At 46.0% G+C, this 115,343-nt stretch carries 95 protein-coding genes and 1 pseudogene (1 of these 96 running past the window's edge); 68 read left to right on the top strand and 28 right to left on the bottom strand.

Features of this window, described 5'->3' with window-relative positions; all coding sequences use genetic code 11:
* On the top strand, positions 1-1,452 hold the 3' portion of the coding sequence (locus tag L5L91_RS16855) for a PhnD/SsuA/transferrin family substrate-binding protein (RefSeq protein ID WP_198573041.1). Its footprint begins 360 nt before the window's first position; 1,452 of the gene's 1,812 nt are visible here — the last part of the coding sequence; the start codon falls outside the window, past its left edge; it ends in the stop codon at positions 1,450-1,452.
* A gap of 66 nt (positions 1,453-1,518) precedes the next feature.
* Here the strand turns inward: L5L91_RS16855 and L5L91_RS16850 are convergent, their stop codons facing one another.
* From L5L91_RS16850 to L5L91_RS16840, 3 genes are all read right to left on the bottom strand, one after another.
* A complete protein-coding gene (locus L5L91_RS16850; protein ID WP_263164299.1) occupies positions 1,519-1,845 on the bottom strand; it encodes a hypothetical protein in 327 nt (108 codons plus the stop codon).
* Positions 1,846-1,941: 96 nt separating this feature from the next.
* Positions 1,942-2,769, bottom strand: a complete 828-nt coding sequence (locus L5L91_RS16845) for a hypothetical protein (RefSeq protein ID WP_263164300.1) — start codon at positions 2,767-2,769, stop codon at positions 1,942-1,944.
* A gap of 408 nt (positions 2,770-3,177) precedes the next feature.
* Positions 3,178-4,089 (bottom strand): LysR family transcriptional regulator, encoded by a 912-nt coding sequence (locus L5L91_RS16840; RefSeq protein ID WP_263237216.1) that lies wholly within the window; start codon positions 4,087-4,089, stop codon positions 3,178-3,180.
* Between the two features lie 111 nt (positions 4,090-4,200).
* Between L5L91_RS16840 and L5L91_RS16835 the strand changes: the two genes are divergently transcribed.
* Genes L5L91_RS16835 through L5L91_RS16825 form a run of 3 tightly spaced genes read left to right on the top strand, consistent with a single transcriptional unit; the run spans position 4,201 to position 6,964 of the window.
* Positions 4,201-5,337 (top strand): alkene reductase, encoded by a 1,137-nt coding sequence (locus tag L5L91_RS16835; RefSeq protein WP_263237214.1) that lies wholly within the window; start codon positions 4,201-4,203, stop codon positions 5,335-5,337.
* On the top strand, positions 5,337-5,975 hold the full coding sequence (locus L5L91_RS16830) for an ester cyclase (RefSeq protein WP_113940104.1): 639 nt from the start codon (positions 5,337-5,339) through the stop codon (positions 5,973-5,975). The genes L5L91_RS16835 and L5L91_RS16830 overlap by 1 nt, the downstream gene beginning before the upstream one ends.
* The gene (locus L5L91_RS16825) at positions 5,972-6,964 is read left to right on the top strand and encodes a polysaccharide deacetylase family protein (RefSeq protein WP_263172950.1); all 993 of its coding nucleotides are present in this window, start codon (positions 5,972-5,974) and stop codon (positions 6,962-6,964) included. Before L5L91_RS16830 ends, L5L91_RS16825 begins: the two co-directional genes overlap by 4 nt.
* Before the next feature lie 104 nt (positions 6,965-7,068).
* On the opposite strand, the gene L5L91_RS16820 is transcribed toward L5L91_RS16825, so the two are convergent.
* From L5L91_RS16820 to L5L91_RS16800, 5 genes and pseudogenes are all read right to left on the bottom strand, one after another.
* Positions 7,069-8,229: a putative sulfate/molybdate transporter gene (locus tag L5L91_RS16820; protein WP_106649267.1), complete on the bottom strand. Its 1,161-nt coding sequence runs from the start codon at positions 8,227-8,229 to the stop codon at positions 7,069-7,071.
* Positions 8,230-8,543: 314 nt separating this feature from the next.
* Positions 8,544-9,932 carry a tetrathionate reductase family octaheme c-type cytochrome gene (locus tag L5L91_RS16815; protein ID WP_263142575.1) on the bottom strand — a complete coding sequence of 463 codons (1,389 nt, stop codon included), beginning with the start codon at positions 9,930-9,932 and terminating at the stop codon, positions 8,544-8,546.
* 55 nt (positions 9,933-9,987) lie between these two features.
* Entirely contained in the window at positions 9,988-11,712 is a 1,725-nt protein-coding gene (locus L5L91_RS16810) for a DUF3373 domain-containing protein (protein ID WP_263237192.1), read from the bottom strand.
* 191 nt (positions 11,713-11,903) lie between these two features.
* The gene (locus L5L91_RS16805) at positions 11,904-12,233 is read right to left on the bottom strand and encodes a c-type cytochrome (protein ID WP_105251249.1); all 330 of its coding nucleotides are present in this window, start codon (positions 12,231-12,233) and stop codon (positions 11,904-11,906) included.
* Positions 12,234-12,715: 482 nt separating this feature from the next.
* Positions 12,716-13,431, bottom strand: a pseudogene (locus tag L5L91_RS16800) (SDR family oxidoreductase).
* A gap of 191 nt (positions 13,432-13,622) precedes the next feature.
* On the opposite strand from L5L91_RS16800, the gene L5L91_RS16795 reads away from it, so the two are divergent.
* Positions 13,623-14,462: a LysR family transcriptional regulator gene (locus L5L91_RS16795; RefSeq protein WP_263164310.1), complete on the top strand. Its 840-nt coding sequence runs from the start codon at positions 13,623-13,625 to the stop codon at positions 14,460-14,462.
* Between the two features lie 33 nt (positions 14,463-14,495).
* Here the strand turns inward: L5L91_RS16795 and L5L91_RS16790 are convergent, their stop codons facing one another.
* From L5L91_RS16790 to L5L91_RS16780, 3 genes are all read right to left on the bottom strand, one after another.
* Entirely contained in the window at positions 14,496-15,272 is a 777-nt protein-coding gene (locus L5L91_RS16790) for a substrate-binding periplasmic protein (RefSeq protein WP_263164311.1), read from the bottom strand.
* Between the two features lie 231 nt (positions 15,273-15,503).
* On the bottom strand, positions 15,504-17,042 hold the full coding sequence (locus L5L91_RS16785) for a tetratricopeptide repeat protein (protein ID WP_263164313.1): 1,539 nt from the start codon (positions 17,040-17,042) through the stop codon (positions 15,504-15,506).
* Positions 17,043-17,151: 109 nt separating this feature from the next.
* Positions 17,152-17,988, bottom strand: coding sequence for a mechanosensitive ion channel family protein (locus L5L91_RS16780; RefSeq protein ID WP_263237190.1), 837 nt, complete (start codon positions 17,986-17,988; stop codon positions 17,152-17,154).
* Positions 17,989-18,157: 169 nt separating this feature from the next.
* On the opposite strand from L5L91_RS16780, the gene L5L91_RS16775 reads away from it, so the two are divergent.
* On the top strand, positions 18,158-18,637 hold the full coding sequence (locus tag L5L91_RS16775; protein WP_105251255.1) for a hypothetical protein: 480 nt from the start codon (positions 18,158-18,160) through the stop codon (positions 18,635-18,637).
* 377 nt (positions 18,638-19,014) lie between these two features.
* Positions 19,015-20,190 (top strand): type III PLP-dependent enzyme, encoded by a 1,176-nt coding sequence (locus tag L5L91_RS16770; protein WP_105251256.1) that lies wholly within the window; start codon positions 19,015-19,017, stop codon positions 20,188-20,190.
* A 65-nt stretch (positions 20,191-20,255) separates the two neighbouring features.
* Here the strand turns inward: L5L91_RS16770 and L5L91_RS16765 are convergent, their stop codons facing one another.
* On the bottom strand, positions 20,256-20,468 hold the full coding sequence (locus tag L5L91_RS16765; RefSeq protein ID WP_006083288.1) for a YdcH family protein: 213 nt from the start codon (positions 20,466-20,468) through the stop codon (positions 20,256-20,258).
* Positions 20,469-20,881: 413 nt separating this feature from the next.
* Between L5L91_RS16765 and udp the strand changes: the two genes are divergently transcribed.
* The gene (gene udp, locus L5L91_RS16760; protein WP_105251257.1) at positions 20,882-21,640 is read left to right on the top strand and encodes a uridine phosphorylase; all 759 of its coding nucleotides are present in this window, start codon (positions 20,882-20,884) and stop codon (positions 21,638-21,640) included.
* A gap of 102 nt (positions 21,641-21,742) precedes the next feature.
* Here the strand turns inward: udp and L5L91_RS16755 are convergent, their stop codons facing one another.
* Complete coding sequence (locus tag L5L91_RS16755) at positions 21,743-22,495, bottom strand: outer membrane protein OmpK (RefSeq protein WP_263237188.1); 753 nt, start codon at positions 22,493-22,495, stop codon at positions 21,743-21,745.
* Between the two features lie 475 nt (positions 22,496-22,970).
* Between L5L91_RS16755 and L5L91_RS16750 the strand changes: the two genes are divergently transcribed.
* The 3 genes from L5L91_RS16750 to L5L91_RS16740 are packed head-to-tail and all read left to right on the top strand — an operon-like array spanning position 22,971 to position 25,327.
* Positions 22,971-23,441, top strand: a complete 471-nt coding sequence (locus L5L91_RS16750) for an NfeD family protein (protein WP_263237186.1) — start codon at positions 22,971-22,973, stop codon at positions 23,439-23,441.
* 12 nt (positions 23,442-23,453) lie between these two features.
* Positions 23,454-24,389 carry an SPFH domain-containing protein gene (locus L5L91_RS16745; RefSeq protein WP_263237184.1) on the top strand — a complete coding sequence of 312 codons (936 nt, stop codon included), beginning with the start codon at positions 23,454-23,456 and terminating at the stop codon, positions 24,387-24,389.
* The gene (locus L5L91_RS16740; protein ID WP_168825701.1) at positions 24,389-25,327 is read left to right on the top strand and encodes an SPFH domain-containing protein; all 939 of its coding nucleotides are present in this window, start codon (positions 24,389-24,391) and stop codon (positions 25,325-25,327) included. The genes L5L91_RS16745 and L5L91_RS16740 overlap by 1 nt, the downstream gene beginning before the upstream one ends.
* A gap of 181 nt (positions 25,328-25,508) precedes the next feature.
* On the opposite strand, the gene L5L91_RS16735 is transcribed toward L5L91_RS16740, so the two are convergent.
* From L5L91_RS16735 to priA, 4 genes are all read right to left on the bottom strand, one after another.
* The gene (locus L5L91_RS16735) at positions 25,509-25,733 is read right to left on the bottom strand and encodes a hypothetical protein (RefSeq protein WP_006083282.1); all 225 of its coding nucleotides are present in this window, start codon (positions 25,731-25,733) and stop codon (positions 25,509-25,511) included.
* A 315-nt stretch (positions 25,734-26,048) separates the two neighbouring features.
* Positions 26,049-26,765 carry an SPOR domain-containing protein gene (locus L5L91_RS16730; RefSeq protein ID WP_168825699.1) on the bottom strand — a complete coding sequence of 239 codons (717 nt, stop codon included), beginning with the start codon at positions 26,763-26,765 and terminating at the stop codon, positions 26,049-26,051.
* Positions 26,766-26,768: 3 nt separating this feature from the next.
* On the bottom strand, positions 26,769-28,514 hold the full coding sequence (argS, locus tag L5L91_RS16725) for an arginine--tRNA ligase (RefSeq protein WP_263237182.1): 1,746 nt from the start codon (positions 28,512-28,514) through the stop codon (positions 26,769-26,771).
* Positions 28,515-28,648: 134 nt separating this feature from the next.
* Positions 28,649-30,844: a primosomal protein N' gene (gene priA / locus L5L91_RS16720; RefSeq protein WP_263237180.1), complete on the bottom strand. Its 2,196-nt coding sequence runs from the start codon at positions 30,842-30,844 to the stop codon at positions 28,649-28,651.
* A gap of 102 nt (positions 30,845-30,946) precedes the next feature.
* Between priA and L5L91_RS16715 the strand changes: the two genes are divergently transcribed.
* From L5L91_RS16715 to L5L91_RS16555, 33 genes are all read left to right on the top strand, one after another.
* Positions 30,947-31,960: a FimV/HubP family polar landmark protein gene (locus tag L5L91_RS16715; protein ID WP_263237178.1), complete on the top strand. Its 1,014-nt coding sequence runs from the start codon at positions 30,947-30,949 to the stop codon at positions 31,958-31,960.
* Positions 31,961-32,141: 181 nt separating this feature from the next.
* Positions 32,142-32,354 carry a 50S ribosomal protein L31 gene (gene rpmE / locus L5L91_RS16710; RefSeq protein ID WP_063883331.1) on the top strand — a complete coding sequence of 71 codons (213 nt, stop codon included), beginning with the start codon at positions 32,142-32,144 and terminating at the stop codon, positions 32,352-32,354.
* 522 nt (positions 32,355-32,876) lie between these two features.
* The gene (locus L5L91_RS16705) at positions 32,877-34,121 is read left to right on the top strand and encodes a malic enzyme-like NAD(P)-binding protein (protein WP_219250680.1); all 1,245 of its coding nucleotides are present in this window, start codon (positions 32,877-32,879) and stop codon (positions 34,119-34,121) included.
* Between the two features lie 185 nt (positions 34,122-34,306).
* Positions 34,307-36,250, top strand: coding sequence for an RNase E specificity factor CsrD (csrD, locus tag L5L91_RS16700; protein ID WP_263237176.1), 1,944 nt, complete (start codon positions 34,307-34,309; stop codon positions 36,248-36,250).
* A 245-nt stretch (positions 36,251-36,495) separates the two neighbouring features.
* A complete protein-coding gene (locus L5L91_RS16695) occupies positions 36,496-37,374 on the top strand; it encodes an MSHA biogenesis protein MshI (RefSeq protein ID WP_263237174.1) in 879 nt (292 codons plus the stop codon).
* Positions 37,371-37,973, top strand: a complete 603-nt coding sequence (locus L5L91_RS16690; protein ID WP_263186525.1) for a fimbrial assembly protein — start codon at positions 37,371-37,373, stop codon at positions 37,971-37,973. The genes L5L91_RS16695 and L5L91_RS16690 overlap by 4 nt, the downstream gene beginning before the upstream one ends.
* Positions 37,970-38,620 carry an MSHA biogenesis protein MshJ gene (locus L5L91_RS16685; protein WP_263186524.1) on the top strand — a complete coding sequence of 217 codons (651 nt, stop codon included), beginning with the start codon at positions 37,970-37,972 and terminating at the stop codon, positions 38,618-38,620. Before L5L91_RS16690 ends, L5L91_RS16685 begins: the two co-directional genes overlap by 4 nt.
* Positions 38,607-38,927, top strand: a complete 321-nt coding sequence (locus L5L91_RS16680; RefSeq protein WP_263237172.1) for an MSHA biogenesis protein MshK — start codon at positions 38,607-38,609, stop codon at positions 38,925-38,927. Before L5L91_RS16685 ends, L5L91_RS16680 begins: the two co-directional genes overlap by 14 nt.
* A 14-nt stretch (positions 38,928-38,941) precedes the next feature.
* Positions 38,942-40,624: a pilus (MSHA type) biogenesis protein MshL gene (mshL, locus tag L5L91_RS16675; protein ID WP_263167673.1), complete on the top strand. Its 1,683-nt coding sequence runs from the start codon at positions 38,942-38,944 to the stop codon at positions 40,622-40,624.
* Positions 40,625-40,630: 6 nt separating this feature from the next.
* Complete coding sequence (locus L5L91_RS16670) at positions 40,631-41,539, top strand: ExeA family protein (protein ID WP_263186522.1); 909 nt, start codon at positions 40,631-40,633, stop codon at positions 41,537-41,539.
* A complete protein-coding gene (locus L5L91_RS16665) occupies positions 41,536-42,849 on the top strand; it encodes a tetratricopeptide repeat protein (protein ID WP_263237170.1) in 1,314 nt (437 codons plus the stop codon). The genes L5L91_RS16670 and L5L91_RS16665 overlap by 4 nt, the downstream gene beginning before the upstream one ends.
* Positions 42,846-44,606 (top strand): GspE/PulE family protein, encoded by a 1,761-nt coding sequence (locus L5L91_RS16660; protein WP_113940085.1) that lies wholly within the window; start codon positions 42,846-42,848, stop codon positions 44,604-44,606. The genes L5L91_RS16665 and L5L91_RS16660 overlap by 4 nt, the downstream gene beginning before the upstream one ends.
* Positions 44,607-44,608: 2 nt before the next feature.
* The gene (locus L5L91_RS16655; RefSeq protein WP_126491075.1) at positions 44,609-45,829 is read left to right on the top strand and encodes a type II secretion system F family protein; all 1,221 of its coding nucleotides are present in this window, start codon (positions 44,609-44,611) and stop codon (positions 45,827-45,829) included.
* A 50-nt stretch (positions 45,830-45,879) separates the two neighbouring features.
* On the top strand, positions 45,880-46,374 hold the full coding sequence (locus tag L5L91_RS16650) for an MSHA biogenesis protein MshF (protein WP_263178676.1): 495 nt from the start codon (positions 45,880-45,882) through the stop codon (positions 46,372-46,374).
* 76 nt (positions 46,375-46,450) lie between these two features.
* On the top strand, positions 46,451-47,068 hold the full coding sequence (locus L5L91_RS16645) for a prepilin-type N-terminal cleavage/methylation domain-containing protein (protein ID WP_105251278.1): 618 nt from the start codon (positions 46,451-46,453) through the stop codon (positions 47,066-47,068).
* Between the two features lie 127 nt (positions 47,069-47,195).
* On the top strand, positions 47,196-47,714 hold the full coding sequence (locus L5L91_RS16640; protein WP_107881443.1) for a prepilin-type N-terminal cleavage/methylation domain-containing protein: 519 nt from the start codon (positions 47,196-47,198) through the stop codon (positions 47,712-47,714).
* Positions 47,715-47,885: 171 nt separating this feature from the next.
* A complete protein-coding gene (locus L5L91_RS16635; protein ID WP_219250723.1) occupies positions 47,886-48,374 on the top strand; it encodes a type II secretion system protein in 489 nt (162 codons plus the stop codon).
* On the top strand, positions 48,364-48,894 hold the full coding sequence (locus L5L91_RS16630) for a type II secretion system protein (protein WP_263164333.1): 531 nt from the start codon (positions 48,364-48,366) through the stop codon (positions 48,892-48,894). The genes L5L91_RS16635 and L5L91_RS16630 overlap by 11 nt, the downstream gene beginning before the upstream one ends.
* The gene (locus L5L91_RS16625) at positions 48,894-49,766 is read left to right on the top strand and encodes a PilW family protein (protein WP_173247169.1); all 873 of its coding nucleotides are present in this window, start codon (positions 48,894-48,896) and stop codon (positions 49,764-49,766) included. Before L5L91_RS16630 ends, L5L91_RS16625 begins: the two co-directional genes overlap by 1 nt.
* Complete coding sequence (locus L5L91_RS16620) at positions 49,756-50,235, top strand: MSHA biogenesis protein MshP (protein WP_173247166.1); 480 nt, start codon at positions 49,756-49,758, stop codon at positions 50,233-50,235. Before L5L91_RS16625 ends, L5L91_RS16620 begins: the two co-directional genes overlap by 11 nt.
* A 28-nt stretch (positions 50,236-50,263) precedes the next feature.
* A complete protein-coding gene (locus L5L91_RS16615) occupies positions 50,264-54,004 on the top strand; it encodes a DUF6701 domain-containing protein (RefSeq protein WP_263164347.1) in 3,741 nt (1,246 codons plus the stop codon).
* 340 nt (positions 54,005-54,344) lie between these two features.
* Positions 54,345-55,394 carry a rod shape-determining protein gene (locus tag L5L91_RS16610; protein ID WP_105251284.1) on the top strand — a complete coding sequence of 350 codons (1,050 nt, stop codon included), beginning with the start codon at positions 54,345-54,347 and terminating at the stop codon, positions 55,392-55,394.
* Positions 55,395-55,438: 44 nt separating this feature from the next.
* A complete protein-coding gene (gene mreC, locus L5L91_RS16605; protein ID WP_263237169.1) occupies positions 55,439-56,443 on the top strand; it encodes a rod shape-determining protein MreC in 1,005 nt (334 codons plus the stop codon).
* Positions 56,443-56,931, top strand: a complete 489-nt coding sequence (gene mreD, locus L5L91_RS16600; RefSeq protein ID WP_105251286.1) for a rod shape-determining protein MreD — start codon at positions 56,443-56,445, stop codon at positions 56,929-56,931. The genes mreC and mreD overlap by 1 nt, the downstream gene beginning before the upstream one ends.
* Before the next feature lie 2 nt (positions 56,932-56,933).
* Positions 56,934-57,539 (top strand): Maf family protein, encoded by a 606-nt coding sequence (locus L5L91_RS16595; RefSeq protein ID WP_263237167.1) that lies wholly within the window; start codon positions 56,934-56,936, stop codon positions 57,537-57,539.
* 218 nt (positions 57,540-57,757) lie between these two features.
* Positions 57,758-59,224, top strand: a complete 1,467-nt coding sequence (rng, locus tag L5L91_RS16590) for a ribonuclease G (protein ID WP_263178720.1) — start codon at positions 57,758-57,760, stop codon at positions 59,222-59,224.
* Positions 59,224-63,504 carry a YhdP family protein gene (locus L5L91_RS16585; protein ID WP_263237165.1) on the top strand — a complete coding sequence of 1,427 codons (4,281 nt, stop codon included), beginning with the start codon at positions 59,224-59,226 and terminating at the stop codon, positions 63,502-63,504. The genes rng and L5L91_RS16585 overlap by 1 nt, the downstream gene beginning before the upstream one ends.
* Complete coding sequence (locus tag L5L91_RS16580; RefSeq protein WP_263148064.1) at positions 63,428-64,258, top strand: carbon-nitrogen hydrolase family protein; 831 nt, start codon at positions 63,428-63,430, stop codon at positions 64,256-64,258. The genes L5L91_RS16585 and L5L91_RS16580 overlap by 77 nt, the downstream gene beginning before the upstream one ends.
* A 133-nt stretch (positions 64,259-64,391) precedes the next feature.
* A complete protein-coding gene (tldD, locus tag L5L91_RS16575; protein ID WP_113940074.1) occupies positions 64,392-65,840 on the top strand; it encodes a metalloprotease TldD in 1,449 nt (482 codons plus the stop codon).
* A 94-nt stretch (positions 65,841-65,934) separates the two neighbouring features.
* Entirely contained in the window at positions 65,935-67,317 is a 1,383-nt protein-coding gene (locus tag L5L91_RS16570; protein ID WP_263237163.1) for a TolC family protein, read from the top strand.
* Positions 67,307-68,281, top strand: a complete 975-nt coding sequence (locus L5L91_RS16565) for an HlyD family secretion protein (protein ID WP_168825663.1) — start codon at positions 67,307-67,309, stop codon at positions 68,279-68,281. Before L5L91_RS16570 ends, L5L91_RS16565 begins: the two co-directional genes overlap by 11 nt.
* An 80-nt stretch (positions 68,282-68,361) precedes the next feature.
* A complete protein-coding gene (locus L5L91_RS16560; protein ID WP_263186532.1) occupies positions 68,362-69,579 on the top strand; it encodes an ABC transporter permease in 1,218 nt (405 codons plus the stop codon).
* Between the two features lies 1 nt (position 69,580).
* A complete protein-coding gene (locus L5L91_RS16555; protein WP_263237161.1) occupies positions 69,581-70,774 on the top strand; it encodes an ABC transporter permease in 1,194 nt (397 codons plus the stop codon).
* Between the two features lie 85 nt (positions 70,775-70,859).
* Here the strand turns inward: L5L91_RS16555 and L5L91_RS16550 are convergent, their stop codons facing one another.
* On the bottom strand, positions 70,860-71,261 hold the full coding sequence (locus L5L91_RS16550) for a hypothetical protein (RefSeq protein WP_107402714.1): 402 nt from the start codon (positions 71,259-71,261) through the stop codon (positions 70,860-70,862).
* A gap of 624 nt (positions 71,262-71,885) precedes the next feature.
* Here L5L91_RS16550 and L5L91_RS16545 point away from each other — a divergent pair.
* The gene (locus tag L5L91_RS16545) at positions 71,886-73,211 is read left to right on the top strand and encodes an APC family permease (protein ID WP_263237160.1); all 1,326 of its coding nucleotides are present in this window, start codon (positions 71,886-71,888) and stop codon (positions 73,209-73,211) included.
* A gap of 146 nt (positions 73,212-73,357) precedes the next feature.
* Here the strand turns inward: L5L91_RS16545 and L5L91_RS16540 are convergent, their stop codons facing one another.
* A complete protein-coding gene (locus tag L5L91_RS16540) occupies positions 73,358-75,868 on the bottom strand; it encodes an Ig-like domain-containing protein (protein ID WP_263237158.1) in 2,511 nt (836 codons plus the stop codon).
* A gap of 29 nt (positions 75,869-75,897) precedes the next feature.
* A complete protein-coding gene (gene yjgA / locus L5L91_RS16535; protein ID WP_263237156.1) occupies positions 75,898-76,434 on the bottom strand; it encodes a ribosome biogenesis factor YjgA in 537 nt (178 codons plus the stop codon).
* A gap of 437 nt (positions 76,435-76,871) precedes the next feature.
* Here yjgA and pmbA point away from each other — a divergent pair, with 437 nt between their 5' ends.
* Positions 76,872-78,215, top strand: coding sequence for a metalloprotease PmbA (pmbA, locus tag L5L91_RS16530; RefSeq protein ID WP_263237154.1), 1,344 nt, complete (start codon positions 76,872-76,874; stop codon positions 78,213-78,215).
* A 236-nt stretch (positions 78,216-78,451) separates the two neighbouring features.
* Here the strand turns inward: pmbA and L5L91_RS16525 are convergent, their stop codons facing one another.
* Together L5L91_RS16525 and L5L91_RS16520 are read right to left on the bottom strand one after the other, a co-directional pair.
* The gene (locus tag L5L91_RS16525) at positions 78,452-80,578 is read right to left on the bottom strand and encodes a TonB-dependent receptor (protein WP_263142141.1); all 2,127 of its coding nucleotides are present in this window, start codon (positions 80,576-80,578) and stop codon (positions 78,452-78,454) included.
* A gap of 282 nt (positions 80,579-80,860) precedes the next feature.
* Positions 80,861-81,709: a substrate-binding periplasmic protein gene (locus L5L91_RS16520; RefSeq protein WP_317630180.1), complete on the bottom strand. Its 849-nt coding sequence runs from the start codon at positions 81,707-81,709 to the stop codon at positions 80,861-80,863.
* A 266-nt stretch (positions 81,710-81,975) separates the two neighbouring features.
* Here L5L91_RS16520 and L5L91_RS16515 point away from each other — a divergent pair, with 266 nt between their 5' ends.
* Entirely contained in the window at positions 81,976-82,200 is a 225-nt protein-coding gene (locus L5L91_RS16515) for a ribosome alternative rescue factor ArfA (protein ID WP_263237153.1), read from the top strand.
* A gap of 208 nt (positions 82,201-82,408) precedes the next feature.
* Positions 82,409-83,812 carry a class II fumarate hydratase gene (fumC, locus tag L5L91_RS16510; RefSeq protein WP_263237152.1) on the top strand — a complete coding sequence of 468 codons (1,404 nt, stop codon included), beginning with the start codon at positions 82,409-82,411 and terminating at the stop codon, positions 83,810-83,812.
* A gap of 212 nt (positions 83,813-84,024) precedes the next feature.
* Here fumC and rimO read toward each other — a convergent pair whose 3' ends face one another.
* Complete coding sequence (gene rimO / locus L5L91_RS16505) at positions 84,025-85,443, bottom strand: 30S ribosomal protein S12 methylthiotransferase RimO (RefSeq protein ID WP_263142136.1); 1,419 nt, start codon at positions 85,441-85,443, stop codon at positions 84,025-84,027.
* Positions 85,444-85,861: 418 nt separating this feature from the next.
* Between rimO and L5L91_RS16500 the strand changes: the two genes are divergently transcribed.
* The 5 genes from L5L91_RS16500 (at position 85,862) to L5L91_RS16480 (ending at position 91,717) form a co-directional block, all read left to right on the top strand.
* The gene (locus L5L91_RS16500) at positions 85,862-86,575 is read left to right on the top strand and encodes an oxidative stress defense protein (RefSeq protein ID WP_006083233.1); all 714 of its coding nucleotides are present in this window, start codon (positions 85,862-85,864) and stop codon (positions 86,573-86,575) included.
* Positions 86,576-86,782: 207 nt separating this feature from the next.
* Entirely contained in the window at positions 86,783-87,559 is a 777-nt protein-coding gene (locus tag L5L91_RS16495; RefSeq protein WP_263186505.1) for an EAL domain-containing protein, read from the top strand.
* A gap of 140 nt (positions 87,560-87,699) precedes the next feature.
* On the top strand, positions 87,700-88,551 hold the full coding sequence (locus L5L91_RS16490) for a class I SAM-dependent DNA methyltransferase (protein WP_105251307.1): 852 nt from the start codon (positions 87,700-87,702) through the stop codon (positions 88,549-88,551).
* Between the two features lie 616 nt (positions 88,552-89,167).
* Positions 89,168-89,746 carry a porin family protein gene (locus tag L5L91_RS16485; RefSeq protein WP_105251308.1) on the top strand — a complete coding sequence of 193 codons (579 nt, stop codon included), beginning with the start codon at positions 89,168-89,170 and terminating at the stop codon, positions 89,744-89,746.
* 654 nt (positions 89,747-90,400) lie between these two features.
* Positions 90,401-91,717 (top strand): hypothetical protein, encoded by a 1,317-nt coding sequence (locus L5L91_RS16480; RefSeq protein ID WP_263237150.1) that lies wholly within the window; start codon positions 90,401-90,403, stop codon positions 91,715-91,717.
* 467 nt (positions 91,718-92,184) lie between these two features.
* Here L5L91_RS16480 and L5L91_RS16475 read toward each other — a convergent pair whose 3' ends face one another.
* The gene (locus L5L91_RS16475; protein WP_198573393.1) at positions 92,185-93,288 is read right to left on the bottom strand and encodes a phosphoribosylaminoimidazolesuccinocarboxamide synthase; all 1,104 of its coding nucleotides are present in this window, start codon (positions 93,286-93,288) and stop codon (positions 92,185-92,187) included.
* Positions 93,275-93,703: a hypothetical protein gene (locus L5L91_RS16470; protein WP_317629816.1), complete on the bottom strand. Its 429-nt coding sequence runs from the start codon at positions 93,701-93,703 to the stop codon at positions 93,275-93,277. The genes L5L91_RS16475 and L5L91_RS16470 overlap by 14 nt, the downstream gene beginning before the upstream one ends.
* Positions 93,704-93,938: 235 nt before the next feature.
* On the opposite strand from L5L91_RS16470, the gene L5L91_RS16465 reads away from it, so the two are divergent.
* From L5L91_RS16465 to nrfD, 5 genes are all read left to right on the top strand, one after another.
* Positions 93,939-94,421, top strand: coding sequence for an SRPBCC family protein (locus L5L91_RS16465; RefSeq protein ID WP_263142125.1), 483 nt, complete (start codon positions 93,939-93,941; stop codon positions 94,419-94,421).
* A gap of 104 nt (positions 94,422-94,525) precedes the next feature.
* Positions 94,526-95,173 carry a pentapeptide repeat-containing protein gene (locus L5L91_RS16460; RefSeq protein ID WP_263186143.1) on the top strand — a complete coding sequence of 216 codons (648 nt, stop codon included), beginning with the start codon at positions 94,526-94,528 and terminating at the stop codon, positions 95,171-95,173.
* A 430-nt stretch (positions 95,174-95,603) separates the two neighbouring features.
* The gene (gene phsA / locus L5L91_RS16455; protein WP_263186142.1) at positions 95,604-97,886 is read left to right on the top strand and encodes a thiosulfate reductase PhsA; all 2,283 of its coding nucleotides are present in this window, start codon (positions 95,604-95,606) and stop codon (positions 97,884-97,886) included.
* 12 nt (positions 97,887-97,898) lie between these two features.
* Positions 97,899-98,465, top strand: a complete 567-nt coding sequence (locus L5L91_RS16450) for a 4Fe-4S dicluster domain-containing protein (protein ID WP_263183959.1) — start codon at positions 97,899-97,901, stop codon at positions 98,463-98,465.
* A 2-nt stretch (positions 98,466-98,467) separates the two neighbouring features.
* Complete coding sequence (nrfD, locus tag L5L91_RS16445; RefSeq protein WP_105251317.1) at positions 98,468-99,415, top strand: NrfD/PsrC family molybdoenzyme membrane anchor subunit; 948 nt, start codon at positions 98,468-98,470, stop codon at positions 99,413-99,415.
* Between the two features lie 106 nt (positions 99,416-99,521).
* Here the strand turns inward: nrfD and L5L91_RS16440 are convergent, their stop codons facing one another.
* Positions 99,522-100,265, bottom strand: a complete 744-nt coding sequence (locus L5L91_RS16440; RefSeq protein WP_113940051.1) for a sulfite exporter TauE/SafE family protein — start codon at positions 100,263-100,265, stop codon at positions 99,522-99,524.
* Positions 100,266-100,399: 134 nt separating this feature from the next.
* Complete coding sequence (gene metJ, locus L5L91_RS16435; protein ID WP_105251319.1) at positions 100,400-100,714, bottom strand: met regulon transcriptional regulator MetJ; 315 nt, start codon at positions 100,712-100,714, stop codon at positions 100,400-100,402.
* Between the two features lie 212 nt (positions 100,715-100,926).
* On the opposite strand from metJ, the gene metB reads away from it, so the two are divergent.
* The 3 genes from metB to metF all read left to right on the top strand — a co-directional run bounded on the left by metB (position 100,927) and on the right by metF (position 105,600).
* Positions 100,927-102,090, top strand: a complete 1,164-nt coding sequence (gene metB, locus L5L91_RS16430; RefSeq protein WP_263237147.1) for a cystathionine gamma-synthase — start codon at positions 100,927-100,929, stop codon at positions 102,088-102,090.
* Between the two features lie 11 nt (positions 102,091-102,101).
* A complete protein-coding gene (locus tag L5L91_RS16425; RefSeq protein ID WP_105251321.1) occupies positions 102,102-104,495 on the top strand; it encodes a bifunctional aspartate kinase/homoserine dehydrogenase II in 2,394 nt (797 codons plus the stop codon).
* Between the two features lie 217 nt (positions 104,496-104,712).
* A complete protein-coding gene (gene metF / locus L5L91_RS16420; protein ID WP_263237145.1) occupies positions 104,713-105,600 on the top strand; it encodes a methylenetetrahydrofolate reductase in 888 nt (295 codons plus the stop codon).
* 56 nt (positions 105,601-105,656) lie between these two features.
* Here the strand turns inward: metF and L5L91_RS16415 are convergent, their stop codons facing one another.
* Positions 105,657-107,558 (bottom strand): methyl-accepting chemotaxis protein, encoded by a 1,902-nt coding sequence (locus L5L91_RS16415; protein ID WP_263237237.1) that lies wholly within the window; start codon positions 107,556-107,558, stop codon positions 105,657-105,659.
* 223 nt (positions 107,559-107,781) lie between these two features.
* Between L5L91_RS16415 and slyA the strand changes: the two genes are divergently transcribed.
* The 7 genes from slyA (at position 107,782) to L5L91_RS16380 (ending at position 115,071) form a co-directional block, all read left to right on the top strand.
* The gene (gene slyA, locus L5L91_RS16410; protein WP_105251323.1) at positions 107,782-108,255 is read left to right on the top strand and encodes a transcriptional regulator SlyA; all 474 of its coding nucleotides are present in this window, start codon (positions 107,782-107,784) and stop codon (positions 108,253-108,255) included.
* An 8-nt stretch (positions 108,256-108,263) separates the two neighbouring features.
* Positions 108,264-109,322 carry an HlyD family secretion protein gene (locus L5L91_RS16405; RefSeq protein WP_263177523.1) on the top strand — a complete coding sequence of 353 codons (1,059 nt, stop codon included), beginning with the start codon at positions 108,264-108,266 and terminating at the stop codon, positions 109,320-109,322.
* 213 nt (positions 109,323-109,535) lie between these two features.
* Complete coding sequence (locus L5L91_RS16400) at positions 109,536-110,564, top strand: DUF2955 domain-containing protein (RefSeq protein WP_113940046.1); 1,029 nt, start codon at positions 109,536-109,538, stop codon at positions 110,562-110,564.
* Between the two features lie 225 nt (positions 110,565-110,789).
* Positions 110,790-111,413 carry a c-type cytochrome gene (locus tag L5L91_RS16395; RefSeq protein WP_105251326.1) on the top strand — a complete coding sequence of 208 codons (624 nt, stop codon included), beginning with the start codon at positions 110,790-110,792 and terminating at the stop codon, positions 111,411-111,413.
* A 10-nt stretch (positions 111,414-111,423) separates the two neighbouring features.
* Positions 111,424-112,491, top strand: coding sequence for a c-type cytochrome (locus tag L5L91_RS16390; protein ID WP_263142115.1), 1,068 nt, complete (start codon positions 111,424-111,426; stop codon positions 112,489-112,491).
* 847 nt (positions 112,492-113,338) lie between these two features.
* Positions 113,339-114,025, top strand: coding sequence for a hypothetical protein (locus L5L91_RS16385; RefSeq protein WP_263237143.1), 687 nt, complete (start codon positions 113,339-113,341; stop codon positions 114,023-114,025).
* Between the two features lie 29 nt (positions 114,026-114,054).
* A complete protein-coding gene (locus L5L91_RS16380; protein WP_263237142.1) occupies positions 114,055-115,071 on the top strand; it encodes an IS110-like element ISSba19 family transposase in 1,017 nt (338 codons plus the stop codon).
* Positions 115,072-115,343: the final 272 nt, after the last annotated feature.

Below are 115,343 nucleotides of genomic sequence, written 5' to 3'. Positions count from 1 at the left end.
ACTTTTACCATAGGCGCGACCATTATTGTCCGCGCCGACAGCCCTATCCGTACCTTGCAGGATTTGCGCGGGCGCAATGTGGTCGCCAGTGATCCGCAGGCTTTGGGCGGGTATCAAGCGGCCATGGGGTTACTGCATAAAATGGGTTTTTTACCCGAACAGTTTTTTGGGCAAGTGCGCTTCCTCGGGTTCCCGTTAGAACCGCTTATCTATCAAGTCAGAGACGGCAGTGCCGACGCCGCAATAGCGCCTTTTTGTACCTTAGAGGAAATGATCGCAACGGGTCTTGTTAATCAGGGCGATTATCGGGTTATCCATCCTGCAACGCCTGCAGGATATGATTGTGAGGTGAGCACTCAGTTATACCCAAACTGGTCATTCGCTGCGGCGGATACGGTTTCTCCTAAGCTGACGATGGCGATTACCCGCGCCTTATTCGATTTACCCGCCGATCATATTGCAGCAATTACCGCCGATACTTTGGGCTGGACTGCGCCCGTAAGCCAGTTAAAAGTGATTGAGTTATTTAAAGAATTACAACTACAGGGAGCATCACCACCACTTTATCAAACCGTATACAAATGGATGGCAAAAAATAAAGAATGGGGTGGCGCACTGTTGTTAATTTTCATTATTTCCACCATTTATCACCTGTGGCTTGAATATAAGTTTCGCCAGAAAAGTGAGTTTTTAGTTAGCACTGAGCGTCAATTAAAGGACAAGGCACTGCAGCTTGAGCGACTGCAAAGTGCGGCGATTCTTGGGGAAATAGGTGCAGGACTTGCCCATGAACTCAATCAACCCATAGCCGCCATTACCCAATACAGCGAAGGTGCCATGCTACAACTGGAAAGGCTTGGGCAAGATAATCCGGAACTCTATGATGTACTCGGTAAAATTAATGCGCAGTCGATTCGCGCTGGAGCGGTTGTGCATCGTATTCGCGGTTTACTCAAGCGGCGTCAGGCCAAGACCGAACCTTTAGATATAGTGCCAGTGGTGAAAGAAGCTTTAGCTCTGTTGCGGCGCGAGCTAGACCGCGCCAATGTGCAAGTGAATGTGCGAGTGCAGGGTGAGCCCTTTGAACTGATGGGCGATAGCGTTGGTTTAAGCCAAATGTGGGTCAATTTAGTAAAAAATAGCTTAGATGCGTTAGAAACCTGCGGCGATAATCGTGTGCGTCAATTATGGATCGATATCTATTATCATCCAAATGAAATCAAAGTGTTAGTTATTGATAATGGCGAAGGGCTACAGGGGCAGGCGAGTGAGTTGATGGCATCTTTTGCCTCAACCAAAGATGCGGGATTAGGGCTTGGCTTAGCCATCTGTAAGGATGTGGTCACCCGCCATCACGGCAGCATTCAAATCGAAAACTGTCAGCAATCCACGCAAGCGTTACTCCCTTGGCAACAGGGCTGTGTGGTGACAGTCGTTCTTCCCAAGGAATAGGGTTATACACTTATGAGTAACCCTTAATGTGCGCATTAGCCCGGAGCATCCGACAGCTTTTATTGGTTAGCGGTTAATATTAATAAAAGCATCATTTTCATAATAATATTTTGCTGCACTAATTAATTCATTTAACCCAGCTTCAGAATTTTGTTGCAGCAAATTACTCTTAATACTTTGCAAATCTGACACACTTAAGAAGCTTTTATAACCAATAGATGTTGGGTAAATTGGTTCATCATCAATACCACGATCTTCTTCTGTGTCATCGTCAAGTACAAGACATAATATCGAGTCATTAATTTCTTTATTAGAAGGTATATATACATCCCACTTCCAATCTAAAGATTCAATTTTATCCAACATGTTCTTGAGAGTTAATTCTAAACGCATTACGCACCTTTTGTGATACAGCGAGTCATTCCCGCGCCTTATTTGCGGTTAGTTTTGGGATGGAAAAGCCTTCGCTTGATCTCTGATCCACTTCATTCATAACTGTAGATATTTACCAAAATATTCATCGACAGTTTTATGGCAGTATTTATCTTCACCTCGCCAATACTCAGCGAACACCCAGTCATTTTTGCCTTTAGAAGGGCGATTGTAGCTCCTTGGTCGTAACACTCCAATACTGGCTAAAATCTCTATTAATACCTGCCTTTCTGCTTTACTGGACTTTACGACCTTAGCCAATCTTTTTTCAAGGGCACTGGGATAATCAGTAGGTTCCGAACTTTCGATAGTGTTTAATATTTCTTTGAAACAATTTAAGTCTTCATCAGTTGGGTCAGGGATATCCGTATTTATAAATTGGTTTAAGTCAAAATATGTATATAAAATATCGCCATGACGGACACCACCCCATTTGATACGCTCGAAATTCAATACGTTTATATCTGTGTTGTTATAGTTGTGACTACCCCTTATCCCGTATTTGCAGTCTCGGCATACACCGCAGGTGTAGGAGTGTGAAGTTGGTTTTCCGTCGGAATATGAAGTGCCGGATATAACGGGTGTATATTTATGCTCTGGGATATTTTTGGCAATTGAATAGGATGATAAAGAAGATCTTAAGTCTAAGCGGCGAGTTGTCAGGCTACTTAAAAAACCTTTAGCAATTTGTGCTCTGGATATTATTTTTACTACTTTTGCAATGGTATCTATGCAGTCATCGTGAGAAATCGAAATCGGATCAAACATCAATCCTTGTGACTTTGCGTACTCAAAATCTCCATCAGATAAGAGTCTATCTTTTGAGTCTATCCATCCATTCTTCCAGTAGGTGGAGAATAATATTTTCTTCGCTTTCTTATCCATATTTGAATTTATGCTTTCACTTAACGTTTGAGTATTAATGTGTAGCGTTGTTTGCGAGACATAAATCACTTGTTCGACTTGGCTACTACGACGATGTTAATTGGTGTGAATGATGCTATAGGAATTTGTTTTGACAGGGTAGTGGTTTTTATACAACTTTGGTGGTAATTGCTTGATATCGTTTTAGCTTTATCATTACGTTTGCATTATTAGTGACGTTGATTTCGAGTATTCTGGCCTTACATTTTGGTTGACACAGGTACTACATCATCTCAACGACATTAAACCTATAAGGCATATTTACTTTTAGTTTTCTATCATCTAGCAACGACTTGATGGTGGTTATTTTCTTCACATGACCACTTGTTTATCGTGGTTTTCTATTAGGATACTTTGGACGTTTGTAATTTAGGGCAGTGGATAGTTTTGGGAGAACTGGCTGAGCTTTTCTACTAAAAACTCTATGGTGCGACGGATCTTATGGCTGGGATAATCGGTTTGTAGGTATACCAATTGCAGTGGGATCGGCGGGGCTATTTTATCGGCTAGCACTAAGTGGAGTCTGCCTTCGGTCACATCTTGCGCCACATCGAGCCAACTCTTATAGGCAATTCCACGACCTGAGAGTGCCCAGTCGCGGATCACTGCGCCATCGTTACAGAAACGTTGGCCTCTGACTTCGATTTCAACGGGCGCGCCGTTATGACTTAACTTCCATTTCTGCCACGGCTCACCGCCGCGATTTAAGATCAGTACTGCGTGTTGGCTCAGTTCATTTAGCGTGCTTGGTGTGCCGTGTTGTGCCAGATAAGCGGGTGAGGCGACCAGTACCCTTGGGGTCATGGCGAGCTGACGCCTTTTAAGGTTTGAGTCGTCAAGTTGGCCATAGCGCAAAGCCAAATGGATATTTTGGTCGATTAAGTCTGTCATATGATCGCCAAAATACAGCTGCACTGTCAGTTCTGGGGCGCAGTCCATTAATTCATCGAGCCAAGCACGGATCTGGCTGCGACCAATATCCGAAGGTAAGGCGAGGCGTACTTCGCCCTTAAGCTCACCCCTGTGTTCGGCTAAATTGGCGCTGGCGGTTTCGAGAATCGCCAGTGCGGGTTTCGCAGAATCGAGAAAAATCCGCCCTTCTTCTGTGAGCTGTAAGCGCCGCGTCGAGCGAGCAAATAGCTGACATCCTAGCTTTTTCTCTAATCTTTGCAGCGCGGCACTTGCCGCTGCCGGCGTCATGCCTATTTCTTTACTGGCTGCCGAGAGACTTTCTAAGGCTGCGATACGCAGCGCTAATTGCAGATCGTTTAAATGATACATATCAAATTATTTTTGAAAATGATTTTAATAATAGCCTGATTATCAATATAGATTAACTAATGCACAATTGCACCACTGATGTTTCATCTTAATTTCTGGTTCGGAGTGTGTATGAGTCTATTCATGTCTTACAAATTAGCGTCACTGGCATTAAACAATCGCATTGTGATGGCCCCTATGACTCGGGCGCGTACTACGCAGCCAGGCAATATTCCTAATGATCTGATGGCGCAATATTATGCCCAGCGCGCCTCGGCGGGGTTAATCATCACAGAAGCGACACAAATATCCGATGACAGTCAAGGCTATTCATTTACGCCGGGCGTGTATACCGCGGAGCAAATTGAGGGCTGGAAAAAAGTCACCGCGGCAGTGCATCAGGCTGGTGGTAAAATCTTCAATCAAATTTGGCATGTTGGCCGTGTATCGCACCCGATTTTTCAGCAGGGTAATGCCCCGATTGCGCCATCAGCTATTGCGCCCGTTGGCACTAAAGTATGGATTGTGGATGAAGCGCATCCTGAAGGGCAAATGGTGGATTGCCCAGAACCTAAGGCTATGGTGCAAGCGGATATCGACCGCGTTGTGGCCGATTTTGCACAGGCGGGAGTGAATGCGGTTGCGGCGGGTTTTGATGGCATCGAAATTCACGGTGGCAATGGTTATCTAATTGACCAGTTTTTACGCACCAATTCAAACCACAGAACTGATGCCTACGGCGGTACTCAGGAAAATCGCATTCGTTTTTTACTCGAAATTGTCCAAGCCGTGAGTGCGAAAATTGGTGCCGATAAAGTCGGGGTTCGCCTCGCCCCTTACGTGACGTTTAAAGATATGGCGTGTCCTGAAATTGTAGACACTATTCTGTTAGCGGCTAAGCATTTATCGGCATTGGGCGTGGCATATGTACACCTTTCAGAGGCGGATTGGGATGATGCGCCGCAGGTGCCAGAATCCTTTAGAGTCGAGCTGCGCAAAGTCTTTAAGGGCAGCATTATTGTTGCGGGTCGCTATGATGTGGCGCGTGCCAATGAAGTGATTGATAACGGTTATGCGGACTTAGTTGCCTTCGGTCGACCTTTTATTGCGAATCCTGATTTGCCTTACCGTTTAATGCATCAATTGCCTTTATCAGCATTCGACAAAGGGCCCTTGTTTGGCGGTAGTGCAGCGGGTTATACCGATTATCCTACACACAACGAAGCATTGAGAGCCGTCATCCGATCCGCTGACGATGAGGTGGCATAATGGATCGGGTTAACACTTTGTATGTTCAACGCTTACCCGCTTGGCTCAGCTTAAGTCTATGGTTTTCAGGCTTTATAGGTATCGCTATTGTGGGTTTTAGCTTAGCAAGTCTGAGCATGGATGCGTTAGCCGCTCAAGGGGCAACAACACAGGATAGTGCTAAAGTGCGAGCGGCGTTAGTGCCAAAAGTAGCGGCAATGGAAACGATTTCTGATCAATCACCGCAGGCACAAGCTATCGCCCGCGCCGCTTTGTTATATGCCAGTTTTTGGCACACGGGCGATGCAAGTTTTGCCCACGGCGCATTGGCGACTGGTTTTATCGACCGTACTCTGCCCGCTGGCCGCGCACAGGGAATCACGGGGCCACTCGAAGCCTCAAAGGCATTTAGGGCAGCGGTCCCCGATCTCTCTGTTTCAGTTGAGCATTTGCTAATAGTTGGCGATCGTGCAGTGGTACGTCTGCGTTTTAATGGCCGCTTTACTGGTGTCTTTGGTGAGCAAAAAGGCCAAGGGCAGAAAATCGATTTTCGTGCTGTTGACATGTATCGAGTACGGGATGGTTTCATCACAGATAACTGGCACCTCGAAGATTATCAAACGCTATTTTCTCAATTAGCTGCAGGGACTCAATCATGAATCAACGTCGACGATTTTTAATGGCAGGTGGCGCCATCGCTGCTGGGTTCGGCCTAAGCCAAACGGCGCTTGCTATTGGTTTACCATCATTAGATACCTTAGAAAATGACTCCAAAAGTTCAGGTGGCAGTGGGATGAACAAAATATTTTGGCCAAGTGGTGAGCAGTTAGTGATTTCAATCTCAATGCAGTTTGAAGCAGGTGCTCAAGATAAAAATGCCGAAGGGCCGTTTCCGCCGATGGAAAAGGGCTACCCAGATACTATCACCCCGACTTGGTACGATTACGGTATGAACGAAGGCATTCCAAGGCTGCTGCGCTTGTGGCGTAAGCACAATATCAAGGTGACTTCTCACATGGTTGGGCGCGCCGCCGAGCTACATCCTCAACTTGCCAAACAAGTTGCAGATGAGGGGCATGAGATTTCGGGTCACGGACAAACGTGGACGCCACAATACAGCATGTCGCCAGCAGAGGAACGCGCCTCCTATGTGGCGAGTATTGAGACGCTGCAAAGGATCACAGGTCAGCGCCCCTTAGGTTTTAATGCCTTTTGGATGCGCCACAGCACTCAAACCCTCAATATTTTGCAGGACTTAGGTTTTATTTATCATATCGATGATCTATCGCGGGACGAACCTTCAATTATCCCTGTAGGAAATAAGCCTTTTGCTGTTGTGCCTTACACTTTACGTAACAATGATATCGGACGTTTTGGTGGCAACACAGCTATGACGGCCGCGGCCTTTTTACAGGAACTAAAGGATGAGTTCGATATGCTCTATCAAGAAGGTTCGACGCAGCGACGGATGATGTCGATCAGTGTGCACGACCGTATTGGTGGCGCTCCTGGACTTGTGACCGCTTTAGATAAGTTTATTCAGTACGCTAAAGATCACACCAATGTAGGCTTTATGCGTAAAGATGCTATTGCTAAGTGGGCGCTGGCGCAAAAGGACACACCGACCAATCCTGCAAGAACATTTTAGCCTGCTGTAGCTTTGTTGGAAGAGGTTTTAATGGTTAACAAAAAGCGCGTTGTTTAACGCGCTTTTTGTTTTTGGGAACCCTTATTACTGCGAGTCGAAAGTGATTAACGCATGGCCAACATGGCCCAAGTGCGGCGACCCTGCTCCAGAATTATCCCCACGGCAAGTCCCGCAGCGGCGTTGATGGCGAGGCAAGTCACAGCGGTTGATAAAATCACAAAGATACAGAAGGGCTTACCATCGATTAAGCGTTTCGACCATGCTAATTGCAGCCCCGCAGTGGTCAGTAAACTGCCGAGGATTGCCATAGGAATAAGGCTTAATAGCCAAGCGATATTAGTACCCCAGCACAGGGCTATCATTAAGCACGTACTGCCAAAAATTAACGGCGCCAGATAAGTGCGAGCACCAAAATGGTATTGCACCGCAAGTCCGCCCGCACCGTGGCACATGGCCGAGGCACCAAAGGGCGCGAGCAATAAGTTGGCAAGACCTGAGCTAATGGCGAAGTTTTTGGGTGTGAGTTTGGCGGCATCTTCAGGGAATTTCTCCTGCGCCATTACTGATGTAGCAATCACTGCATTGGTTAAGGTGAGAGCCAGTTGTGGCAAAACCAACAAAAGGGCGGCAGAGGTCCATTCAACTGATGTCGGCCACGCTAATTGAAATGGCGCTGTCATTGCTTGAATATCAAAGTTAGTGGCTAAACTAGTTTGTGTACTTGCTTGCCAAATCATCCCCGCTGCTATGACTAAGGGCATGGCAAGGTAACGCAGCGGCAAAAATTTACTGATAAATAACAGTACAAATGCCCCCACGCCAACCAGCCAAAATTCACTCATCATCTTAGTGCCCATCCACATCAGTTGCAGACCTATGGCGAGTTGAATGCCAACACTCACAGCTTGGGATAACTGTTTGGCTAACCAAGTGATGGCGCCGCTAAAGGCGAGAATTAACAGGATAATGCCCATTAACATGGCGCTTGCCTGCAACATGCCTGGGGTTAAGCCCTGAGCGATCACCAGTGCAGCGATGACTTTCATCGGTTGTACCGGAATCGGGCGACGGTAAAACAGCGCGCTGAGAATAGCGAATAGACCAAACCCCAAAAATATCCCTTGGGGCGAAAATTGATTGAGGGCAATTAGCCCTAGCACTAAAGGTAAAAAAGTGCCTAAGTCGGCAAAAGCGCCACTGGTTTCACCGAGTAAACGGTTGAATGAAGGATTAGATACTGTTTGGGAAATTTTGCCCGAGGTCATACTGATTGCCGTAATTGAACACACTATGACTACGCAAAATAAATGCCATAAAAATCAGATGATTTGGGGGGTAAACAGAGTCAAACTACCGTATTGAGTCACTCAATGAGACAAACTGGGGCAAGGCCGAAGAATGGCTGAGTCTAATTGTCTTTTTGAGTGAGAGTAACAAGATTATAAAAAAAGAGATCTTAGTAAAAACTAAGATCTCAAAGGGTATTACTGGGAACTCGATTTGGTTAATCAGCAGTGTTCACTTCGATACCTTACTAAAAGTAAGATATCTGTGATGCTCAAATCAGTGAACGATTCAATCAAGGCTGTTTGTGTTTTGGCCCTTGTTTACTTTTCATCGGGTCACCTTGATAACCTAGGGCTTGCCAATCGAGTCTTGTGCCTTTGTTATGGCAGTCGTTACAATTTAATGCTTGCTCCTTTGGTGACACCATATGGTTTATCCGCCACCACATTTCAGTGGCTGCAAAGTCATATTCCCCACTGTATTTGATACCTTTCTCAAGCATAGTCGTGTTCGCTTCCATTCCTAGTTTTGCCGCTAAGTTCCAATCAAACTCGCTCCAGAATCCCCCTTTGCCATAGGTTTTCGGTGTGATAAAAATATTGAGTTTTTTATCGTAAATTTGTTTACCCGTGTGCACCTTGAAAGGATAGATTTTTGCTTTGACATCATTTATATCGCCAATGGGATAGGTCAATTTAGTGACTGTACTTGGATCCATTTTATCACCTGCCATATAAGCATTGGCTGTGCCGTTGTACCAAGCGTATTGGGGTTTGACCATTTTTTCCCAAACAAAATCTCCTTTTTTCTTTTGGTAGGTATGCTTACCGTATTGGTCGAGTGTTTCTTTTTTATCATCTCCAGCTGTTGACCAGTCCCAGCGCATTTTTGTCGGTTCGTTTTTAGCAAAATACGGAATATGACAGGTTTGACAGGCAACTGCCGCTGTATGAGTATTGAGTTTTTTGTTCGCGTGCGGCGCTGATTCGTGGCAGTTTTCACAGCCAATATGGTCGACACCACCGGGTGAAACCCCCATAGCATTACCTGAGATCATGTGTTTCTCAGTGGTGTGGCAGTTCTGACATTGAAAGTCATTACCGTCGCTATCCATATGCACATCCGTCGCTTTGTCTGGATAAGACATGGATGAGTCTAAGTCCCCATGTTTTACCGCGTCACCACCGCCACCATAGAAGTGGCAACTACCGCAGTTATCCCGTACAGGTTCGCCAACGTTTTGAGCTATTTTAGTCAGATCGAGCTTTGCCATAGGTTCACCTGCGCCAGCGGGATCTTTAACATAAGTTCCTGTAGTGTCGTGACAAACTAGGCAGTCGACTTTGGTTTTATCTTTAAAGTCAAAGTTACTGTCTTTCCAACCATAACCCGCGTGACAACTGGTACAGCGGGGTTCATTGCTGGAAATGGCAACGCAGAAGTTATTAATGCTGTTTTTCTTACCTCTTACGACTGTCCTATCGGGAAGTTTTTGTTCTAACTCCCAAGTCCAATGGGAGGTTTTCATCACGTCAGTCGCTTGATTTTCATGGCAGACTAAACATTGTGTGGTCACCTGTGAGCCTGTGGTAAACGGGCCTTTAAGTGCCTCTTTATGGGGATTAGCGGCGTAGGCATTTAATGTCATGCCCGCTAAGGCAATGAGGATGAGCTTATTCATTTTGTACTCCCACCCTCGATGTAACCGAGGGCTGATCGTTGTTATCAATGACGGATTAGAAGTTGATGGTGAGTGAGGCGTTGACATCAAACGCGGTATCAACCACTGGCAACATGGAATAAGCAGAGCCAGCTAGCACATCGTCGATTTTTTGTGGAGCACCCACAGGTGTACCGCTGCCTGTGTACTCGTAGTCGTAATAAAGGCCAGCAAGTTTGATAAACATTTTGGGGTTAATATCAAAGATGTAATAGGCTTCTGCTACATGTCCTCGGGTAGCTAACTTACTACCAATAGGGTCATCCTGTGCTTGGGTAAAAGGCGTCCAATATTCGGAGCCGTAGTTATATTCCAGACCCAATTTGCCGTAGGGAGCAGGAATTTGTACGCCGACATAAATACCATAACCGTCTTTGGCTTCGGTATCGTCACTGGTTTTTGGCACCATAATAATCTCAGTACCAGTGCTGTTTAGCTCGGCTTCAAATATGGCATCGGATAACATACCGCCAAACATGCCGGCGTTACCGTTAGGCTCGGCGCGAGTCCAGCCAAATGATGCAAACCATTTGATATCGTTTGCCTCTTCGCGCGCAAAACCAATTCCTCCTAGATACATGTCGCCGATAGCCCCGCTGGGTTGTACTCGGGTAACAAAGTTAAAGTTGTCGAACTTTTGCATATCTTGATACATGGTGGGGGCAAAAATCCCTGCCAGTTGGGTAGGGAAGGCCATGGTGCCTTTAAAGCCGTCGTTCACGTCTTTGGCGCCAAACAGGGTGAACTGGAGGAAGTTGGTGCCATCGTTGATCGCATCGATATTAAAGCCACCAAGGTGAGTATCCTTGGTGACAATATCACCAAACATTTCGCCATTTCCCCATTGTGATTCAAATCCTTGGCCGTAACAGAAACGGACGACTTGGCCTTCGATACCTGTGATTTCGCCTAGGTTGTAGCCTAAGGTGGCGCCATCGAAGTTGAAGTTAACTAAATGTCCTGAAGGTGTGCCGCCACGCATTTCATTCTCGCGGTAGTGACTGGGTGGACCATAGGTGGAAGGGCGACGACCTATGGAGAGATAAAACTCTGATCCATTAATGTTTTTCCAATCGAAATAGGCGCGTTCAACCCGCAGCCAGTCACCACTGGTATTGCCGCTACTGGTACCATCCATAGTGAAAGACCGCCAAGAATCAAATACTTGAACTCCGGTAGAGTCACCCCAGTTTTTATACATACTGAGGCGGCCAGCAAAACTGACGTTATCCCATACCTTAGCTTTCAGATTTAACCGCAGGCGAGTGGTGTAAAAAATATCGTTATCTATGTCCTGTACACTTTTGGGCGCGAGCACATAGGGCATAACACCTTGTAACATGCCATTTTGGAAGGCTGCAGCAAGGTCTGGATTAGCTTGCATCATTTTCCCTAGTGGGGAGTTGAGATCGTTGGGCATACCGAAAGCGCCGGACATGGCTTTGGCACCAAAGTCGTTGAAATTGACTTTGATGGCCGGATTCCAGACAACATCGCGGTAATGTAGTGAATGAGCTTTAGTGCGGAAATCACCTGTAATTTCAAGGCGGTCTAACGATGTGTGCCGCTCGGTTTTGTCGACGCGATTATTGAGATCATCCAATTGCTCGGTAATATCGGCAAGCTTCTGTTTTAACTCGGTAATTTTTTGATTTTCCTGTTGCACATCATTAGGTGTAGCAAAAGATTGGCCTGACATAAACAAGGCATTGGCGACGAGGATTGAGATAAGAGTACGCATAAGGTTTCTCCCAGAGTTGTTCTGTTGGCATGATTGCGCTAAGTGCATTTCGCCAAATTTACCCAATAGGAGTCCCTGAGGTGTGTTCCCCATTTTTCTCGAATTGGTTTTTTAATTTTTAATTCAATGTGTTAGTGAGCAGTTGCAGGGGAGCTCTCTACCATTGTCTTAGGCCATAACGTTGGCAGAGATCAACCGCAGGTTTGGGGTTGGTCCGAGTCGGCGGCGTGGTCATACAAAAATTGCTGTATATCCTTGAGGTCTTGCTCAGAGAGGCCATTGAATACCTCTGGTTTGAATTTGTGCTTATCTTTATCAAAGAAGCGATCCCACTGGCTCATCGTTTTGGCCATTGGCGTGAGTTCACCACCTTCACCGCCTTGGCTATGGCAGGCTTTGCATTCTTTTTTGTACAAATGTTTACCTTTCTTTGGATTACCTCCCTCTGCGGCATACGCATTAATACTCAAGCTGCCGATCACTGCCATGGCAATTGCTATCTTAGTTGACGTTTTCATCATCTCATTCCTTACTTTTCGTGATCATTTACATTTATTTGTTGGTTAAGTGTTTTTATTGATTCCACTTTGTAAATTAATTTATCAAATCCTACGGTGTGTAAATTTGAGGTATATCACTTTCATTAAAAAAATCTAATTGATAAAAAGTTCATTGATAAAAATCTAATTGATAATGTTATAGAAGGGTGTGATTATTTTTTTTATTATTTAAAAACAATGAACTAGTCAACATGCTAAATTAGCGCTGATAACTTTGAGTTTCGAGTTTTGCGCCTAAAGCACAAAAAATGGACTGTGATTAAGCTAACACTTTGTAAAATATGCACTCACTAAAGTAGTGATGTTGAAACTTAGCAGCTGTTTGGCAGGCTTTATTGGGAAGTAAATAATGCCAGAGTTGACTCTGGCATTATTGATTTTGGGGATAGGTTTGGTTGTCTTTCGAAGCAAGATAACTTAGATAAAAGTAGACTCAGAACGGATTAAGGTTGCTGGCGCGTTGGTGCTAGAACGATTTCGCGTACGCACACATTTTGCGGTTGTTGCCATGCAAACAGTGCAGCAGCGGCGACGTTTTCAGGGGCGATAACGCCGCCCATTTCTTCTTTCCAGTCATGGTAACCCGCTTGGTATGGCTCAACAACTCGGTTTCTACTGCGCCGGGGGCGATAGTGATAAGGCGTACGTCATCCATGGCGACTTCTTCACGAATGTTTTCTGTTAAGGCGTGCACGGCAAATTTAGTAGCGCAGTAAGCGGCGTGGTTTGGAAAGGTTTTACGCCCCGCCACTGAGCTGACATTAATGATAGTGCCAGTTTTGCGAGCTTTCATGTCGGCTAATACCGCATGAATACCATTAAGCACGCCCATCACATTGATATTGAGCATGCGGCTCCATTCGTTGGGATCTTGCACATCGATTTGGCCCAGTAACATGACTCCCGCGTTATTGATAAGACAGCCGACCGGGCCAAATTGTGCTTCTGCTTGGGTTATGGCGGTTTTAATAGCTGCGCCGTCGGTGACATCGACGCTGATAGAAAGGCTGTTTGGTAATTCAAGCGCTTGCATTGCTTCAACTCGGCGTGCCAGTAATAGCAGCGGATGGCCTGCAGCGCTAAAGCTTTTAGCCATAGCGGCGCCAATACCCGATGAAGCGCCTGTGATGACAACCAGTGATTTAGTAACTTGATTCATTAGTATTTCCTATTAATTGGAGCCAATGTAAGCCGTAAACAAACTGTTGTTCGGCGTCTTGAACTTGTTAACCAGTATAGTCTGGGGATTTTCAGTCGAAAAATACTTATTCCAGCTGGATATGATAGGCTCAGCCTATGGCACTATTGTTGAAATTTGTGCTGAACTCGTCGGTTGTCGGAGAAGATTAAATGGTCGATTTGCGTTTGCTGCGTTTCTTTATCGCAATTTTTGAAGAGAACAATATTACCTCGGCGGCTAACCGTTGCTTTGTGAGCCAGCCTTCACTGTCTGCTGGGTTAAAGCAACTCGAAGAAGAGCTTGGTGGTCAGTTATTTGAGCGCAGCAAAAAAGGCGTTAAACCTTTGGACAGCGCGCACTATCTATACCCTTTGGCGGTTAAATTAGTCGAGGAGGCGAGTAAGTTACCAGGCTTGTTTATGGCGAAGGCAAGCCGGCAAAAGCTACGTTTGGCTGTGATGCCAGACTTAAGCCAGCGGCGTTTGGCAGGATTTTTACAACAGGTGAATCAAGCCATTGATAAGCTAGATCTGGAGCTGGTGGACTATCAAAGCCCTGCAGATTGCCATTTAAGCATCGACAGCTTGCGCCATGAAGATGAAGTATTTTTTCCGCTGTGGGAGGAGGATTATGTGCTCTGCGTCCCCAAGGATCATACCCTCGCCCAAGTAGATAGCCTACGCCCCGAGCAGCTCAATGGCTTTGACTTTATTGAGTGCCCACCCTGTGAAGCCCATCAGCAAACGATAGGTTTATTGGCGTGCAGCAATATGTCGCTTAATTTGGTCGCTAAGGCCGAATCTAAGTCTCTCGTGATGTCGCTAGTGTTAGCCGGATTTGGCGTGAGTTTTTTACCCGATGGTTTGATTGAAGATGAGCCTAGGCTCAAGCAAGTGAAATTTGATGGTCCGAGAATGTTCCGTCGTATTGGTTTGTGTTATCCCTCCCATCAGGCAGTTGCGCCAACACTGGCGACCTTGTTACGGCATTTAGCCGCTCGATCGAATTAATTCCAAGTTAGTTTTGGGTTATCAGCATTCAGATTAGTGAGTTGCTAAGGGCGATTCAGTGAGATTAAGTGGAGGCTCGACGCCGTAGGATTTAAATAGTTGAGTAATTTCACCTGAGGTACGCATGTCGTCGACTATCTGGTGAACTTGCTTGGCATATTGATGCTGCGGCGACATGAGCGGAATACTGAAATAGCGGCCATTTTTGCTGATATCTACGTATGCCATCTGTTTGAGTTGGGGATCTTTGGCAAAAAATTGCATCTCATGCTGTTCGGAGGTGATGGCTAAATCGATACGCTCAGCCTTCAACATATTGATTAACTGACCGTTATCATTAACAAAAGACACTTTTAGTTGGTTTTGATTGTCATTAAACTGCGGACAGTAAAAAGCGCCTCTAAGTGCGCCAATGATATGAGGTTTTAGTTCATCGAAATGTTTGACTTCAAGTTGTCTATTCGCAAGGGCAAAGTAATAGACGTAGCGCTTGTCGTATCCCAGCAGCATAGGGTCTAGAAAATCGTTGCGCTCTGGCGTCATCGAATGGACAGGGATTAGGTCGACTTGTCCCATTTCTCCCACTTTAATTGTGCGTGCCCAAGGCACATTACTCCAATTTATCTTGTGACCTAGGCGGGCGATGACTTCATTGATGACAGCTGCACCTGGGCCTTTGCACTCACCATTTTCGACATAAATAACAGGATGCCTATCGCGGCAGTGTGCTTGCCAGACAACGGCAGAGGTTTCTGCCCTTGCTTGGGGCAGAAATAAGCATGAAATGACAATGATCAGTATCAGCCTCATACATCTTGCCTATTAAAATGGTCAGTTTTAATTTAGGGCTGGGCAGTTAACCTGACTATATTTTATTTTTGAGTCGTTTAGCTGCGCAGGTTTGGTCAATAATTGATTGTAGTGCTTATACATCCACTGTGCTTTTTAAGTAATTATAAATTCACTCTATTTTGTAACCAAACGGTTTGGCCTGTTAAATCTGACCAAACCTTTTCTGGGGCTCATTCGCTGCTAGGAAACTTACCTATCCGACTCAAGATAGGGCGTTAATTGGGTTTCAATAGCCTCAATTTGAGTTTCGGCGTAGGCAAGTTCGGATTTGGTTAAACATGATTTTGCGGTGTTTTGATGGAGTCGTTGAGCGCTATTCATCCCGTATTTACCAAAATGACGTAGCAATAAACTAGACCAAATAAACATTTGTATAGGTTTATTTAATTGTTCTGCGCCGTAAATATTGACCAGTTCCCGCATAGCAATTTCATGACCTAGCTCTGCCGATTTGACGTACCAAGCTTCTGCCGCTTGTAGAGCCTCTTGAGTGGGTTTTTCATCACTTAAAAATGATGCAGCCTTATAGATATAAAAATATTGTTGTTGCTCAGCGGGGATTGGATGCTGATGCAAGAAACTGTCACGTAGACGCTCAGCCTCTCTTATCTCTAAGGTACCTAGTTGCTGACTGAATCTGGCTAATTCTTTTAGATGATCGGCTCTATTGCTCATGGCCGCGAGCTGGTAATACATTAACGCTTTAATTGGTTGGCGACTCACGCCTAAACCTTGCTCATAAATCTTGCCTAAGCCTAGCAGTGCGTCTTCATTCCACTTAAGTGCGAATTCTTCAAAGTCAATTTTAGCCTGTTGGTAATCACTTTCATTTTGTGGCGCTTTCAGTAAAAGATGAGCAAATTCAATCTTAGCGAAGTCATTACCTCTAGCGACAGATTGGCTTAACCAATGGCGCGCCTTGTCATAGTCGACAGCAAAATCTTCACCGTAGAGGAAACGTTTACCAAGATAATACTGGCGGAAATCATCGTCTGCGGCGCGCTCGCTAAGTAATGCCTCTGCACGCGCTAAATCTTTAGGTCCACCTTGGCCTGCAGCAAGCATATGCCCTAGATCATCTTTTGCTAATTCATAATCAGCGGCTGCGGATTTCTCAAAGTATTCACGTGCTTTGATATAGTCCGAAGTGACGCGCTCATCATGCCAGTAGAGTGTGGCTAAATGGTAATAGGCTCTTTGGTTTTCTTGTGCGGCGGCTTTTTCGAACCAGTAAATTGCTTGGCTAGCATCGGGATCGAGAAAGGGCTGGCTTAGATACAAGTAAGCAAGCTCATATTGAAACTCGGCTTGACCCGCTTCGGCATTAGGTTTGAGCTGTTCTGCCTGTGCGATTAACTCATCGAGTGTTTGCGACTCAGAAGAGAGCAAATTAGGTAGTGTGAGCATGGGTAAATATTGAGGCTCTATTTCGGCGGCTTTTTTATACCAATCGTTAGATGCCTTGGGATCGGCGGGAACTTGTGGGAATCGACCGGAATAAAGTTCGGCCATAGCAATGGCGGCAACGGCTAAGCCTTTATCGACTGCCTGCTGAATATAATCTAGGCCAGAGTTGACTTCGCCTTGGTTAATCAGTGTTAAGCCATGATTGAGTAGCGCAGTAGGATCACCTGCGGCAAGTGCTTTAGCTTGCACTTGTTTTTTTTGATATTTAGCGAAAAAAATAAACAGTACAATAAAAGCAATAATTATGAGTATCAACAACATAGTAGTCCATCACTATCGATATTTGGGAGTATAGTAAACGTAAATTTTTACAAGAATGCAAGTTTACAATTTGGGCTAGGCTGATCGACCAATCCCATGGGCATTAACGTTATTTATCTTGCAGATGGATCTCTCTAATGGGGCAGGCAATCTCGATTCCTGCCTGCTTAAGGGCGTTATAAAGAGCGAGGTTCACCTTATATTTATGTTGAAAATAGCTTTGTGTGGGCACCCAGTAACGAACCCCCATTTCAATCCCAATAGCATTAAAACCATTGATGCCGATATTAGGTGTGGTCTCTTGATAAATATAGGGATTATTGCTTAATAACTCAGTAATCACACTAATGGCTCGTTCGGGATCTGTGTTGTAACTGAGATTGAACTGGGTTTCGACTAGCTTATTGCTAAAGGAATTATGCAGGATCTCACCGACGATATGCTTATTAGGAATGCTGATTTGCTCGCCTTCCTCATTGGTGAGTATGGTCATGCCTAAGTGGATACGTTTAACAACGCCGCTTTCCCCTTTGATTTCGATAGTATTGCCTACCAAAAAAGGGCGGGTGACGATAATAGTCACGCCTGCGGCATAGTTCGCTAGCATACCTTGTAAGGCTAAACCTGCGCCGAGGGAGGCAGCACCAATTGCTGCAACCATAGGGGTAATACTGATGCCGATTTTGCCGAGGGCGATAATCCCGACCATGACTATGATCAAAATGCGGATAAGATTGCTGACAAAATTGCTTAGGGTGATATCGATATTGTGTTTGTCGAATTGCTTAGCGACTAAGCGTGATACTTTACTGGCTACCCATAAACCTAACAAAAAGATCAGCAAAGCACCTACGAGTTGAAAGCTATAGGTGACTAAAAACTCGGTGATGAGTTGATAAACGCCTTGTAGTTGCTGCAATTCTTGATCGAGTCCAGGTGTTATCATTATGATATCCTTGTAATAAAGTTAACTGTGCGATTCTAGCGTAGAAATTCCACCAAATACTTTTCGCCCTTCATGTGTGAAGCGTATCATGTAATCGTGGTTGGTTTAATGAGTCGATAGGGGGAGTCAGGTATGCTGTTCGCCTATCCAATAATGGAGTCGAGTGTTTATGAAAACGCTGTTGTTATGTTTGTCTTGTCTGTTAACCCCAATCTGGGCGTATGCTGCGAGTTATGTTGCCGGAGATGCGATTAATCCCATTTCACTTCTCGACCAAAATGATAAAACCATTAATGTGACTGATGAGACTCAAGTGCTGCTCTTTAGTCGCAGCATGAAAGGCGGTGATGTGATAAAGGATGCACTTACTCCCTTGAGCGCGACTCAAATGCCAACGGGTTTAGTTTATGTTGCCGATATCAGTGGTATGCCTTCTTTGATCGCTAAATTTGTGGCTGTGCCACAGATGCAAGATTTACCTTTTGCGATTGGGTTAGATAGGGATGGTGAGATCAGTCGTTTATTACCTGATAACAAAGATATGGCCACTATGATATTGCTCAAGCAGCGTAACATTTTGGACATTGCCTATTTTGATTCCAGTGAAGCCTTGAACCAAGCCCTCGCAAAACTCAATCAGCCGCAGTAACAACTCGATTTAACGGACGTATTTTAAGGCATCCATTAGTCTTCTTTTCGCTGTGTAATTGTTACTTCAAGATAACTGTTTTTAGATGGATATTTTGGCTCCAGCCAGTCTATCCATCTCCCTTCCGATAACGTCGTAAAAAATTCACTTTTTATTCTGATAATGAACACAAATTTACCTTAGGGTTTGTGTGCATAATTATTTGTTTTATCGCGCCTTTTTTTGATGGTTCAGTTCTTTAAAGAGTTGTGGAATAAAAAGTTATTAATACAGCATAAAAATTCGTTGCGTAAAGCGAAAAAATATCGTTTACTGCGCACGTTTTTACTACATCACACTTACTGTTATCTATCTGACCCAAAGGAGACTCTGGCCCAATGAGCCAATTTCAATCTATTGATGTTGCTGACTATTATGATATGGACACATTCAAGCGTATTGAAGCGTTTGCCAAAGACAAAGCAACCCCGTTCGTAGTGATCGATACAAGTATCATAGCGAAACAATACGATGACATGGTTAATAGTTTTCCTTACGCCAACGTTTATTATGCAGTTAAGGCAAACCCCGCGGCCGAGATCTTATCTTTACTAAAAGATAAAGGGTCAAACTTTGATATTGCCTCGATTTATGAGCTAGATATGGTCATGAATGTCGGTGTGACAACCGATCGAGTCAGCTATGGTAATACCATTAAAAAGCGCCAAGATGTGCGTGCATTTTATGAGCGTGGCGTGCGTATGTATGCATCTGACTCAGAAGCTGATTTGCGAATGATCGCTGAAGAAGCACCGGGTTCACGTATTTATGTGCGCATTCTGACCGAAGGTACAGATACCGCTGATTGGCCGTTATCCCGTAAATTCGGCTGCCAAAACGAAATGGCCTATGAGCTATTAGTATTGGCACAGGAATTAGGCTTAGAGCCTTTTGGTATTTCTTTCCATGTGGGTTCTCAGCAACGTGACATAGGTGCTTGGGATTCCGCTATTGGTAAAGTGAAAAGCATTTTTGACCGTCTACGTGATGAGCACAATATCACCTTGAAGATGATCAATATGGGTGGCGGTTTCCCTGCTAACTATATTGATAAAACCAATCAATTGGGTGTGTATGCCGAGCAAATCACTCACTTCCTGAAGGAAGATTTTGGTGATGATTTACCACAAATTATTTTGGAACCAGGTCGTTCGTTGATCTCTAATGCGGGGATTTTAGTGTCTGAAGTGGTACTGATCAGCAAAAAATCTTACACAGCGTTAGAGCGTTGGGTGTTTACCGATGTGGGTAAATTCTCTGGCTTGATTGAAACGATGGACGAGGCGATTAAGTTCCCGATTTATACTGAGCGTCAAGGCGAGCTGGATAAATGCGTGATTGCCGGCCCAACCTGTGACAGTGCAGATATCATGTATGAGCACTATAGCTATGGCTTACCAAATGACTTAGCCATTGGCGACCGTATGTATTGGTTAACCGCAGGGGCTTATACGACGACGTATTCAGCAGTATGCTTTAACGGTTTCCCACCGCTGAAGGATTACTATCTGTAAGCGATTGTGATGACATTAATAAGGGCGCTTAGGCGCCCTTATTTGTCTTTAGAGTAATAGTGGGATTACTCGTGGGATTTGAGGATCTGATAAATTTCCTCTTTTAAGTGTAACTTTCTGCTTTTGAGTTCTTTCACAGTGGGATTGAAATCACTGGCGACACGTTTTTCCAGTTGTTTGATTTCCTCGTCTAACTGATTATGCTCATTAAACTTACGTTGAAAATGAGCATCTTGGGTTTTCAGGGTGGAAATTAATTCTCTGTACTCTGGAAACATCGGCATTCTCCTTGTCGTCATTTACTACACTTCAGGTTACGCCTTAACCCTAACCTTATACCAAGTCGTTAAACGTGACTTAGATCACTTTTATCGGTCACTTAGATTAATACTAATGGATGATTTATTTTAATCTATTTTAAATCAGCATCTTAGGCATTTGTTGCCACAGACTCTGGCATGAGTTCAGGATCTGGTTCACACTTTGTTTGGTATAAATCAGACTGACATTCGAAATATGGGCAAATTTGTTATCTTGTGAGCAGATGCTGGTGTAGTTGGTAATTTCATTACGACTAAACAATTACTTCTTGCCGATAATTCTGTGATCAAGTTAACCTTCACCGCTTCGATACTAGGTTAAAGTCGATTTTATAAGAATTTAATTATCAAAAATGAAAGGGGTTTTCACAATGGCTGATGTATTTCATTTAGGTTTGACCAAAGCGATGCTCGATGGTGCAACCTTAGCAATCGTTCCTGGTGATCCAGAGCGTGTAAAACGTATTGCTGAACTAATGGACAATGCGACGTTTCTTGCTAGCCACCGCGAGTATACAAGCTATTTAGCGTATGCCGATGGTAAGCCAGTAGTAGTATGTTCAACCGGTATTGGTGGTCCATCTACTTCTATCGCAGTAGAAGAACTTGCACAATTAGGTGTGAATACCTTCCTGCGTGTAGGGACTACAGGTGCAATCCAACCTCATGTTAATGTGGGTGATGTGATTGTGACTCAAGCTTCAGTGCGTTTAGATGGCGCGAGCTTACATTTTGCACCTATGGAATATCCAGCGGTTGCAAACTTTGAATGTACCACTGCTATGGTTGCGGCGTGTCGCGATGCTGGCGTTGAGCCACACATTGGCGTAACAGCTTCTTCTGATACTTTCTACCCAGGCCAAGAGCGTTATGACACTGTCACAGGCCGTGTAACGCGTCGTTTCGCGGGTTCAATGAAAGAATGGCAAGATATGGGCGTACTGAACTATGAGATGGAGTCTTCCACTTTGTTCACTATGTGTGCTACTCAAGGTTGGCGTGCAGCCTGCGTTGCAGGTGTGATTGTAAACCGCACCCAACAAGAAATTCCTAATGAAGCCACAATGAAGAAAACTGAAGTGAGTGCGGTTTCTATCGTGGTTGCAGCAGCGAAAAAATTGTTAGCTTAATTTTTAGTAAGCTAAGCAACACTCCCCTGCAAAGTGAGTGCTCAGAATAGAAAAGGTGCCAATGGCACCTTTTTTGTTGCTTTAAAACTATGCCGATACCGATTAGAAATGGTATTGAGCAATCACAGAGTAAGTGTCTTGATCGACGCCTTTCACACCGTATTTATTGGTCCACAGATCGTATTCGATACCCACCAATAATTTATTGGCTTGATGATCACCGAACAGGCTCTTACCGAGATCGTATTTTAGCTGTGGGTTGAAATGGAAGTTTTCCTCGTAGCCGTTATCGTCGGTGGCAAATACCCAGTCGATAAAGCCATCGAGTACTATGTTGGCAGATCCAACAGGGATATCGATACGAAATACAGGAGTGAACTGCCAGCCGTCACTATTGTTACCAGTGCTCATACCATCGCGGCGATAGGTATTAAAGTTAAGATAAGTGAAGTATGGTACTGCTACGTCAACCCCTAAACCGTAAAGTAGGCTGTGGACTGGGCCTTCACCTTCTTCATAGGTTAACGCTAGAGACAAGTCTGTTATTGGGCCAAAGACTATTTTTTCGCCAAGAATTTTACTGGCACTAAAACGTGGCGAAATTTCACCATAGGTAGTGCTTTCCATGCCCGTGTCGTTACCTTTGAAATAGATAAAATCTTGGAAGGCAAACCAATCACCGTATTTCCAACCGCCAGCTGTTTCCAATGTGATAGTGGCTTGTTTATCCGATGGCGCTAAATCGTAGTCTTCGCCATAGAGGGCTGTTGCACTGAAATCCCACCACTGTACTAAGTCACCCGCAAATGCTTGAGGAGAAAGCATTAGTGCTAGGCATAGGCATGTTTTTTTCATTGTTATTTCCTGTTGTATAGGTCGAAGTTAATTCGTGTCTTACTCAATCCGCTCTCTGACCTATGGCATGGTTTGATGGGTAAGTTCAAACCTAGCGCGAGTGTACGTCAAAGGACTTGCTCAAAAGTGGGGGCAATATATGCAAAAATTTACATTTATTCAAAGTTTTTATCGAATGTTGTTGTCAAAATCACATAATCATTAGTGAGGGATTTTATTTTTAGATAATTGATTTTTAATGTTTTTTATTTTTATTGCGCCGCTTGTGGATTGGGGGCTTGCTATCTTTTTGAATTGATTATGCTTAATTTTAAAACAACCTAACGGCTTTCGTGGGCGGATATGGGAGAATGAGGATTAAGTCATAGGTGATTGAGTGTGCGTTTTGACAGGGTAAATTTTGACATATTATGTCGATTATCCGAAACTCTGCTGTTATAGTGCAGTAAAGGACACTCTCATTTCAGGGGGAAATATGGAGTTTTCAAATCCGATTTTAGTGTGGGCAGTGGTTGGTTTAGTGTTAATGCTCGCCGAAATAGTGGTTCCAGGTGGCATAATAGTGTTGCTGGGTGCGGCTTGTTTAGTCGTGGCAGGTGCGTTAGGCATAGGACTGGTCGAAGGTGTCGTGCAGAGCATGACTCTGTGGTTTATCTCTGCCATTGTGTTGTTATTGGTTTTCAGACAAGTCACTCAGAAGCTCGTTGGTGGTGATTCCCATGTGGATAACACGGATGAAGCAATCGAACTATACAATCAAATTGTTCGCGTAAAGCAGACCATAGGTCCTGGGCAAACACCCGGGCGGGTGGAGTTTCAAGGTAGTGAATGGCCAGCGCTTGGCGATGGCAGCATTATTGAGGCGGGTACCGAAGTCAGAATTATTTGTCGTGAAAATATCGCTCTAGTCGTTGAGCCTATTTCAATAGAAGCTTCCAAAAACTAAAGGATGGAATCTATGTTTGTATTTACCTTAGTCATTTTATTTATCTTTTTTATTCTTTATAAGTTGATGTTAATTGTGCCGATGCGTGAAGTGCATGTCATTGAGCGTCTTGGCAAATTCCGCGCAGTATTAGACCCCGGATTTCATATTTTGATCCCTTTTTTCGATCGCGTCTCCTACCGTCACGATACCCGTGAGCAAGTATTAGATGTGCCGCCACAGAGTTGTATCTCCAAAGATAACACTCAACTTGAAGTGGACGGCTTAGTCTACCTAAAAGTGATGGATGGCAAATTGGCGAGTTATGGTATTGAAAACTACCGTAAAGCAGCGGTGAATTTAGCCCAGACCACTATGCGATCTGAAATCGGCAAGCTGAGTTTGAGTGAGACTTTCTCTGAACGTGATAGCTTAAATGAATCAATAGTGCGGGAAATAGATAAGGCTTCCGAGCCATGGGGGATCAAGGTATTGCGCTATGAAATTCGTAATATCACGCCTTCACGCCATGTGATCCACACTCTTGAGAAGCAGATGGAAGCTGAGCGTCGTAAACGTGCCGAAATTACCTTAGCGAATGCCGAAAAAGCCGCGATGATCAATATGTCTGAAGGTGAGCGCCAAGAGGCCATTAACCTGTCAGAAGGTCAAAAACAGAAACGGATTAATGAAGCTAAAGGTACAGGTCAGGAGATCGCTATCATAGCCAAAGCAAAATCCGAAGGTATGGCAATGATCTCGCAAGCATTAGCCGTCAATGGCGGTACAGATGCGATGAATATGCTATTAAAAGAACAGTTTATTGCTCAAGTTGGCAAGATCCTCATTGATGCACAAGTCTCTGTTGTTCCCGCTGAAATGGCAAAACTTGAAGGTTTCTTCGAAGGCATGGAGCAAGTCACTCAGACTATGAGTGGCCAGAATAATCTTGGCAAAGGAGCGCGATAATGAATATTCCAGTAGATACAGATTTGATTGTGATGGCGATTTGGGGCCTGATATTTGCCATTTTTGTGATTAAACTATTTCAATCGATCCGCCTAGTACCCACTAAATCGGCTTTTATTGTTGAGCGTTTAGGTAAGTATCACAGTACGTTAGATGCAGGGTTCCATACCTTGATCCCCTTTGTGGATAAAGTGGCTTTTATTCATGATTTGAAAGAAGAAACCATTGACGTACCACCGCAGGAATGTTTCTCGAGCGACGAAGTAAACGTTGAAGTGGATGGGGTGATTTATATCTCTGTGACTGACCCAGTGAAGGCCAGCTATGGTATTACTGATTATCGTTATGCAGCAATTCAGTTGGCGCAAACGACGACACGCTCTGTCATCGGGACACTTGATCTTGATCGTACGTTTGAAGAGCGTGATGTGATTTCAGCCAAGGTAGTGCAAGTCTTAGATCAAGCGGGTGCCCTGTGGGGAATACGCGTGCATCGTTATGAAATTAAAAATATTACACCACCTGAAACCGTTAAAAATGCCATGGAAATGCAAGTAAATGCCGAGCGTGAGCGCCGTGCATTATTGGCTAAGAGTGAAGGTGACAAACAGAGTAAAATTAACCGTTCTGAAGGGGTTAAAGCTGAAACGGTAAACCGTTCTGAAGGTGAGATGCAGCGCCGGATTAACGAAGCCGAAGGTAAGGCTGAGGAAATTTTAACCATTTCCCGCGCAACGGCAGAATCGATTGAACGTCTCGCCTCTGTTATTGCCGCGCCGGGTGGTCACAATGCCCTGCGGATGCAACTCGGTGAGCAATACTTTAAACAGCTCGATGGCTTAAGCCAGAAGAATAGTCGAGTCGTATTGCCGGGTAATATGGTGGATTTCGATTACTGGATGAATAGCATAGGCTTAACGGAAGAAAAACCGAGCTAAGGCTGTGGTTAAAATCTGAAACTAGCTAGTTCATTAAGGTCAAATACTCAGGTGTTTGGCCTTATTTTTTGGCTGAAATTTGATTCTGTGTGATGGAGAGTGGGTGGGTTAGACAGCTTCTGTTGAATGAACCGCCAGAAGCTGCAGTTGGGCATAGTTAAATTTTTCATTGAATGGAAGGCTAATAAGCTAGGCGTTCATGAATTTGGGAATGGGCGTGGGTTTCAATGAGCTTGGCAATTTGGTTTTGTTCTAATTGCTGAAGTGCAGAAATTTCGTCATAAATCTTGTCTTGAACATCCAGTGGCATGCGCACATGTTCCATAAACATCCTAATTCCCAGCATGTCGCCACTCTTGAACAATTGGCTGAATTCGGTGGCTTCTATCTCGATTAATGCATTCATAATACTTCACCCTGAGGTTGGATTTGACACAGATACAGCGGTCTTGCTGTTAATTAAGAGATACGCCTAAGTTTGATCTAGGTCAATTAAACTGCATATTAATCTTTCTTAATAAAGGATTTTGTTGTTTATAAATAATGGGTTATAAATTTAGTAGATCAGCAAATTTGAAATGAGTTGTTGTTTAAAACTGAGTTTTTATGGGCGGGCAGAGTCAATGCGTGAGTCATGTCATACGGATAAAAAAATAGCGACGAGCGATAAAACGCTAGTCGCTATTTATTCTTAATAGTCTATCAGGAGTAGGCTAAAGCCTTATTTAGGAATCGCCAGAATCTGGCAACCATTAATCCCCGCTTTTTGCAGTGTATGACGTTTACGCTCTGCATCACGTTTACGCTCGAAGGGGCCTAAAGCAACCTTGTACCATACGCCAGTCGTACCTTCGACTTGTCTCACTTGCGCCTCTAAACCTTGGAAAGCGATGACGGCTTTCATCTCGTTCGCCTGTGATTCTTGGCGGAAAGAAGCACACTGCAACTGATATTGCATCGGTGTTCTGCTCGCAACAATATCGGGAATATCGACCTCAACATGCTTATTTTCAAGCTCGTTGAGATAGGTCCATTCTTCCTTTGGTTGTGGTGGCAGAGCATTAGGATCCTTCTTTGGCGGAACAATAAGCTCAGCAGTTTCAGTTGTCTCTACTGGGATAACGACCGCTTGGCGTTCAGGTTCTTTGACCTTAGGAGTAAGCACCGCTGTCTCTTGAGGCTTAACTTGCACTTCCGTTTTCTTGGCCGGAGCGGGTATCGGCTTCACTTCTTGCTTAGCATTATCTTTAATGCTTGACAGGAAATAGACGAAACAACCCACAGCGAGTATGACAAAGCCTATCAAGGTCAGCGGCAGCTTCTTACGCGGCGCCGATTTAGATTGTGAAGGCTTTGCTCGAGTTGGGCGAGTCGCGCGGATTGGGCGCGGTTTAGCGCCCGACTGCGGCCTTCTATTGGCATAATCGCGATTACTCATGGCTTACATCCGCTCTAAGGTTTCAATACCGAGTAGATTTAGGCCTTTTTGTAATGTACGAGCCGTCAGTTGCGCGAGTAATAAACGGCTGTTCTTTTGCGCATCATTATCGGCGGCAAGCACTGGACAAGCTTCGTAGAAGCTAGAGAAAGCACCCGCTAATTCATATAAATAAGCACACAGTACGTGCGGCTGACCTTTATCGACAACACGATTGAGGATCTCACCGAACTGCGCCAACTTATTACCGAGATCTTTCTCTTTTTCATGCTCAAGCACGATTTTCGCTTGGCTGAGATCCAGATCGGTTACTCGCTTGAATATGCCCGCAACACGGGTGTAAGCGTACAGCAGGTAAGGTGCGGTATTGCCTTCGAAGCTGAGCATTTGTTCAAAGCTGAAAATGTAATCACTGGTACGGTTTTTCGACAAGTCAGCATATTTAACGGCGCTGATCCCAACGACACGGGCGATTTCAGTCAGCGTGGCCTCATCCATATCAGGATTTTTGCTACGAACGAGTTCTAGCGCGCGCACATTGGCTTCTTCTAACAGGTCAACTAACTTAACGACACCGCCGCTACGGGTTTTGAATGGACGGCCATCTTCGCCGTTCATAGTGCCAAAACCTAAGTGTTCTAATGACATATCTTCACGGACAAACTTAGCCAGTTTCGCTAGGCTAAAGACTTGTTGGAAATGCAGTGCCTGACGTAGGTCAACAAAATACAGTACGCGATCGGCTTTTAACACGTTCGAGCGGTAGCGCATTGCCGCAAGATCTGAGGTGGCATACAAATAGCCGCCATCGGCCTTTTGGATGATCACTGGCAGTGGCTCACCTTCTTTATTACGGAAGGCTTCTTGAAACACAACTTTGGCGCCGTTGCTTTCGGTTAATAAACCTTGGGCATCTAAATCTTTAACCACTTGCTCGAGAGCGGCGTTATAGGCACTTTCACCGTGCACGTCGGCGCGGGTTAGGCTCACACCTAAACGGGCGTAGACTTCATGGCAGTGGCTTAACGAAATGTCATTAAATTCGCGCCACAGTTTGTTGCAATACTCGTCGCCAGATTGCAGTTCAACCACTAACTGACGAGCGCGGGTGGCGAATTCTGCTGATTCGTCGAAACGCAGTTTCGCGGCGCGATAAAAGTTTTCTAAATCAGACAGTTCAAGTTGCGCTTTCTCACCGTTTTTGGCGCGCAGCTCTTCCATATAGGCCAGCAACATACCAAATTGTGTGCCCCAGTCGCCCACATGGTTTTGACGGATAACCTTGTGGCCTAAAAATTCCAGCGCACGCACCACACTGTCACCAATGATGGTTGAACGTAGATGGCCTACGTGCATTTCTTTGGCGAGGTTGGGTGAAGAGTAATCGACAACAACGGTTTGTGGTGTCGGTAACTTAATGCCTAAATGCTCATCGTTGACGGCATTTTGCAGTTGATCTGCTAAGGCGCTGTCGTTGATGAAAAAGTTGATAAAGCCTGGTCCTGCAATTTCAACCTTAGCCACAAAAGCCGAAGCCGGTAAGGTATCTATGATCAGTTGGGCTAATTCGCGTGGATTCTTGCCTGCGACCTTGGTTAGCATCATGGCTAAGTTGGTTGCCAAGTCGCCATGACTCTTATCCTTGGTTCGATCTACCTGAATGCGTGCTTCAAAGTCAGCAGGCACAATACCTTGTTGTTTAAAGGATTCTAGAGTTTGTTCAAGTAATGATTGGATATGTGATTTCATGGGTTCTAATCGGCACTAACTTTAAGAGTGAATACAGGGAATAACCGCATATTTTAGCCGTTTGTGGTTAACAATTGCTATCTTCCCGATGATTTTTTATCAAATGGCACTTAAATACTTATCAAATACTCGACTCAGAGGAGATCCTGCGGATCTCTGTCTAAGCTCCATCGGCAGCGTTTAGCTTCGATAAGTTGTTCTACAAGCGGATGAATACGTTCAAACTCTTGTTGCAAGCGATTGCGGTTTTTAGCTTGGAATAAGAGTTGGCGGCGGAACTTGCCAGCTTTTTTATCTAAAGGTGCAGGCATAGGGCCAATCACCTCAAATTCTTTATCTTGGGGCAAGAGCGCGGCGAAGGCGTTGAGAAAATTATCGGCATCACTGGCTAAATGCGCTTCGGCGCGCACCAACACCATGTGCCATGCTGGTGGCAGCAGTGCCTGTTGACGTTCTTTGAGCTGGCTGCGAGCAAACTCGCCATAACCGCGGTGCAGCAAATCCCGCAAAATGGGATTGTCGCTCTGGTGAGTTTGCAATAATACCGTGCCGGGTTTACTGGCGCGCCCTGCGCGACCTGCAACTTGGGTATAGAGTTGTCCAAAACGTTCGGGCGCGCGGAAGTCGGCGCTAAATAAAGCGCCATCGACATCGAGTAACCCAACAAGCGTCACATCAGGGAAGTGGTGGCCCTTAGCTAGCATTTGCGTGCCGACGAGGATTTTATATTCCCCCTTATGAATCGCATTTAAGTGGGTTTCTAATGAACCCTTAAGGCGGGTCGTATCACGGTCGATGCGCACTACTGGATGTTTAGGAAACTCTTGTTGCAGCGCTTCGGCGAGCTGTTCTGTGCCTATGCCTTGGCCCATCAACATAGTGCTGCCACATTTGTGACACTGCTTGGGGATGGCGTATTGATTGCCACAATGGTGACAGCAAATTTCGCCAAGGGATTGATGTACAGTGAAAAACGCGTCGCAGCGGTCGCATTCGTGTAAGTGCCCACACTCGTGGCAAAGCAGGGCTGGTGCGAAGCCGCGGCGATTGAGAAACAACAAGACTTGGTTGCCTGCATCTAAATGCTGGCGGATTTCGTTCAGTAACGGCACTGACATACCGGCTTTCAGCGGCATATTTTTAATGTCGATAATGCCTTGGCGCACTTTTTTAGCCGCACCAGCGCGTTCACCCAATTGTAAATGATGGTAACGGCCGCTTAAGGCATTTTGTAGACTTTCGAGTGAGGGCGTCGCTGTGCCCAAAATCACCGGAATCGCTTCTAAATGGCCACGCATGACTGCCAAGTCGCGGGCATGATAACCAACACCTTCCTGTTGCTTGAAGCTACTGTCGTGTTCTTCATCGAGTATGATGATGCCGGGATACGCCATAGGTGTGAACAAGGCTGAGCGGGTGCCGATAATGATTGCAGCCTGACCACAGCGGGCTTGGCGCCATGCTTCGAGTCTCTGATTGTCGGTTAACCCTGAATGCAAAATGGCAACATTGACTTTGAAGCGGCGCTTAAAGCGATTGATTGTCTGGGGTGTTAAGCCGATTTCAGGCACTAAAATTAACGCTTGTTTGCCTTGCTTGAGGATTTCTTCGAGTACAGCAAGATAGACTTCCGTTTTACCCGAACCGGTAATGCCTTCTAATAAAGTACAGTGATATCCTTGTTGCAGATTTAAAGTGGCAACGGCGACGGCTTGTTCTTTATTGAGTTTATGTGGCGTTTCGTCCATTTCGAGTGTGGTGCGCCAGTCGAGATTAAGCTCGGCAATTTTTTCATGGCGTGCCACCCAGCCTTTATCTTCTAAGGCTTTAAGCGCCGCTTTACTGATGTCTAAGCTGATAACCTCTTCTTGGGTTAAGCTGGCGGTTTTGAGTAACTCGAGTAGTTTTTTCTGTGCGGGTGCGCGTTTAACCGCTTCGGGCGCAATATTTTGGCCTATTTCAGTTAATTGCCAGAATTGGATTTTTTGTGGCGCGGCATCGAGCCCTTTACGCAGGGCCACAGGTAAGGCTTGGGTTAGCATCTGCCCTTGGCTGCAAAAATAGTATCTCGCAGCCCAAAGAGTTAATTTATAAAGTGATTCAGGCAGTAAAGGTTTATCGTCGATAAACTCGAGCACAGACTTAATTTGCTTTGGGGCTAAGCTGCAAGACTCAGAGATACCTGTGACTAACCCGATCAATTGTTGACGACCGAAGGGAACTTTAACGCGCACACCTATTTGCGGTGTACTAGGATAGGATTCGGGTACGCGGTAGCTAAAGGTTTGCCGCATAGGCACAGGTAACGCAACTTCGACAAACAATGACATATGCAGGCAAGTCTTAGACAAGAATGTGGTTTAGTGTACTCAGCGCGGCTGGCTAGGGCTAGCCCTAATGATGGTTTACCAAGGATAGTTGAGAGTAAATAAATGGCTAATATAGTGAAATCATTAGGTCTACTTGCTTTGGTGTGCAGTGCACCTAGCATGGCACAAGTCTCCCATGTGAGTATTAATAGCCGGATGTTTGAATTAGGCGCTTACCCTAAACTCAGGGTGAATGTGATCGCAGACAATCAAGATATGTCGCGCTTAGAGTTTGTCGTGCAGCAAGCTAGCGGCGAAGAAAGGTTAATGGTTGAGGAGATTAATCGCTTTTTAGTTTTACTCACTGGCGTTGAAGATGTGAAGGATAGCAGCGCTAAACTCTTAGTGAGAGAGTATCGCCTTGACCGATGGTATGACGTCAAAAGTATCAATTTATTCGGTGCGGCTAAACCTGCCTCTGCCGCGTTAACGACAAAAGCGGTTTCGGACACTAAAAATACCACTACAGCGGGCGCCCCCAAAAGTGCGGATAAAGTGGGCATTAAGCCTGTAAAAGTGGTGGCAGAATCAAAGCCACTTGAAGAGGTAATGCCCGCAGTGACTGTTGCTACTGCTGCAAATACCCAATCCAAAGTGCTAACGGTAGAAGTGGTGACTGGCTTTAGATTTCCTGAAGCCGCGAATAAACAAAATACGTCGGCTACTGAGATAAACGCCTTCGCTAAAACCTCTGAGACGATTGCTGTTGAAAAAGGGGCAGTTGAAAATGCTGCAACTGAAACTGTGGTTCCAGAAATAGTGAAAACGGCAAATAATGAGCAGAAACAGAATATTGCTGAAACGGCCTCACAGACGCCCGAACATTGCCAGTTAACGTATCTTGCTGGCGAGACGTTGTGGCGTATCGCTAATCGATATGCCAAGGATTGGGATGTGAGTGTATATGGCGCTATGTTGGCGATTTACGAGGCAAATCCTGTGGCTTTCTCGAAGAATAGAATCAATGCACTCAAGAGCAATGCGGTGCTATCTTGTCCTTCGAAAATGATTTTGGATCAGCATTCTGATGCTAAAGAGGCGCGGGCGGTATTTGAGGCTAAAGAAGCGGGAAAATAAGCCGCTTAACTAAAGTCAAAATAGACACAGATTAACCGGCAAACGCTCAGATAATCTACTTGTATCCCTTGTAGGTATGCTGTACCATTCTGCGCCCTAAACATATTGTTATTAACATGCATGTGGTGTCCGACTACGGGTTGGAAGAGCGACATGGCCTTACACTTTTGAGGTAACCCCAATGAAACCAGGTATCCACCCAACATACGCTATCATCACTGCAAACTGTACTTGTGGTAACGTTATCAAAGTAAACTCTACTGCTGGTAAAGATCTGCATTTAGACGTATGTGGTGCTTGTCACCCATTCTACACTGGTACACAAAAAGTTGTTGATACCGGCGGTCGTATCGACAAGTTCAACAAGCGCTTTGCAGTGCTTGCAAAGAAATAATTGCGATTGCAATGTTTCTAGAAAAGGCGCCTATGGCGCCTTTTTGCTTTTTGTTATTCGTCGATTTTCTTTATTCCGCTTATTCTACATATCTAGCTGGTACGACTTCACTCAATAAATAGTCAACTTATTTTGTATTGAGAGTTCAAGTGTATAATTCGACTTATTTATAGCAATTAACTATAAGATAAATATGCTAGTCGCCATATATTGTAATTTAACCAACATTTTTGAGATTAAGTCGCTACAACTAGCGCAGTAACTACAAAATATATGTTTGTTTCCTACAAAACATATTAAGAAATGCAGCTTTATTATAGGAGATAAGTTTATAAAACTAAGCTTAGAGGGTCTATTTGGCGGCTAAAGTGAAATTTATGAATCTCTTATTTATAAATTCCCCTTATTGGCGTATCTTACCCCGACCAGCCAGACTATTAACATCACCCTTTGGTGAGACTAGATGTGTGTTGGTAGGTCTTACTCTCATAAATTATAAATGTCGCATTTCAGGATTTTAAAATGTCAGATATTCGTCAACAAGCACTCGATTATCATGAATTCCCCATACCAGGCAAAACCGCAGTTTGCCTTACCAAACCCGCCGAAACGAGTCACGATCTCGCCCTAGCTTATAGCCCTGGTGTGGCTGAGCCAGTACGCGAAATCGCTGCAGATCCTGACAATGCGTATCGTTATACCAATAAAGGTAATACGGTTGCCGTGATTACCAATGGTACGGCTATCTTAGGTTTAGGGAATTTGGGCCCTTTGGCTTCTAAACCTGTAATGGAAGGTAAAGCATTATTGTTCAAGCATTTTGCGAATATCGATTCGACAGATATTGAGATTACGCATAATACGCCTGAGGAATTTATCAATACTGTTGCTGCGATTGCTGACACTTTTGGTGGTATCAATCTTGAAGATATTAAAGCGCCCGAATGCTTTGTTATCGAACGTGAATTGATTGCTCGTTGTAAAGTACCTGTATTCCATGATGATCAACACGGCACCGCAATCGTGACTGCGGCGGGTATGATCAATGCGCTGGAAATTCAAGGCAAGTTGATAAGCGACGCGACTTTTGTGTGTATGGGCGCGGGGGCTGCTGCCATCGCTTGTATGACTATGCTGGTAAAATGCGGTGCGAATCGCGCCAACATTTACATGCTAGACACTAAAGGTGTTATTCATTCTGGCCGTACAGATCTTAATGAATATAAAGCACTATTTGCGAATGATACTGATAAACGCACGCTTCTTGATGTTATTAAAGGCGCAGACGTATTTTTAGGTCTATCAGGTCCTGACGTCATTGGTGCAGAAGAAGTCGCGCTGATGGCCGATAAGCCAGTGATTTTTGCGTGTTCTAACCCAGATCCTGAAATCAAACCTGCACTTGCTCATGCAACGCGTAGTGATTTGATCATGGGTACGGGTCGTAGCGACTATCCAAACCAAGTGAATAACGTATTGTGTTTCCCATTTATTTTCCGTGGTGCATTGGATGTGCGTGCGTCTTGCATTAATGATGAGATGAAAATTGCGGCAGTTCATGCAATTGCATCACTGGCAAAAGAGCCTGTACCCGCGAGTGTATTGAAGGCTTACCCTAATGTGACGTCGTTGAGTTTTGGCCCAGAATACGTGCTGCCAAAACCTATGGACCCACGTTTATTGCCAAATGTCGCCCGTGCTGTTGCACAAGCGGCTATCGACTCTGGTGTGGCTGCAATCACCACTTTACCTAAATACGCCGACTAGGCTAAAAGTGGTAAAAACATCGAAAAGAGGCTAATTAGCCTCTTTTTTGTTTTTAAGTGGACATTAAAGTCACAGCGTCTTAGTTGCCTTTTAGGTTATGCTACTGAATAATCAACGGACAACTTTGTTGTACTCCTGTTAAAATAGCACAAATAATTATAATAATCCTGCAGGATAGCGGATAGATGAAATTCACCCGAATGTTAACTACAAAATTAACCAGCTTTTGGTTAATGTCATTAGCCGCTATCGCCTTCGTATTTTTGCTGAGCGCTATGATGAGTTTCGTGCAGCTGACCTATAAATTTCAGCAGCAAAAAGTAGCTGAACTCGAAACTATGTTAGTCGATCAGTTCCAACACCAACCTGATTGGGAGCTAGAGGCTTGGCTACCGCCTATGCTGCTTGCTTACAATGCCGTTAATTTTCGGTTGACCTTGAAAGATGAAGTGTTATTTGCCTATGAAGGCAACCTTTCTACGCAAAATGCGATGGTGTATGACCATGTGCTAGAGCCGACATCAGGCTTGCGTATGCAGTTAACCTTGACTCAGCCCTTTGAACATTACACTTTCAGTTGGTATGAAATTCTGATTTTGTTGGTCGGTATCTTAGCCGTGGCCGCCTTAGTGCGTTTTGGTCATTTATGGTTTTCCCAGCAATTGGATGGCATTGAAGAATTAGCCTTACGCAGTCGATTGATTCTGCAAGGTAAGCATGAACAAGCACTCGCTACCCCCGGAAATGGTAAACCAAGGCTGATTAACCGTGCTTTGACTAAGTTGTTAGAAGAGTTACAAGACGCTCAAAAGGAGCGGGGGCGTTTCGACAAATTCATCCGTTCTAATACCTTTCTCGATGCGGAAACGCGCATTGGTAACCGACTCTTTTTGAATAATCGTCTCGACGCCCTTAGTCATAATCAGGCTATGCTTGCCCACGGGGTGATCTATTTATTAGAAATGGATGATCTGGATTTATTGCAGCAATTCCAAGGTGAAGCTGTGACGAAAGAGCTATTAAACTCGACAGTTAATGCGATAAGTCAATTACTGCAAACTCAAGCTAATAGTATTTTTGCCCGTCGCTCCCATAATCAATTTGCCATAGTCGTGCCGCAAATCTCCTTAATTGAAGCGGATCAATTTGCTAGCAAGTTACTCAAGATATGTCTAAGCCAGCCTTTGCCTGATGTTGAGAATCGCGATAACTTTTTCCACCTCGGATGCGCTTATTTTACCGCAGGCGATAATGCGGCTCAGTTAATTGAAGAAGCCGATATGGCTTTGAGGGCGGCACAATTACAGGGTAATAGTAATTGGTTTATGTACGACAAAGGCGCGATTGATGAAGAATTTGCCAAAGGCTCAGTGCGTTGGCGAAGCTTTTTAGAAAACGCGTTAGTGCAGCGGCGCTTTTTTCCCTTTAGCCAACCCATAATCGACTCCGATGGTAATGAGCACCATAAAGAGATATTTACGCGGGCTCGGGATAATCAGGGGGCGTTAATCCGTGCCACACTGTTTATTCCAATGGCTAATAAATGTGGCTTAATGCCACAGGTCGAACGGCAAATTATTGAGCGGGTATTGTTATTATTGTCGAATGAATTAGCAGACGGCATATCGAATGCTCAAACAGTTAAGACATCAGCGCCGCAGATATACAGTATTAATCTGAGTTTGGATTCGCTAATGAGCCGAGCCTTCACTCAATGGCTAAAAACGACGCTATTAGAATATCGCCATCTAACCACGCGACTGATTTTCGAAGTGTCTGAAGATGTCGTTATTCAACATCAAGAAAAGTTGCAGCCTAAATTAGATATGATCCGTAAAATGGGCGCGAGATTATGTGTCGACCATGTGGGTCAGCAGGTTGTCGGTACTTATTACATTCGCGAATGCCATTTTGATTTAATTAAGTTACACAGATCCATCGTGCGTCATATTCATTTACGACCAGAAAACCAATTATTTATTCGCAGTTTGATTGGTGGTTTATATCGAACGGAAGTACAAGTCTGCGCCGAAGGGGTAGAAGTCTTTGAAGAGTGGCAGACACTGCAAATCCTCGGTGTTGGCGCAGCGCAAGGAATGTATTTCAGTGAACCCATAGAGGCTAAGTAAGGGAAGTTCAGTGTTTGGGTGATTAATGTCGTCTTAGAGACAAATAGATCCTATTATTCACGTATTTATCTATAAAATACGAGCATTTGCGGCTAAACTAGCCAGTGCCAAAAATATGACGTTTGCGGTTTTTATTCTGTATCGAGCAGGTCATAGGTCAAGGAGCACTGGAGAGTGGAGTGACAGGAAGTTTGTGCGAAAGAGACTACTCAAGCTTTTAAATTCAGTTGGTTATAGGCATCTTTATGGAAAAAAGTCTTATAGGTCGATTAGCCTTTTGGCAGAAGAGAACAGAACCGACTAGCCTTGGTGTCTATGTCTGCGCCGACAAATTATGGGTTTACGCACCTGCCCAAAAAGAAAATGCTGAGCAGTGGTTACCCTTTGAGCTGAAAGATGAGCACTGGTCATTGGCGTTTGCTGCTGTGGCTAAATCCTTTCCCAATGCACAGTTACAGCTGATTTTGGCTTCAGGCCTTTATCAATTACTACTGACCGATAAACCGAATGTCGATACTGTCGAGTTATCCCAAGCTTTGCTGTGGTCAATTAAAGACATGGTCACGCTATCTGTACCGCAAATCCATTTGGATTACTTTGAGTCACCCATTCCGAGTAATAAAATCAATGTTGTGGTGGTGGATAAAGCTAAGTTAGTGAGCATGGTGCAGGCCATTCATGAACAAGATTTACAACTTTTCGGTATTAGTATCGAAGAGTTAGCCGTAACTAACCTATTTAATGATGACAACCAAGCGCGTCTGGTAGTAAGCCATAATCCCGGTCAAGAATTGCTACTGACTGTGGTTAAGCAAGGTCAGCTGTATATGCAGCGTCGCGTGCGCGGATTTACTCAATTGGATAAGACTCAAGCGGATGAGTTAAGTTATGGCATGGCAGACAATTTAAGCTTAGAAATTCAGCGTTCTATGGATTATTTTGAAAGTCAATTGAGACAGGCTCCGGTATCTTCTATCGAACTCCTCGCCGATGGTGCCGTGGATGCTTTAGCTAAGTTAGTCTCGGCAAACTTCAATCAAGCTGTGAATGTCATTGATAAAAGCTGTGTTGGCGCGCGAATGGCGGGATTAGCCTTTGCTGAATTTTATCGAGGTACTGAGTGATTAAATACCGAGTCAATCTTTACACTCCTTCATTATTACCCCCGAAGCAAAGATTAATCTTTGCGCGTTTAAGTGCTTACGCCTTGGTTTTTGCGATCTTATTTGCGGTTTTAGGTGGTTATAGCTACTGGCAAGTCAGTGAGTTACAACAGGCCCAGCAGTTGGCTGCCCAACAAAAGCAGCAATTCGATACCCAAAAACAGGCATTAGAAGCACAAATTGCTGCGCGTAAACCCGATGCCGATCTTGTTGCGCGAGTCGATTTAGCGGAACAACAGTTAGAGCTGAAGCAATTACTCATGGGAGAATTGAGTCTTAGGACTTCTTTAACTAGCCGTGGTTTTGCGCCAGTTCTTAAAGATTTAGCCGTCGTGTCGGATGCGAGTGTTTGGCTTAGTCATATCGTCATTAATAAGCAAGATTTTATGTTCGAAGGTTTTGCCGACCATCCTCAAAGCATTCCGCAGTGGATTGGCAAACTTAAAACTACGCAGACTTTAAAGGGGCAAGCTTTCTCGTCGATGAGCATGGATCGCGGTGAAGATAAACCTTTGGCCTTTACCTTGAAAAGCGATAACAAGGAGGAAGCCGCGCAATGAAGCAAAAGTTAGCCCAATTAGGACAACAGTTTGATGCGCTAAGTCGCCGTGAGCGAGTGTTGATCTCAGTCGCCATTCTGGCTGTGGTCGGCATGCTGAGTTATTTACCCTTAGAGTCCCTGTGGAAAACCCATGTGGCTGTTTCACAACAGCTAAAAGCCTTAGATCAGGAAAACGCGATTTCGGCTCAGCAGATTGACTTGTATCAGCAACGTTTAGCGTTAGATCCCAATCAAGATTACCAACAGCGTTTAGTGTTGTTGCAACAACAAAATCAAGCCCTAGATGCCCAGCTCGATGAGCAGATGGTGGATATGGTGCCGGCAGACTATATGCCGCAGTTGCTGGGTAATTTACTAGGACAAGTGCAAGGGATTAAATTAATTAAGTTTATGTCGATAGCGCCCATCCCTTTATTACCTGTGGGTGAAGAGAAAAAACTCAATCTATATAGCCATGGTATTCGCTTGAGTCTTGAGGGCGATTATTTTTCTGTGTTGCGCTTTGTTGAAGCCGTTGAGGCCATGCCAGATAAACTTTATTGGAAGCGTCTCGACTATAAAGTCGCAGAATATCCAAAAGCGACCATTGAGATTGAACTTTATACCTTGAGTATTAATAAGGACTTTATCAGTGTTTCTAAATAAGTCTTATATTATCAGTGTGTTGTTATTGGTTAGTAGCCCTATGGTGTCTGCTGAATCGCTGCGCGACCCGACTTTGCCCGGTAAAGGCTTTGCTGTGCAGGGTCATGCGAGTCAAATGCAGGATCAGGCGCTTGTACTTAACAGCATAGTAAGCTCAGGAAACACGGCTTATGCTGTGATAAATAACAAGATATTGTCTGTTGGCGACAGCGTTCAGGGGCTGAGTATCGTTAAAATTACCCCCACTTATGTATCGCTGTCCGATGGACGGAAATTGACATTGTTTCAAGCAATAACAGAGAGATAGGGAATACACCTCAGATGAAAGCGATTAAATACTTTACACCTCTGCTCTCACTTTGCCTTGTGGCGTGTCAGACCACAAATAGGCCACAGCCGGAGGCGAGTAAGGCAGAATTAGCGGCCTCAATGGCGACGGCAACGGCATCAACGACGCCACCGCCTGCGACTATGCCGGACGCGGTTCAGCGGGAATTGAACTCAGGCGCATTGCTATCAGGTTTGACCCCCACGTTGGAAACTGAGCGTCGTTTTGATGTATCAGCCCACGATGTTGATGCTAAAGTATTTTTTCCAAGCTTAGTCCAAGGTACACCGCTGAGTGTTGCCGTACATCCTGACGTGCAAGGTACGATTTCATTATCCCTTAAAGGTGTGACGTTAACTGAAGCAATTCAAGTGGTTGAAGATATCTACGGCTACGAAGTCAGTCGCGAAGGGCGCATCCTAAGAGTGTTTCCTGCTGGGATGCGTACCGAGACGTTTCCGCTGAATTATCTCTATATGGAACGCGATGGCTTATCTGTGACGTCAGTGAGTTCAGGACGGATTTCGGATAGCAATAATTCCAATAGTAATTCGAACAATAACAATTCAAACAATAGCGGCTCGAATAATAACAATAACTCGAACAGCAGTAATGGCAATAACTCGAGCAGTAACGGCGGTAGCGATAGTAGCAACGGTACTTTTATCCGTTCGCGTACTAAGACAGATTTTTGGGGGGAGTTGAAAGAGACATTATCCTCGATAATCGGTGAAACGGGTGGCGGTCGTCAGGTTGTTGTTACGCCGCAGGCGGGTTTAGTGACTATTCGTGCTTTTCCTAGTGAATTACGCCAAGTGCGTACTTTCTTAAATTCCGCAGAAAGTCATTTGCAGCGCCAAGTGATTTTAGAAGCGAAGATCCTCGAAGTCACATTATCCGATGGTTATCAGCAAGGTATCCAATGGGATAATGTGCTGGGACACGTTGGCAATACGAATGTGAATTTTGGTACATCAGCGGGCCCTGGTTTAAACGATAAAATCACCTCGGCGATTGGTGGTGTGACCTCGCTGAGTATTAAAGGTTCTGACTTTACGACCATGATCAATCTGTTAGATACCCAAGGTGATGTGGATGTATTGTCTAGCCCAAGGGTCACTGCATCGAATAACCAAAAAGCGGTGATCAAAGTCGGTACTGATGAGTACTTTGTCACCGACGTTTCATCGACCACAGTTGCGGGTACAACGCCTGTGACCACTCCACAAGTCGAGCTTACGCCGTTTTTCTCGGGCATAGCCTTAGACGTTACGCCGCAAATTGATAGTGACGGCAATGTGTTATTGCACGTGCATCCATCCGTTATCGATGTGAAAGAGCAGACTAAAGACATCAAAGTGAGTGACGCTTCGTTGGAGCTACCTTTAGCGCAGAGTGAAATTCGTGAGTCTGATACTGTCATCCGCGCCGCCTCCGGTGACGTAGTCATCATCGGTGGCTTGATGAAGAGTGAAAACATTGAAGTGGTATCGCAAGTGCCTTTGTTGGGTGATATTCCTTTCCTCGGTGAATTGTTTAAAAACCGTAGTAAGCAGAAGAAGAAAACCGAGCTTATTATTCTGTTAAAACCTACGGTAGTTGGCGTTGATACCTGGAAAACGGAGCTACAACGTTCTAAGACCTTATTAGATCGTTGGTATCCGGAGACAAAGTAAGCTTCTATGTATCAGAAGCATTTTGGCCTAAGCCTCGCCCCATTTTCACTGACACCCAATACCGGATTTTTTTTCGGCCTGTCGCCACATGTGGAAGCCTTGCAAGTGTTGCAAACTGCGCTACAAACGGGCGAAGGCTTTATCAAGGTGACAGGGGAAGTGGGGACTGGCAAAACGTTGATTTGCCGCAAGCTTATCAACGAATTGCCGAGTCAGTTTCATTGCGCATATTTGCCTAATCCTTATCTCACTCCTACTGAATTACGCTGGGCGGTAGCGAGTGAGCTGGGCCTTAAATACGCCAGCAATATCGACCAACAGCAACTCACTGGACTTATTCAACAGCAGCTTTTAGCCTTGAGCGCCCACGGGCACGCCATCGTATTGGTACTCGATGAAGCGCAGGCATTGCCGGACGACAGTCTTGAGGCGCTGCGGTTATTCACTAATCTGGAAACCGAGACACGCAAATTATTACAGGTAGTGTTATTTGGGCAACCCGAACTCGATGACAGGCTTAAACGCCAAGAATTTAGGCAATTAAGACAGCGGATTACTTTTAGCTACAATCTTCGCCCACTGACATGGGATGAAACCGACGCTTATCTTCGCCACCGATTAGCTATCGCTGGGCGTGCGGGCGAACCACTCTTTACATCACGGGAAACACGTCAGATAGCCTATGCGTCCCGAGGGATCCCCAGATTGATCAATATTCTTGCCCATAAAGCCTTGTTACTGAGTTTCGGCGAGGGCGCTACTCGTGTGCAAACCTCCCACGTTAAAGCCGCAATTCAAGACACCGAAGATGCAAGTGTTCGCCGATTATTATCGTGGAAATGGTTGCCTTTTTTCACTTTGATGACAGTGGCTTTCGGTTTGGGATTACAACACTTTTTCAGGGGTGTTGTATGAGCGTGATCAACAAGATGCTGCAGGATCTCGACAAGCGTCAGCAGGGGCATGAGCTCAGCAACGTGGCTCAGCCACAGGTGCAATATTTAGCGCGCAGGCGGGCTCCGTTTAACGGGCTGCTGCTCTGTGGTGTGTCATTGCTATTAGGTGGCGCTCTGGTTTATGGCTGGCAACTTTTCATGGCAAAGCCTGCTGAAGTGACTATTTCGGCTCAAACAAATGGGCAAAATGAATCTACTCAGACTCAAATCGAGCCTGTGCAGGTAGACAAGATTACTTCGAGGCAGCCTTCAGCAAGCCTCGAAGTCGTCGAAGAACCGCTTAACGTTGCGACTATGCAGGAGTTTACGACTAAGAGTGGAGAGCTTGAACCCAGTGTCGACGACGTTGTACTTAATCAGCCGCAAGAATTTGAATCAGAAAACGAGGTTGAACAAGAGTCACAACGGCAACAAGATGAGAGCTCAGCACTCGCAGATGACCTAGTCGATACGGCAAGCGAGCCAAGCCATTCACAGTCGAATCGTGTCACATCGAGTGTGCGAAGCGCCGAGGTCACTGCTGCCGCACCCTCTGCATTAATGATGTCAGAACGTGCCAGTGTTGCCGCCGATAATGAACTTAACGCGAGCAATGAGCTTAAAGTACAAGAAGTTAAAGCTGATGCAGGCACTAATCGACTCACGCCCCAACAGCAAGGGCAAATGGCGATTACTGAGGTGAAGTTGACCCCAAAGCAGTTGGCGCAGAAGCGGTTCACCTTAGCGAGTGAGGCTGAAAGGGATGGCAAACTCAAAGATGCCATTAGTTATTATGAGCAAACATTAGGCTTTGATCCCAGTATGCATGAAGCGCGCAAGCAGTTAGCTGCGCTACATTATGGGCAAGGTCAATTAGCCAAAGCCAGTGAAGTGTTACAGCAAGGCATGCTGTTATTCCCACAGCAGTTAGACTTTGCCTTATTGCTTGCTCGGGTTCAGCAAGCCTCTGGTCAGGCTGATCTCGCATTAGTGACGTTAGCCAACATACCTGACACGCATCCGCTGGCGAGACAAAAGTGGATGGTACAATCGGATTTGGCGCAAAAGTTAGGGCAGTTTTCGTTGTCAGAACAAGCCTATAGACAATTATTGCAACAAGAACCTCAACAGGCTAAATGGTGGATGGGGCTGGCCTATGCGCTCGATTCGCAGCAGCAATTTCCCCAAGCACGCCAAGCCTATCGGACTGCTTTAGGCCATAGAGGCTTATCGGCGCAGGCGAGTGCCTTTATTGAACAACGTTTGACTCAGCTAGGAGATAGCCAATGAAACCCAGATTAAAAATGCGTTTGGGCGATCTGTTAGTTCAAGAAGCCATTATTACTGAAGCGCAGTTGCAACAGGCGTTGGCCGAGCAGCGCAATACGGGCAAAAAACTGGGTCGTACTCTGATTGATTTGCAATCGATTACCGAACATCAGTTACTGCAGTTCTTGTCGCAACAATTGAATGTGCCTTTGCTGGATATCAGTAAAATGCCTATCCCTGCGGAAGTGGTGCATCTTATTCCTGAGGTGCAAGCACGACGTTTCCGCGCTTTAGCGGTTGAAGACCGGGGCGATAGCGTATTGGTTGCAATGAGCGACCCCGCGGATTTGCAGGCGCTCGATCACCTCGAAATGCTTATCGCACCTAAGCGTTTGAAGTTAGCGGTAGCGCCCGAGCAGCAACTGCTGCAAGCGTTTGATAACTTATATCGCCGTACAGACCAAATTGCCCAGATCGCTGGTAAGCTCGAAGAGGAATACGCCGCCGATGAGATGTTCGATTTAGCCAGTCTGACTTCGGGTGACAGTGACAATGAAACCACAGTGGTTAAGTTGCTGCAGTCGATTTTTGAAGATGCAGTGCAAATGCGCGCCTCGGATATTCATATCGAACCCGGTGATAAAGCCTTACGTATTCGCCAGCGTATCGATGGTCAGCTACATGAAACGATTCTGAATGAAGTTAATATTGCTGCGGCTTTAGTATTACGACTTAAGTTGATGGCAGGTCTCGATATTTCCGAGAAACGTTTGCCGCAGGATGGTCGTTTCCATATGGAAATCAAAGGTCATCATATCGATGTGCGTATGTCGACTATGCCGATTTACCACGGCGAATCTGTGGTGATGCGTTTGCTCGATCAATCGGCGGGTTTATTGACCTTAAACGAAACCGGTATGCCGCCTGCTATTTTGGCGCGTATTCGTAAACAGATTAAACGTCCCCACGGCATGCTACTGGTCACAGGTCCAACGGGTAGCGGCAAAACGACCACCTTGTACGGTATTTTGAGCGAGCTCAATACCGCCGACCGTAAGATCATCACGGTCGAAGATCCGGTCGAATATCAATTGCCGCGGATCAACCAAGTACAAGTTAACCATAAGATTGGCTTAAACTTTTCAAATGTACTACGCACCACCTTACGTCAAGACCCCGATATCATCATGGTGGGGGAAATGCGTGACCAAGAAACCGTGGAGATTGGCCTTAGGGGCGCATTAACGGGTCACTTTGTGCTATCGACCTTGCATACCAACGATGCGGTCACCAGTGCGCTACGTTTACTCGATATGGGTGCTGCGAGTTATTTAGTTGCTAGTGCCTTAAGGGTGATTATTGCCCAGCGTTTAGTGCGCCGTGTCTGCCATAACTGTGGGGTAGAGTATCAACCAACACCGCAGGAAAAAGCCTGGCTGAGTAGTGTGAGCCGCAAAGATTTTACCCATGCGAATTTTAGGATTGGCACGGGTTGCCAGAGTTGTAATGGCAGTGGTTATCGCGGGCGGATCGGTATTTTTGAAATCCTCGAGCTAGACGAAAAGATGATCGATGCTATGCGTACTGGTAATCCGCAGGATTTTGCCAGAGCCGCGTTGCAGAGCCCTAACTTCACCCCACTCGCTGAGTCAGCTTTGCAATATCTGAGTGAAGGCATGACGACGATTGAAGAGGTTGCTAAGTTGGTGGAAGACGTGAGTGAATCTCAGATACCTTTGTCGAAGGATATTATCAGCCAACAAGGCGTTGAGGCGTAATTATGCCAATTTATCAATACCGTGGACGCAGTGGTCAAGGTCAATCCGTTACGGGACAATTGGATGCCGCGTCGGAAAGTGCCGCTGCTGACATGTTATTGGCGCGTGGCATTATCCCCCTTGAAGTCAAAGTCGCCAAAGTGGCTAAGTCGTTCTCACTGACTAAGTTATTTGGTGGCAAAGTCGCGTTAGAAGAATTACAGATTTTTACCCGACAAATGTACTCCTTGACCCGTTCTGGCATTCCTATTTTGCGGGCAATAGCAGGCTTATCTGAAACGGCGCATTCCCAGCGAATGAAAGATGCGCTTAATGATATTTCAGAGCAGCTTACCGCAGGGCGCCCCTTGTCATCATCCATGAATCAACATCCCGATGTGTTTGATTCTTTGTTTGTTTCTATGGTGCACGTGGGGGAGAACACGGGTAAGTTAGAAGATGCCTTCATTCAACTTTCAGGTTATATCGAGCGTGAGCAAGAGACGCGGCGACGAATTAAATCGGCCATGCGTTATCCCATGTTTGTATTGATTGCGATTGCACTCGCTATGGTGATCCTCAATATCATGGTGATCCCTAAGTTTGCCGAGATGTTTTCTCGCTTTGGCGCCGACTTGCCGTGGGCGACAAAAGTGTTGATTGGTACATCAAATCTATTCGTGAATTATTGGGCGCTGATGTTGGTGGCGCTGATTGGCACTATTATTGGCATTCGTTACTGGCACCATACGGAAAAAGGTGAGAAGCAGTGGGATAAGTGGAAGTTACACATTCCCGCCGTAGGGTCGATTATTGAGCGTTCGACGTTAGCCCGTTATTGTCGCAGTTTCTCTATGATGCTCAGTGCGGGCGTACCGATGACGCAGGCCTTAAGTTTAGTGGCCGACGCGGTAGATAATGCCTATATGCACGACAAGATAGTCGGTATGCGCCGTGGCATAGAGTCTGGCGACTCTATGCTGAGGGTATCGAATCAGAGCAAGTTATTTACACCACTAGTGCTGCAAATGGTGGCTGTGGGCGAAGAAACGGGGCAAATCGATCAATTACTCAATGATGCGGCAGATTTCTATGAGGGCGAAGTAGACTATGATTTAAAGAACCTCACCGCGAAATTGGAGCCAATTTTGATCGGTTTTGTGGCCGTGATTGTCTTAGTGTTAGCCTTGGGGATATACCTGCCAATGTGGGATATGCTCAATGTGGTCAAAGGCGGTAAGTAAGCGATATGGATAATATTTATTTCCTATCTTATACGTGGGACTGAGGTTAAATGCAGACTCAGCAAAAGGCTGAAAGCGATCTATTACGTATCTATGGACGTATGATCGCCATTGGAATTGTATTGGTTATCATGGCGGTGATCGGAGCTAAGTACTTTTTTACGCTACCGCAAATTGCGGCTCGTGGATTGGAAGTGGAACACGCTCGTTTTTTAAATGTGCTGGTGATGGTGCGTTCCCAGTGGTTGTCTTTGGGTAAGCCGGCGCAATTGCAGTTGAACTGGGAGGTATTTGATAATCCCTCCCTAGAAACTGAGTCGAGTGTTGTCGATATCAATGATTTAGGATGGCCACAACCTAAGCACTTAAATGCTCAAGGCTGCCAAGATTTGTGGCAACAGTTAATGGGCGCTGAAACTGATAATTTAGGTCTAGAGGCGGATTATTTGGCTAAGGATAATAGCTGCCACTATCGGTCTAAAAATGGCGATAGTTTAGGCTATCAACTGAACTCTGGCAGGGTCATTTTTTTGACTGCTCCGTAAAATATTGTTAACTCAATGGCTTTTTAAAATTGATTTAACTGTTAGAATAAAATTTCTGAGGTCTGGGGACATATATATGAAAACTAAGCAAACAGGGTTCTCATTAATCGAACTTGTGATTGTGATTGTGATTTTGGGTTTACTCGCCGCAACGGCGATCCCACGATTCTTAAATGTCACCGATGATGCTGAAGATGCCAGTGTTGACGGTGTTGCGGGTGGTTTATCGACTGCAGTTAGCTTTGTGCGTTCTCAGTGGGAAGTTGATGGGCGTCAAAATAGCAGCGTTATTCTCGACGGTAACACAGTAAATGTCGATACACGTTTTGGCTATCCAACGGGAACTTCAGTAACCAGTGCGACAGCTATGACAAATGCCAGTTGCCAAGAAGTGTTTAACACTGTGTTGCAGAGTGCTCCACGTAACGTATTATTTAACCAAGATGCACGTAATCAACGTTATACCGCTCGTGTTATTAACGCCGCAGGCGGCAGTGCTAACTCAATTACTGGCGCAGTCGTCGCAGGTTTAGATTTATGTGTTTATCACCAAGTGGCTTCACTGGTACTAAATCAAACGAATGGTGTACCCACTCCTGCCCCTGATTTAACAACGGTAGGTGCTAAGGGAATTGTGTATAACCCAGGCACAGGCAGAGTATTAAGCTTCACTCAAACACCATTTGTACCATAGACAGTAATTAATAGTTTTATTTTGTTCATGTTTTAAGTAGCTTAGTTTAAAAGTAATAGAGTCTAAAAGTGACTTAACTTAATTAGTACTCACATGAGTACTCACTTAGAAAGAAAGGTAGTTTTATATGAAAAGACAACAAGGTTTTACCTTAATTGAATTAGTTGTAGTGATCATCATCTTAGGTATTCTTGCTGTCACAGCGGCACCTAAGTTTATTAACCTGCAAGGTGATGCGCGTGTTTCTGCTTTGAATGGTCTAAAAGCCTCAATCCAAGGTGCAAATAGCTTGGTTTATTCTAAAGCGGCCTTGGCTGGAGAAGAGAAAAAAGCTGCAACAGCAACTCCTCCTCCTTCTGTTGATATTGGCACAGGTACTAACGCAGTTACGCAATTTGGCTATCTTCAAGCAACAGAAATTGAGTTGGAGAATGCTATAGAAGTGAGCTTTGATGAAGGAACCAGTGCTACAGATCCAACAGTTGCTACTGACACCGGTGCAGATTGGATTATATTTGAAGGTACGGGTATTGTGACCATGTGGCAAAAAGGTGCTCCAGCAGAATGTCGTTTTACTTATAAACAAGCAGAAAGTGCGACAGTTGCTCCTGTTTTCTCTGCAATTCCTGATGCTTCTGATTGTTAATATGCATTTATTAAAAGGCCTGCCTAGCAGGCCTTTTTTTTAGATAAAATGCGGTTCTTACATGATTTTAAATAAATGAGTCCGCCAAGAGTTTTCCGACATTTATTTGCGTTAATCATATCGTTGGCAGAAACTGAACCTAGTACATGAAATCAGCAATTAACGCGAGTGATGCTTAAATTCTCTATGTCAAAACAGGCCGGATTTACTTTAGTAGAATTAGTAACGACCATCATCTTGATTTCAATTCTTGCTGTGGTTGTACTGCCACGCCTGTTTACTCAGTCTTCCTACAGTGCCTATAGTTTACGTAATGAGTTCATTAGCGAGCTGCGTCAAGTACAGCAAAAAGCGCTCAATAATACCGACAGGTGTTTTCGTGTAACCGTTTCTGGCACTGGCTATCAAGTGAGTCAATTCTCTACCCGAAATGGGGCGGTTTGTTCAGGTACTGCATTATCGCCAAACCCGCTTTATACCCAAGCTTTTCAAGGTGGTGCTCAATTAGTGCTAGTGAGCACTAACAGCAGCAACTTTACCCTTGATTTCGATATCAATGGCCGACTTTTTCCAAGCTGTAATGGTGATTGTATTCGCGTGACCGCAAATGACACTGTGATGATTAATATATCCTCCGAGGGCTATATTTATGCGAAGTAATGCTCTCTCTAAAGGCCATATTCAAGCCCGCCTGTTGGGTTTTACCCTTATCGAATTAGTCATTGGTATGTTAGTGATTGGCATTGCAATAGTGATGCTAACCAGCATGTTATTCCCCCAAGCTGATCGTGCGGCCAGTACCTTACATAGAGTACGCAGTGCTGAGCTTGCACATTCGGTGATGAATGAAATCTGGGGTAAACGTTACGATCAAAACACCAATGCCAATGGTGGCACGCCAGCCTGTGGTAGTCAGCTAGGGAGTAATTGCTCAACGTCATTAGGCCCTGAGTTCGGTGAGAGTCGAAACAACTTTAACGATGTGGATGATTACAACGGCTTAAATGAAACCGCGACTATGCTCAATTCGACCCAAACCTATGCAAATGCTTATCCTAACTATCGCTTAAGCGTCACAGTTGCCTATGGCGCAGTGTCCAATACTAAGCTAGTGACGATTAATGTGACTACGCCCGACAACGAAGTGATTACTTACAATATGGTGAGGAGTAATTACTGATGGCCTCACCTTTATCTACGGTTAATAAAAAATCCACACTAGGTTTTACCTTGGTCGAGATGGTCACTGTTATCTTGATTCTGGGGATTCTCGTGGTCGGGGTAAGTAGTTTTATTATTTTTGGTACGCGGATTTTTGTTGAGTCGAGTTCAGTCGATCAAGTGCTAAGTCAGAGCCGTTTTGCTGTTGAGCGAGTGACCCGTGAGTTGCGTAGTGCCTTGCCTAATAGCCTGCGAGTTAATACCGATTCGCTAACCTATCAATGTATTGAATTTGTGCCTATCGAAGCCAGCACGACTTATCTAACCATGCCAATTGTGCCTGCTGCTGCCGCGAGCACTGGGATAGTTATTCTAGATAATACGGTGAGTGCGATTCGTGTGAATCAATTCGCTTGGATCTATCCCTTGATTGATGCCGATGTGTATAGCAGCGCGAGACAAAAGCGAGCGCAGGTTAAAACGATTGCTACTGCGCCTTCCCCTTTGGAGCATCAAGTGACGCTGACTTTTACTGCGCCAACACGTTTTGCAGAAGCATCACCACGGCAAAGGATCTATTTTGGTTCGAGTCCAGTGAGCTATTGCTTTGAAAAGGGGCCAAGCGGCAATGAATTACAATTATTGCGTTATGCTGGTTATAACTTTAATGCCGTTCAGCCAAATCCTGCCGCTATGCCTGCCACTATGGGCACGGGCGTGCTAATGGCGCAAAGTGTGGCAAATGTTTTAAATAATGGTGCTGATTTACCGCTGATTTTAACGCCATCTAGCCTAGTGAATAATGCTATGGTGCATTTACAACTGCGGTTTAATGTAAATGGTGAGACGTTCCAATATCGACATCAAGTGCAGGTGATCAATGTCCCTTAATTCACATTGTCGCTCGGTAGGGCGTAACTCAGCATCCAGATCATCACTATCAAGATCGTCCTCTCACGCTCTGCCTGCGCGTCAACACGGCAGTGCATTGATTATTGGCGTATTTGTGATCACTGTGATGTTTCTACTGGCGTCAGCTCTGATCAATATAGTGGAAGACGGGGATACTGGATTAACCCAAGAAGTGTGGGGCACGCGAGCCTTCGCCGCTGCGAACAGTGGCGCCGATGCCGCATTGGCAACATTATTCCCATTAAATGGTTCAGTTGGCATTTGCCCTGCAACGAGCACTTGGAATCCTCCTAATGTAACAGGTTTCCATGCCTGCACTGTGACCTTGACGTGCAAAGCCTATGCGGTAGGTACCACCACCCAATATCGAATCAACAGTAAAGCGGTATGTGAAAGCGGCGAGACCCGTGTTAGCCGACAAGTTGAGGTAGAAGCCCGTGGGAACTAAGTTATCAAAAATGGTATTTAACAAAATAATGGCCAAATTCCCATTAATCCTTTTACTCCTAATCACGGCATTTACATCCCATTTGGCAAAAGCAGATTGGACTAAAACCTTTATAGAAGGTGTAAACAATTACGATAGAAACGGTTCAATTACCTTCAACAGTTCTTATTTATACAATGCCCCTAATAATGCAGGTCGTTGGTATAGTGACTTGCCAACTTATAACTATTTTCAAGGAGGAAACAGCTTTGACAATTTGTGTGTAACATCTAACAACTCTTATCGTTGGTGTCGTTCTGGAGACTATATTGCAACTTTACCTTCTAATCGTGTTGATTTTTCTCAGTGCACTTCTTCAAGCCCTGACAATGTTGGGCCCCCCACGTGGGATAATACGCGAATTAATGTAACTGAAGGTGAGTATAATAATATTGTTCTTGATGGAGGTTCAGATAAAACAATTCGGTTCGTTAGCAATAATGGCGTGTATAAGATGAAGTCGCTTACTGCTACTTCGGGCCGTATTGAGCTGGCTGCTGGACAATATTGGATTGAGAATTTATCTATTAATGACGGTGTAACTCTGGTATTCCCATCAACTGGTACCGTGTCATTTTTTATTAAAAATAACTATAGGCATTACAACTTAAACACAGTTGGGCAACCAGAAAAATTTCTCATTTATAGCTACTCAAATTTCACTCTCAATGGAGGGGCATATCTTAAATCCTATGTTGTTGCTGAAGGGAATGCGGTGCTAGAGGGGAGTTCCTCTTTGGAAGGAGCTATTACTGCTAGAAATATTAGTTTAGGTGGCAATAGTAGTATTAAATTTGACGATAATGCAGCAAAGATTGATGTTGTTCCAAATTGTAATCCTGCACCTGTTTTACAATGCTTTAACGATAATTTCTCCCAAAGCACTTTGAGTAATGACTGGGTTGTTTCTAAAAGTAGTGGAGGATTTACCCCTTCTATCCAAGGCGGTCGATTACGCTTAACCGAAGCTAAATCTGACCAATCTACGGCATCTACCTATCAAAGACTCTTTCCTGGAAAAGCTAACTTAGTGGAGATCCAGTTTGATCACTATGCCTATGGTGGCAATGGTGCCGACGGCATTGCGGTAGTGTTATCGGATGCTTCTATAACGCCGCAGCCTGGCGCCTTTGGCGGTCCATTGGGTTACGGTTATAAACCTGGTATTAATGGGTTCGCGGGTGGTTGGCTTGGGTTTGGTATTGATGAGTTCGGTAACTTCTCCGGTGAAGGCGGTAGTTCTAATGTCGGCCAGCGACGCCAGTCCGTTGCGGTTCGCGGTTCGGGTGTCGGCACGTCAGGATATAATTATTTACGCGGCGCTTGTAGTAATGGCACTACTAATACGAACGGTAGTTGCTTATCGCCTGCGGTAGACGGCAATAATGTGTCGCCTGCGCACAGGTATAAAATCACAATTGATTCGCAAGCCGCGAATCAATCTATTGTGAAAATTGAGCGTAATACAGGTTCGGGTTTTGTGACTTTAGTTCCCGCATTTAACGCCGCAGCACAAAATGGTCAGGCGGCCATTCCAAGTGATTTTTTATTGTCTTTAACGGGCTCAACGGGGGGCTCAAATAACAACCACGAAATCGATAACGTGCAAATTTGTGCTTTAAAATCAAATCCTATTGGTGCTCAGATCGATCATTTTGAGTTTGATCATACGGGTCAAGGTCTGACCTGTAATGCTGAGACGGTAACGATTAGAGCCTGTGCCAATGCCAATTGTAGTCAACTCTTTACTGCACCTCTTAGCGCAACCTTATTACCTGATTCTGCGGCAGATGGCGTATGGGTTGGCGGTAATCAAGTGAGCTTTAGCGGTGGCACGGCGCAACTGCAACTGAGGCGAAATACTCCTGGTGTAGTGACTTTAGGCGTGAAGGGCTCTAATCCCACCACTAAACCATTAAGCAAAACCCTTTGCCGTATTGGTAATGGTGGTTTGAGTGAAAACAATTGTTCACTCACCTTTGCCGACAGTGGTTTTGTATTCGATGTACCCGATAAGCGTGCGAATCGCCCCGAGCAAGTGTTAGTCAAAGCGGTGAAAAAATCCGATGTGACGAAGCAGTGTGTCCCAAGCTTCCAAAGCCAGACCAAAACGCTGAATTTCTGGAGCAGTTACCAAACGCCAAGCGCGCCTATCTCGCCTAAAGCCGTCACCATCAACAATATGGTAATTGGCACCTCGAGTGCCTCGCCTACGGCGGTGAACCTGCTGTTTGATACCAACGGACAAGCAAGCATTTCAGTCAATTACCCTGATGCAGGTAAATTACAACTAGATGCAAAATATACAGGGACAGGTGATGAACAGGGCTTAGTCATGGCAGGTTCAGACCAATTTGTCAGCGTACCAGCGGGATTGTGTGTTAAGTCTGTAGATGCCAATGCTAGCTGCTCAAACGCGAATATGACGTGTAATGTTTATCGTAAAGCGGGTCAAACCTTTGGCATGACAGTACAAGCGATGGCATGGGAAAAAGATGGCGATCCGGACTTTTGTTCGGGCAACTTACCCACGCCTAACTTTAGTGATGCGCAGATGAAGCTTGCCAGTAAAGTCGTTGCGCCAAGCATTGCCAACGGCGGACTTGATGGGGCGTTAGGCGTGGCATCCTACAGCCACTCGGCGCAGGCCAATAATCTCAATACCATCAGCAATCAGACCATCAGCGAAGTTGGAGTATTCCAAATTGCAGCGCAGGCTAGCCCAAATTATTTAGGGACGGCAAGCAGCTTAAATATTCCAATTGGATATTCAGCTAATATTGGCCGTTTTGTGCCCGATAGATTTTTAATCAGTAACGTATCGGTCATACCTGCCTGTGGCGGCTTTAGCTATATGGATCAGCTGTTCCCTATGTCGATGGAGCTCAGTGCTTTAAATATCGCGGGGGATATAACGAAAAACTATTTCCCGCCATTTTCCCTTGCCACGGCAAAACTGGTGGGAGAAAACAACAATAATGGTGTTGATTTACAGAGTCGCTTAAGTGCCTTACCTATAAAGGCTGATAGTTGGAATCAAGGTGTGGCGACGGTCGATGCTTCTTACCAAGCTAACTTTAGTCGGGTGACCCCAAATGTGGCGACGAATCTGTATCAGGATGGCCCCTTTGAGCTGCTCGATATTGGCGTGCAATTGATGGATAACGATCCTCGGCCGAATGGGCTTTACAGCTATGTGGCCTCACCAGACATGGATGCGGCATCAACAGGTACTTGCACTAACTGTAATGCTAAGAAAATCAGCACTCAAACCCTTCGTCATGGCCGTGTAGTGATGGATAACACCTATGGTCCTGAGACGGAAATACTGCGTATGCCGACACGGGCCGAATTTTGGAATGGCAGCTGGGCCTTAAATACTGCCGATAACTGCACAACGGCAGTGTATGCTTTGGGTTCGCAGGTTGATCATTCCGCTCTTGGTTACAATTTTGATCCCGACTTAGTGGCGGGACAAAGTGTTGTGCGTTCTGGCGGGACTGCAACATTCCAAGCTGGCCAATTTGAGTTACTCTGGCAAGCCGTTACAACAAGTGGGTTGCCATACCGCGGCCAAGTGACGGCGCCCTTGGATGTGCCGACATGGCTAGAATGGTACTGGAATTGGAATGGCGTATCGCCAACAGCGGTCACTGAACCGCGGGCAAGTGCGTATTTTGGTCGTTATCGAGGGCATGACAAAATAATCTATTGGCGTGAGGTAAACTAATCTGAGTTATTTCTCTCATTAAATTGAACTCAGGCTTTCCCTTGAAATGGGCTGCCATTTCACTTATTGGAAGTCGACGAAAACGCTTGTAACAGATTCTAAATGCAATGCCTTAGTTTTATATTTGTTGCTGAATTGTATGTTCACTCGTTTTTTGTTGCTGATATTTTCGTCAATAAACAGTATTTTCCGCTTAAATACTGTTTTTTACGTGGCGATTTGAAAAAAAATCACTTCATTAGCGATTGTTAACCTCCTCGGTCTTGTGGAATCAGGGTGGCATTGATAAAGTTAGCTGATTTTTCTTTTCTTCTGACTCCACAGAATACAGGCTAGTTACATGTTTAAGAAGCTACGCGGCATTTTTTCTAATGATCTATCGATCGATTTGGGTACAGCTAACACATTAATTTATGTTCGTGGCGAAGGCATAGTCCTCAATGAGCCTTCTGTTGTTGCTATACGTGGTGAGCGTAGTGGCTCCGGTCAGAAATCTGTTGCCGCGGTCGGCACAGAAGCTAAACAAATGCTAGGCAGAACGCCTGGCAATATCCAAGCTATCCGCCCAATGAAGGACGGTGTTATTGCAGATTTTTATGTGACGGAGAAAATGTTGCAGCACTTTATTAAACAAGTGCACAACAATAGCTTTTTTCGTCCAAGTCCACGCGTGCTTGTGTGTGTGCCCGTTGGTGCCACTCAAGTAGAACGCCGTGCTATTCGTGAATCAGCCATGGGCGCTGGTGCTCGCGAAGTGTATTTAATTGAAGAACCAATGGCAGCTGCGATTGGTGCGGGTTTACCCGTATCTGAAGCGACCGGCTCTATGGTGGTGGATATCGGTGGTGGTACCACTGAAGTCGCGATTATTTCACTTAATGGTGTAGTGTATTCGTCTTCGGTACGTATCGGCGGTGATAAGTTTGATGATGCGATCATCAACTATGTCCGCCGTAATTACGGGAGCTTGATTGGTGAAGCCACGGCTGAGCGTATCAAGCACACTATCGGCACTGCTTATCCTGGCGATGAAGTGCTAGAGATCGAAGTCCGCGGCCGTAATTTGGCAGAAGGTGTACCTCGTAGCTTTACACTGAACAGCAATGAAATTTTAGAAGCCTTACAAGAGCCATTATCTGGCATCGTAAGTGCTGTGATGGTGGCGTTAGAACAATCTCCACCAGAATTAGCTTCAGATATTTCTGAGCGCGGTATGGTGTTAACTGGCGGCGGCGCTTTATTGCGTGATTTAGACCGTTTATTAATGCAAGAAACCGGAATTCCTGTAATGGTGGCGGACGATCCATTGACCTGCGTAGCACGTGGCGGTGGTAAAGCCCTCGAAATGATTGATATGCACGGCGGCGATCTGTTCTCCGAAGAAACCTAATTTAACTTCGGTATGGGGCGGTTAATCACCGCCTTAGCTTTCCTATGAAGCCAATTTTTGTTCGTGGTATTTCAAACCAATTCCGTCTGACACTGGCAATTATTTTGTCGGTGGCTTTGCTCGTGGCTAATCATCGCCTCGATCCTGTACGGCAATCGTTATCCTCTTTTTTTAGTCCATTGCAGTATTTAGCGAGCGTGCCTGGTGTTGCGCTTGACTGGTCGTCTGAAAGTTTTGCCACCCGCAATATGTTAGCGTTGCAGAATAAAGAGCTGCTCAGGCAGCAACTGCTGATGAGTGAACGCTTACAGCGTTTCGAACACTTACGCCAAGAAAATGAACGTTTACGCGCACTGTTGGGCTCACCAGCCTACCTTGATTCGCGCAAAATGGTGGCTGAAGTATTGGAGGTGGCTAGCGATCCTTTCCATCACTATGCGGTGTTAAACCATGGTTCACGCAGTGGTGTATTTGTTGGGCAGCCTGTGGTCGATGCTCAAGGGGTTGTTGGCCAAGTGGTACAAGTCAGTGAAATAACCAGTAGGGTGTTATTGCTCTCCGATGTATCACACGGATTACCTGTGCGTATCACCCGTAATGATGTGCGCCTTGTTGCCAATGGTACGGGTGAGCTAGATGAAATAGAACTGCGCCATGTGGCCAAGAGTACTGACATTCGTGTCGGCGATTTGCTGGTCACATCAGGTTTAGGGAATCGTTTCCCGGAAGGTTATCCGGTCGCGCGGGTTATGGAAGTGTTGACTGAAGATGGTCAAAGTTACGCTCGAGTCACCGCCCAGCCTTTAGCGGCGTTAGATCGTATTCGTTATTTATTGTTGATTTGGCCATCTCCCGATTCTGGTGTGACTTTACCGAGTCAGCCTACCGTGCCTGCTGCGGATCATTCATCGAGCGATAATGTACCAAAAGCAGATAGCGCTGTTCCTGCTGGCGGAAGTGTCACGCCAGCAGAGGCTTCTAAACCTGTGACCGCGCCTGCGACCAAACCGTCAACGGAAACCACTCCTCCTGTGGCTGAGGTGCATTAATGAGTTTTCAGGCCGCCAATGGGCGCTTTATTGTTTGGGTGACATTATTTATCGGCGTGATCAGCCAGATCATGCCTTTGCCAAGTGCTGTTGATGCTTGGCGTCCAGACTGGCTATTAATGATTGTTCTCTATTGGTCTATCGCATTACCCCACAGATACAACATCTTAACCGCATGGGTTTTAGGCCTAGTATTAGATATTTTATTGGGAGCCACCTTAGGTGTGCGCTCTTTAGCCATGTCTTTGGTTATTTATATCGCTATCTTGCATTGCCAGCGTTTGCGAAACTTCCCTCAATGGCAGCAGTCGTTAGTGATCATGCTACTGATTTGTATTTATCACTTAGTGATTTACTGGGTGGAATTTGTGATGCAAGAGGCTGTTTTCAAAACGGATCTATTTTTACCTGCGATTTCAGGATTAGTGATCTGGCCTTGGATATTTTGGATTTTACGTCGGGTTCGACGTCATTATAAGGTTCGTTAACTGTGGATTTAGTTTTAGCTTCAACTTCGCCACGTCGCAAAGAATTATTGGCACAGATTGGATTCGGTCGTCCTGAGTTTAGTTTCACGCAAGTGGCACCGGATATTGATGAAACTGTGCAACAGGGCGAAGCGCCAAGGGATTATGTACGACGTTTAGCCGCTGAAAAAGCCCAAGCTGGACTGGCATTATGCGCAGATATGTCACAGCCTGCTGTATTAGGTTCTGATACTATCGTAGTGCTTGAAAATCAAATATTAGGTAAACCGCTGGATGTGGCCGATGCTAAGCAAACGCTCAGTAAACTGTCTGGCCGAACGCATACTGTGATGACGGCTGTGGCACTGACCTACAAAGCAGGCGAGTCTGACTCAACCTTAAAAGCTTCAGTGCGCTTAGTCGAAACACAAGTGCGTTTTTGCGCTTTATCGACAGCTGACATTGAGGCTTATGTGGCTTCAAAAGAGCCCATGGATAAGGCGGGCAGTTATGGCATTCAAGGGCTCGGCGGTTGCTTTGTGGCTGCAATTGAAGGCAGTTATTCTGGCGTTGTAGGTTTACCTCTGGTTGAAACGCGTGAGTTGTTAGCCGAAGTTGGCTTTATTTAACTGCTGCTGGTTGCTTATATTGCGATTTTGGCTTGAGGTTAGAATGAACCTTATTGGCGTTTAGGGCTCTGAATCGAGTACTCCAATGACGTTGACCTTGTTCCTTTATTCGGTTTTCATGCTTAGAGAGTTTGTAACTTCGATTAATTAATCTAGTTTCCCGAATGGGGTGAGTCGTGAATACCAGTCGCTTAAATCCAAATAAAATACAGCGCAAGATGGGTTCAGAATTACTGATCAACGTAACTCCATCTGAGGCGCGCGTTGCTTTAGTTGAGCATGGTGTGCTGCAAGAAGTCCATATTGAACGCCGGATGAAACGGGGTTTAGTGGGTAATATTTACAAAGGTAAAATCAGCCGTGTGTTACCCGGTATGCAAGCCGCCTTTGTCGATATTGGCTTAGATAAAGCGGCTTTTTTACATGCGTCCGACATAGTACCGCACACTGAGTGTGTCGCCGATGTTGAGAAAGGTCATTTCGTTGTTCGTGATATCGCCGAGTTAGTCCGTCAAGGGCAAGACATTATGGTGCAAGTGGTTAAAGATCCGCTGGGCACTAAGGGCGCACGCCTAACGACCGATATCACGCTGCCTTCCCGTTATTTAGTCTTTATGCCAGGTTCTAGCCATGTGGGTGTTTCCCAGCGTATTGAACTAGAAGAAGAACGCAGTCGTCTCAAACAAATTACTTTGCCCTATGTTGATGATGACGGTGGTTTTATTATCCGCACCGCCGCCGAAGGCGTAGGGGAAGATGAGTTATCCCAAGATGCGGCATTTTTACGCCGAGTTTGGTCAAAGGTGAGTGAGCGACGTAAACGCGGTGGTGTGTCGCTCCTGTATCAAGATTTAGCCTTACCTGTGCGCATTGTGCGTGATTTTGTCGGTACTGAGCTGGACCGTATTCAAGTGGATTCTCGCCGCACTTTTGCCGAGTTGCAGTCTTTTGCGCAGGAGTTTATGCCAGAGATTGCCGATAAGATTGAGCACTATTCAGGACCTGCGCCTATTTTTGATCTCTACGATGTGGAGAACGAAATTCAACGTGCACTCGGCCGTAAAGTCGAGCTCAAGTCTGGTGGCTATTTGATCATAGATCAAACCGAAGCCATGACGACTGTGGATATCAATACCGGTGCCTTTGTGGGGCACAGGAATCTTGAAGAAACCATTTTTAATACCAACCTCGAAGCGACCCAAGCGATAGCGAGGCAGTTACGTCTGCGTAATCTCGGCGGTATCATTATTATCGATTTTATCGACATGATGACGGCGGATCATAAGGCTCGTGTTCTTAGCAGCTTAACCAGCGCTTTATCTAAGGATAGGGTGAAAACCAATGTGAGTGGTTTTTCGGGGTTAGGTCTAGTCGAAATGACCCGTAAGCGTACCCGCGAAAGTTTAGAGCATGTCGTCTGCGGCGAATGTCCGGCCTGCCATGGCACGGGGAGCATGAAGACAGTCGAGACGGTTTCCTATGAGGTCTTTCGCGAAATAATCCGTTTAAACCGTGCCTACGATGCTGATGAGTTCCTGTTGTACTGTTCGCCTGCCGTGTATCAAAGTCTGCATACCGATGATAATCATCTTATTGCTGAACTTGAGGTTTACATAGGTAAGCGCATCCGTTTGCAAAATGAGCCTATGTACTCACAGCACAAATACGATGTGGTGATGATGTAGTGGCTACGCTTTTTACTGCAAAAAAATTTAGCCGTTTTTGTTGGCAATTTCTGGCGCTTATTTTGGTCTTGTTTGCGCTTGCCGTCAGTTTGATCCGTGGCTTATTACCGCAGGTTGATGAAGTTCGCCAGCAACTGGTTAATTACGTAAAAAGCGAATATAAAGTCGATGTGCAAGTGGGGGAGTTATCCGCCCATTGGCAGGCATTTGGCCCTGCAATTAACATCGATGACTTAGTGATCCCGCCACAGGAACAACTGCCTGTGACCTTGATGATCAAGAACGTACAAGTGAAGTTAGATTTTTGGCAATCGCTGCTCACGCTCACCCCGCGAATCGAAGATGTCAATTTTGAGGGTGTCCATGTCGCTTTAGACATGGATAAGCTTACTGAAAACGATCCCGCCACAATTAATAAAGCCCCGCAACTCGATTGGCTTTATGCCCTGTTACTCAAACAACTCGATAGATTCTCCTTAACCAATGCCACAGTGCAATTGCTGAGCATGCGCCAAGAGTTTCGCCCGATCCATATTCGTCATTTGAACTGGCGCAATCAGGGTGAGCGTCACCGCGGTGCGGGAGAGTTGTATCTTGATAGTGATGCCTCTGAGCATGAGTCTCTCGGATTACAGTTAGATATCAAGGGCGATGGTGCAAATCCCGACAGTTTGACTGGGCAGATTTATTTGGCGGCTAACTCTTTGGATTTAGGTGAATGGGCTTCACGTCAGCCTAATCCCTATGATTCTACTCAAAAGTTACCCTTAGAAGGGGTTGTCAATCTTAAGGCTTGGCTTACGTTTGCCGACCGCAGCATCAGTTCTGCTATGGTTCATTTTGAGCCGAGCTGGCTGCAATGGACATTAAAGCAAGAGCCGCAGAGATTTGAAATTCAAGCGGGTGACATTGTTTGGCAGCCAAAGGCGACGGGTTGGGAAGTGCAAAGTTCAGGACTGGATTTTGTCACCAATGGTGAGCATTGGCCGGCATTAACGCTGGCCGCGAAGCGTCAAAACGATGAATTATTTGCCTATGTGAATCAAGTTAATACTCAGAGTCTATTGCCGCTGCTGCCGCTATTTCCTGGAGTCGATAGAGCCGTATTACGTCAATGGCATGCGTTAGCTCCCGAGGCGAATATTGGACCAATCCGCCTGTATCAAACAGCCGACCAGCCTTTGCTCGCCAGTACCGAAGTGAAGCAGTTGCATTGGCAGAAGGTCGACGGTATTCCCAATACTCATCCTGTAGATGTGAACCTGCGCTGGCAAGATAAGACGCTGTATTTCTCTCTACCTGAACAAGTGTACACCCTCGATTTTGGTGATGAATTTTCGGCGCCATTAGTGTTCAATGGGGCGCCAATTAATGGTCAATTCGATACTGAACATCTGAGTTTAAATGTGCCTCAGTTGCAGTTTGAAAACGAAGATATCGGCGTTGATGCGGCATTGAATTTGGACTTTAGCGGTGCTGCACACATGGCGCTGGCGGCCAATGTTCGTATCAACAATGTGGCCAATGCCGACAAGTATTTCCCTAATAAGGCGATGGGTGAATCACTGGCCGAGTATTTGGATACTGGGCTTAAAGCGGGTCAGACCCAAGATGCGCAAGTTGTTTGGCGTGGTCCGTTAAGTGGTTTTCCCTTCGATGATAATAGCGGCGTATTTCAGGCAGCATTTACCTTAACAGATGCCAAATTTCAGTTTCAACCCGACTGGCCTGCGGTAACAGATCTGTCCCTTAACGCTTTGTTTGAAAATACCCGCATGGATCTTTGGTTAAACCAAGGCAAGCTGATGAATGTGGATGCCACAGGTGCCCATGTATTTATTCCCGCCATTGGTGAACAGACGCTGCTAAGGATTGAAGCCGAACTTGCTACTCAAGGCAGTGCGGCGACTAAGGTGTTACAAGCCTCACCTTTGGCGAGCTCAGTAGGCAAAACCTTAGATGTCGTGCAAGTGCAAGGTGCTGTTACTGGCACTTTAGACATCAGCATTCCACTGTATGAAGGTGAAGCTGAAGATATTCGTGGTCAAATCCGTTTTGATAATACACCGGTATATATTGCTCAGCCAGGGCTTCAACTTCATGGCGTGACTGGTGTAGTCGACTTTGCGAATGAGGTTGTGACAGGAAAAGGCATTAAAGCGCGCTTGTTCGAACAACCGCTCAGTTTAACTTTCGACACTCAGCCTAAAGGTAAAGATTTTGGCCTTAATCTTTCGCTGAAAAGTCGTTGGGAGCTCAGCCGTCTCCCCGATGAATTGCACAATCCCTTGAGTGATTTTTATCAGGGAAAAATCAGTTGGGACGGTGCTATGACTATGCTATTTACTGAGCAAGGTTATCAAATCCAAGCCAAAGTAACTTCGGATATGCTGGGGACACAACTGTTACTCCCAGGATACTTTGCTAAACCCGAAAATGAACCACGACCTTTAGTCGCTGAGTTTGTTGGCGATCAAGATGATGCGACGCTCGATGTCAAACTTGCCAGTCATGCCGAGTTTATCGGTGGTTTCGATGCCGATAAAGGCGCAAATTTTAGTTATTTTGACTTGTTATTGGGGCGTTTATTTGGTGAGGATGAAGCCAGAAATACGAAACAAGGTCATATTCAAATCGATCTCGGTAAGGCCAAATTAGCCGAATGGTTACCTGTGATTAATGCCTTTGTTGGTCAAGAGAAAATACCGAAAACGGGCATTTTAGTTGATGATATTCCACATAAAAGTTTATTTCCCGCGGTGGCGAGTATCGATTCTCATATCGGTCGGCTCGATCTTTTAGGGCAAGAACTGACGGAGCTTAGGCTTAATGCTAAGCCTAACGAGACGGGATGGCGTTTTAATACCGTTGCCAACGAATTTGACGGTTGGATCGATTTCTATCCAAATTGGAAAACTCAAGGTCTCAAAGTTGTGGCGAATAAATTCTATTTTTCACCTGAGTTAAAGCCGAACACGGATGCCGATTTTGCCAGTGATCAAGTGCTCACTAACTTGCCGCCAGTTGCAGTGAATGTGGAAGATTTTCGTTTCTTCGATAAATCCTTTGGAAAGCTCGTTTTGCAGGCGAGCCCACAAGCGGCAGGATATAAAATTCAAACATTGTCTTTGACTACGCCCAATGTCAATTTGCAGGGCAGTGGCATTTGGCAGCAACAGGCTGGACAGAATAAAACTGATCTCAGTGTTGAGTTAAATGCCACTCAGTTTAGTTATCTGTCTGCTCAATTGGGTATAGAGCCTGGCGTTAATGAAGCCCCCTTGAAGGTTAATGCGGACTTATCTTGGCAAGGTGCTCCCTATGCCTTCTCCCTCGAAACCTTAAATGGCAAGGTGAAATTCAACTTAGGCAAAGGCCACTTATCTCAGGTGAGTGACAAGGGCGCGCGGATTTTCTCCCTGTTCAGTTTAGATTCTCTGGTGCGTAAACTGTCGCTGGATTTCACCGATGTCTTCGGTCAGGGCATGTATTTCAACTCTTTCAATGGCAATCTGCAGATTGATAATGGCGTGGTGAAAACCACAGACACTGAAATGGATGCCATCGCGGGTAATATGAAGGTGCGTGGCTATACGGATCTCACCACTGAAAGTTTGAATTACGATATCCGCTTTGTGCCACAATTGGCCTCAAGTGTGCCGACTGTCGTATTGCTCAGTACCAGCGCGTGGACACTGGGTCTGGGGGCCTTTGCCCTGACAAAAGTGCTTGAGCCTGTGATTGAAGTGATTTCAGAAATTCGTTTTCGGGTGACTGGGACTATGGCTGAGCCCGTGGTCGAAGAGTTAGAGCGAAAGAGTAAAGAGATTGAAATTCCAGAATCTATTTTACCTGTGGTTGGCGTTGAGCGCCCAGCGGTGCCGACTGAACCTAAAAGTCACAACACTGATTTAACTAAGCCGATAGACGTTAAAACGATTGAAGCCAAATCAACGGAAGCTCAATCAGTCGAGGCTAAAGCAGTGCAGGCACCGAGCTCTCAAGGATCAGAGTCTCAAGAATCACAGCTTCAAGAGGCTAAATCAGCAGAACCAAAGCGAGATGAACCAAAGCCTGCTGATAAAATTAAAGAACCCGATTTAAAGCGAGTTCAACCTCAAGCAGTACCTACGCCAGAAGTGCCAGCCATACCAGAGCATCGCGAAGCAGTAGAACCGATTAAGCAAATTCAGGGAGATCAAAATGCATATCAGCCTGTTGCAATGTCAGAGCAGTCGCGACGTCAGCGCCAATCTGCAGTTTATCGAATCGCAGCTTAACGAACTCAAACGGGATGTCGATGCGCCCCATTTAGTCGTGTTACCCGAATGCAGTTTACTGTTTGGTGGCCATGAAAGTCAGCAACTTGCCTATGCGGGCGATGTTCATCAGAGTCCGCTCAAATCGGCGTTAAGTGCACTGGCCGCCAAGTATCGGGTGTTTATGGTCGCGGGGACTATTCCGGCGTTGGCTGAGGATGGTCGTGTCTATAGTCGCAGTTATTTGTTTGATGATAAAGGTGATACTTTAGGGTATTACGATAAACTACACCTTTTTGATGTGGATGTTGCCGATGGTACAAAACAATATCGCGAGAGCGAAACCTTTTGCCCCGGTGATCACATTAGCGTTATCGATACACCTTTTGGCAAAATTGGCTTAACCATCTGTTATGATTTACGCTTTCCCGACTTGTTTAGGGCGATGCGCCTTGCGGGGGCTGAGATTATTACTGTCCCTTCTGCCTTCACTAAGGTGACGGGGGAAGCCCATTGGCAGGTATTGTTACAGGCAAGAGCGATTGAAACCCAATGCGTTATTCTTGCTGCAGCTCAGTGGGGACAGCATAACGAAGGCAGTCGAGAAACCTGGGGGCAGAGCATGATAGTCGGTCCTTGGGGGAATATTTTGGCTGAACTTAAAACCGGTACGGGTTGGGTACAGGCTGAGGTCGACTTAACCGAACTGCACAGTATTCGCAGTAAAATGCTCGTCATGCAGCATAATCGTTTCCTTGAACCAAGCTTGAAATAATGTGCCAATAGCCAGCAGACGAGTTGAAATGCTGAATTTGCGCTTGAGTCGATACGCAGCATTAACACATAGAATTAGTACACCGAATTTACACTCAGAATATCAAGATCCCTTGGGGTCAAAGAGAGCATAGATGCCATTTTTAGCACAAGTAGAGCAAAGTTTATTGAAGAATGGGTTAGCGTTAGATGGCCTGCAAACCTATCTAAACACCATACATCAGCACAAAATCGATTATTCCGATCTCTATTTTCAAGGTAGTCGCCACGAATCTTGGGTGCTGGAAGACGGCATCATCAAAGACGGTAGTTTCCATATTGAACGCGGTGTGGGCGTGCGGGCCATCAGCGGTGAGAAAACGGGTTTTGCCTATGCCGACGACATCACTCCTGCCGCCTTAAGCGCTGCAGTACAGGCTGCCCGTGGCATTGCTAGTGCGGGTGAGCAGACTCAGGTACAAGCCTTTAAACGTCAAAAAGCATTGGCGTTATACGACAGCTTAGATCCGATTGCGGCGATGGAAGAAGTCAAAAAAATCAACCTGCTGAAAGAAGCCGATGCGTTTATTCGCAGTCTAGATAGCCGGATTATTCAAGTGGTGGTTAGCCTTGCTGGTGTGCACGAAGAAATCCTCGTTGCTGCGAGTGATGGCACTCTGGCGGCCGATATCCGTCCTCTGGTTCGTTTTAACTGTAGCGTGATTTTGGAAGAAAACGGTAAACGTGAACGTGGCGGCGCCGGTGGTGGTGGTCGTCATGACTACGGTGTTTTAATGGCAAGCGATGACACAGGTTTACCTATGTGTTTCGCCTTTGCCCGCGAAGCCGTGCGTCAAGCGCAGGTCAATCTAAATGCCATCGATGCACCAGCGGGTGAAATGCCAGTGGTGTTAGGTAATGGCTGGCCCGGTGTATTGCTCCACGAAGCGGTTGGACATGGTTTAGAAGGCGACTTTAACCGTAAGGGTAGCAGTGCTTTTAGCGGCAAGGTTGGTCAGCAAGTTGCGTCTAAGTTAGTGACAGTGGTCGACGATGGCACCTTGCCTAATCGTCGAGGTTCACTGAGTATCGACGATGAAGGTGTACAAACCCAAAGAACGGTATTGATTGAAGACGGTATTTTAAAGGGTTACATCCAAGACAAACTCAATGCTCGCTTAATGGGTGTTGCGCCAACGGGTAACGGCCGCCGTGAATCCTACGCACATTTGCCTATGCCACGTATGACCAATACTTATATGACGGCCGGTGAGTCTGATCCCAGTGAGATTATCAAATCGGTGAAGAAAGGCATTTATGCCCCTAATTTTGGTGGTGGCCAAGTCGATATCACTTCGGGTAAGTTTGTGTTCTCAGCATCCGAAGCCTATTTGATTGAAAATGGTGAAGTTACTCAAGCCATTAAGGGGGCCACTTTAATCGGTAATGGCCCTGAGGCTATGAGCCAGATTTCTATGGTCGGTAACGATATGGCTTTAGATCAAGGTGTGGGCGTTTGTGGTAAAGATGGTCAAAGTGTGCCTGTGGGTGTGGGTCAACCGACCCTAAAACTCGATAAGCTTACCGTGGGCGGAACAGCATAAAACCTAGAACCTTACGTCTATGGGTTCTAGTCGCTGCCCACCATGAATGTTATCATTCGCAAAGGAAATTAGAGTAACTACTCTAGAGGTGTTAATGAAACTATCACGTGTGGTATGGCTGTGCCTATTATCATTGCCTTTGGCTGGCTATGCCCAGCCGATTAGCTTTACTGATGCTTGGCAGCAAGTGCTGAAGGTGAGCGACAAGTTGCAAGCGCAATCGCAGGAAGTTAACCGCGCTAAGGGTGAACAAGAGGCGGGCGAGAGCTTAAATTTGCCCTCATTAGACATTCGCGGTAACTATATTCATTTGGATAAACCGATTGAGTTTGATCTGAAAGAATTAAATTCTGTGATTTCTATCCCGCCATCGCTTGGGGGCATTATTGCGGGTATTCCGCCGCTGCCCTTAAGTGAACAAGATATTTTTAGCGCCAGCTTACAGGCAATGTGGCCGATTTATACGGGCGGACAGATCACTGCGGCTCAAGGTATACACGCGGCTATGGTGGCCGAGAAGCAACAAGAATTACAATTGGCTACTCGTGATTTATTTACCCTGCTGGTGGATAGATATTACGCTGTCGATGTGACGTTGGCATTGGTGAATACTCAGACCGATCTGGTTGGCTCGTTAGCTAAGCATGTTGATCATGCTTTAGCACTAGAGCGCGAAGGGCAAATTGCGAAGGTTGAGCGCCTCAATGCCCAGGTCGCCCTAGACAATGCTAAAGTCAATTTAGGCAGTGCTCGTCGGCAACACGAAATGGCAGTGATCGCGCTGGCTCGTATGCTACAGCAAAGTCAGGTGAGCACAAATTCTCCCTTATTTGTACTGCCACAGGCTCCTTCATTCGCTCAACTCAGCCAAATTACCCTGAGCCAACATCCGGCGCTCAAATTACTCGAAGCGAAAGAAACGCAAGCGAACGGTTTAATAGCGTTGGAAAAAGGTAAATACCATCCAACGGTTTTCCTCTTCGGTAACTACACCTTGTATGAAGAAGACACACTCTTGACGAGCATCACACCTGACTGGATGGTTGGGGTTGGGGTCAATGTGCCACTGATCAGCCGAGATGGTCGTAGTGGTAAGGTTGAAGCGGCGAAAAGTGCACTCTTACAAGCTCGTTATACCAAGGCACAAACTAAACAAGACTTGAGCCTGCTGGTGGATCAAAGCTATCGCCAATTATTACAGGCCGAGGAAGAAGTGACGGCGCTCGATACTTCGCTCGAACTTGCTATTGAAAACCTGCGCCTGCGTGACATCGCCTTTAATCAAGGGCTTTCAACCTCTATCGACAGAGTCGATGCGGAGCTGAAACTGAGCGCAGTGAAAACTCAGCAATTGGCTGCCCGTTATCGTTACGTGCAAGCCTATGCCAGATTAATGGCCATTAGTGGTCAACTAGATGAATTTATCGGTCGTACCATAGGCCGCACTCAAGAGCAGGAGACAAACAATGCGCGCTAACAGAATACTTGCCCTTGTGGCGTTGGTCGCATTAGGCCTTATCTTAGCCTATGGACTCAAGCTCGCTTATAGCCCGCAGCCGAGTTTGTTGCAGGGCCAGATTGAAGCCCGTGAGTACAATGTTTCGTCCAAGGTGCCAGGCAGAGTCGAACAAGTGCTCGTGCGCCGCGGTGATAGTGTGGCCCAAGGGGATTTATTATTCGCGATCCGCAGTCCTGAGCTAGATGCAAAGTTAATGCAGGCCGAAGGTGGTCGTGATGCCGCTAAGGCGATGCAGCTTGAAGCCAACAACGGTGCTCGCAGCCAAGAAGTGATGGCAGCCAAGGAGCAATGGCTCAAGGCGCAGGCGGCAGCAACACTCGCTAAAACCACTTATACCCGAGTCGAAAATTTATTTAACGAAGGTGTGGCGGCAAGACAAAAACGCGATGAAGCCTTTACCCAATGGCAAGCGGCAAAATACACAGAACAAGCTGCCTTAGCCATGTATCAAATGGCAGAAGAAGGCGCGCGGACGGAAACCAAAGTGGCTGCGGCAGGTAATGCCCGTAAGGCTGAAGGTGCAGTGAAAGAAGTTAGCGCCATTATGGAAGATAGCCAAATGCGCGCACCTAAATCGGGTGAGATCAGCGACGTGCTGTTACAGGCGGGTGAATTGGCACCCAGTGGTTTTCCGATTGTCAGTTTGATTGATATGCAGGATGCTTGGGCCGTGTTCCAAGTGCGAGAAGACCAACTTAAACGTTTCAAAAAAGGTCAAAAAATTCAATTAACGATTCCGGCACTCGGGCAGGATGTGGATTTTACTGTGTCCCATATCAGTGTGATGGGTGAGTTTGCCACTTGGCGTTCGACTGAAAGTGGCCATGATTTTGATATGCGAACCTTTGAAGTGGAATTGCGTCCAAACCAGCCGATTACCGATCTGCGTGTCGGCATGTCTGTGCTGCTGCGCAGTGAGTAAAAGTCGTGACTGAACGTACGCCTCACGCCAACGCGGCGGACAAGATTAAGGACGAATTACAGCCATCGAGCATAAGCTTTATGGCGTTGCTCACAGCGTTAGTTCGCCGTGAGCTGCGTGCCCTATGGCATGACCCTTGGCAGTTAGCGCTGATAAGTTATATTCCACTACTGGGGATTTTATGCTTATGGTGGTTATTCAGTGCAGGTCTGCCAAGGCAACTGCCCGTGGCGATTGTCGACCAAGATCATAGTCAATTGAGCCGCATGTTGACCCGTCAGCTTAAGGCAAACCCGGTTACCGATCCGCAAAGTTTTACCGACTTATCCTCGGCGATAAGCGCGATGCAACAGGCGAAAGTCTACGCTATTGTGGTTTTTCCCTATGATATGAAAAAGGATTTACTTACAGGTCATAAGCCTACAATTGATGTGCGCTACAACAGTCAATTTTTGCTGGTGGGTAAGTTACTCTCAAGCCAAATTCAGCTGAGTTTAGGCGACGGATTACAGCAAGTGGCGGGTTTAAAGCAGCTCGCAAATGGTACACCGAAATCCCAAGTCGCAGTGAATTTAAGCCCAGTCAAAAGCCAAACAACAGCCCTGTTTAACCGAAATAACAATTACATAGGTTTCTTAGTACCGCCAGTGCTGATTGCGCTGTGGCAGTTGTTATCTATGTTAGTGATGGCAAACAGTTTAAATCGAGAGCTGCATTTAGCGCCTACCACTCAGGCCGATGGCATGTCGAATATCTTAACTGAACATTTTTGGCCTAAAGTGTGGGCGAAAATGGTGCTGTTTACGCCGATATTGATGCTGCAGGGCGGCTTTATTTTAGCTTGGCTGTATTTGTATCTTGCTCTGCCGATGGCGGGGAGTTTAGCCCTATTATTGCTCGCGCAATTAGTCATGTTATTGGCAGTCTGGAGCTTAGTGTTATTAATATTTGTAGTGATGCGTGACAGTGCGCGGGTCATCAGCTTTTGTACCGCTTTATTTGCGCCAGCGTTTGCCTTTATGGGCATTACTTTTCCGACTCACGAAATGCCGCAATTAGCCCAGTGGTGGCGACTTATCATGCCATCGAGCCATTATATTGAGTCCCATGTTAGTATCGTGAGTTATGGCGCTACTTGGCCAAGTGTGGCGAGCCAAATCACCAGCTATTGGGGCTTTATCTGTTTGATACCTTTGATATATTTTCTGTCGCGTAAATTACTGCCTACCACAGTTAACACCAATGCTTCAGTGACGGTTTATGACTCGGACGCAGCTATATCTGCGAAGGGGCAATAGGATGAATTTATCCAAGAGCGAACACGCAAACACACCACGTCAGCTCAGTCTGTGGCTACTGATCCTCACTGAGTTTAAGGCCATTATTAGCGATAAAGCGATCGCTGTGACCTTATTTGGCGGTGTACTGTTTTATTCGGTTTTGTATCCTTTGCCCTATTTGAATCAAGTGCCGACCGAGCAACAACTGATCGTGGTGGACTTAGATCATTCTTCCCTAAGCCGTCAATTGATCCGTCATGCCGATGCCAGCGCAAAAATTCAAGTCATAGGCCAAGTTGGTTCGATTACCGAGGCGAAGCGTTTTATTGAGACGCGTAAGGCCCACGGCTTACTCGTGATCCCAGAAGGATTCCGCCGCGATTTATTGCTCGGTAAAGGTGTGACGCTAAGCTATGGCGGTGATGCTAGTTACTTTTTGATTTATTCCGCGGTTGTTGAAGGCTTAGTTAGCGCTGGAATGGATGCGGGTAAACAAGTGCAATTGATTGGCATGCTTGCTCAAGGACAAAATCCTAAGCAGGCCCAAGAGAGTTTAAACTCGCTTCATCTTAATAGTGTTCCTGCCTTTAACCAGAGCCTAGGTTATACGCCCTATGTGGTACCTGGATTGTTCTTGCTGATTTTGCACCAAACCTTACTCATTGGTACTGGCATTTTAGGGGCAGGGCAATGGCGGCATAAAGGGTATTGGCAGCAGGTGTCACCGGTGCAATTAGTCTGTGGTCGTATTCTTGCTTTCATGTTGATTTATATCTTCTTTACCAGCTTTTATGTGGGCTATTGTTATCACTGGTATAACGTGAGTATTCAAGCGAGCCTTGGCTTAGTTGCGCTGTGGTTATTGCCGTTTTTACTGGCTACCGCCGCTGCAGGTGTTGCCATGAGTACCTTGTTCACCCGCCGCGATTTACCCACCCAAGTGCTACTGCTGATCTCTATGCCTATTCTATTCGTGTCAGGTTTTGTGTGGCCGATAGCACTGATCCCAGAACCTTTAGTACTCGGCTCACAGTTTATTCCTGCCGTACCCGCGATTATGGGCATGTTAGAACTCAATCAAATGGGCGCAAGTTGGGCGAGTGTGATGCCCAAATGGCTGCAACTATGGGGCTTATTTGCGGTCTTTTTCGGCCTAGCGATGTTGGGGATTAAGCGAAGAGCAAGATTGTTGGATGAAGCTAATCAGCTTTGATGGGACTCGCGGGACAGAGTATCTCGCGAGTGTTTACAGGTTTTGTACTCTACAGGGGCAGTTTAGGTACTTCTGCAATTAATCTTTAGAAGTAGAGACTTTCAACAATTTTACCGTCGACGAGCATATCGCACTTATCGCCTGAGCTCGACTTAGTCGCTTGAATGACGCCGGCAATCGCGCCAAATGCGCCACCTTGGCTGCTGAGTACTGAACCGAAATAGCATTGGCTAGAAATCTTGAAATCCTTGTATTTACCGCTCAAATTTTGAGTCGGAGTATAAGGCGGGAAAGTGCCTTTCATAACAGAATCGCCATTCACAGAGAGTGAAATGTTTTTGCGTTCTGTATCAAAACTGCCACCAAAAACTAAGTTAACACCCTCGATTTCAACGGTTTTTTCTTGAGCGATAATAGGTGGTTTTGCGGCGCAGGCGGCGAGAAAACAGCTGCCAATGGTCAGAGAGACTAAAGTAATTTTACGCATTTCATCTTCCTTTTGATGCGATAAAACAAATGAAGCGGTTGCTTCGCAAATTAAACTGCCCCTGTTTAATTTTTGCCGGAAGATTATATCTATATCTGCTTTATTTCCAATAACAAATTTAAAACAAGTGAAAAAATTATTCAGTTTTGAGCTTGTCCTTCGGCATGTCATCAGCCTTACTATCATATTCTAGTAGCGTGTCTTAGTGTTCAAACTGCTTTAAGCCATCTTTATCCTTGTCTATTCTATTCCGTTAATTTAACTCTCATCGTGCAGATAGCCATCAAACGGCCCTTATTGGGTTGTCTTCTTATTGGTTTTGGGGGAGAATGCGCGCCGAAAAAATAGCCGAGATACTCAGTATCTCGGTTATTTTTTATTTATGACGTATGTGTTTTAAAACAATTGAGGCCGGTAAACATCCGGAAATGATATGAGGTTCAGTTGAACCTATTTTACTGAGGAAAGACCAATGGGGCTGTTGTGTACCGGATTGTCGGTAGTTGTTGTAAATCAAGTTGTTGCGTTAGCCATTAAACCTAGAGTGCAGACGGTTAGCCGCAAGCAAAAACTAATTGCAGATGCGTGCTTAGGTGTTCAACCCTGTACAATGGGGGGGTGCTGATGAGCCAACAAAATCCGGGTTTGAAGCAGACCCTCAACTTATGGCAAGTGGTGGTGATGGGGCTTGCCTATCTCACGCCTATGGCCGTTTTTGACACCTTTGGTATTGTTTCCGAGATCACCTCTGGCCATGTGGCTACGTCTTATCTATTCGCATTGGCGGGGATTTTATTTACCGCGTTTAGTTACGGTCATTTGGTACGTAAATATCCCTATGCGGGTTCAGCTTACACTTATGCTCAAAAAACCTTTAGCCCGAATGTTGGTTTTATGGTGGGTTGGTCATCGCTGCTGGACTATATTTTTATGCCAATGATCAATATGTTGCTCGCAAAAATCTATTTAACCGCCATGTTTCCCAGCGTCGAACCTTGGATCTTTATTTTCGCTCTTGTGACCATAATGACCTTGCTTAATCTCAAGGGGATTGATCTCGTCGCGAACTTTAATGGGGTGATAGTGTTTGCACAGATCGCCATTATTGTGGTGTTCATTGGTCTAATGGGCTATAGCATTTCCCTCGGTGAAGGCGAAGGTGTCGTCGCGAGTGTGCGACCATTTTATGCCGATAATATGGCGATGGCGCCATTATTCACAGGGGCGACGATTCTGTGTTTCTCCTTCCTCGGCTTTGACGGGTTAAGTTCACTGACTGAAGAAACTAAAGATGCTCAACGTGTTATCCCTCGCGCGATTGTGTTGACGGCTTTGCTCGGTGGCGTGATTTTTGTTGGCGTGTCTTATTTTTTGCAGCTCTATTTCCCCGATATTTCCCGCTTTCAACAGCTTGATGCGGTATTGCCTGAAATTGCACTCTATGTGGGTGGTAATCTATTCCAGTCCATCGTATTAGTCGCGACCACTGTTGCCGTATTGGCATCCGGTATGGCTGCCCATGCTGGGGTTGCACGGATTTTATATGTGATGGGGCGGGATAATATGTTGCCACGTAAAGGGTTTGCTTATATCCATCCTAGATGGCGAACCCCTGCATTTAATGTCTTGTTGGTGGGGGCGCTTGCGCTATCTGCCGTCTCATTTGATTTAGAAATGGCGCTAGCCTTAGTGAATTTTGGTGCTTTAGTGGCGTTCACCTTCGTGAATTTATCCGTGATTGTGCAGTTTTACCTAAGGGATCGACGTAATAAATCTTTTAGAGACCACTTACAATACTTAGTATTGCCCCTGTGTGGCGCCGGCACTATTGGTGTGCTTTGGGTGAACTTAGAGCCACAATCATTAGAGCTGGGGCTCATTTGGGCGGCAGTGGGAGCGATGTATTTGGCTTTACGGAGTTTCCGTTTACGCCGTGCAGTAGAGCTATAAAATTAGTGAGTGTCATGGCTCATAGATGCACAGCTATAACTAAAGATGTGTAGTAGATCTAAGGGCCGTGGGTTGTCATCCTCTAATAAAATCCTCCAATAAAAAGACCCGCATTCGCGGGTCTTTTTAGTTTGCTTAATCACGTTTTAAAGCGATGGCACTGTGAAACCTAAGTTATCAGTGACCACATTTTTAGGGGTCGTGACTTTCACCGATACGCTGGTGTTGGCCGATGCCGTAAATTTCAGTGGTGAACCTAGACTGCCTTTCGCATACACAGTATTGGGAACCTCGAAGGTTTTAGGCGTTCCAGCACAATCCACGCACAATTCGATACTTGTCTGAGCTGGCATGATTTGATTCGCACTGTCGTGGACAAATACTACAAACTCAGAACTAGCACCAACGGCCACAGGTTTGATGCCATTCACACTCGGCAATAACACACCGTCTTGCATCACACTGATATAAGCCTGTGAGCCTGACATGCTCATTACTAAGGCTTTGCGGATATAGGTTTTATTGGCTTGGCCTTTGCCGCAGAGTGCGCTTTCGCATTGTGGACCGTTAAATTTACCATCGGCAAAACTATATTCTTTTGCTTGAGTATTCCAAAATGGTTCGGCTGAATTCCTAATGCCATCTTCATTGTCATCCCTAAACGCATCACCTAGATCACTAAAACCACTAGGAAGATAGGCCTCGATGTCCATACCATTGCCTGTGCATTTTTTTGCAACGCCTGAATTCGTTAAACAAGCCAAGTCAGTCACAGGCGTGCCATTGATGTCTTTACTGATATCGGCATCATCAAAGATGTTATTGCCATTGGTATCGAAGAAGGTTTCGTGACCTAAGGCATAAGCGAGAATAGTGATGCGGTGATCGGGTACTCGTGCCGTTTGTGAAGTCCAAACAACGCTACATGTCCCATTTTTAGTTAAACATGATGTTGGGATCTGGCCACCTTCTGTCGTGAAGTTGACAGCAGTATCATCGGGTGCTGGATTGCCAAAACTATCGGAGGCTCGAATGGTGATCGTTGCGGTTTCACCATTAAAGTCACCCGCTTCTGGATTGAATACTGTCGTTGATAGACTAAATCCAAGTTGTTGAGGTAGACCAGTATTCACGGTTAACTGTTCAGATTGGCTAGTGATGACTTCTTTAGTATCAGTATCAACAGCAGTGGCGACCACGCGCACAGGCGTGGGTACTGTACCGGATAATACGCGCACACTGGCGATACCTTGGGAGTTAGTCAGGCTTTGCGCATTCGCAGTGCCATTGGCAAAACTTAAACCACCGACAACCGTATCTAAGGTAAAGCTGACATTCTGTTGCGCTGCGGGTTGGCCATTGGCGCTGGTGACTTTGAAGCTGACTAAAGAGGATTCGCTTGAACCTGTGCCGCCCGCACCTTTGATGCGAATTTGTGCAGGCTCTGCCGACTCAAAACTTAAGCTGGCAAGCGTTTGGCGTTGCAGTGTGAATAGGAAATTCGCCGTGAGCGTTTGATTCCCCGCCACTGTCGTGGCGATGATTTGGTCGCTACGTCCACTGTTGCCACTGCAACTTGTGTCTTGGAAGGTCGAGCTTGCATTACCCGATAAAGTCGTAACTGGGGTATCGAGTGTGGCGTTATTGTTTGTGGTGCAATCTGAGCTAAAGCTGATGGAAGAGGGGGTTTGCACTCGCGTAACCGTGCCGTCATTGGCCTCTAATACTAAACTTGCACTTACACCAAAACTACCGCCTGCGCTGATCTTATACGCGCCATTGGTATCGGCGGTTAAGGTGCTCGCCAATTTGCCTTCGGTAAAGACAGTGCCATTGAATGAGCCGAGTTTTAGCGTGCCTTCTTGATTGACCGCATCTTTACTCAACACTTCATACAAACTGCTGGTTTGCAGCGATTGACCTTGATAGTCCACTGTGACTGTGAGGGAGTTTGCCCCTAATTCACTGTCACTAGGCGTATAGGGTACTTGCGCAATACCTTGAGTGTTGGTCAGCGCACTGGCTGGATTGAGCGCCGCTGAACCTGCAGTAAAGGTGACTTTTGCGCCTTCGATACCTTTGCTTTCGCTATCGAGCAATATGGCTTGTAATTGCACCGACTCATCGACTTTAAAGCGAGTGACTAAGGCTGAGCTGCTTAAAATACTGGCGCTGAGTTTAGGAGCGGCAGGAGAGGTACCATCGCTAGCACTTAAAAACTCAAAATTGCGGGTAGCTGTTAGCGCCGTTGTGGAATCATTTGGGGTTGTCGTTGCAGTAATTATCCCTGCATTGACAAGTAAATCAGGATTACTAACGATAATAATGGCTTCACCGTTATTGTCTGTTAGTTTGCTACGAGGTGTTAATACACCAAGGTCTGTCGTAAAGTCGACTTTCTGATTGCTCACTGTAGCTGAGCCTTTCTTTAACTTCGCGACTGCGCAAAAGCCTGTGTCTTTAGGAAAACTTTGGAGTGAAGTAACACTGCCGCATTCAGAACCCGATAAGGTCTTAAAGTCGATAGACAGTTTATAGATACCGTCAGTGGCATCTGTGCCGCCATTATCTTCATCGGCGGCGCCATTACAACCACTGAGCGCTAATGCGCCCAGTAACACCCAAGAAAATACCGCTAACATTTTGCTGAGTCGCATAAGCAACATCCTTGTGAGGCTGAAGTTAATTAGTCTTGGATTTCGCTGCGTAGATATTTAAACAGCTCTTTGGATGATTTTGATTCTGGACTTTTAGCCAGCTCTTTAGTCGCTTGACGCACCAAAGTACGCAGTTTTTGTCTGTCTAATTGCGGATAGTGCTCGACTAAGGTTTGAATTTCATCGTCACCTTGGGTTAACAAACGCTCACGCATTTTCTCAAACATCTGCAGTTTAGCGGTTTCGTTGTTGTTTTTGTTTAACACAACAGCGAGAGCAGCTTTGATCGGTTCAATATCAAAATTGCGCATCAATTTGCCGATATACTGCATATGGCGACGGTACGCCTCAGTATTGACCTTGATTTTGCGTGTTTGCAGGATAGCGTCGTACAAAAACTCATCCAGCTCGATTTTATCTAGCTGAGTCTTGCTCAGTGAAACAAGCTCCATACCGACTTTTTGCACGGCTTCGCTATCACGCTTGTCCGTTGTTTTGCTGCTGACATAATCTTCATCTATGTCGTAGGGCTGTTTAAAATGTTCTGAATCACCAACAATCTTCATATAGATAAAACCTCAAGTAATTTACTGGCTAATAATAACATCTCCAGCCAAAAATCGCCTAGGTGAATGTGTTTATACCCAAGCTACCTGAATATACGAGTTTCAGAGCGCCTAGGGTGCTTCAATTCAAGGCGCAGCAATGACAGAATGTCGGCCACCTTTTGAATTGATGCAACACGGAAGTGGAGTGCCCTAGGCGCTCCGTCCCGGCGTGTTTTAACGCACTTTATGCTGTGTTGGTTATTTTTAACTTAGCCCGCTAGGTCTGCAAATAACCGCCTTGCCTAAAGTGCGTTAAACTCCCGCTGAATCCTGCATCTTCAGGTTGTTTGGGTATAGGATACGCTCTCAAGCCTAAGTCGGCGGTGAATAATTAATGTGAATGGGATTTGTGTTTGTTATGCTACGGCAATTGCCGACAACGAAAGAGTAGCTTTGTGTCTTTGAACAGAATCGATAGTGAATTGGGCGCGCTGAAAGATGCGGTGGCCGTGGCGCTGGAATATGCCAACAAATTAGGAACGAACGCTGCCGAAGTGGCGATCAGTAAACAACAAGGTTTGTCGGTTTCTACCCGTTTAAAAGAAGTTGAAACCGTTGAATTTAATAAAGATGGTGCCTTAGGAATTACGGTTTACCGCGATGGTTGCAAGGGCAGTTCATCGACGTCGGATTTAAGTCCAGAGGCCATTGCCTTAGCGGTGAAAGCGGCCGACGATATCGCCCGTTATACTTCTCCGGATCCATTCAGTGGTCTTGCCGATAAAGCCTTGATGGCAAATCAGATCCGCGATCTTCAACTGTATTATCCACAAGATATTTCCCCCGATGAGTTAGCACAACTAGCGATCCGCGCCGAAACTGCAGCGCTCGATGCCGATCCACGTATCAATAATTCCGACGGCGCCAGTGCCAATGCTCACACTGCGGTTAAAGTGTATGGTAACAGCCACGGTTTCTTAAACGGTTATTGCAGCTCGCGTTATAGCTTAAGTTGCAGCGTGATCGGTGAAGATAGTGAAGGCAATATGCAACGGGATTACGATTACACTATCGCCCGTAAATTCAGCGAGATGCTTGCACCTGAAACGGTAGGTTTAAAGACCGCAGAGAAGACAGTAAGTCGCCTTGGTGCGCGCAAGATCGCGACGACGCGTTTACCCATTTTATTAGCGCCAGATATCGCCACAGGGTTAATCGGCCACTTTATCGGTGCTATCAGCGGTGGCAGTTTATACCGTAAATCCAGTTTCTTATTGGATTCGATCAACACCCAAATCTTCCCCGATTGGTTTAATATCGAAGAGCAGCCGCATTTACTGGGCGCATTGGCAAGCGCGAACTACGACAGTGAAGGCGTGGCGACCCAAGACAGACGCATTATTGACCGCGGCATGTTAGAAACCTATTTGCTGACCAGCTACTCGGCGCGCAAGTTAGGCTTAACCAACACGGGCCATGCGGGCGGTATTTATAACTGGACGCTCGGCCACACAGGCCAAACCTTCGACGAATTGGTGAAAGACATGGGCACAGGTTTGGTTGTGACCGAAGTCATGGGCCAAGGCGTGAACATGGTAACGGGCGATTATTCCCGTGGTGCGGCGGGTTTCTATGTTGAAAACGGTGAGATCCAATATCCAGTGGAAGAGATCACTATCGCGGGTAACTTAAAAGAGATGTTCCGTGGCGTGCAAGCCGTGAGTAAGGATTTTGATTTGCGCTCATCGATTCGTACCGGCGGTATCTTGTTATCTGAAATGAAGATTGCGGGTAACTAATCCATAGTCTCACTCGTTCTGCCGTGCTGCTATAGTGCGCTTAAGTCGTCTCAGTGCTTTAGTGCTAGTACTTTAGTGTTAGTAGCATGAATGTGGTTTGAGCATAAAAAGGGCAAGCGATTAAACACTTAATCTGCTTGCCCTTTTTGTTTAACGCGTCGATTAGGGCTGCTCGACCTAAAAAGCCGTGCCGTTAAGAACTATGTTGTTAAAAACAGTGCCTTTAAAATCGGTCATTAAAATGCGTAGCTTGCGCTGAGTTCAAACGAGCGACCTGCACCGGCAATCTGGTTAAAGCCATTGGTATTATCGGCCTTAAATTCAGCCACACTCACGCCGCCCAGTGGCAGCTCATAGTAGCTGTCGAACAGATTATTCACGGCGAAGGTAACAGTCAGATCCTGCCACTTCATACTGCTGTTCAAATTGAGCAAGGAGTAGCTGTCGGTTTCATTTTCAAGGCGGCGGTCATCCACGCGATCTTTGGTCGCAACCCATTGCCATGAAAGACTGTTTTCCCACTGACCTAACTGATGTTGCAGTGCCAGCTCTGTTTGCAACGGCTTGATTTGATATAAAGGTTCATCACCTTCATCTCGCTCGCCACGGGTTACATTCACTTTGCCTAACACTTGCCATTTACCTGTGCTGGTTTCGGCAAACTGATAGAGCGCATTAAAACGTGCGCCATAGAGATTGGCATCTAAGTTAGTGAATTGGAGAATATTGCGTTTACCATCAGGCGAACTGGTGCGATTGAAGCTACCAATGACTTCTGCATCGACATAGTCAGTTACAGCTGTGTACCAAGCTGTGGTCGAAACTTGCCAGCTATCATCGTTATATTTGTAGGCTGCGCTCAGGGTATGGGCTGTTTCTGGTTTAAGATCCGGATTACCCACATAACCATTACCATCACCATACCAACCTATCATAGTGGTCGCCATAGTGCCGCGGCCCCAGCTGTAACGTTCGTATAGATTCGGTGCACGATTCTTGCGGGCTAAACCAAACTCAAGTTGTTGATTGGTCGATAATTGATAGCGCGCCAGTAAGGTGGCATCGATCAGATTATCATCACGTTTTCTGTCCATTGCATTAAAGGCTTTTGCCGCTTCTGCGTCGACATTGGGCATGCCCATCATAGGCATGTTGCTATAGGCTTGGACTTCACCGGTATTGGTGGTGACATACTCAAAGCGAACACCCGCCGATAACCACCAGCTTTGACTTAAATCTTGCTGCCATTCGCCATAAACGGCGGCGCGTTTTCGCTGGCCATCGTTGATGTTGATGTAGTCATTGGGTGCCATCATAGTGCCAGGCACCGCAGGCCAAACATCGTCGAGCTGGTAGCTATAGTATTCTTGGCCGACCAGTAAGGTGCTGTCATCACCCATTGGCAAGCGCCAGTGTAGTTGATAGCTGTAGTCATCACCTTCAGTGTTCATTGGCATCTTGCCGGTTTTTTCTGGGGTGAAAAAGCCCATCTCGTGTTTCACGCCGTGCCAGTTTACTTGGGCACTGAATTCACCGTCATCGTCGAGTTTGAGTTGATAACGGGCGAGGGCACCGTAACTCTTGTTATCCGTCATATCCATGTATTGGTTAGCAAAACCTTGGAATGGAATATTTTGGTGGGTCAATTTGATGGCAACTTCTTGAGTCTCATCGCGCCATGCGGCGGTCAGTGCATGGTTTTGTGCGCGGTACAGGGTATCGATGACTTTATCGCCATTGCCATCTTTATAGCTGTTGGCATCTTCATAGGCGCCTTGATAGCTAAGACTGACATTTTTGCTTGCGACAGTGGCATTGGTGCCGAGTAATAAAGTGTCACTCACACTGCGGTATCCCGTTGAAATATCGCCACTATTCCATTTGATGGCCTCGCTTTCACCAAATTTAGGGTTAAGGCTGCTAACCTTGATCACACCCGCAATATTGTCGCCACCCGCGCTGACTGGCGATACACCCGCAATGACTTCGGCTGTGGTGATTTGATTGGCGGAGATATAGGACAGCGGTGGATTCATTTGGTTGGCGCAGGAAGCAGTAATGTCCGCACCATCAACCAGCACTTTGATGCGATCGCCCATCATGCCATTGAGGATAGGTAGGGCCGATACGCCGCCCGCTTCGGAGAAATCGACTCCTTGCCCTTTCAGTAGATTTTCAGCCGAGCCTAAGGCGTTACGGTTTTCGGTCTGTTGGCCATGTACCTCTAAGCGTTCAATATTGGCTAATTCGCTGTCGTCAGCCATGGCCTGTGGCGCTAGCGATAAGCCCATGGCGATTGCGAGGGATGAGGAAATTACTGAAGTTTTAAACGGGTGAGATAAATACGCAGAATTTGCAGCCATCTTATTGTCTTCCATTCACTTGGATTAATTGCGCTGCATTATAAAGAGCATCTCAGTGTGGCAGGTGCGGCATATTGTCGCAGAGGGTAACAAAGCGAGTTAAAACATCAGAATATGGCTTGAGCAGAAGACAAGTTTTCCACTTTTTAATCAGTTAGGCATGATTCGCTTAGATCTTTATTGGTGCCTCAATTGATAAAAGGTCCAATAGAACTCTGCGTTAGCGGTACTTTTGTGATTTAAGCTAACCCAAATGAGGCATTTTAATTTCTGGGATTTAAGCTAGCCAAAATACTTACTATACAAGCGCTGAGTTTCACCTTGGGAATCCATGGCGGCGAGTGCTTTGGCAAATTCAAAGACTTTAGAATCTGGTGTTAACACTGTGGGACTGTTATCTGGGCTGATGGGGATATCGGCGCGATAGTTGGGGTTGTGTCTACCGCGGTAGTGGCGGCTTTTTTTCGAGAAACCGAGGTACATTTCCTGCGGTAATTCGCTGTAGTGATAGTGGAGTTTAAACTGGCTTTGGTCACGATTTTTGAGGTAATAATGCAAAGTGGTTTGATCATAAATAAAAAAGTCACCTTGGTTTGAAAGTAAATAATCCAAGGCTTTAGGGACGGTTAGCTCAGGCGGTTTGCGTACCTTAATTTTGTCGGGTAAGCCGCCAAAGTCGTAACTGCCGGGGGCGATTAAGAGGGTCATCTCATTATGGGATAACTGTTCAATGGAGCGAATATCGGCGGCGCCAGCACGGCTAATGCCAATCGCACGTTGTGAAAGTCCATTGGGGATAAAATGCGCGTATTGAGCCCGCTCTTCGGTGAAATTAAGGCCGGGATAAAAATCGATATTGCCGAGTTTGAGATCCCGCAGAATACGTAATTTAGGTGCGCGCACCACATTGAGTTTGCAGCCAATCTTGTCCGCCGCCGCTTGGTAGAGTTCGTGATAAAATCCCGTGTTATTGGACTCGTCGCCGATAAAGGGTAAGCGTTCGCTGGTGCGATACCCCATGGTCATCACGCAGGAATCTGAACTGGAAAAAGCGTTGGCAAGCGGGGTTTGAAGCATTATCAGTAAAAACAGTGCACCGAGCCAAGATTGAGCGACTAACACGGATGTCAAATTGATCTCCTTATCTGTCGATTACAAAGTGTAACCAGAGTGCCAATAAAGGTTATGGCAAAATCCACTCACTAAACCTATTAATAAAATCTTATTGATTATTAAGCTAATATATTATTTTTGTTTGAATAATCTATCATACTTTCCTACTAGTCAAAGTCATTTTTTATGTTGGAGTGCACAAACTCTGTACATCTGATTTGATTGCGTTATAGTTTGCGCTGTTAGGATATGGGCTTAACTTTCATTAAGCAGTGAGGCAGAAAATGATTAAGCAAAAACCGCAAAATATGCCCTTAGAACACGAAAGTGGTCGAGGCACCATTACCGACAACGCACTCAAAGCGTTAGTGACGAGTCCCTTGTTTAGGACCCGCACCGAGAAAGCGAAAAAGGGCAAAGGGTCATATGACCGTAAAGCACAAAACCGAAAGGGGCATCAGCACAAGGGCGATGCCCCTTTTGACTTTCTAGGTCTGCGCTTTTGTTAATCTGCTTTTTACTGTTTTAGTTCGCTGCTTTAGTCTGCTGTGTTAGTGCCTCGTTAATCCTGCCAATTCATGCTCCTCCACCTGCCTTTACGCCAATCTTTACGCTTAAATCAGCCTTATTATTGATACTCCTTGTTGGAGGTTAATTGTACTTTCGCCCTGAGCGAGTATGGTGAAGGCTTAGAGGGTTTTAGCGAAGGAGATGCACATGGCACAGCAATATCGAGTTGAACACGACACTATGGGTGAGGTGAAAGTCCCCGCCGATTGTTATTGGGGCGCACAAACCGAGCGTTCGCTGCAGCACTTTCGTATTGGTGCTGAGGCATCTATGCCTGTCGAAGTGATCCACGCTTTTGGCTATTTAAAGAAAGCCGCCGCCATTACCAATCAACAACTTGGCACTTTGACTCAAGCTAAAGCTCAACTGATTGCCCAAGTGTGCGATGAGCTGATTGCAGGCGAACTCGATGCGCAATTTCCTTTAGTGATTTGGCAAACGGGTTCGGGCACGCAAACCAATATGAACGTCAATGAGGTGATTGCCTATCGCGGCCATGTGCTCTCAGGTGGGCAACTTATCGATGCGGTTAAATGCTTGCACCCCAATGACGATGTTAACCGCTCGCAATCCTCCAACGATACCTTTCCCACCGCCATGCACATTGCCGCTTATCGCCAAGCGGTTGAGCTCGTTTTGCCCTGCATGAGGTTATTGCAGCAGAGTTTACAGAAGAAGGTCGAGGAGTTTGCGCAAATCGTTAAAATCGGTCGCACGCATTTTATGGATGCAACACCGTTAACGTTAGGCCAAGAGTTTTCGGGTTACGCCGCGCAGTTAAGTTATGCCATCGAAGGCATTGAGCATAGTCTCAAGCGGGTGGCCGAGTTAGCCTTAGGTGCGACCGCCGTGGGCACTGGGCTGAATACACACAAGGATTACGCCGTTAAGGTGGCGGACAATATCGCAAAACTCACGGGTTTGCCCTTTGTGACGGCGTCGAATAAGTTTGCAGCCCTTGCTGCCCACGATGAATTAGTCGCCCTGTCGGCGGCCTATAAAGTGGCGGCGGTCAGTTTAATGAAGATCGCAAATGATATTAGGATGTTAGGTTCTGGCCCGCGCTGTGGTATTGGTGAGTTATTACTGCCTGAAAATGAACCGGGTTCGTCGATTATGCCGGGAAAAGTGAACCCGACTCAGGTCGAGGCTATGACTATGGTGTGCGCGCAAATCATGGGTAATGATGTCGCCGTTGGGATTGGCGGCAGCAATGGTCAGTTTGAGCTCAATGTATTTAAGCCTATGATTATCGCCAATGTGCTGCAATCGGGGCGCTTATTGGGGGATGCTTGCCAGTCGTTTAATGACCATTGCGTAGTCGGCATAGTGGCGAATGAGCCACAAATCGCGCTGCATGTGGAGAACTCACTCATGTTAGTGACAGCGCTGAATCAACATATCGGTTATGAAAAGGCCGCTAAGATAGCCAAAAAAGCCCATAGCGAGCATAAGACTCTGCGCCAAGCGGCATTAGAACTTGAGTTTGTCACGGCAGAAGAATTCGAGCTTTGGGTCGATGCCAATAAGATGTTGGGACCCGATGCTTAATGCTTAATTCAAAACGTCTCATCCTAGCTGCTGATAAATCAGCGAAATTGAGGCTGGCAATGAATCAATATCGTGGGCCAAGACAGTGTGAAGAAACAGTGGAGTAAAGATGCTGAAGCATTCGCAGTGTTAATGCTTACGAAATGATAAAAAACAAAAAGCGAACCAGAGGTTCGCTTTTTGAGTCATAAGCTGTTCTGTATCAGAACAGCTTAGTCTTGGGTGTCAGCATCTACCACTTCTGCCCACAGATCGTGTTCATCTGAATGGGTGATGCGGGCACGAACTAACATACCGGGTTCCAGCTCAGTTTCACCATTGATAAACACCATGCCGTCGATTTCTGGTGCATCGGCGAAGCTGCGGCCAATGGCGCCTTCTTCGTCGACATCGTCAATCAGAATATCTAAAGTACGGCCAACGAAACGGGCCAAACGCTCGGCGCTGATCTCGGCTTGGAGTTCCATAAATCTGTGGTATCTGTCTTCTTTCACTTCTTCGCTGATAAGCTCGGCGATAGTGTTGGCGACAGCGCCATCGACTTCAGAATACTTAAAGCAACCTACGCGGTCGAGACGAGCTTCTTTCAAGAAATCGAGCAGGATTTGGAAATCCTCTTCGGTTTCACCTGGGAAGCCGACGATGAAGGTTGAGCGGATCACCAGATCTGGGCAGATTTCACGCCAGCGTTGAATCGCTTCTAACTGACGGTCAACACGGCCTGGACGCTTCATCATCTTGAGGATGCGCGGGCTAGCATGCTGCATTGGAATATCCAAATACGGCAGGATTAAACCTTCCGCCATTAGCGGGATTAAATCGTCAACCCATGGGTATGGATAGATATAATGCAGACGCACCCAAGCGCCCATTTTACCCAGTTGGCGCGCTAGGCTAGTAATGTCTTGTTTGACTGGCATACCGTTCCAAAAATCGGTACGACCGCCTTTGTCTTTGCCGTAGGCCGAGGTGTCTTGGCTCACAACTAAAATTTCTTGCACGCCTGATTCCACTAAACGCTTAGCTTCATCTAAGATGCTGCCCGCTGGGCGGCTGTCGAGATCGCCACGTAGCGAAGGAATAATGCAGAAAGTACAACGGTTGTCGCAACCTTCTGAAATCTTTAAATAAGCGTAATGCTTAGGCGTTAACTTAACCCCAGTTTGTGGGATTAACGAGGTGAAAGGGTTGTGCTCTGGCTTAGGCACGTACTTGTGAACATGCTTCAACACGGCTTCGTAGCTGTGTGGGCCAGTGATTTCTAACACATCTGGGTGCACTTCGCGGATTTGGTTTTCTTTAGCGCCAAGGCAGCCAGTGACGATCACTTTGCCGTTTTCTTCTAAGGCTTCACGCACAGCATCCAGAGACTCTTCCACCGCAGCATCGATAAAGCCGCAGGTATTGACGATAACTAAGTCGGCATTGTCGTAGCTGTTAGTGACTTCGTAGCCGTCGATGCGTAACTGAGTCAGAATACGCTCTGAATCCACGAGGTTTTTTGGGCAGCCCAAAGACACGAAACCGATGCGATTCCCAGTGGTAACAGTATTAGTGCTTGCTGCTTCTAATGTTTTTACTGGGATATCAAGCGTGGTCGTTTGCTTGGGTTTAAAAGTTTCAACTGTCATGGTTTCTCGCTGAGGTATAAGCCGCCTTAAAAAAGTTGGCGGATTATACCTGAAGTGATTAAAAGGTACAGTAGCTTTGGCTGAAAAGTGTACAACTGGGGCGCTGAATATGCCAGTTAACCCTAAGGCCTATTTTTGGTGTGGATATAGGAAGATAGGCCAAAGATCCAAGGTCTAACTCATCTGGATAAAAAGCGCTAAACATTTTTCAGAAAAATTAACCCTTTTTAAAATTGGCCGCGTTTATAGGGACAAGAGACAATTTCTTGATGCTGTTACATATTGGCACAAGTATTGGCACTTTTTACTGATAGCCTAAGCGCTAAATAAGCGACACAGTCGTTTTAGCCGTCTCGTTTTGAATATGCGTTCTATTTGAAGTGGTTTAGGTATAAGCACATTATTTTTGGAGTAAGTTATGAAAAATTCTCTTTTAGCGGTATTGGTGGCGGGTGGTCTTTTTTCTAGCGCGTTTATGGCGCCAGCGGTACTCGCCGCTGAGGTCGATTTCCCGCATATTGAAACCATGGGTGTGAGTCAAATCCAAGTCGAGCCCGATATGGCGGATGTGAATGTGGAAGTGGCCGTGACCGAAAAAACCGCTAAAGCCGCCAAAGATAATTCCGATGCCGCCGTGGCTAAGTTTATCGCCCGTCTCACCGCAGCGGGTGTGACTAAAGATCAGATCCAGAGCGCGAATTTAAATCTTCAACCGCAATACGTCTATGTGCAGGATAAAGCGCCAGAGCTGACGGGTTATACTGCCAGTCGCCAAATTACCGTGACGGTAACAGACTTAAGCCGCTTGAATGCTATTTTAGATTCTGCCTTAGAAGAGGGCATGAATCGGGTCAATAACATCGCCCTTAAGTCGAGCAAAGAAGCTGAATACGTCGCCAAAGCACGTCAAGCCGCGATTGTGGATGCCAAACAAAAAGCCGAATCTTTGGCTAAAGGCTTTGGTGAAAATCTCGGTAAGATTTGGCAGATCCGTTATTACGATCAACGCCCTGTGCAACCTGTCATGTTGCGTATGAGCGCTAAAGCCGATGCCATGGGCGCCGCCGAGAGTTATCAATATGGTCAAGTGAGCATAGAAGATAGAGTTGAAGTGATTTATAAACTGAAGTAAATCAGTCAGAGGCATATGGGATGGATGAAGCTCCTATTGGAATTCATCCATTTTATTTTCTATGCCGTTTACAATCGTTTTATATTTTTGGAAATAGCATTCTTCACTCTATATGTGATGGATTTTATTAGGATGATGAACAGTAAAAACTGGCAAATTTAAGTATTTATCCTCACACTAGTAAGGTTAATGTTTAGGAGGCCGTTTATGGATTTTCCCGCTCGAATAAAGCAACAAACTTGCATGGATTGCTTAAGTGGTAAGTCATTAGGATTTGAAATTCGAATGGCATTTCAACCTATTATCCATTGGCCTAGTCGTGAGATTAGCGGTTATGAAGCTCTGGTCAGAGGCCCTGATGGTGAAGGGGCTGCGTGGGTGTTTGAGCGAATTAATGAAAATAATAAATACTATTTTGATCAGGCTTGCCGTGTTAAATCGATAGAAACCGCTTCAAAGCTGGGACTCGATAAGATGCTCAGTATCAACTTTTTACCTAATGCCGTATATAATCCTGAGACCTGTATCCGCGCGACGATTGAAGCCGCCGACATGTATGGGTTTGATATTCACAACATCATGTTCGAAGTGACTGAGGGCGAGCAAATTGTTGATCGGGCAAAATTAGTCCGTATCTTCGAGAGCTATGCTAAGCGTGGTTTTATCACGGCAATCGATGATTTTGGCAGTGGTTTTGCTGATTTAAGCTGGCTCGAAGCCCTGCGCCCTCAAGTATTAAAACTTGATATGACCTTGATCCGTGATATCGATCTCGATAGAGAAAAGCAGTTAGCCGTGGATGAAATACTGCGTATTTGTTTAGAGCTGAATACAAGAGTTTTGGCCGAAGGCATTGAGACTGAAGCCGAACTTAATTATCTCGCTGGAATAGGGATTGAGTATTTTCAGGGTTATTATTTTGCCAAACCACAACTCGAATATTTAAGTTCCTATGAAGAGCTGAGCTTTCACGCCCTAAAGTAAATGGTTAGGTGGATTGATATCGTTGCACGATTAGAGTGATAACACGTGCAGAGACTCGATGGATAATTCTTTGTTTCTGATATCGGCTAACTGATCTATCATGCGCCACCTAAAATTGCCCTTGTTACCTATTCGCTACTATGTCTTCCAACGCGCTCTATACCGATTTATCCGGTTATTACGATTTAATGTGTTCCGATATCAACTACCAGCAACAGAGCGCGAGTATCCATCGTCTGCATCAGTTCCTCGGCAATAATGGTAAGCAACATCTTGATTTAGCCTGTGGCACTGGTCCACATGTGCGGCATTTTATCGACCTTGGTTATCAGTGCAGTGGCCTTGATATTAATCAGCCTATGCTAGACATGGCCATGCGTCGTTGTCCTGAAGCTCAGTTTAACCTCCAAGACATGACGGCTTTTTATTTAGAAGAGCGCGTCGATTTGATTACCTGTTTTTTATATTCCATCCATTACAGTGCTTGCATCGAACGCCTTAAAAGCTGTATTGCCAGTGTGCATAGCGCACTTAATGATGGTGGGCTGTTTTGTTTTAATACTGTCGATAAGCACAGAATCGATAACACAAGTTCAGTTAAGCATTTTGCTGAGTTTGATGGTAGCCATTTCGCCTTCGAATCCGGCTGGCATTACAGTGGGCAAGGTGAGAAACAGTCATTAAAGTTGAGTATTGCCAAAAGCAGTCAGCCGTTTGCTGAGGTCTCGCCTTTACCTGTCTCTGATATGAAAGGCTTAGGCTCGCTGGAAGCTGGGTTACACGCCGCAGGTTTGCAAGAAGTGGGCTTACAAGAAGTCCACAGTATTGAGCAATGGCAAGATCAACATGCTATGGTCGCTACCAGCTTCACTGAGCTGCAGGAATTGTTAGCGCCCTATTTTGAAGTGCATGTTTTCGAACACGATTATGAAAGAATTGTCCCGTGGGATTTAGCATCAGGTAATGCGCTGTTTGTTTGTGTGAAGATTTGACCTTCTGTTGAAGTTTGATAACAGAAGGTCTGCTCATAATGTCAGTGTGACTTGTTAAATCTCGCTTCTCTGTCAGTCTGTTTTTATTTAAAGCCAAATTAAAGTTGTAGGCTTCACTCTTAATTTTCCATCAAGAGTCGACCAAAAGGGGAAAGTACCAATTCCCCTTTTGGATATTCCTTGCCAAATAACGTCAATGCTTAATAATCAGTTCGTCATCCATGACTCTTGTTCATAACGCTGCCGCACAGTACTCCCGTTAAAGCTTGCTTTAATAAACTTGTTTTAATAAGTAAGTCGCACAATATAAATGATAATAGAATTAATTAAATGTAATAATTTTGTATGTTTATTTTGTTACCTATGAAATAGTTACAATTTCACAGGCAATAAATACATTAAGACAAAATTAGCACGGCTTTAGTGTAAGTATGAAAAAAGTTTCATGTGTTTTATAAAAATAGTTAACTCGAATTTAAAATATTAAAATAAATCTATGGTGTTGATAAGTATGATTATTATTTTCATTGTGTATTGATCTAAGTGTGGTTTTGCGAGGTTGGCATTATTTTTGTAATGTCCTTAGTGTATTTAAATAATTAACTAGGAGTACTTTATGAAAAATCCCATTCTTACTTTAGCTGCCATTATTTCTTTAGCCTCTTTTAGTGCATATTCTCATGCAGATAACATGAGCAACAGTGATGCCGCAGAAAACGGAATCTATGTCGGCGCTAACTACGGTTATTTAAAAGTCGATGGCGATGATGATTTTGATGATAATAGTGATGTAATGCAGGGCCTTGTTGGTTATAAGTTTAATAAATACCTTGCTCTTGAAGGTAGTTACATTAACTTTGGTGATTATGGTAATGGTTTAGCCAATGCCGAAACCGATGGTTATACGGCAGCCCTGAAAGTCATGCTTCCCATTGCAGACCGAGTTGAGCTATATGCTAAAGGTGGTCAGTTATGGTATTCGACAGATTATGACGTCGTCGGTTTTTCTGGCAATGACGATGGTGAAGGTGTATTCGCCGGCGCTGGTGTGGCATTTAAAGTCACAGATCGATTTTTAATTAATGCTGAGTACACTTGGTATGATGCAGATATTAATGTCGATAGCGTCGCCAATGGCGGAAAAACAGATACAGACTTTAATCAAGCCAGTATCGGTGTTGAATATCGCTTCTAATTATTCGTTGTTGATATTTATAATTTAAATATTAATTATTTAGGTGTGACACGCTCAGTGTCACACCTTTTTTATATTACTAATAAGCCCCTCCGAGTTTTTATTTTTTAAATCAAAGTCAAAATCAACGTCGTAGGGCTTCACCCCCACACCCGACCAAGAGGGAAAAATCGCCTATTCCCCTTTTGGAAATCCCCCGGCGTCCCTAGCGAAGTTACATGCATTAGTTAGTGGCTTCGTGCTTATTCGAAAATCGCTAACGCTTCCGATTGATCCGCTTTACATCCATGTAAAGCCCCAGTTCGGCAGTCCCTGCCTCTCGCTCATAAGCGCGAAAATCACCGATTTTCATTCGCCCCTTCCCCCCGAAAGCTACGCAGACGTCCTGTCTGCGTCACGCTATTTTCTTCAACGCCCTTCAGCAACTTCGCAGGGGATGGTGGACTTCTGTTGCTGAGGTGTTGACTGTAATCCTAAGAGTGGTGTGTATGTCATATATTTTTAAATATTAATAACTTAAAGTATCTCCGATATAGTATATTAGCTTGCATGTTCCATTATTCCCCCGAGTTTTATCAAGTAAAGAGTGGTTGAATACAGTCATAACCAACACTCTCATACCAACAAGAGAGGGTTATTTAAGGATGAATTCTTATGCAAGTGCTGGATGATATATGGGCTTCAATTAAAGGAAACACCAAAACACGTAGCAAAGACCCTGTCATTGGTGCATTTATAGTGGCATGGTGTATCTGCAACTGGGATAAGCTGGCTAAGCTATTTTTTGGAAGCCAAAAAATTGATGAAAGAATTAAAACAATGTCGGAAAGCATGGTGTATTCAAAAGTACTCTCTGATGCTGATCTCATAGGTATTCCCCTTTTAATTACCTTATTTTATTTGTTCTTACTTCCTTGGATATCACTATGGGTGAAGAAAAAGCAGGATAAAGCCACTTTGTCTCAGCATTCACACGCTGTGGGACTAGATATCTTGCGAGCTCAAAAGCAAAGAGAACTAAATAAAGAAAATCTTAGAGCTAATCCAGAAAAGAAATTCCTTGAGCAAGAGGTTGAAATAGAAATTCAGGAGAAGCTTGAAAAGGCTGAACGCCGCAACATGATTAAAGAGTATATAGACCAAAAAGCTAAAGCCGCTCGTTTAGATGCTGAAAGTAAATTAGCTAATATGGAGAAAGAGCGGGTAGAACTTGAAAGTAAACAACGTAAAGAGGAAGTTGAAAAGCTGCGGTTTAATTCTCAAGCTGCCATACATAAGGCAACTCTGGCATCTACCCGCTTTCCAGTTGTTTATCAATTGATGGATATGCTAAATCAAAGTCTTAAAGAGGACGAGCTCTTAATAAGTCTTGATGGCCTTTCAGCTTCGATCGCAGCTCTATTTGGATATGAAGATGCCAGAGAGATGATGAATGAAAGTAACTTTAGTCAAGATGGACTGCAGAAGGTCAAATATTTATTCCATGATGCTAACTTTTTAGCCAAAGCGTTGGATGCCATTGCTGTCGATGAAAATAAGAACGAGGAAGATTTCTCTAGTTCCCTATTTGATCACGTCGTAGGTGTCATGGAGCTCTTCAATAGCCAACTAATGCTCTCGTCTGCTGAAGATATAGCTCAAACAGTAAGCGAGCGAGTTAGTGAAAATAGCTACGATATCCTTTCATCTGACGGGCTTTCGGGAGCAATGGCAGAAACAGATACAATTTTTGATGAAATCTACCTTGAGTTGAGTGATTACGACTGGGAACCAGGTAACGGTTTAGTGGTTAAACTTAGGGGCACTGCTAGTGGTGAACATCGTAGAGAAACTGACATTCGAGGGCAAGATTTGGATGTAGAAGTGACAGTATTATGTAAGCTAATAGTTGGAGAGTTTGGGCTGGCAGAGTATGAAATTACCGAGATTAGTGGTTGTCCCCACGACTATGGCTTTGATGAGATAGATTAATATCAAGGTAGTAGTATAGAGGTTCTCTGGCCAACGATGGAACATGTATATCTTTTTTAGTAAATCACAGACAACACTAAAACGACAGGAGTTCACCATCCCCTCGGAGTTGCCGCAGGGCATTTGCGTTCGTTGCGTGAGCGAGGCATGGATGCCGAGATAGCGTCAGTCGAATCAGGGACGAGCGTCTGACGCGATAGAATAAGGACGCTAAATGCCCAAAGGGCTTTCAACTCCGCTAGGGGCGTCTTGGAGAATCCAAGGAGGATAGGACGAGCAGTCCTCCTTGGTCGGCTGTGGGGTGAAGCCCCACGACTTTGACTTTGATTTTTCTCAGATTTGCATTTCAGAATTGAGTTAAATTGACTCATACAAATAAATCCAAACCCAAGTTTAAAAAACAAAAAGGCGCCGAAGCGCCTTTCAACTCTTGGGAAAGGGAAAACTCCCATCCCACAATGATTTGATCACACGATCAAATCATACTCATCTTTGAGTATCTTAATAATATCTGCCTTAGGATTCGCTGGCAGCGGAATCGCCGCGCCAGTCACCTTCTCGGCAACGCCGGTGTAAGTGCGTGACACTTGCATCATGGCCTCAAGTGGCAGGTCATTGTCGCGGGCGAGGGCTTCACGCTCTGGCATTCTGTCTTTGTTGAGCAACACATCAGGATCTGGGAAATGATTTAGCAGGAATTGGCGGAAACCCTCTTTAGAGTTTTCCAAAATCTTGCCATCGCGGTAGGCGGCGCCGTCCCAAATACGTGATGAGTCTGGAGTGCCGACTTCATCCATGTAAATCAGTTTTGAATTGCCATCTTTATCAGTGACATAACCGAACTCAAATTTAGTGTCGACAAACACTTGATCAATGTCGGCCAGTGCTTTTGAAATCACTTTAAAGCCATCTTTTAACAGCTTCTCGTACAGGTCGATATCTTCTAACTTTTCAAAGCCAAAGGCTTGGTAGTTGGCTTCGATATCGCTGCGGCTGATGTTCACGTCATCTTGGGCTGGCACGCCTGGGATGCCGGTTAAAATGCCCTTAGTCGATGGGGTGATTAACAGCTCAGGTAGCTTTTGATCTTTTTCTAAGCCTTCTGGCAGTGTGATGCCACAGAATACTCGCTCGCCCTTAGAGTAAGCGCGCCACATTGAGCCTGTGATGTACTGGCGGCAAATAGCTTCGACCTTAATAGGGCGAGCTTTTTGGACTATCCATACGAACGGGTGCGGGATATCCAAAATATGGCTGTCGGCTAGGCCGTTTTCGGCGAACAGTTTAAACCAGTGGTTAGATATCGCGTTTAATGCCGCGCCTTTACCGGGAATGCCTTTGAGGCCACCTTCACCGTGGAAGATACAGTCGAAGGCTGAGATACGGTCGCTGATCACCATGATGGCGAGCGGGGTATCTTCGGGGACGTTATAACCCTTGGTTTTGATTAAACGGCGGCTGTCGGCATCGGTTAGCCAGTAAACGCTGCGAACCTTGCCGCTGTGGACTGGGCTGTCGGTGCGGATTGGCAAATCGTTATTCACGGCTAATACGGAATCAGCAAGACTCATGACGAGTATTCCTTAGGATAGAGAGTGTAGGGATAAGGTTTTTATAAGTGTCGGTTTGCAGATGGACTATGGCGTTAGCAACAGCCAGATTCATTGCAACCGCTTTATTATTCGCGCTTGGCTTAGGGCGTAAATCGCTCAGCCAGTTTGCGGGATTTGATGTTAAATCTTGAACAGCAAAAGTCGTATTTTCGGGCGGTGTTTGAATTGTGTTGGGTGGAGATAATGCAAGGGAGGGAACAAACGCAGGGCAAGGTTGGCACCACAGTGAAAGTGGTCTGCGAAAGCGGGCTGGGCCCGTGCCATTTTGCTCGAAAATGCTAACCATTAATCCGAGAGAACCTTGTTCTAGACTGCCGCTAAAAAGTGGCGACATTCTACCTTTTTTGACAAAATTTGCCACGGCTATTTGCATCGTTCTTTGCACAGATCTTTACACAGCTCTTTATATAGTTCTGTGGCTTGAATCTAGCGGGCATAAGGATTTGCAAGGGAATCACGCGCTAACACTCTGTGCTGAGTATCATGGAGGGCTGGTGTTCTGCGGACGAGCTAATGTTGAAGGGCTGTATTTTAGCGCGCTGATGTGCGAGCTTATGACGTAGCTGCAGCCAACAAGACCATCAAGCCAAATATCCAATGGAGGGAATATGAGCACAAGTCAGCATGTACATAATGATAATCAACGAGAGCTAGTATTAGAGCGGATTATCGATGCGCCGCCAGAAAAGCTGTTCCGCGCGTGGACCGAGCCAGAACTCCTCAAAATTTGGTTTACGCCAAGGCCGTGGACTGTGGCTAGCGCGAGCTTAGATGTGCGTGCCGGTGGTTCAAATGTGATCGTGATGCGCAGCCCTGAGGGACAGGATTTCCCGAATCGTGGCGTGTATCTCGAGGTGGTTGAGAATGAGCGCATCGTATTTACCGATGCCTTTACTGAGGCTTGGGTGCCGTCCGATAAAGCCTTTATGACGGCAACTATTACTTTTGAACCTGTGGACGGCAAGACCAAGTACACTGCGCGGGTGCTGCATTGGAATAGCGAAGATAGGCAGAATCATGAGGATATGGGGTTTCATCAGGGTTGGTCTAAGGCGACCGATCAGCTTGAGGAACTCGTCGCGAGCATTTAGCCGGTGAGTCTCAAGCATTGTATCAGAGAGTAAACAATAAGCAGTATCTAGCCCAATTGCCCTGCATATTTTATTGTTGGGGATTGGGCAGGATTAGAGGTGTTATGTCGTCACAGAAAGAAGTGCCACAGCTTGCGCCATCGCAACTCGCACAAAGCGCGGCTTTGCAGGGCAATAGTTTTTTATCAAAACAGTTCAATGGCTTGTCGGAATTAGCCCAAGATCTACAGGGCATCGAGTTTGAGGATTGCTGCTTTCAAGATTGCCATTTTAGCGAGAGCACTTTCCGTAAATGCAAGTTTATCGATTGCCGCTTTGTGCGTTGCAACTTGAGCTTAGTGAAAGTGCCCCAGTGTCAGTTCAGCGGGGTGGAGTTTGAAGAATGTAAGTTAGTCGGTATCGATTGGACCCGCGCCGCGTGGTCGCGTTTATCCTTTGCCGCGCCCTTTTCCTTTAAGCAATCCATCTTAAATGATTGCTCATTTTTAGGTTTGTCCCTCGATGAAATCATCATCGAAGAGTGCAAGGCCCACGATGTCGATTTTCGCGAGGGCAGTTTTAATCAAGCCAATTTCACCTACACGGATTTTAGTCATAGTCTGTTTGGCCGAACTCAATTATTGGAGGCGGATTTCAGCGAGGCATCCAATTACGATATCGACATTTTTAACAATAAAATCAAAGGCGCTAAGTTTAGCCGCGACGAAGCGATTCGGCTGCTCAACAGCCTCGATATAGAATTAATGGATTAAGGATTGTGGTAGGTTTTCGTTCAGCTTTTCACTCAGCATAGTGATGCTCATCCTACGAGTGTTATCGCAATTTACTGAAATATCTGTTTGTTTTTGAAGCCGCCATTTGTCCCATCTGGCGGCTTTTTCTGTCCGTTTTTTAAGACCTATTGATCTTATTCACGTATTTCAAGGTCAGTCCTAGGTTTTAGTTGCGGTAGATCACACCGAGCTTCCCCATGTGGTTTACCACAATACCCACCTACCTCTTTCGGGATAACAATCTCTGTGGATGAGCAGTGTATTCAGCGTATGCCGTGTATTTTGAAGATATGGTGACGCTGTTTTAACGCTTTATAACTAAAAAAGTAATCAAATCAGTGAGCAAACCTCTGCTCGATGGCGCCCAATGTGGCGACTGACGGGTGGGATGAGCGTGATGGAGGTAACCATGATTGAGCTTAATAGGCGAACCTTTTTAAAGGGAGCAGGAGCGAGCAGCGCCACGTGTGCGTTGGCCAGTCTGCTGCCGGGCAGCTTAGCGGCATTAGAGAATAAGCAGCTAAAGGGCATGGGCAAAGACATTGCCAGTATTTGTGAAATGTGTTCGACCCGTTGCCCGATTTCGGCGCGGGTGATTGAGGGCAAAAACGTCTTCATTAGTGGCAACAAGGCCGCTAAATCCTTTGGCGGTAAAGTGTGTGCCCGTGGCGGCGCAGGCCATAGTTTATTGTACGATCCACAGCGTATCGTTAAACCGTTAAAGCGGGTCGGTGAGCGCGGCGAAGGCAAATGGGCTGAGATCAGTTGGGATGAGGCGTATAAATTAATCGCTGAAAACCTCAATAAAATCAAAAAAGAATATGGCCCAGAAGCCGTGGCATTCTCGTCAAAATCTGGCTCACAGGAAAAGCATCTATTCCATCTAGCGACCGCCTTTGGTAGTCCAAATACCTTTACCCACGCGTCGACTTGCCCTGGTGGTTATGAAATTGCCGCTAAGGCTATTTTTGGCACTAAGGTCAAACGTGATTTAAGTAATTCTAAATACATCATTAACTTCGGGCATAACCTGTACGAAGGCATCAATATGTCCGAAACCCGCGGCATGATGGCGGCGCAAATGGACAAAGGTGCCAAGCTGGTGGTGTTCGAGCCAAGATTCTCCGTCGTGGCCGATAAAGCTGATGAATGGTATGCCATTCGCCCCGGTACCGACGTAGCCGTCGCCTTGGCGTTATGCCATGTATTGATTGAAGATAATCTTTACGACAAGGCATTTGTCGCGCGCTATGTGGAAGGCTTCGAAGCCTTTGCCGCCGAAGTGAAAGCTTATACCCCTGAATGGGCTGAAACCATCTCCGATGTGCCTGCCAAAGACATTCGTCGTATCGCCCACGAATATGCCGCTAAAGCGCCCCATGCTGTGGTCGATTTTGGTCACAGAGCCACCTTTACCACCGAAGAGTTTGAGATGCGCCGCGCCCTTTACGCCGCTAACGTCTTGATTGGTAACATCGAGCGTAAGGGCGGGATTTATATCGGCCAGAAACCCGGTGATTACAACAAGCTTGCCGGTGAAGCGGTTGCGCCCGTATTGGCAAAACCTGGCGTGAAAGACATGCCAAAACCAGCAGCGAAACGTATCGATCAGGTGGAAGAACAGTACGCCATGATGTGGACATCGGGCGGCGTTTACCAAACTATTCTCGATGCCACATTAAGCGCGGTTCCTTACCAGTTACACGGCTGGGTGATGTCACGCACTAACCCAATGCAAACCATGACAGACAGGGCGCGCGTTGTTGAAGCGATGAAAAAGCTCGACTTTATCGCCGTGTGTGATGTGTATATCAGCGAAACCGCCGCCTATGCGGACGTGATTTTACCTGAGTCGACTTATCTTGAACGTGATGAAGAAATTGCTGATAAGTCAGGTAAAAATCCGGCCTATTATGTGCGCCAACGGGTCGTTGAAACCTTAGGTGATACTAAGCCTTCTTGGCAGATCTTTAAGGATGTGGGTGTGGCTATGGGCCTTGGCGAGTTCTATCCATGGGAAAACATGGAAACCCTGCAAATGCTGCAGGTGAACCGCGACACTGACCTGCTGCGCCGGATCAAAGACGAAGGTTTTGTGAGCTTCGGTAAGCCAATTATGTTGTGCGAGCCTAAGATGGTTGCCGAGTTTATTAAGGCATACCCCAATGCGCGACCTGCCGATGAAGACGGCACTTACGCCAGCGCACTGACCTTTAAAACCCCGAGTGGCAAAATTGAACTCACTTCCGCGAAAGTCGAAGCCATGGCACCAGGCCGTGGGGTGATCAAGTTCCGCGAAGTGAATCTTAAAAAAGCAGATGAGCTGTACTTTATCCAAGGCAAAGTGGCGGTGCACACCAATGGCGCCACCCACAATGTACCTATGCTCGCTAACCTGATGTCGGATAACGCTGTGTGGGTTCACCCCGTCACTGCGGGCAAATTAGGGATCAGCAATGGCGACCCAATCCGCCTCACCAGTAGTGTTGGCACAGAAGAAGGCCATGCCTTAGTCACGCCGGGTATTCGCCAAGATACTGTGTTTGCTTACATGGGCTTTGGTTCTAAAAACAAAGAGTTGGTCAGAGCAACGGGCAAAGGTATCCACTGCGGTAACTTACTGCCGCACGTTACTGCTCCTGTGTGTGGCATGACAGTGCACACCACGGGCGTCACGCTGGCAAAGCGCTAATCGGAGGCTTAAATGAATAAACGATATGTAATGGTGCACGACGAGAATAAGTGCATCGGCTGCCAAGCTTGTAACGTGGCGTGTCGCAGTGAAAATGGCGTACCCGAAGGCGTAACTCGTCTGCAAGTGCGTGTGGAAGGCCCCTTTGGTGAGATGCCCAATCTGCATTTCAAATATCACAGGGTATCTTGCCAGCAATGTGAAGATGCACCATGCGTTAAAGTGTGCCCAACAGGCGCGGCCTATGTGGGTGAAGATGGCATTATCTCTATCCATACCGAGAAGTGTGTCGGCTGTATGTACTGTGTGGCAGCGTGCCCATATAAAGTGCGCTTTATGAACCCAGAAACCAAGGCGGCGGATAAGTGTAACTTCTGTAAAGACAGTCGTTTAGCTCGGGGTGAAGAGCCAGCGTGTGTGACTGTGTGTCCAACCGATGCCTTAGTGTTTGGTGATGCCAATGATCCTAAGAGTGAAGTGGCCATCATGCTCAACACTAAAATCACTTACCAAGATAAAACCCATTTGGGCACTAAACCTAGGGTATATCGCGTTCCTACCAAAAGAGGGGGGATTTGATTATGAACAATACTTGGGGCGACATGGCGCAATATGATCCTGTCACTTGGCACTGGGTCATCGCCGTTTACCTGTTTATGGCGGGGTTATCCGCGGGCAGTTTACTGATTGGCATTGGTTTGCGCTGGGCGAATAAGGAACTCAGCGCGGGAGCTGAAAGCAGCATTCTTAAGGCGGCAGCCATTATTGGGCCTGTAGCAATTAGCTTAGGTCTAGCTTGCTTAGTGTTTGACTTAACCAAACCATTCCACTTCTGGTTGATCTTAATTCACTATAACTTCCAGTCTGTGATGGCAATCGGGGTGCTGGCGCTGCTGGCGTATTCTCCCTTAGCTTTTGCGTACGCCATTATTGTGCTGCGGGATGACTTACCAAAATGGGGTTTGGGTTTCCTAACACCTATCGCTAAGTTACTTATGCCATTTCGAAAGCTGATTGAAGTATTGTTGTTTGTCCTCGCCATTGGCGTAGGGGCTTACACTGGCTTCTTAATTTCGGCGATGAATGCCTATCCTATGCTCAACACTGCGGTACTGCCTGCGCTGTTTTTAGTGTCAGGTTTGTCGGCGGGCGCTGCGGCAAACGCGGTACTGGCGTTGCTGATGTTTAAGACTGACAGCCACGACAAAACTTTAGTGAAGATGCACGGTTTAGAATTGCCTGTGATGGCGATTGAAATCCTGTTCCTGTTCATGTTGTTCTGCGCCTTGTACTTCAAGGGCGGCGCGGCGGCTGCGGCCTTAGCATCGTTAACTTCTGGGTTATGGGCAAGCGTGTTCTGGATAGGCGTTGTCGGTATAGGTTTTGGTATTCCATTGCTGTTTATGCTGCTACCCGCCGCGACTCGCCACACTAAGGGCGCGATGATCATGGTGGCTTGTGCGAGCTTAACGGGCGTACTCGCCTTAAGACACTTTATTGTGTACGCAGGGCAAAGCTATTTAAGCTGAGTGTAATCTAGCTTTACATATTGATAGATAAAGAAAAAGCACTGGCAATGTCAGTGCTTTTTTATTGTTTGAATCTTGAGAAGGTTTGCCAGTACAAGCAGGACGCTTATTGGGGTAATAACTCAATAACCGACTTCACCGTTAGCACTAAGGCGCTGATACTGCACAGGACTAACGTCGCCATCTTTGTCTTCTCTTTATCGACACGGCCCACTAATCGTCCTGCGACTAAGTAACCTAAAATCACTGAGGGGAGCAGCATCAACGACAGCCACAGATGTTTTAATTCTAATAAGCCAGTGATCGCTAAAATGATCAATGCAATCATGGAGCTAAAAATGAAGAAGGCCGACAGGGCAGCACGAAACTGCGAGGCATCTTTGCCTGCCAATAAAATCGCCATCGGCGGGCCACCAATCGCGGCGATATTGCCGAAGATCCCTGAAACCACGCCCGCACCGAAGAGGGTTTTCTTATTCACTGGCAGGCTGAATTTATACAGGCTGAGGATCACTGCGACAGTCACAATGGCGGCGATGGATAAACCGAGTATAGGTTGAGGCGCAAACAGCAACAGGCTCGCGCCGATAAAACCGCCGGGCACGCGACCTAGGAGCGCATATTGCAAGCCATTGAATTCTAAGTGACCGCGTTCACGCACTAAGGTCAGCAGGGCGATGGAGAAACCCATAGCAATAACAGGCGCAGGTACAAGTTGTGGATCGACGATATACAGCAAAGGACTGGCGACAACCGCAAGCCCAAACCCAATCAGACTTTGGGTTAAGGCGCCCAGAAACACGACCAGCGAGGCTAAGGCGAGTGTCTGTGGATCTATCATAGAAAACATAGGATTTCCTATATCCCAAACCACCTCAAGATAGTGAAATTTAAAGTTTGAAGTCGCTTGGGTATAAACAAAAAGGGATCGTTAACGATCCCTATTGATGAGCACTGTGATATGACTTTGAAAGCGACGAGTCGCTATTCCATGTCTTCCCACTCGATTCCCATTTGATCCATCAACAACTTGGCTTCGGCGGGAATGCTGTCTGGGTTATCTTTTGACAGATCTTCATCGTTGGGCAATGGCTGGCCAGTGTAGGCGTGCAAAAATGCCTCACACAACAGCTCGCTGTTGGTGGCGTGACGCAAATTATTGACCTGACGACGAGTACGTTCGTCCGTGAGGACCTTAAGCACTTTGAGCGGAATAGACACAGTAATTTTTTTTACTTGTTCATTCTTCTTGCCATGTTCAGCATAGGGGCTGATGTATTCCCCATTCCATTCAGTCATTGACTCACCTGTTATAACGCTAAATTCGGGGCAGATTTTAAACCCTTACAAAGAACAGTCAAATTATTGCTACTATTTCTTTGTGATTGCAAACAGATTTCTTTATGTTCAGACGTCTAAACGTCTTCACGCCTATTGACGATGGCGTTGGGCTTAGGTACATTTAGACGTCCAGACATCTCTATCAGTCTATCGAATTTAGGAGTCCACCCATGGCAGAGCGTCAATTAGCCACACTGGCAGTGCGTCAGGGTATCGAAAGCGATACTCAATATGGCGCAGTTGTGCCACCGATTTATTTGTCGACTAATTACGCCTTCGATGGTCATAAAAATCCCCGCGAATTCGATTACAGTCGTTCAGGCAACCCAACGCGCTGCATTTTAGGCGAAGCATTAGCGCAATTAGAAAAGGGTGCCACTGGCATAGTGACGTGCACTGGCATGGCGGCCATCACCTTAGTGACTACTTTGCTCGGCCCCGATGACCTATTAGTTGTGCCCCATGATTGCTATGGTGGTTCCTACCGTTTATTTACCAACTTGGCGAAGAAAGGCCAGTTTAAGCTCATTGTGGTCGACCAAACCGACAGCCAAGCGTTAGCCGCCTCCATTGCGCAGAATCCTAAGATGGTGTGGCTCGAAACCCCATCGAACCCGTTATTGCGTGTGGTAGATATCGAAGCTATTGCTAAGGCGAGCCATGAGGTCGGCGCGCTGGTGGTGGTCGATAACACCTTTTTATCGCCGATATTGCAACAACCCCTATTGTTAGGCGCGGATATCGTTATCCACTCCACCACTAAATATATCAATGGTCACAGCGATGTGGTCGGCGGCGCAGTGGTCGCCAAAGACGCGCAAATCGGCGAAAGCTTACATTGGTGGTCGAACACTCTAGGCTTAACGGGGTCAGCCTTCGACAGTTATCTGACCCTGCGCGGCCTGCGTACCTTAGCGGTGCGTATTCGCGAGCATCAAACCAATGCCCAGCGTATTATTGAGGTATTAACGCAAAGCCCTGTGGTGAGTAAAGTCTATTACCCAGGGCTTGCGGATCACCCAGGCCACGCCATTGCGGCCAAGCAACAACAGGGCTTTGGCGCTATGCTGAGTTTTGAACTCAAAGGCGGTGAGGCCGAAGTCGTGGCCTTTTTAGGTGCACTCAGCTTATTTAGCGTGGCGGAAAGTTTAGGTGGCGTTGAAAGTTTAGTGGCCGTGCCCGCCACTATGACCCACAGAGCCATGGAGCCGCAGGCGCGTTTTGAGGCAGGCATTAAAGACACCTTATTGCGTCTATCGGTGGGTATTGAAGATGCCGCCGATTTAGTTGCAGATATTCAAGCAGGATTAGCCGCCGTTGCGGCTTGTCAGTAGAGGAATAATAGATGGCACGTTGTCACTTACATAAATTTGGTGGCTCCAGTTTAGCGGATGCCGATTGTTATCGCCGAGTCGCCCATATCCTGTTAACCCACGGTCATAGTGATGATCTCGTGGTGGTCTCTGCGGCGGGTAAGAGCACGAATTTCCTGTATAAATTATTAGCGCTGCGTGATGCGGGTCAGCTATGGCAAGAAGAATTACAAGTGCTGATCAGCTACCAACAGGGGTTGATTGAGCAGTTGTTGTCGAATGAACAAGCCCGCGATCTGCGTGAGCGTTTGGCCACTGATAAAGCGCAACTCATCAGCTTGTTGTCCTTAGATGAGCGCAATGAATACCAAATCAACCATGTGGTGAGCTTTGGCGAACGTTGGTCGGCACGTTTAATGGCGGCGCTGCTGCGCGAATCTGGCGTGGCAGCAAGCCATGTGGATGCCTGTTCAATTTTAGTGGCCGATGAAGCCGCTGTGCCACAAATTCGGGTACAGGAATCCCGCGCTAAAGTACAAGCCCTATTAGCTGCGCATCCCAATGAACGCTTAGTGATCACAGGATTTATCTGCGCTAACGAGCGTGGCGATACCTTGTTACTTGGTCGTAATGGTTCAGATTTTAGTGCCAGCCTGATTGCTAGTCTCGCCGATATCGAGCGCGTGACCATTTGGACCGATGTGGAAGGGGTGTTCAACGCCGATCCTAATAAAATCAACGATGCCAAGTTACTGAAAAGCATGTCACTTGCCGAAGCCGATCGCCTCGCGCGTTTAGGCTCGCCAGTATTACATTCGCGCACTCTGCAGCCTTTGTTTAATACCGAAGTGAGTTTAGCGGTACGCTCAAGTTATGCATCCCACACCGACTTTACCTTGATCGCGCCCCACAGTTCGTCGGCGAGCGCGCCTGTGGTGACTAACCTCAATGCTGTTGTCCTGTTCGGCTTTAAACTCACAGGGGAGTTAACTCGTTTATTAGATTTATTGATTGCCGCGGGTTTAACGCCATTGGCCCATTGGACCTCTGCCCATCAAAGGGTTGAACTTGCCTATACCGCTGAGAATCAAAAACAAGTTCAAAGATTACTCGATGCCGAGGCAGAAGCATTAGGGATCAGCGAGCAGCAGATCAACACAGATTTTGGTTTAGTTGCATTAGTAAGTGCCGACGCCGAACATTATCGCCGCAGCTTCGCCCGTTTACTGAGCCGTGATGCTAAACCTTTGTTCAGTGGCGATTTAAGTTTAGTGACGTTAGTGCCCCAGTCACAGGTGAATCTGTTAACCCAAAAAGTCCACCGTCGCTGCGCTGGCCCGCGTAAACGCATTGGCGTCCTGCTGCTCGGTGTGGGTAATATCGGTGAGGCTTGGATCGATCTGTTTAAGTCGGTTTCACCCTCACTAGACCATGAACTCGAAGCCAGTGTTGAGTTAGTCGGTTTAGTCAGTTCGAGTAAAGCCTTGATTAAATCAACTGGGATTAATCTTGCCGCGTGGCAAACAGAGTTTAATACTGAAGCAACGCCTTGGCAGTATGAACATTTATTCGAGCAATTAGAGCAAGTTAATTGCGATGAGCTGGTGGCCTTAGATATCAGTGCCAGCGCCAGTTTGACGCTGCAATATCCAGAACTGTTCGAGCGTGGCATCCATGTGGTGAGCGCGAATAAACTTGCGGGCTCGGGTCCACTGCCTTTCTATCGAGAGTTAAAGCAGCAACTGGGTAATCGTCGTTTGTTTTGGCGCTATAACGCCAGCTGTGGCGCTGGTTTACCTATCCAACATGCGCTAAATGATCTGCGTAACAGCGGTGATAGCGTTGAAGCGGTGGGCGGGATTTTCTCCGGCACCTTGTGTTGGTTGTTTGAGAAATACGATACTAGTAAGCCATTTTCAGAATTAGTGATTGAAGCCAGAGGCTTAGGTATTACTGAACCCGATCCCCGCGACGATCTCTCCGGCCGTGATATGCAGCGTAAACTGCTTATCTTAGCCCGTGAGATTGGCCTTGAAATCGAGCTTGAAGATATTGAGCTGCGCTCACTCGTACCAGCCGCTTTGGCGGATATTCCCTTAGATCAATTTCTCACCCGCATTGCCGAGTTAGATGCCGATCTGCTGCAACAGTATGGTGCGGCGGCGGAGCAAAATAAGGTGCTCAGATATGTGGCATCCTTAGACAACAGCGGCCCAGAGCTCAAGGCCGAAGTGGGTTTGCAGTGGATTGATACTCATCACCCTTACGCCAACTTAACCCCTGGTGATAATGTGTTTGTGATCCGCAGTGTCTTCTACCAAGGTAATCCGCTGATCATCCGTGGACCGGGCGCTGGACGCGAAGTGACAGCGGCGGCAGTGCAGTCGGATCTGACTCAGATCTGTCGCGATCTGCTGCAGGAATAACGCGATATCAAGCCTCTTAAAGGACTCATTCGAGTCCTTTTTTATTGGCTAGAATAAATCTATCGAATTAACCGAGATTAAATGCGGTTTATGGGTATTTTTTGGCTTGACTTACATCTCAGTTTCTCTAGTATATGGACATGTAGACGTCCAAACGTCCATTTGAACTAATTCATACTAGCAAAGAGTAGCGCCAAGGGCGGTTGAGGAAATACACATGGCTTTTCATCACGCACAACATTCACAATCGCTGAACCAGAGCTTGTCTGAGCTTAATGGCGATATTAATGTTTCTTTTGAGTTTTTCCCGCCATCGACCCCCGAAATGGAGCAGATCCTGTGGAACTCTATCCGTCGTTTAGAGCCGCTGAATCCTAAGTTTGTGTCTGTGACTTACGGTGCTAACTCAGGTGTGCGCGACCGCACCCATGGTGTGATTGAACGTATCCAACAGGAAACCGACCTCGTTGCCGCGCCGCACTTAACCTTAGTGGATGCCTGCGATGAAGAGCTGTTAGAACTGGCTAAGCATTATTGGAAATCGGGCATTCGTGACATAGTGGCACTGCGGGGTGACTTACCCGCGGGCAGCCCCAAGCCAACCCGTTTTGCGGTGGATTTAGTGCGTTTGCTGCGCTCTGTGGCTGACTTTGATATTTCCGTTGCGGCTTATCCAGAAGTGCATCCAGATGCGAGCAATGCACAGGCGGATTTGATCAACCTTAAGCGCAAGATTGATGCGGGTGCCAGTCGTGCCATTACCCAGTTTTTCTTCGATGTGGAATCTTACCTGCGTTTTCGTGATCGCTGCGTTGCCGCCAGTATCGACGTTGAAATTGTGCCGGGTATTTTACCTGTGACTAACTTTACCCAGCTAAAACGTTTCGCGGGCATGACCAATGTGTCGTTACCGAATTGGTTACATAAGCAATTCGACGGTCTAGAAAACGATGCGGGTACACGCCAATTGGTGGGGGCAAACGTGGCCATCGACATGGTGAAAGTGCTGTCCCGCGAAGGCGTGAAGGATTTCCATTTTTACACCTTAAATCGCGCCGAATTGACCTACGCGATTTGCCACACTTTAGGCGTGCGTCCTAAATAAAACTTTATAAAATAAGCTAATAAAAACGCCGCAGAGAATGCGGCGTTTTGTTTTGTTTAAATTCTAAATTGAGCTAATAAAGTTGTTAAACGGGCTGCGAGTTGGGCAAGTTCATCGCCAGCGCGTGCGGTTTGTACCGCACTATCTGTCGCATTTGTCGCAATATCATTGATATTATTAACATTTTTATTAATCTCAGCCGAAACCGCACATTGCTCATTTGCAGCGCTGGCGATCTGGATATTCATCTGGCTAATGGTGGAAACCGCATGGGTAATGGCTTCGAGTGCTTCACCCGCTTGGTGAACTTGGGATACACAGCTTTGGGTGGTGCGGGTGCTGGTTTCCATCGCATTGACTGTAGACTTAGCTTTATGCTGAAGCGCTTCGATCATCTGCTGAATTTCTGCCGTAGATGCTTGAGTGCGACTCGCCAGAGTGCGTACTTCATCGGCAACGACTGCAAACCCTCGACCTTGTTCTCCCGCCCTTGCGGCTTCAATTGCCGCATTGAGTGCGAGTAAATTAGTTTGGTCGGCAATATTACGGATAACCACAAGTACAGAATCGATTTCAGCGGTATTACGCTCTAATTCATTGATTTCACTCGCTGCTGTGGCTATTTCCTCGGCCAGTATGGCGATAGTGGTTACCACTTTTTGTACAACCAATTTGCCTTGTTCGGTTGAGTCATTGGCATGATTGGCTGCATCGGCCGCATCGGTCGCATTATGGGCAACTTCTTGTACCGTTGCGGCCATTTCATTCATTGCGGTGGCAACTTGCTCGGTTTCGAGGTGCTGACGACTCGCCATCTTCTGGGTTTCCCGCGTAATGCTCGACATTTCTTCAGCAGAGGTGGCGAGCAGGCTTGTTGAGTCGGCGACGTGGGAAACTGTGTTGTGAATTTTTTCTACAAAGCGGTTGAATGCCATCGATAATTCAGCAATTTCATCCTTACCTTTTACCGCGATTCTGCGGGTTAAATCGCCTTCACCTTCAGCGATATCATTCATGGCTTGGGTGGTTTCAGCGATAGGGCGAGTAATTCCTTTGGCAATAAACCAAGCAATGGCAGTTCCAATGACCAGAGCCACTAAACCGATAAGGATCAACTTAAGGCGAATATCCGCTATCGCTTGTTCTGAATGGGTTCTATCCATCGCAATATCGAGTACCCCAAATACGTTTCCTGAATAATCTTTTATGGCGTTGCGATACAGGGCGTAGGTTTTGTTATTTAAGGAAATAGTGCGTATGACTTCATGGCCTTGCATGACGTTATTGAGTTCATCTGTCGCTTGGGTATCAGGCGTGAATGTCGCGCCAAATAACTTATATCCAGAATCATCTGGCAAGATGAGGGCAATTTCTGCTTGATAGGCTTGTTTAAAATTATCAAAAAAGGGTTGACCGAAGGACATGCCAAACTCAACTGAGCCCGTGTGTTGTCCGTTGTAAGTCATTGGAACTAAACCACGAATACCTAATCCTTCCACTCCATATTCCAAGCCATAAAGAGGGCGCTTTTGGCTATTTGTTTCAACTATGGTCTTGCGTATGCTGGTGAGATCATCGCCAAATTTTTCAGGACGATGCAAGCGTAAAAAAGAAGTGGCTGGTGGTCTATGGAATTGGAATTGCTGAACCGCAAAATCGCGCTTAAGTTGGGTAAATATAGGTAAGGTACGGGCGGTGAGTTCATCACGCTCGCCTGTTGCAAAGGTGCTTTGAACTTCTGGCGTGAGTGAGATGATGGTTGCCATTGCTTCGGCTAATTTGCCCGATGAGGCTATCTCGGCAACAGCGGTTTCATAGATCTTATGGAGTTCTCTTTGCTCGGATTCTGCAACTTGGCGACTGAATTCAGAGAGAACGAGCGGCATGATAAAGCTCATTACTGTTAACAGTAATAGACAGATCCCAATAACGATCCTCGTACTAATTTTTAGATTTATCAAAACAGCCTCCAATTCATGTGCAAATCAACTCAATTTATCCTTTTGATATTATAGAGATACAACTTGATAAGATTTGAGAGGGCGCGAACCTTTTTAAGTTATTTATTCCCTCTTACGCTCGTTTCGTGCCCTTGGACACAGATCTATTTTGGGTCTAAATATTTACTTAGCCTGCTAACTAAGTATAATGCTTAGCACGCTAACTAAGTGGGTGCGCAAGATGCAAAAAGAATTAGAGCGACTAAAAGAGTTATCACTGGCGGAGCATTTAGGGCGTCTGCATCGACTGTGGCGTACCGTGGCCGATGTTGAGCTGGCACCTTTAGGATTAACTCATCCCCGTTGGACTGCCCTTTGGAAACTGCTGCGTTTAGGCGACAGCGTGAGCCAGAAAGTATTGGCCGATGCCTTAGAAATTGAATTGGCTTCGCTAATGCGCACCTTAGGGCAATTAGAAGAGCAAGGTCTAGTCGAGCGTCATTGTTGTGACAAAGATAAGCGGGCAAGGATTGTGAGCCTGACGCCAGCAGGATTAGATGTTTTAAAGCAAATGGAAGCGCGGATTATTCAAGTGCGCCGTGAGTTATTAGGCGGGATCAGTGCCGAAGAGTTGAGCGAATTTGAACGCATTATTAGCCTGATCAGCGACAACGCCAGCGCCAAATTAACCAAGGTTACAGACACCCTTTTGTGAGAAAGAAGATGACACCGGATCAACAGTTTGCCCGTTTAGTAAAATTTGCCATGTTTGGCTTTGTGATGGTTTTTGGCTATTTCATGCTGGCCGACACTATGATGCCATTGACGCCTCAAGCCATGGCGACCCGTGTAGTGACTAAAGTGACACCGCAGATCAGCGGTAAAATTCAGACCATAGCCGTGACCAATAACCAAGCGGTTGCCAAAGGCGATTTGCTGTTTCAAGTCGATCCCGCGCCCTATGAGTTAGCGGTATCGCAAGCTAAATTGGCCTTAGAGCAAGCCCGTCAAGATAATGCTGAGTTAGATGCCTCGCTACTGGCCGCTAAGGCCGAGGTCAATGCCAATAAAACCACCTCACAACAAAAACGCAGCGAGGCTAAACGTCTCGATGCCCTGTATGCCACCCATGGTGTATCTCAGCAGCAAAAGGAGCTAGCCGATAGCGATGCCGCAGCTGCTGAAGCCAATTTGCTTGCCGCCAATGCGCGTTTAGAAAAACTCAAAGTGAGTCGTGGCAGTTATGGCGAAGAGAATCTTAAAGTGCGTCAGGCGCAAAACCATTTAGCCCAAGCTGAGCTTAATCTGTCTTACACACAAATACGTGCCGATCAAGATGGGATAGTGACTAACCTGCAGTTAGAAGTCGGTAGTTTTGCGACCGTGGGGCAACCTCTGTTGGCCGTGGTATCGGATAAAGTGGATATTATTGCCGATTTTCGCGAGAAGAGCCTGCGTGGCGTGAATGCTACTTCGACCGCTTTGATTGCGTTCGATGGCGAACCTGGGCGTTTATATCGGGCGACGGTGAGCAGTGTTGATGCGGGCGTGAGTGCAGGGCAATTTGATGCCAATGGCCGTTTAGCCGCGCCACAGGAATCGGACCGTTGGGTACGTGATGCCCAAAGATTGAGATTACATCTAGTGTTAGATGGTATGGCAATGAACAGCTTACCTGCGGGTGCGCGCGCGACCGTGCAACTGCTGCCCGAGAATAGCCTGTTTAGCTTGCTCGCTAAGGTGCAGATTAAAGCAATCAGCCTGCTGCACTATATTTACTAGCCTATTTACTAGAATGTTTACTAGCGTATTTACCAGCATATTTATCGGCATATCCATTAGTACTTATCTGTGTTGACGAGCACGCGTGACTCGCGGTGGTTTGTATTTGCCGCGAGTGGCTTGAGTGAACGCTTCAAAGCAACATAAGTGTGAACGCAGCATAAGCCAGCTAAACATCCTCATTTAATGTATCGATAGAACAAGGCGACGAGCATGTTACTACGCCATAGCCCATTGACGGCCAACGATTTACGCCAGTGTTTACGGATTGCGACTGGCGCGACCTTAGGTTTTACCCTGTGTAAAATTTTTGGTTGGAGCAATGGAGTCTTCTTCACTGTGACACCTATGCTACTACTCGGATTAGTGCCAGTGATGAATGGCCATGCTATGCGCCAATTATTGGCTTCATCTGCCATGGCTGGGTTAGAGGTTGGGTTACTCGGCGGTTTCTTTGGCAGCCATCCCGGCATGATGACTCCCATCGTTTTCCTATTATTTTTATACCGCTTTGCGGCCATGTCCCGCGGCAGTTTGTTTCTCTTTGGTGCCAATGGAGTGCTCAGCCTCAGTATCATGCTGCACTTTGCCAGCTATCCAGGGGTTGACTTAAACGACTTAGTTTTCAGTAACTTTTGGGCGACAGCACTTTCAGTTGTTATCGCCTACGCTATGACGGCACTCTGGCCCGATGTGGAACCAAGGGCAGCTTACAAACCTGGGCCTAAGGCGCCGCATCGAATGCGCCACGAAGCCTTGCTTGGCGCGACCATAGCGACGGCATCGTTTCTGGTGTTCCAAATATTTGATCTGCGGGATTCGATGTCGGCTCAAGCGACCACTCTTTTGCTATTGTTTCCCATGCATTGGAATGGTGCACTCGACTATGCCCGTAAGCGCGCCATAGGCACCCTGTTGGGTGTGTCGTTTGGGATACTCGTGCAGTTGCTGCTCTATGATTGGTCAGGGCTATTGATGTTAGTTGTCCCCTTGTTGTGGATCGGACTGATGATTTTTAGCCAAGCCCATGTGCGCGAGGCGAATGGCTCTGGCGTGGGTTTTGGTGCTATGACCACGTTAGGGATTTTGTTTGGGCAGTATTTGACCCCAGGTAACGACTTAATCTTCAGTGCCTTATACCGAGTGAGCAGTATTTTAATCGCTATCGTTGGCACGTTACTTTTATGCTATTTGATACATAAGTTATTGAATCGTTTCGAATCGACGCGATTTGGTTATTGAGCAGGCCATTAAGTCTTGAAGGCTTGCAGCTTAACCTTGTACAGAGTAAGGTAAATTTATCCCGTTTGAATTGAACAATAAGTGACTCTTAATGAATGTTAAGGCTCATTTATTGGCTGTTTTAAAAATGAGCGGCTGATTTTAAAATGGGTTTAGTGTGTGAGCACAAACATAAATAACAATAACCCCTATGCTTTAGAGCTTAATTCTCTTCAAGGATAGAACATGAAGATTAAAACATTAGTCATAGGCTTAACGCTATGTAGCGGCTATGCCGCTGCCGCCGAGCCTTCTGACAAACAATCGATGAACGTTATGCCACAAGCTGCACAGTTATGTGTGTCTTGCCATGGGGCAGCGGGTGAGGGTATTGAACCACTCGGCCCTCGATTAGCGGGATTATCTAAAGAATATATCTCGACACAATTGCAGCATTTCCAAGCGGGCGTTCGCCAAAATGCGACCATGATGCCGATGGCAATGACTCTCCAAGGTGACGGTATTGAGCAAGTGTCGAGCTATTTTTCAGCTAAGCCTGCCAATGACGTCAAGCCTGTTATCCGCGGTGAACAAGTTGTTTTTAATGATGATACCGCCCGTTTAGCCTATCAAGGTGATTGGTCCCGTGGTTTACCAGCCTGCGTGACCTGCCATGGTCCTTCTGCATTAGGTGGCGGCTTATTTCCTCGCTTAGCAGGTCAACAGGCGAGTTATATCAAAACGCAATTATTGGCATGGCAGTCGGGAACACGTAAAGGTGACGTCGATGGCATGATGGGGAGCGTCGCGAATAAGCTCACCGTCGCCGAGATTGATGCGTTAGCCAACTACTTTGCGAATTTAAAATAAGGAGCCGGCCATGAAATATTCCGCAATGTTATTACTGGCCGCGATGGGGTCGTTAACCGTTCAGGCGCAAGCTGAAACTGAGCCAGTACAAGAACGCCCAGATAAGCAAGCTCCGCTGCCTTCTTTCCCTAAGGTAGCAGATCAAACCTATCTTACCCCTAGACCTTTGAGTGCGATTCCCGAAGGCGCCTTTGGTGACAAAGTGCGTTTAGGTTATCAACTGTTTGTGAATACCCAACAGCTGCGTGATAAGTATGTGGGTAATGAGCTTAACTGTACCAATTGCCATATGGATGCAGGCCGTAAAGCCAATGCATCACCCCTTTGGGGTGCGTATTTTGCTTATCCGGCGTATCGTAAAAAAGACAATAAAGTCAGTAGCTTTGAAGAACGCATCCAAGGTTGTTTTAACTATTCGATGAATGGTAAAGCACCAGCATCAGGTAGCCCTGAGTTAGTGGCGCTTTCTGCCTACGCTTATTGGTTGGGCATGGGCGGCTTGATGGATGAGGCTAATATCAGTGGCCCTGTTCCTGAGATCAGTGATGCTGAGTTAGTCAAAGGTGCTAAGCGGGATGACTTCCCACTACCAGAGGCATTAGCTAAGGCGATGACAGTTGAGCAACGTGCTAACTTGCCAGGTCGAGCTTATCCTGAGATCCCAAAACCCGAACAAGCCTATTCACCTGAACGAGGTAAAGCCGTGTATGTCGCCCATTGCCAAACTTGTCATGGTGTTGATGGGCAAGGTCAAGCCATTGCGGGTGTGTATGCACTGCCGCCGCTGTGGGGACCTCAAAGTTATAACTGGGGAGCGGGAATGCACAGGGTCAATACTGCCGCATTTTTCATTTATGAAAACATGCCCTTTGGTAAGAGCATGCAGCTGACGAACCAACAGGCTTGGGATGTTGCCGCTTATATCAACTCCCACGAGCGTCCACAGGACCCACGTAACAAAGGCGATGTGAAGCAAGCGCAGGAGAAATACCACAATGACAGCGATTACTATGGTCTCACGGTCGATGGCAAAGTGTTAGGCACTGAGTCCTATCCGATTTTTCCTAAGAAGTCATAGTTGAGCCGCTGAGATTAAGTGCTCGTGTGATGTTATAAAGCGAGTGAATAAGTTAGACAGAAAAGCCAGCAAGCATTTAGCTTTGCTGGCTTTTTTATTAATTAGCCCAAGAGTTTAGGCTTGTCATGGCACTTTCTCACCGACACGCAGCTAGTCCATCCGTGGATGCTCGACCGCCCCGTCTGATGTGAAAGGATTCACCAATGCTGTGATGGCATGGATGCCAAAAAGCGGTCATGGGGCGGTCGTCTTGTATAAGGTCAATACGGCCTTACGGTCGAGGTAAATCAAAGTCTTGGAGCTTTGTCCCATACCTGATTATGTATATGTTTAGTCATTGCGGCCTTACGGCCGAGGTGAATCAAGGTCGTGGTGCTTCACCCCACACCCGACCAAGGAGGACTGCTCGTCCTATCCTCCTTGGATGCTCCAAGACGCCCCTAACGGAGTTGAAAGCCCCTTGGGCATTTAGCGTCCTTATGCTATCGCGTCAGACGCTCGTCCCTGATTCGACTGACACTATCTCGGCATCCATGCCTCGATCACGCAACGAACACAAATGCCCTGCGGCAACTCCGAGGGGAGGATGAACTTCTGTAGTCTCGGTGTTGGCTGTTAATCCCAAAAGAGTTGTGCCTATTCCATTTTTCTTGCCACAAAAGGTCGTGATTAGCACACAACATGGATAGCAGTTCTGGGTTTCTCCAAGCTGAAACAGATTGTATTTCGAACTTGATAAGTGCTAATTTACTGAAATATTTGATTTATTATATCAAGCTAACACTTTAAAACAGGGTTTAAACGAGAAGTCTTGGCAATCACGTTATGCATCAAGGAGAATTCAAGCATGGGGTTCTTAAACAGGCTATTTGGCAAAAGGAAAGAACAATCAATTCCAGAGCCTTCTCAAATGATCGAAAAACCATCTGAAAAAGAAATTTTTGAATCACCTTCCATGCTTGCCGCATGGGTAGATGAATTTATTGTTCGATCTTCCAGTGTGGAAGACGATTTTAATCTTGCGCCAGACGAAGATGTCCGAGACAGCTTGAATATAACGTACGAACAAGTCGAACGCCTTGCTAGAGAAGAAGGTTTACTCCGCGCGGTAGGAGCCTGCTTTCTTATAAAGCAATACTATGATGACTCATTCTATTTAAAATATTTCTCTGCAATTTATAAATCTGTTGCTATGCATATGTATTCAGAGCCTACTCCCGATGAAATCCGTGATACCCGAGATGCATTGGAATCGTACGTTAACTTCATTGTCAATCCAGAAGATGAAGAGCTTAAGGAGTTTAAGAGACAATATCTCTATCGAATTTACGATGATAATAATAACTTCTGTAAGTTAATGCTTGCTGGTATTGGATCTCTGCCTATATATACAGCACTTGCTACTTTCGAATTGATGAGAGATGCATATTACAAGGTAACTCAAGGTATACCTTATGAAAGTGCGGTCATGGATAATGGAATGGACCCATCCACTTTTAATCGGCCTCGCAATGGGCCACGATGTAGTCGCTAAAACTCATCAGAAAGAGGACGGGTCCACCTATGAAGATTACTACAATCGGTTTAGATATCGCAAAGTCTGTTTTTCATGCTGTTGGCGTCGATAAAGCGGGCAAGTTAATTAAAAAGAAAATGCTTAGACGCAAGGACTTGCTTCCCTTTCTCGCTCAAATAGAGCCGTGTCTGATTGTGATGGAAGCCTGTGGTGGAGCAAATTACTGGGCCAGAGAGTTTGAGCTGTTGGGTCATAACGTCAAGTTGATCGCCCCTCAATTTGTGGTGCCTTTTCGGCAAGGTAATAAAAATGACTACAACGATGCCTTAGCCATCGCAGAAGCGGCGCAGCGACCCAACATGCGTTTTGTGAAGCCAAAAGGCGTCGCGCAACAAGATGTACAACTTCTCCACCGCATGCGTGAGCGTTTAAACAAACAATCAACCGCCTTAATCAATCAAGTCAGAGGGATGTTAGCGGAATACGGCATTGTGATAACCAAAAGTAAATCGGCTTTTAAAGTACAGTTCCCAGATATTTTAGCGGATGAAACCAATGCGCTGACCACCAAAGGTCGGGCCATTTTTTATCAGTTATATGAAGAATTTAGTGATATAGAAAAACGGCTTAAGGGTTGTGACGTTCAAGTGCTAACTGAAACTAAAAACAATGTGATTTGCCAGCGGTTAGAGACTATCCCAGGTATTGGCCCAGTAACCGCTACCGCCTTTTATGCGGCCGTCGGTGATGGTAAAGATTTCAGTAATGGTAGACACTTTTCAGCTTGGTGTGGCTTGGTTCCCAAGCAACACAGCAGTGGAGGTAAAGATAACCTCCTTGGAATAAGCAAGCGGGGAAATGCTTACTTGCGTACCCTGTTCATCCACGGCGCCAGAGCCGTGTTGCAACACAGTTGTCATAAACAGGATAAATTTAGTTGCTGGGTAATCCAGTTAGCAGAACGTCGAGGTTTTAACCGAGCCTGTGTAGCCGTCGCCAATAAACTCGCGAGAATGGCATGGGTTATCGCGGCGCATGACGAAGAATATCGACTTCCAGTATAGTGCTGAATAGATTCAATAAACGTTAATAATTAACCAACCAGCAAGTTGCTAAGACACTTGATTTGATGACGAGACAGTCAGACTGATCTACTGAAAACCTTAGTCGGGCATAGGCTCATAATGAAGCCGCAAGGATGATAAGGACAGTAGAAGCAGATATCCATCAGGGCCAGAGGAATCCCTCAATAACAGGCCGAATATATGGGTGCAATGAACTCTTCTCAAAATCGCTATCGAATGTCTTGCAAACCGGATGGGTCCATATATGACCG

It is taken from the genome of Shewanella sp. SM55 (genome assembly GCF_025654025.1).
GTDB lineage: Bacteria > Pseudomonadota > Gammaproteobacteria > Enterobacterales > Shewanellaceae > Shewanella > Shewanella oncorhynchi.
Note: the sequence above shows the minus strand (reverse complement) of the source record. Positions and strands in the feature narration are given on the sequence as shown.

What these genes read in the sequence shown, in the direction of transcription:
- argS (WP_263237182.1), bottom strand. Translation starts at nt 28,514, where the DNA reads ATGAAATCACATATCCAATCATTACTTGAACAAACTCTAGAATCCTTT.
- L5L91_RS16825 (WP_263172950.1), top strand. Translation starts at nt 5,972, where the DNA reads ATGAATCAACGTCGACGATTTTTAATGGCAGGTGGCGCCATCGCTGCT.
- slyA (WP_105251323.1), top strand. Translation starts at nt 107,782, where the DNA reads ATGCAAAAAGAATTAGAGCGACTAAAAGAGTTATCACTGGCGGAGCAT.
- L5L91_RS16580 (WP_263148064.1), top strand. Translation starts at nt 63,428, where the DNA reads ATGCATATCAGCCTGTTGCAATGTCAGAGCAGTCGCGACGTCAGCGCC.
- L5L91_RS16560 (WP_263186532.1), top strand. Translation starts at nt 68,362, where the DNA reads ATGGCGTTGCTCACAGCGTTAGTTCGCCGTGAGCTGCGTGCCCTATGG.
- L5L91_RS16495 (WP_263186505.1), top strand. Translation starts at nt 86,783, where the DNA reads ATGGATTTTCCCGCTCGAATAAAGCAACAAACTTGCATGGATTGCTTA.
- L5L91_RS16545 (WP_263237160.1), top strand. Translation starts at nt 71,886, where the DNA reads ATGAGCCAACAAAATCCGGGTTTGAAGCAGACCCTCAACTTATGGCAA.
- L5L91_RS16640 (WP_107881443.1), top strand. Translation starts at nt 47,196, where the DNA reads ATGAAAAGACAACAAGGTTTTACCTTAATTGAATTAGTTGTAGTGATC.
- L5L91_RS16465 (WP_263142125.1), top strand. Translation starts at nt 93,939, where the DNA reads ATGAGCACAAGTCAGCATGTACATAATGATAATCAACGAGAGCTAGTA.
- mreC (WP_263237169.1), top strand. Translation starts at nt 55,439, where the DNA reads ATGAAGCCAATTTTTGTTCGTGGTATTTCAAACCAATTCCGTCTGACA.
- L5L91_RS16745 (WP_263237184.1), top strand. Translation starts at nt 23,454, where the DNA reads ATGTTTGTATTTACCTTAGTCATTTTATTTATCTTTTTTATTCTTTAT.
- L5L91_RS16670 (WP_263186522.1), top strand. Translation starts at nt 40,631, where the DNA reads ATGTATCAGAAGCATTTTGGCCTAAGCCTCGCCCCATTTTCACTGACA.
- nrfD (WP_105251317.1), top strand. Translation starts at nt 98,468, where the DNA reads ATGAACAATACTTGGGGCGACATGGCGCAATATGATCCTGTCACTTGG.
- L5L91_RS16750 (WP_263237186.1), top strand. Translation starts at nt 22,971, where the DNA reads ATGGAGTTTTCAAATCCGATTTTAGTGTGGGCAGTGGTTGGTTTAGTG.
- L5L91_RS16715 (WP_263237178.1), top strand. Translation starts at nt 30,947, where the DNA reads ATGGCTAATATAGTGAAATCATTAGGTCTACTTGCTTTGGTGTGCAGT.
- udp (WP_105251257.1), top strand. Translation starts at nt 20,882, where the DNA reads ATGGCTGATGTATTTCATTTAGGTTTGACCAAAGCGATGCTCGATGGT.
- csrD (WP_263237176.1), top strand. Translation starts at nt 34,307, where the DNA reads ATGAAATTCACCCGAATGTTAACTACAAAATTAACCAGCTTTTGGTTA.
- L5L91_RS16660 (WP_113940085.1), top strand. Translation starts at nt 42,846, where the DNA reads ATGAAACCCAGATTAAAAATGCGTTTGGGCGATCTGTTAGTTCAAGAA.
- L5L91_RS16850 (WP_263164299.1), bottom strand. Translation starts at nt 1,845, where the DNA reads ATGCGTTTAGAATTAACTCTCAAGAACATGTTGGATAAAATTGAATCT.
- metF (WP_263237145.1), top strand. Translation starts at nt 104,713, where the DNA reads ATGGCTTTTCATCACGCACAACATTCACAATCGCTGAACCAGAGCTTG.
- priA (WP_263237180.1), bottom strand. Translation starts at nt 30,844, where the DNA reads ATGTCATTGTTTGTCGAAGTTGCGTTACCTGTGCCTATGCGGCAAACC.
- L5L91_RS16550 (WP_107402714.1), bottom strand. Translation starts at nt 71,261, where the DNA reads ATGCGTAAAATTACTTTAGTCTCTCTGACCATTGGCAGCTGTTTTCTC.
- mshL (WP_263167673.1), top strand. Translation starts at nt 38,942, where the DNA reads ATGAAAGCGATTAAATACTTTACACCTCTGCTCTCACTTTGCCTTGTG.
- L5L91_RS16570 (WP_263237163.1), top strand. Translation starts at nt 65,935, where the DNA reads ATGAAACTATCACGTGTGGTATGGCTGTGCCTATTATCATTGCCTTTG.
- L5L91_RS16635 (WP_219250723.1), top strand. Translation starts at nt 47,886, where the DNA reads ATGCTTAAATTCTCTATGTCAAAACAGGCCGGATTTACTTTAGTAGAA.
- L5L91_RS16755 (WP_263237188.1), bottom strand. Translation starts at nt 22,495, where the DNA reads ATGAAAAAAACATGCCTATGCCTAGCACTAATGCTTTCTCCTCAAGCA.
- L5L91_RS16475 (WP_198573393.1), bottom strand. Translation starts at nt 93,288, where the DNA reads ATGAGTCTTGCTGATTCCGTATTAGCCGTGAATAACGATTTGCCAATC.
- L5L91_RS16485 (WP_105251308.1), top strand. Translation starts at nt 89,168, where the DNA reads ATGAAAAATCCCATTCTTACTTTAGCTGCCATTATTTCTTTAGCCTCT.
- L5L91_RS16765 (WP_006083288.1), bottom strand. Translation starts at nt 20,468, where the DNA reads ATGTTTCCAGAGTACAGAGAATTAATTTCCACCCTGAAAACCCAAGAT.
- L5L91_RS16645 (WP_105251278.1), top strand. Translation starts at nt 46,451, where the DNA reads ATGAAAACTAAGCAAACAGGGTTCTCATTAATCGAACTTGTGATTGTG.
- metB (WP_263237147.1), top strand. Translation starts at nt 100,927, where the DNA reads ATGGCAGAGCGTCAATTAGCCACACTGGCAGTGCGTCAGGGTATCGAA.
- L5L91_RS16835 (WP_263237214.1), top strand. Translation starts at nt 4,201, where the DNA reads ATGAGTCTATTCATGTCTTACAAATTAGCGTCACTGGCATTAAACAAT.
- L5L91_RS16685 (WP_263186524.1), top strand. Translation starts at nt 37,970, where the DNA reads ATGAAGCAAAAGTTAGCCCAATTAGGACAACAGTTTGATGCGCTAAGT.
- L5L91_RS16540 (WP_263237158.1), bottom strand. Translation starts at nt 75,868, where the DNA reads ATGCGACTCAGCAAAATGTTAGCGGTATTTTCTTGGGTGTTACTGGGC.
- L5L91_RS16650 (WP_263178676.1), top strand. Translation starts at nt 45,880, where the DNA reads ATGCAGACTCAGCAAAAGGCTGAAAGCGATCTATTACGTATCTATGGA.
- L5L91_RS16695 (WP_263237174.1), top strand. Translation starts at nt 36,496, where the DNA reads ATGGAAAAAAGTCTTATAGGTCGATTAGCCTTTTGGCAGAAGAGAACA.
- L5L91_RS16820 (WP_106649267.1), bottom strand. Translation starts at nt 8,229, where the DNA reads ATGACCTCGGGCAAAATTTCCCAAACAGTATCTAATCCTTCATTCAAC.
- L5L91_RS16780 (WP_263237190.1), bottom strand. Translation starts at nt 17,988, where the DNA reads ATGATAACACCTGGACTCGATCAAGAATTGCAGCAACTACAAGGCGTT.
- L5L91_RS16405 (WP_263177523.1), top strand. Translation starts at nt 108,264, where the DNA reads ATGACACCGGATCAACAGTTTGCCCGTTTAGTAAAATTTGCCATGTTT.
- L5L91_RS16450 (WP_263183959.1), top strand. Translation starts at nt 97,899, where the DNA reads ATGAATAAACGATATGTAATGGTGCACGACGAGAATAAGTGCATCGGC.
- L5L91_RS16480 (WP_263237150.1), top strand. Translation starts at nt 90,401, where the DNA reads ATGCAAGTGCTGGATGATATATGGGCTTCAATTAAAGGAAACACCAAA.
- mreD (WP_105251286.1), top strand. Translation starts at nt 56,443, where the DNA reads ATGAGTTTTCAGGCCGCCAATGGGCGCTTTATTGTTTGGGTGACATTA.
- L5L91_RS16525 (WP_263142141.1), bottom strand. Translation starts at nt 80,578, where the DNA reads ATGGCTGCAAATTCTGCGTATTTATCTCACCCGTTTAAAACTTCAGTA.
- L5L91_RS16490 (WP_105251307.1), top strand. Translation starts at nt 87,700, where the DNA reads ATGTCTTCCAACGCGCTCTATACCGATTTATCCGGTTATTACGATTTA.
- rng (WP_263178720.1), top strand. Translation starts at nt 57,758, where the DNA reads ATGGGTTCAGAATTACTGATCAACGTAACTCCATCTGAGGCGCGCGTT.
- L5L91_RS16740 (WP_168825701.1), top strand. Translation starts at nt 24,389, where the DNA reads ATGAATATTCCAGTAGATACAGATTTGATTGTGATGGCGATTTGGGGC.
- yjgA (WP_263237156.1), bottom strand. Translation starts at nt 76,434, where the DNA reads ATGAAGATTGTTGGTGATTCAGAACATTTTAAACAGCCCTACGACATA.
- fumC (WP_263237152.1), top strand. Translation starts at nt 82,409, where the DNA reads ATGGCACAGCAATATCGAGTTGAACACGACACTATGGGTGAGGTGAAA.
- L5L91_RS16390 (WP_263142115.1), top strand. Translation starts at nt 111,424, where the DNA reads ATGAAATATTCCGCAATGTTATTACTGGCCGCGATGGGGTCGTTAACC.
- L5L91_RS16395 (WP_105251326.1), top strand. Translation starts at nt 110,790, where the DNA reads ATGAAGATTAAAACATTAGTCATAGGCTTAACGCTATGTAGCGGCTAT.
- L5L91_RS16795 (WP_263164310.1), top strand. Translation starts at nt 13,623, where the DNA reads ATGGTCGATTTGCGTTTGCTGCGTTTCTTTATCGCAATTTTTGAAGAG.
- L5L91_RS16610 (WP_105251284.1), top strand. Translation starts at nt 54,345, where the DNA reads ATGTTTAAGAAGCTACGCGGCATTTTTTCTAATGATCTATCGATCGAT.
- L5L91_RS16665 (WP_263237170.1), top strand. Translation starts at nt 41,536, where the DNA reads ATGAGCGTGATCAACAAGATGCTGCAGGATCTCGACAAGCGTCAGCAG.
- rimO (WP_263142136.1), bottom strand. Translation starts at nt 85,443, where the DNA reads ATGACAGTTGAAACTTTTAAACCCAAGCAAACGACCACGCTTGATATC.
- L5L91_RS16500 (WP_006083233.1), top strand. Translation starts at nt 85,862, where the DNA reads ATGAAAAATTCTCTTTTAGCGGTATTGGTGGCGGGTGGTCTTTTTTCT.
- L5L91_RS16705 (WP_219250680.1), top strand. Translation starts at nt 32,877, where the DNA reads ATGTCAGATATTCGTCAACAAGCACTCGATTATCATGAATTCCCCATA.
- phsA (WP_263186142.1), top strand. Translation starts at nt 95,604, where the DNA reads ATGATTGAGCTTAATAGGCGAACCTTTTTAAAGGGAGCAGGAGCGAGC.
- L5L91_RS16400 (WP_113940046.1), top strand. Translation starts at nt 109,536, where the DNA reads ATGTTACTACGCCATAGCCCATTGACGGCCAACGATTTACGCCAGTGT.
- L5L91_RS16840 (WP_263237216.1), bottom strand. Translation starts at nt 4,089, where the DNA reads ATGTATCATTTAAACGATCTGCAATTAGCGCTGCGTATCGCAGCCTTA.
- L5L91_RS16845 (WP_263164300.1), bottom strand. Translation starts at nt 2,769, where the DNA reads ATGGATAAGAAAGCGAAGAAAATATTATTCTCCACCTACTGGAAGAAT.
- L5L91_RS16555 (WP_263237161.1), top strand. Translation starts at nt 69,581, where the DNA reads ATGAATTTATCCAAGAGCGAACACGCAAACACACCACGTCAGCTCAGT.
- L5L91_RS16730 (WP_168825699.1), bottom strand. Translation starts at nt 26,765, where the DNA reads ATGAGTAATCGCGATTATGCCAATAGAAGGCCGCAGTCGGGCGCTAAA.
- L5L91_RS16655 (WP_126491075.1), top strand. Translation starts at nt 44,609, where the DNA reads ATGCCAATTTATCAATACCGTGGACGCAGTGGTCAAGGTCAATCCGTT.
- L5L91_RS16770 (WP_105251256.1), top strand. Translation starts at nt 19,015, where the DNA reads ATGAGCCAATTTCAATCTATTGATGTTGCTGACTATTATGATATGGAC.
- L5L91_RS16515 (WP_263237153.1), top strand. Translation starts at nt 81,976, where the DNA reads ATGATTAAGCAAAAACCGCAAAATATGCCCTTAGAACACGAAAGTGGT.
- L5L91_RS16630 (WP_263164333.1), top strand. Translation starts at nt 48,364, where the DNA reads ATGCGAAGTAATGCTCTCTCTAAAGGCCATATTCAAGCCCGCCTGTTG.
- metJ (WP_105251319.1), bottom strand. Translation starts at nt 100,714, where the DNA reads ATGACTGAATGGAATGGGGAATACATCAGCCCCTATGCTGAACATGGC.
- L5L91_RS16380 (WP_263237142.1), top strand. Translation starts at nt 114,055, where the DNA reads ATGAAGATTACTACAATCGGTTTAGATATCGCAAAGTCTGTTTTTCAT.
- L5L91_RS16815 (WP_263142575.1), bottom strand. Translation starts at nt 9,932, where the DNA reads ATGAATAAGCTCATCCTCATTGCCTTAGCGGGCATGACATTAAATGCC.
- L5L91_RS16790 (WP_263164311.1), bottom strand. Translation starts at nt 15,272, where the DNA reads ATGAGGCTGATACTGATCATTGTCATTTCATGCTTATTTCTGCCCCAA.
- L5L91_RS16775 (WP_105251255.1), top strand. Translation starts at nt 18,158, where the DNA reads ATGAAAACGCTGTTGTTATGTTTGTCTTGTCTGTTAACCCCAATCTGG.
- L5L91_RS16810 (WP_263237192.1), bottom strand. Translation starts at nt 11,712, where the DNA reads ATGCGTACTCTTATCTCAATCCTCGTCGCCAATGCCTTGTTTATGTCA.
- L5L91_RS16830 (WP_113940104.1), top strand. Translation starts at nt 5,337, where the DNA reads ATGGATCGGGTTAACACTTTGTATGTTCAACGCTTACCCGCTTGGCTC.
- L5L91_RS16620 (WP_173247166.1), top strand. Translation starts at nt 49,756, where the DNA reads ATGTCCCTTAATTCACATTGTCGCTCGGTAGGGCGTAACTCAGCATCC.
- L5L91_RS16440 (WP_113940051.1), bottom strand. Translation starts at nt 100,265, where the DNA reads ATGTTTTCTATGATAGATCCACAGACACTCGCCTTAGCCTCGCTGGTC.
- rpmE (WP_063883331.1), top strand. Translation starts at nt 32,142, where the DNA reads ATGAAACCAGGTATCCACCCAACATACGCTATCATCACTGCAAACTGT.
- L5L91_RS16565 (WP_168825663.1), top strand. Translation starts at nt 67,307, where the DNA reads ATGCGCGCTAACAGAATACTTGCCCTTGTGGCGTTGGTCGCATTAGGC.
- L5L91_RS16805 (WP_105251249.1), bottom strand. Translation starts at nt 12,233, where the DNA reads ATGATGAAAACGTCAACTAAGATAGCAATTGCCATGGCAGTGATCGGC.
- L5L91_RS16785 (WP_263164313.1), bottom strand. Translation starts at nt 17,042, where the DNA reads ATGTTGTTGATACTCATAATTATTGCTTTTATTGTACTGTTTATTTTT.
- L5L91_RS16470 (WP_317629816.1), bottom strand. Translation starts at nt 93,703, where the DNA reads ATGCAAATAGCCGTGGCAAATTTTGTCAAAAAAGGTAGAATGTCGCCA.
- L5L91_RS16625 (WP_173247169.1), top strand. Translation starts at nt 48,894, where the DNA reads ATGGCCTCACCTTTATCTACGGTTAATAAAAAATCCACACTAGGTTTT.
- L5L91_RS16460 (WP_263186143.1), top strand. Translation starts at nt 94,526, where the DNA reads ATGTCGTCACAGAAAGAAGTGCCACAGCTTGCGCCATCGCAACTCGCA.
- tldD (WP_113940074.1), top strand. Translation starts at nt 64,392, where the DNA reads ATGCCATTTTTAGCACAAGTAGAGCAAAGTTTATTGAAGAATGGGTTA.
- L5L91_RS16385 (WP_263237143.1), top strand. Translation starts at nt 113,339, where the DNA reads ATGGGGTTCTTAAACAGGCTATTTGGCAAAAGGAAAGAACAATCAATT.
- L5L91_RS16615 (WP_263164347.1), top strand. Translation starts at nt 50,264, where the DNA reads ATGGCCAAATTCCCATTAATCCTTTTACTCCTAATCACGGCATTTACA.
- L5L91_RS16425 (WP_105251321.1), top strand. Translation starts at nt 102,102, where the DNA reads ATGGCACGTTGTCACTTACATAAATTTGGTGGCTCCAGTTTAGCGGAT.
- L5L91_RS16735 (WP_006083282.1), bottom strand. Translation starts at nt 25,733, where the DNA reads ATGAATGCATTAATCGAGATAGAAGCCACCGAATTCAGCCAATTGTTC.